Here is a 113,565-nt window from a genome sequence, read left to right as displayed (position 1 = left end):
CGCTCCTGACCAGCCCTGCGGCTGATGTCGCCTGGTATGCACTATCAATCTAGTCCGATGTCAGCGCCATGGGGAGGGGGCATCAGCCCCCTTGCGGGCGCGCCAGCCGGGCCCAGCCGAGTTGCTCCTGCTGCTTGCGGCTCAGCGTGGCCACCACGAGGTCGTAGGAGTCCTCCACCATGTCCCGGACCATCCCGTCCGGAAGGGCACCATCCAGTCGGACACCGTTCCAGTGGGTCTTGTTCATGTGCCAGGCACCGGTGATTTCCGGATTGGCCGCCCTGAGTTGTTCGGCCAGCGCAGGCTCGCACTTCAGGCTCACGGACCAGTCGTCCGGATCCATGGAGGACAGCGCGAACATCTTGGCCTCGTGCCGGGCACCACCGGCGACGGCGGCACGGACCTTGAAGACCGATGTCCCGGGCCCGAACGGGAAGTCCTCAAAGGCGCCCGGGAAGCCAAGGCATATCTCACGGAGCTGGGAAACATCCATGGAGCGAGCCTACTGGAGCGCCACCGCTGCAGGTACGGCTACGCCACGCCCAGGAAGTCCTCAAGCAGCACCACTTCCAGCCCCGCTGCAAGCTGCGCAGCCCGGAAAGCAGCCAGGTCAGCGGCGAACTCTGCCCGGAAATGCATCAGCACAATGTCACCCGGTCGCAACGCGTTGCCCACTTGGTAATCCATTTTTCCCGCGTTGGCTTTGGCTTCCCAAGTAATGATGGCTTTCATGCCGGCATCGGCAACGGCTTGGCGCATCACGTTGGAATATGCGCCTCCCGGCGGACGGAAAAGTGTTGGCCGGCGGCCATAGTGCTGGAGGGCGTACTCCTGCATTCCCACCATGTCATTGAGCTGCTGCTGATATCCCCATTGGCGCACCATGTTGATGTTATGGGTGACCGTGTGGTTTTCCACCAGGCTGCCTTGAGCTTTGAAGGCGTTGAAGAACGCCGGATTGTCAGCGATGGTGTCCTTGGTGAGGAACAGCGACGCCGGATAGTCGTATTCGGCCATGAGCCTGACCGATTCCGGGGTTTTGATGTTGCCGTCGTCGATGGTCAGAAAAACGACCGGGTGCTTGGTGGGGATCTTGGTGATGACCGGAGCGAGGCCGCCCACGACCGGCGGCAGTTGGAAGTCCGGAATGAAGGAGCGGCGGATCCGCTTCGTTGCTGCGGGGGTCGGCGTGGGGGTGGGCGTCGCCGTCGCCGAAGGGGAGGCCGCTGGCGTTGCCGTGTCAGTCGGCGCAGGCGCCGGCGTCGAACTTTCCGCCCCTTCAGCGGCAGTGCAGGCGGCTAGACCGGCCACCATGGACGCGCCGAAGATACCCAAGGCGGCCCGTCTGCTGGGAATGGAAAATGGCATTGTAAAATGGTCGCCGGACATGGCCGTCCCCCGGGGCTGAAGAGATGAGTCAGCAGCAATCTAGCAGAAGAACCAGCGCAGGAATCACAAGCCGTAATGCCAGCCTTCACGCGCCGGACATGAATTCACCACGACGTCGAGGCCTGCGTCCATTGCGCGTTGCGTGGCGTCGTCGTCGAAGACTCCCAGCTGGAGCCATACCGCCTTGGCGCCGACCTCGATTGCCTGGTCGATGACCGCACCAACACGTTCGGAATTGACGAAGCAATCCACAACATCGATGGGGTGCTTGTCGAGGGGAATGTCCCCCAGGCTTTTGTAGCCCTTCTCGCCGTGCACGTCCTCGCCCTTGAGGTTGACGGGGATGATCTCCATGCCCATCTTGTCCCGGACGTAAAGCGAAACGTCATAGGCCGAACGCCACTCGTTGTTGCTGAGGCCGACGATGGCCCACGTGCCTTTGGTCCGCATCAACCGTTCGACGACGGCGGGATCGTTGACGTGCATCATGGTCCAAGCCTACTGCCGTCCTCACGCGGGGAATCACGGACGTGGCTGTGCCGGATCCTGCCGTTTCAGCTGCTTCTTCCACTGCTTCAGTTTTTCTTCAGCGGCTTTGAGCTGCGCCAAGGCCTCCTTTTCAGAAGCTACGGAAAGGCCATTGCCGGGCAGGGCGCCTGGGCCCACCGGACCGGGCCGCAGCCAAGGCGCCGGCGTGGTGGGCGCAGCGGGCATCGCTCCCGGCACAGCCTTGGCCGGTTGCGGCGCTGGCGGATTCGCGGCGGGCACGACGGCGGTGGCAGCAGCGGGCGCGGTTCCCGCCGGCGTCTGGGGTACTGCTTGGGATGGTGCCGGTGCCTGTTGCTGCGCGGGAATCGGGATCATCGTTGCCGGCGTTGGCTGCACCGGAGAGGGCTGCGGGATCGCGGCCGGATCCGCCGAGGGAGCCGGCGCGGTGCTGACCTTGGGAGCATCGGGAGCGGGCAAGGCGGGCGCTGCAGCGGCCCGATGCGGGGCGACAGTGCCCAGCAGACCCTCGAACGACGGGCTCCGCGTAAGGCCCGAACTTGCGGCTGCAACACCGCTGGCACCAAGTCCCATCGCCGCAACCACGGCAACACTTACTACTGCGGTCCGGTGCTTATGCCGCCAACGTCGTTTGGAAACCTCATCATGCGGTCCCGCCAGCATGGCAGCGAGTTCCGCGCCGGGTGGAGGAGCCGCCGCGTCGGCAAGCTGACCCATGGCCAGAAGCGCCTGCCGAATATCGGACGCGTCGCTGAGACCGGCGTCGAGCAGCAGCTCGTCCACGATCTGCCCGCGGTCCAAATCCTTGTATGTCATGGCGACACGTATTCCTTTACTGCCGAATGCTCACGGAGGGTGATCAGTGCCCGCCGTTGCAGCTGCTTCACTGCACCGGCGGTTTTCCCCATGATTCCGGCCACCTGCTCCACGGTGAGGCCTGCGACGATGCGGAGCGTCAGGACCTCCCGCTGCTCTTCGCCGAGGTGTTCCAGCAACGCCATCACCTCGTAGGGGGCCAACCGCAGCATCGCCTCAGCCTCTGCCGAGCTCGCTTCGCGCGCATCCCGCTCGGGCTCAAACTCGTGCTGGTCAGGTGTCCGGCTTTCCTTCCTGTGCTCATCCACCATTCGGGCGTGGGCTACCGAGAAGATAAAGGTCCTGAGGCCGTTGACGCCTCCATTGATCTCGTCCAGGCGTGGAAGGACAGCGAGGAAAACATCCTGCGTGGTTGCTTCCGGGTCCGGGACGCCTTTGGCCGTCAAATACCCAAGAACCTGGCCTGCATAGGCCTGGTAAACGGCGCTGAACAGTTCCGCGTTATTGCCTTGGAGTGCGTGAAGCGCTTCGTCGGTCAATGCGTCGGTCACAGATTTCGGACTTTCGATCGGCGGTTGGTCCAGGCTGGGAGCCAGATCATCCGATTCCCGCAACGGACGACCCCACCAAGAGTAACTGCTCTGCCGGGCCTGCCAAAGGACGAACCCTTGACCGGCAGGAACTCCCGGACATGGAAGAGCCGGGCTGGAAGATGATGGGGGACAAATTCCAACCCGGCCCTTTCACAGACGTAATCGTCGGAGCGCGGCAAAGGGTTACGCGGGAGTACAAACTTTTTTTGGAAGCCTTTCCTGCGCCGTTCAGCGCCCGTCCGGGCGGGGTAGCCGGGGCAGGGACAGACTGGCCCCTACTGCCCGTGGATCAACCACTGCGCCGTACGGATGACCGCCTGGTCACCGTGCACTGTTCGAAGTCCCGCAATATCAGAACGCGTGACGGCCGCACCCTCGAACAAGCTCACAATTGCGGCGGCCACTGCGTTGGCTTCCTGGTCCGGGAGCTCCGGCCTTCCCCTGCGGACCAGACCCTGCACGTGCGCGGTGTACCGGGAATAGAAGCCCCGCAAGGCCCCGGCAGCTGCTTCATCCGAGGCGGCCAGCGCCCAGATCTCCAGGTGCATCCTGACGTCGGCCATGTCGGAGTGTTCCCGGAGCAACGCGGTCAGGAGCCGCTGTGACTCATCCATGCCAAGCCCGCCGGCAGCCTCCGGCGCGAGGTCCACGTCGGTGACGTCATTGAGCCGATGAAGCGAGCGCTCCAGCGATCGCTCAAGGACCGCGCGAATGAGGTCAGCCCTGGTGGGAAAGTAGTGCTGGAGGTGCCCGACCCGCACCCCGGCGGCGGCTGCGAAGTCCCGCATGGCAGCGTTTGCGTTGCCTTTGGTAACCAGCACTTCTTCGGCCGCGTCCAGAAGGGCCGCCCTGCGCAGCGCGCCCTTGCTTTCGGTCATGACCTCAATATTGTCACACCGTATGACTCGAGTTTGGCGAGCTGCGCAGCCGGTTCGGGCGCCGATTCGGGAAAGGAAACGCCGGGCCGCGCATCATCGCTGAGCACCGTGTGGAGCCCAAGAAGTCCACCCGCTGCCGTCAGGTGGGCCTGCCCCAGGGGATCGGTGATAGTGGCAGTCCCGGTGCCGCCCGGACCAGTCACTTCCACCCGGATATGCGCCGTCCCGCCCGATCCCGGGGAGTAGAGCAGCGAACGACGCAGCGGCGCCCATTTCTCGCCGCTGCCCCACCGGAACAGCCCCACCGCGCGCGCGGCGAGCAACGCCGTCGTCGATGTATTGGAACTGAAGCCGATCCTCGTTGCCACAGAACCTGCACCCAAGGTGAGCGGCAGCGTGAACTGCTCGGGGGTGTCAAGCCTGGCGACTTTGGTGCGGTGCCCGGCGATATCCACCCAGCGTGTGTCGGTCAAGGGACGTACGACGGCGGCCTTGCCGCCTTTGCGGGCTTCGAACTCCAGTCCCAGCCGGTCCATGAAGTCAACGGAGTCGGCCCCGGCCTGGTCATTGACGTCATACCTGATGGAAATGTCCACCTCGGCTGCTCCGCCCACTTCCCGGGCCAGGGCTGCGGCCACGGTATTGGTGACGCCACCCATCCACCCCGAACTGAGCAGCACAGGCGCCGTGGGCTGCAACAGGGTGGACAGGGTGACGGCCCGGGTGACCCGGCTGGTCCAACGGGTGACATCAACGTACGGAATCCCGGCGCTTACAGCTGCCCGAAGCACCCTGTCATCGGGGTCATTGACTGTACTGATTACTGCCCGGACCCGCGCTTCGAAGGGCTCGGACTGGTTGAGGTCCCATGCCCGGACAGTCACTCTGTCATTGGTCAGGTGGCTCCCGCGGTCCGGGTTCCTGCCGGTCAGGAGAAGCGGCCACTCCCCCTGTGCATGCTGCGTGAGCGCTGCGCCGACCGTTCCGTAACCGCCGACAATCAGCACTGGACCGGAGGTATCGAGCTTGAGATGATCTTTCATGAATCCGATTCTAGGTCATATGACCTAAAAATTGAAACAACCCACGGAGTGGTGGCGCAGCAAGGGGCCCGCGCCTAGGCTGCTGGTATCTACCCCGAGCACCATTCACCAGAACGCAGAGGAGAGATCATGACATTGCCCCCAGCCCACGAGCCCGAGCCGTTCCCGCCCGACCCCGGCCCCGTACCTCCGCCCCCGGACCCCACGACGCCGTTTCCTCCGAGCCCCATACCGGACCCCAATCCGACGCCGGGACCATCACCGGTTCCCGACCCCGGCCCGGCTCCCCCACCCCCAACCCGGACCCCACCTACTAGTCACGCCGGCCCCTGTCCCGCGCAGGAGGAGCCACCCCCGCAAATAGTCAGTAGGCTTACGTTTGATCCCATCGGCTGACCGATGCGAACGAACAGGAGTTCACATGACGCGATCCGAGGAAACGGCTCCCCTTTCCACGCGCAACAAACCCAAGCCCGACCTGTGGAAGGACTCACTGGGTCGGACGGCTATCCGGGCCGCCCAGATTCTCCTGATTCTGGTCGTGGCAGTAGTGGTGGTGTTCGCGCTGCTGCAGATCCGGCTGCTGGTGATCCCGGTCCTTGTCTCACTGATCCTGGCCGCCGCCATCGGCCCGTTCGTCAACATGCTCCGGCGCCGTGGCTGGCGTGGCGGTCTCGCCACCGCCGTCGCATTCCTGGGACTGTTGATTGTCCTGGGCGGCGTTGTGAGCATCATCGTCCTGTCGGTGCGCAGCCAGTGGGACGAACTGATCAGCCAAGCGGCAGAAGGCCTGGACGAGCTGGAAAACTTCCTGCTCACAGGGCCCTTCCCCTGGATCAGGAACAGCTCAACCAAGCCCGGCAAGCTGTAGTGGACTTCGCCCAGAGCAGCCAAGTGCGCTCCGGTGCCGTGACCGGTTTGTCCGTGGTGACCGAGTTCCTGGCCGGCGCGAGCCTCATGGTGGTCATACTCTTCTTCTTCCTCAAGGACGGCGCCAAGATCTGGGACTTCTTCCTGCGTCCGTTCAAGGGCACTCGCGAAGCAAAGCTCCGCCGCGTTGGCAAACGGACCATGGAAGTACTGGGCGGTTACGTGCGGGGACGGCGATTGGGCTTTGGTGGATACAGTCGCCATCGGAGCCGTGCTGCTGATCCTCCAAGTGCCGCTGGCCATCCCCCTGGCGATCATCGTCTTTATTGGCGCGTTCATCCCCTTGGTGGGTGCTACCGTCGCCGGCATTCTGGCGGCGTTGGTGGCCCTCGTGGCGAACGGTCCGATCGTGGCACTCATCGTGGTCATTGCAGTGATCGCGGTCAACCAGCTTGAGGGCGACCTTCTCCAGCCGGTGGTCATGGGCAAGTCGTTGCAGTTGCACGCCCTGGTGATCCTGATGGCACTGACGGCGGGCACCATCCTGGCCGGCATCATCGGCGCCGTCCTCTCTGTACCCATCGCCGCGGTCACCTGGGCCATCGTGCAGGTGTGGACGGCGGAAGACCCTGACCTTGAGCCGGTCAACCCGGACCTGCCGCCGGCCAACAGCCAGCCGGTGTAGCGGCCGCCCGAGCTGGAAGTCCGACTGTCAGGCGAGTGCCTTCTTCAGCAGTTCGACGATCTTCGCTTCAACAGCCGGCGTGATCTCCCTGAGGGCGAACGACGTGGGCCACATGTCGCCGTCGTCAAGCTTTGCATTCTCCTCAAAGCCGAGCGTGGCATAGCGGGCCTTGAACTTATGGGAGCTCTGGAAGAACACGATGTTCTTTCCGTCCCGGGCATAAGCGGGCATTCCGTACCAGGTTTTCGGGGTCAGTTCCGGCGCGTGTTCCTTGACCAGGGCGTGCAGGCGTTCGGCCATGGCTTTGTCCGCTTCGGGCATCTCGGCGATCTTGGCCAGGACATCGGCCTCACCGTCGGCTTTGGAGGCCTTCTTGCGCGGCGCCTTCTTCAGCTCCTGCGCCCTTTCTTTCATGGCCGCGCGTTCGTCCTCGGTGAAGCCGTCGTAGGACTTTTCTTTGGTAGCCGTTTGCTGGTTGTCCGTCATGGCGATCTCTCTCCCTGGTCTTTTTGCTTGACACCATCAACGCTATGACCCGGCGGCCCGTGGGGCTTCTCCAAAACTGCTCGATCGGAAACTTCGTTGGTCGCTTGGCATTGAGAGCCGGGACGAGCAAGCAGTGGGTGCGGTTTTCTTGAGGGTTTCCTGAGGAAGTGTTGTGGGTTTGCAGGATTGGTTCTTGATCCAGGCCCGGCAAAGTATTTCTTGTCAGCCACACAGGCTGGAGAAACGGCCGGCCGGTCTCACGGTGGCCACACGAAAGGACACTGATCCCCATGGCCATCAGCCTCAAGACCACCTCCGGCAAAATCCTCGCCTCCGTCGCACTGGTCGGCACCGCAGCCGCCGTCGCCGGCATGGGAACCTACGGCGCGTTCACCTCCTCCACCTCCGCCTCCCAAGCCGTCACCGCAGGCACCGTCACCATCGCCCTGGGCGCCCCGGACCAGCCAACACCCTCAACGTCCCCATCGCGGGCCTGCTGCCCGGCGACAAAGTCGAAAAACTCGTCACCCTGGCCAACACCGGCAACTCCGACCTGAACAACGTCACCCTCACCACCTCCGCCGGCGCCACCGCCTCCCTCCTCACCACCGACACCACCAACGGGCTGCAACTGACCATCGAAAACTGCTCCACCCCTGGACCGGCACCGCCGCCCCTACACCTGCGCCGGCACCAAAACCACCGTCCTGGCCAACGGCCCCGTCATCGCAGCGAACAAAACCCTGAACAGCCTCACCTCCCTGACCTCGGCCAAGACCGACAACCTCAAAGTCACCACCGCGTTCCCCACCACCGCGGACAACACCTTCCAAGGCGCCACCTCCACCATCGCCTTCGCCTTCACCGGCACCCAACGCACCGAAACCACCAAATAGACCACCCCCAAACCCCGCCGGGCCTGATCGGTTTCCTTTCCCCCCAGCCCGATCAGGCCCGGCGAGCCCTGAAACTCCAACGGCCCCGACACGCTTATGCAGATGGCGTATCGGGGCCGTTGGCCTGTTCAGAGCTCGAGGGAAGTGCTACGAGAATCGCCCTGGACGGAACGTCGCGAGCATCGGGTGTTTCTCGCCGGTCAGGATTTCTCCGGAGAGCAATTCACCGGCAATGAGCCCCAACGTCGCACCGGAGTGTGTGAAGGCAACGAAGCAGCCCGGCACCTGGCCCAGTTCGCCGAACACGGGCTCGCCGTCCCCCGGAATGGGCTTGTAGCCGATTTTCCACGACGCCGGCTTCAGTTCCGGGTTGCCTGCAATGAGTTTGGAAGACTCGTCGGCCAGCTCCTGGACCACCTCATCGGGGATGGTGAATGAACCGTCGGCGTGCTCGGTGATGCGCTCCTCGTACCAGTCGTGATCCAGCGCGAACGTATTTCCCGGGTTGGGGCGCACAGCGGCCCGCGGCGTGTTCATCACAGCGGTGACATTGTGCTCCACCGGCTTGGTCACCACAAGCATGGACACCGGGGAACCGTTGGGAATGTCGACGCCCAGAGCCTTGACGACGGCGGGTGTTGCGGCACCGCAGGCAACCAGGACGGCGTCCGCGGCGTACGTATCGCCTGCCGCGGTTTCGACGCCGGCGGCCCGGCCGCCGTCGACCGTCACCGAGACTTTTCCAGCGTTCAGAACGAGGTTGCCGCCCAAGGCGTGGAAGTCTTCCATCAGGAAGTTCACCAGGTCCGGGAGGCTGACCCAGCCTTCGCCCGGGTTGAAAATGGCGTTTTCGGGAACAGCGCGTGCATCAATACCCGGGGTGACCGACTCGATCTCATCCGGAGCCAGAAGTTTGGAGTCGTAGGCGATGGACTTTTCGTAAGCGTGCCGGGCCTCCGTGACTTCGCCCTGCCCGGCCGCGTTCCACATGAGCCCTCCCCCGAATTGCAACCACTTGCGGCTGGGATCGGTAGCAAAGAGCGTGCGGTACCGGTCCACCCCGGCTACGCGAAGCTGGTGGTAAGGCGTGGAGCGTTCACCGGCCGAGTTGAGCCAGGACAGAGAACGGCCCGTAGCTTCGCTGGCGAGGCCCTGCTCGCTCAGGAGGGTCACAGAGGCGCCCTGGCGGAGCAGGTGGACTGCGGTGGAGACGCCCAGGATGCCGCCTCCGATAACGGCAACGTGCTTGGTGGAGGACATGGTTCTCCCTTTCTATGTGTTGGTGCGGTGAAACGCCGTTATGCGTAGGCGTGAATGTTTTCGATGATCCTGAGGGTTTCCAGCGCTTCTGCAGCTTGCACGGGCAGCTGGCCCTGGCCCCGGAGCGAGGCGGCGAGTTCCCTGTAGAACCGGGGGTAGTCGCCCTTTTCCGCGGGGACAGGCGTTGCCGAACCGTCGATTCCCAGAACGCCCCAAGACTCCTGGGACTCCACACCGTAGGACGGGTCCGACGGCGTGACGCCCGCTGCCAGCGCGGGTTCCTGGCCGTCGAGTCCCCATTTGGTGTAGCCCGCCTTGGAGCCCAGCACATGGAATCGCGGACCCACTTGCGCTGCCATGCCGTTCATCCACAGCCGCGAGCGGACGCCGGATTCGTGGAGCAGGGAGACGAAAGCCTCGGTGTCCGCAGCCTCAGGATGCGGCCCGTGGTTGGCGACCTCGCCGTAGCTCTCCGCAACCGGCCCGAAAAGCTGGATCGCCTGGTCTATCAAATGCGCCCCGAGGTCGTGGAGGATCCCGCCGCCTTCGGCCAGCGTTGCCGAATCGCGCCAGTTACCGAAACCTTCGGGCCGCCACCACTCGAACCGGGATTCGAAGGTGCGAACTTCGCCAAGCCCGCCGTCCCGCACAAGCTTCCGGAGCGTAAGGAAGTCAGCGTCCCACCGGCGGTTCTGGAAGACCGTAAGCTGCACACCGGCGTCGGACGCGCGGGCCAGCAGCTCCTCGCCGTGCGCAACCGTGGACACGAAAGGTTTGTCCACCACCACGTTCAAGCCATGGGCGATCGCCGTTGCCCCGAGTTCCAGGTGCGTCAGCGGCGGGGTTCCCAGCACCACCAGGTCCAGCTCGGCGGCGCGGTTGAACATGTCCTCCGGTGTGGGCACGATCCTGGCTTGAGGGTAGAGGCGAGCGGCCTCGGCGGCCCGTTCCGGGTCCGCCGTCACAATCACGTCCAGCGAATAGTTCGGGTCCGCTTCGATGAGCGGTGTGTGGAAGACCTTGCCGGAAACACCGAATCCGACGACGGCGGTCCTAATGGGTGCCGCTGTTGCCCCGCCCATCACAGGACTTCCGAGAGGAACCGCTGCAGGCGTTCGCTGCGCGGGTTGTCGAAGAGCTCGGTGGGTGTGCCGATCTCCACTACCTCGCCTTCGTCCATGAACACCACTTGGTCGGCGACCTTACGGGCAAAGCCCATCTCGTGGGTGACCACCAGCATGGTCATGCCACGCCGGCCCAGCCCGGCCATGAGGTTCAGGACGCCCTTGACGAGTTCCGGATCCAGCGCACTGGTGGCTTCATCGAAGAGCATGACCTCCGGTTCCATGGCCAGAGCCCGTGCGATGGCGACGCGCTGCTGCTGCCCTCCGGAAAGGTCCCGGGGCCGGTGGTCGGCGCGTTCGGCGAGACCGACCTCGGCGAGTCGGCGCCGGGCGCGCTCCCTGGCCTCGGCCTTGGACATGCCCTTGACGCTCCAGAGTGCGAGTGCGACGTTCTCCAGGGCCGTGTGATCCGGGAAGAGGTTGAAGTGCTGGAACACCATGCCGATGCGGGCCCTCAGGATGTCAGGCTTCACCTTGAGGGCACTTTCGCCGGCCAGGAGCACGTCGCCGCTTTTGGGCTCGTGCAGGCGGTTTACGCCGCGCAGGAGCGTGGACTTGCCGGAGCCGGATGGACCGATGATGCAGGTGGTGGTGCCCGGGGCCACGGTGAGGCTGACGTTGCGGAGTACTTCCACGTCCCCGTAGGCCATGGTCAGGTTCTGCAGTTCCAGGCTGGATCCGTGGAACTTTTCGATGTCCTGGCTGGTCTTGTTGGTGCTGGTTGCACTGCTGCTGGTGAGGTTCACGTGTTGCTCCCGGTGATGAGCGGCGAGGCCGCGTCGAGTTCCTTGACTTCCTTCAGCCCGCTGGTGGGTGCCGTGGGACGACGGCGGCCGGTGCGGAACTTGTTGTCGAAGTAGTTGACGAGGTGGGTCAGGGGAACGGTGATGATCAGGTAGAAAATGCCCGCCATGACCAACGGCGAGAGGTTGCCGGAGAGCACCGCCGCGTCCTGGCCCACCCGGAACAGTTCCCGCTCGCTGACAAGGAGGCCCAGGAAGTAGACCAAGGAGGAATCCTTGACGATGGCGATGAACTGGTTCACCAAGGCCGGGAGTACCCGGCGAACGCCTTGCGGCACCACTACCAGCGCCATGGATTTGGTGTAGCTCATTCCCAGTGCGCGGCACGCCTCTCCTTGGCCTTTGTCCACACTGAGGATCCCCGCACGGAAGATCTCTCCGATGTAGGCACTGGCGATGAGGCTCAGCGCAATGATTCCCAAGGGGTAGGGAGAAGGACCGAAGACCGACTGGCTCAACCGGGCAAATCCTTGGCCGATCAGCAGGATGGTGAGGATGGCGGGAAGCCCGCGGAACAGGTCCGTGTAGATCCTTGCCGGGATCCGCAGCCACTTGGAGCGCGAAATGCCCATGACCGCCACCACCATCCCCATCACTACGCCGAGGATGGTTGCTGCGATGGAAATGATGAGGGTGTTGAGGAGGCCAACTCCGAGGAGTTGGGGCAGCACTTCGACCATGGCGTCAAAGTCGAAGAACGTGCGGCTGATGGTATTGAGCCAATCCATTGAGTGCTCTCAGACGTTGGTTGGTTGGGCGGAACGGCTTACTTGGCGGCCGTGGGGGAAGGGCTGGAGGTCTGCTCGGCCTTGGGGAGGTACTGCTCGGGCATCGGTGAGCCCGGGAACCACTTCTGGTAGAGCTTCTTCCAGGTGCCGTCCTCCATCGCGGCGGCGAGGCCCTTGTTCAGTGCTTCCTTGAAGGCGGGCTTGTCCTTGGCGATCGCGAATCCTGCCGGGGCGTCGAAGGAGGGGATGTCGGCGGCACTGACCAGGCCGAACTGCTCCTGGTAAGCCTTGGCGGCCTCGTAATCGAGGAAGTGTGCATCCACGGACCCGCTGTTGACGGCGGCTATGGCCGTGTTGTTGTCAGGGAACTTCACAAGCTGGGCGGAGGTGAAGTTCTTCACCGCATAGGCTTCCTGGAGGGTGCCCTGGACCACGCCCAGGCGCTTGCCGTTCAGCCCGTCCACATCCTTGATGCCAGAGGTTTTCGTGGTGATGACCGTCAGGTAACCGGCCAGGTATCCGTCGGAAAAGTCCACGGTTTCCTTGCGCTTGTCGGTGATTCCGATAGCGGCCACGCCGACGTCGAACTGGCCGTTGGATACCGCTGCCAGAAGCCCGGAGAAGTCTTGGCCGGTGAAGACGACATTGTCCACGCCTGCCCGGTGGGCCACGTCCTTGAAGAGTTCAACGTCGAACCCTGTGAAGTTCCCGGTGCCATCGGTGAAGGTGTACGGCTTGGAGTCACCGAGGCTTGCTACGCGGATGGTGCCGGGCTGGATGAGTCCATAGGGGTTGTCGGCTGACGGTGAGCTGCTGGCCGAGGATCCACCACAGCCGGAAAGGGCGAGGATGGCCGCCAAGGCTGTGGCTGCGAGCGCTGCCGGGCGGAAGTTCATTTTGATCACAGCGTTGTCCAATCGTGGGAGGGAAAGCGGTGCTGTCAGGAGCCGCTGGAGATATTGCTCGATGTCGGGTCTTGCTGAGTCCGGTCTCAGTCCCTAGGATTGAGACCGGACTCACATCGATTGATTGAAATGTAGCGGAACTCACAAAGCCGCGTCAACACCCTTTCGGAAAGGTGAACATGAGCACTGACGGATCCCGACGGCGGGACGTGACGGTTGCCGACGTCGCCAAAGCTGCGCAAGTGTCCAAAGCCCAGGCGGCGCGGGCGCTCGGCAATTACGGCGCCGTCAGCGACGACGTCCGTGAACGCGTCCTCGCCGCGGCCGAGGAACTTGAGTATCGCCCCAACGAGCTCGCCCGCAGCATGAACACCGGCAAATCCAACACCATCGGGGTGGTGGTAGGCGATATTGAAAACCCGCACTTCGGGCTCGCCACCAGGGGCATCACGGACGCCGCCAAGAAGAGCGGCTACAACGTCATCCTCATCAACACCGACGAGGAACAGGCCGCGGAAGTGGATGCGGTCCGGGTGCTGCTGGACAAACGGGTTGATGGACTCATTGTTGCTCCGGCTTCCTCGGTGGAAACCGCACACCTGCGGCAGGTCCGTGAGTCCGGGCGTCCGCTGGTCCTGCTGGACCGTGCCGCCGAAGGGCTGGATGCCGAGACGTTCGCGGTGGACATGGGAGGCATCTCCTACGAGTCCACCAAGCACCTCATCGCGGCCGGACACCGACGGATCGCCTTCGTCTCCACGGTCCGGACCAATGCCCCGTACGTTGCCGGGATGAAGCTGGACTCCTCACAAATTTCAGACCGTCTGGACGGAATACACAGGGCCTTCGACGAAGCGGGCCTCCCGCAGCCCACCGATCTTGTCCGCCTCAACGCCGGCGACGCCGACTCCATCATGCGCGTTACGCGCGAGCTGCTCCACGGCCCGGATCCCGCTACGGCCATCATCGCCTCGGACGGCCTCATCGCGTTGAGCGTGGTGGAAGCCGTGCAGAACCTCGGCCTCTCCATCCCGGAAGATGTCTCGTTCCTGATGTACGACGATTTCGCGTGGACCCGGCTCACCACTCCCCCGCTCACGGTCATCGCGCAACCCGTCTACGACATGGGCATGGCGGCGGCGTCAGCCCTGATCCGGCAGATCGAGGGCAGGAAATCAGTTTCCCCTGCCCCCGAACTGGCGGCGAGCTTGATTCAGCGCGGCTCCGTGGGGGCGCCCAGGAACGCCGACGCCCTCAGCAAGGCAGTCAGCTGAGGCTCAATCAAAAGGTATTGGTGGCAAGCAGGAACAATGCCAACGCAAGGGTGAGGCGTACACGGCCTTGGGGCGTTCGAATGTCAAAGCCCAGGGCAGTCGTAAACTCCGCCGCCCGGTGCTGAACGCTCGAATGGTGCAGATTGAGCTGCCCTGCCACAGCACGGAGGCTGCCTGCCTCCGCTATGGCCTCGAGCAGGGAATACGCCTTGGGCTGAGCCTCGATCAACCGCTTCAAGGCCGTCAGGTCAGGCGGTTCCCGTGTTGTGTCAGTGGCCACCCCTGCCAGGACTACCAAGCCGCCGAGCTCGCCGGCGTCCTGGATCTGATGGCGCGGGCTGGTGAGCCGGAGAGCCAGCAACGCCGTTTCCCACGAGAGGTAAAGCTCGCGGGGAGGTTTGGGAAGGCCGATTCCTGCCGGGGCGTGCTGTTCAACCATTGCACCGGCCGGGCGTATTGCCGCCTTGATGGCCCCGAAGGGGGTGTGCAGCAAAACCGTGGGACCTGATCCCTGGGTAGCTCCGGGCGTTGCATGGACCCGGTACAAGGCGTCGCGGTTCAGATGGAGGAGTTGCGCCGCCTCCATGCGCTTGTCGTCGGAAGCGTCAGCGTCCAAGAGGGTATCCATTGCCCGCCGTGTTGCAGCCACAGGGCTCCTGCGGTCCCAGAAGATCCCAAGAGCGATGGCGAGCCGTTCCAGGATGAGCTCATCATTGGCGTACGCCGGGCCGGGGCGCTGGATCCAGGCCTTCCCGTCGACACCGAACGGCCTGGATGGCCAGTCGCCCTGCTGCCCGGAGATCTTCCCGCCCGAGGCATCCACGCAGACGCTCCTGCCGTCCATGGCATAGCCAACGGGGCACCCGCAGAGCGCCGCCGCTCCGTGGATGAGCATTTCCGCATTGGCCCGGCTGTTGACCAGGGCATCGAAATACGTAATGACTTTGAGGCTTTCCGAAGCCTCAGGGTCGAGCGCCTTGAGGCGCCACACCAGTCCTTGCATTTCCTACCGCCCACCACATCGTCAACCTTCGGGAACTCAATGGTGCTCCAGTCCTGCCGCTGCGGCAACAAACTGCGGCGGCGGGACAGGTCCATCAGGTGCCCAGTATGCGTCGGAGCCACCTGGTCCTGGCTTCCCGGGCCAGGACCGAAAGCGCTGCCTGGGGGAAGAAAATATCGAAACCGTGGAAGCCGCCGGGCCAGACGTGCAGTTCCGCATCCCCTCCGCAGGCCCAGATGGTCGACGCGTAGGCCACGTCCTCATCCCGGAACACTTCGGCGGAGGCAACGTCAATGAAGGCGGGCGGCAGGTTCGAAAGATCGGCTGCGCGGGCAGGCGCCGCATATATGGATACCTGACTGGTTTTGCGGCGGTCACCCAGGAGGGCATCCCAGCCGGTGTCGTTGCTGGTCCGGTCCCAGACGCCGATGCCGTCGAACTGGTGGCTGGACAGGCTCTCGTTGCGGTCGTCCAACATGGGGTAGATCAGCAGCTGCCCTGCCAGGGCGGGGCCGCCACGGTCGCGTGACATCAGTGCCACGCCTGCAGCCAATCCTCCTCCCGCGCTGGCACCCGCGACGACCAGCCGCTCGGGATCCACACCCAGCTCTTCTGCGTTCGCCGCCATCCACTCCAGGCCCGCATAGCAGTCCTCCACGGGTGCCGGATCAGGGTTTTCGGGGGCCAGGCGGTACTCCACCGAGACAGCCACCGCGTCCAGTTGCTCCACCCAGTCAATCAGGGAGTCCGCTCCAAGAAACCGGTCACCCATGACCATGCCGCCACCATGGATGTGATAGATACCGGGCCCTCCAGGGGCGTGGTCAGTTCGCTGGAAAACAGACACTGTGAGGTCGGGAGCACCCAACGGGCCCGGAATGGTCCGCTCAAAGTGCGTTACGGGGCGTCCCGACAAGAGATCTTCGACGGGAGCCACAACGAACGACTCCCGCATTCCTTCAATCATGTCCGGGGTCAGGGTGGGAGCAATCAGGTCGCCCAGCGCCCCGAGGGTAGCCCCTAGTTCGGCATCAAATGGCGGCACTTTCCGTAAAGTTGTCATCTCGACCTCCATCAATTCCGGCCACCTCGTCGTGACCTGATGCAAGCCTAGGCGTCCCTGCGTGCTGCGCTAACCGCCAGCTGTCCGCAAAAGAGCGGGCCCTGACCGCCGCGTGGCGGGCCAGGGCTAGGCCTGGATGTCGCCTTCTTCGGGATCGTCGGCGGAACGGACGTCGCTCCGGATAATGCCCAACTCCTCGAGCCGGGCCGACATGCCTGCACCGTCCGGGGCATAGATCCAAGGAACCCCCGGTGTGGGTTGACCGACCGTCTTCGACCGACCGCCTGCGAGGACCGCTTCGCCGGCCGAGAGTTGGCGGATGGCAATGGCCCGGACATTCTCCGGGTGGCGCTGGGCGAACTCGGAGTAAATGGCTTCGTCATGTTGTCCGTCGTCACCAACCAGGAGCCATTTGACGTGGGGGAACTCCTCCGCGAGGCGTTCCAGCGAGGTCCGTTTGTGTTCCTGGCCGCTGCGGAACCAGCGATCCGGCGTTGGGCCCCAGTCGGTCAGCAGCTTGGGACCAGCCGGGTACAGATTGCGGGAAAGGAAACGCGACAGCGTCGGGGCAACGTTCCAGGCCCCGGTGGAGAGATACAGTACCGGCGCCGACGGGGCCGTCCTGGCGATCCGTTCATACAGCACCGCCATGCCCGGAGTGGGAGTCCGGGCATGTTCGTTGAGCACGAACGTGTTCCAGGCGGCCAGGAAAGGCCGGGGCAGCGCGGTGACCATGACCGTGTCGTCGATGTCCGAGACGACTCCAAAGTCCGTGTCGTCCGCAACAATCCGCACGGGAGCCTCCACGACGTGGGACTCCCCCGACTGCAGCGTGATGGTGTGCCAACCAGCTGTCAGGGTCACCGGGATGCGCACATCAACCACACCGCCGCGGTCTGCGACGACGTCATGGACGGAACCGGCCACAGTCACCTTTACCGCGGCGTTGGCTACAGGAGCACTCGTGAAGTTCCGCCAGCCGCGCATGCTTTCCTGCAAGGGCTTTGCGTGACCTGCAGCGTCGCGCGGATCACTTCGCACCACGCGGGCCAGCACCCGGACCCAAGTCGTCGAGCCGTAGCCCGTATACGGAATCACGGTCTCCACCCGGCCACGCCGGATGGCAAGGCGGGTCTGGAAACCCAGCCACGCGTCGTCGAGCCTCATGGCCAGGTGGCGGCGCCCCTTGCCCGCAGGCTTGGGACCGTCAGTTTCAACGACGTCGGGCTGGGGGCGCGGTTTCACGGGACGGGAAGACATGTGTCCAGTCTTCCACGGCCTGCTCGCTGCGGCACCGCTTCCCTCCAGCCCGCACGCATTACGCAACAATCCGCTACGGCACGCGCTCCGGGCTCGCCAGCACGACGATGTTTTTCCCCCACAGATCAGCCGCGTAGCAAGTGATGAGAATGAGACGCCCCGGCACCCTGTCCCAGATCTCACTGTCCCGCAGGGTGTCCTTGTACTCCGTTGCCACCGAGTCGACCCTGAACTCCAGCAGCCCCTCCGCGGTTGTGACGGTGATGCGGTCACCCGCCTGCGCGAGGGTGCTGATGTTGTTGAAGGGAGAGGCCTGTCCCTCCCAGCTATGTCCCACCAGGTACGTGGTGTTGGTTGATCCCGCACCCGGCATGCCGTATGGGTCGAGCCAATACGCATCGTGTGTGTACGGCGGGACGATGGAACCCAGTTCCCGTTCGGCCTCCGTCGGGGCAAGGGGCACGATCGCCTGGTCCATCCCGACCTTCGCGTACGTTATGTGCAAGGGTGGCGAACCGGTCGCCGCTGCGGCTGCCTCGCTGGGCGCTGGCTGCGGCGCGGGTGCAGCAGCAGGTGCCGTGGAGGGTGCCGCAGAAGCGCTGCTCGAAGTGAACGGCTGTATAGCGCTGATTGCCTTGGATGGTTCACCTGCCGCGACCGTTGGCCCGGAATCAGTGGCGGCCTGCGTTGACCACCCCGGAAGCAACGCCGCCAACAGCACTACAGCCATGGAGGCGATGACCGCCGTTCGCCGTTGTTTCCAACGCCCCGGCGAACGGCGGTGCCTGCCTCGCTGTACAGATCCTCGACGCAAGCTGCTAGTCCTGCTGGTTTTCCCTGCGAATAGCGGTCAGGAAGCGGATGCCCAAGGTCAGAATTCCTGCACCGCCCAGGGCCACCAAGATCGTGCCGAGCACGGCCGTGCGGCTTATGGGCTCCGTGTTGGAAACCCTTGCTGCAGTGTCCACGTTGGTGCCCTGATTCCTACCCGTCCCAGCCAAGGGTGCGGACTGGACCGGAGTGGCGCCGTCAGTGGAAGTGGCAGTCGGGGTCGCGGTCGCCGTCTCCGTCGCGGTCGGCGTCGCAGTCGCCGTCGCGGTCGGCGTCGCAGTCGCCGTCTCTGTCACCGTCTCCGTCGCGGTCGGTGTCGCAGTCGCCGTCGCAGTCGCCGTCGCAGTCGCCGTCGCAGTCGCCGTCGCAGTCGCTGTCTCCGTCGCGGTCGGCGTCGCAGTCGCAGTCGCGGTCGCAGTTGCAGTCGCCGTCTCTGTCACTGTCGCGGTCGGCGTCGCAGTCGCCGTCGCCGTCGCTGTTGCAGGTGGCGCGGAGGTGGTGGGGGTCGTGACGCAAGCGGGTGCGGTTACCACGTTGGTGTCCAGGGAAACCTGACCATTACGCGCCAGGAGCCGCCCCTCCACCACTGCGTTGGTCTGGGCTGTAATCGACGTCAGCGCAAGTACGGTGCCTTTGAAGCTTGAGGCAGTGCCCAGGGTTGCCGAGCTGCCGACCTGCCAGAACACGTTGCAGGCTTGGGCGCCGTTGGTGAAGATGATGCTGCTGGCGGACGCAGTAATCAGCGTGGACGCCACCTGGAACACGAACACAGACGCCGGATTACCCTGGCCATCCAGGGTCAGCTGACCGCTGAGCGCCAGCGACGATGTTGACTTGTAGACACCTTCCGTCAAAGTCTGGCCAACCAGGTCGCCCGATACGCTCGCCGTCAACGCTTGCCCTGCCGCATTGTTGTAGGCGGTGGTCAGATCCGACTGTGCTTGCAAAGCCACCGCGTCGGCCGCGTGGATTGTGCCAGCAGCGGTGCCGGGCGGAAAGCCGGTAATGGCGGTGCCGGGGCTCAGGCCCAGGTCTCCTTGGAGGGTGGTGGGGCCGGTGTTGGTCACCGTGGTGGCGGCAAGGACCGAGTACGACCCCGCAGTACCCAGGTTTACCGGCGTCGCCGCAAATGCAGGTGATTGTTGGAGCATGATGGCACCGGCAAGGAGAAGAACTCCGGAGGCGGCCCCCACTGTTACCGACGTGCGCCGGCGGCTCGATCCCGCTGAATGTATCCCTGGATTATTTCGCGCGGAGCTATGGTGCATGGCAGTTCCTTCCCCCAGCGGGGCGACCGCCCCAAAGCAACTGCCCAACAGGATGCGGGGGAGCTATACAGCGGACTGTACGCCCGCGATCGCGGTGTGCCTAGGGCCGGCGATGGAGCGATAAGCCGGTGCGGGAGCGCCCCGTCGACCCCTCCATCCGGCCGTTTTGGGTATCGTCCCTGCTCAAACCATCAGGGTGCTGACTATCGGCGTTTAGGGATGGCTTTCCAGCGCGGATTAATTACTCCAAAATATTTATGAAATACGGCGATGGCGGCAACCGGGACGCGGACAGCCGCCCCTAAACAGGCGTTGTAGGAGCCCGGCCCTCGTCACCGTGCTGCTTGCGCGCTTGCGCAACGCGAAGTCTATCCAGCCGATTCATCAACGGCGCGGTGGTAGCCCCGTGGACCACGATGGACAGCGCCACCACCAATCCGACCATTGCCCACAGACTGTGGGCCTCATCTTCGAAATGTCCGTGGCTGATCGCAAAGGCAATGTAAAAGAGGGAGCCGATCCCTCGAATTCCAAAGTACGAAATGGCCAGGCGTTCGCGGGGGCCGGTCTTTCCACGCATCAGCCCTATCCAGCCGGCCACGGGCCGGACCACCAAGAGGAACGCCAGGGCTACCAGCACTTCAGGCCAACCAATGCCTTCCAAAAGACCACGTGCAATAGCGCCGCCAAGGAGGACCAGGATCACTACGGTCATCAGCCGCTCCAGCTGCTCTACATAGCTGTGCAGAACCTGGTGGTAGGCGTGGTTATGCTCGGCGGAACGGATGGTCAGGGCACAGATGAAGACTGCGATGAAGCCGTATCCGGCCACCAGCTCCGTGGCGCCGTAGGCCAGGAACGTGGCCGCCAGGGCAACGAAGCCCTCGGAATGCTCGGAGAGGCGGAAACTCTTTCCCTTGGCAGCGAAGAAGATCAGGCTCAACAGCTTGCCCGTGCCGAATCCGATCAGGACCCCCGCGGCAATCCGCCAGAGCAAATCAACACCCACCCACTCCCCTGACCACGCAGCCGGCGCGGCTCCCACCAGGCTGATGAGGATGGCGAGGTAGACAAAGGGGAAGGCAAGCCCGTCATTCAAGCCGGCTTCCGAGGTCAGGGCAAAGCGCACCTCGTCCTCGTCCGGATCCTCTTCACTGTCCGCAGGTTTTCCCACCTGGACCTCGGAGGCCAGCACCGGGTCAGTGGGGGCAATCGCGGCCGCAACAAGGATGGCGGCGGCGAGCCCCAACCCCAGCACCCACATTCCCAGGAGCGTCATCACCAGGATGCACAAGGGCATAACGATGCCAAGCAGGCGCCAAGTGGTTGACCACCCGCGCCACCGGAACGGTCGGTCGAGGGCCAGACCTGCGCCCATCAAGGAGATGATGACGCAGATTTCAGTGAGGTGGGTAGCGAACTCCCCGTAGCGGACAGGATCAGGGTCCGGCAGATCCGGGAGCAGAGTGAACGCCAGGATTCCGCTGCCAAGAAAGACCATCGGCATGGACAGCGGCATGCGTCGCAACAGTTTTGGCAGGACGGCAGCGGCCAACACTGCAAAGCCTGCTGAGAGGAACAAGATGCTGGGGGCTTCAAACACGAATAGTCTTCTTCCTGCCGCGCCGTTCGGCGCGTCCAAGAAGCCTAGCCCCGCCGTGCCCGTCGGGGCTATCCCGCAACGCTGCGCATCAGCCGGTTCCTGCGCCATGGATCCAATGGCATCCGGGAACCAATCTTCCGTTGACGTAACCCAGGTCACGTCGTAGGATTATGAATCGATTCAAGACGAGGTTTATTCTTTGCCAACGACGCCAGAGGAGTACAGCGACGTGACCGTCACGCACCGGAGGGAGATCCCTCCAGTACCCAGCGAAAGCACCGCTCGAAAGGACCCGAAGAAGGCCGCCATGAGCGGCTGGATCGGCAGCGCATTGGAGTACTACGACTTCGCCCTGTACTCGCTGGCAGCAACGCTCCTGTTTCCCACGATCTTCTTCCCCACAGAGAATCCCACGGTGGGAATCATCGCTTCCTTGGCCACCTACGCAGTGGGATATGTTTCACGACCCCTGGGCGCAGTGGTCCTGGGCGCTTACGGTGACAGGCACGGACGCAAGAAGGTGCTCGTTTTCGCGATGCTGCTCATGGGTTTCGCCACCTTTGCCGTCGGTCTCCTCCCCACCTACGGACAGGTCGGACTCCTGGCCCCCGTCATGCTGGTGATCCTCCGCCTGATACAGGGCTTCGCCGTCGCCGGCGAACTCGGCGGTGCGAGCGCGATGATCGTGGAACATTCCCCCGACGCCCGGCGGGGATTCTTTGCCAGCTTCAGCCTCCAAGGCACGCAGGTCGGCTCGATTCTGGCCACGGCAGTGCTGATTCCCCTGGCCGCCCTGCTGCCGGATGAAGAGTTCCACTCCTGGGGATGGCGGCTTCCCTTCCTGCTCAGCGCCGTAGTGATCGTGGCAGGTTACGTTATTCGCCGCCGGGTGCAGGAGCCACCGGCCTACCTGGCACAGTCCGAGGCAGCCCCCGCCAAACGCCGGTTCCCATTGGTCGACCTCCTGCGCACCCACCCCTGGGTCCTGGTCCGCTGCATTGCCATGACCTTCACCAACGTCATCGGCATGGCAACCCTGATCTTCGGGGTTTCGTTCGCCACCCAGAAGGGCTACGGGATCGGATTCTCCAGCAGCGAGTTCCTCTGGGTGACCATGGCCGCCAATGTCACCGCCGTCCTCACCATTCCGGCGTTCGGCGCACTCTCGGACAAGATCGGGCGGCGTGCTTTGATGGTGGCCGGCGGCATGACCGGGGGGCTGCTGACCATGGGCTACCTTTGGGCCATCGAACAGCGGAGCCTGCCCTTGGTGTTCGTCTGCGTTGTGATCGTCCAGGGCATCCTCTTCCAGATGTGGAACGCCACCTTCGCCACGTTCTTCCAGGAGCAGTTCCCGATGCGGATGCGCGTCACGGGATTCGCGGTGTCCCAGAACATCGGACTCATGATTGCCTCGTTCTTCCCGAGCCTGTTTACCGCAATTGCTCCCCCGGGGTCTGCCAACATCCCCATGGTCATCGGGCTGACAACGCTCGGCATCTGCATCATCTCAGCCATTGCCACCCTCCGGTCTTCCGACACCAAGGGCAAGACACTCGAGGAGCTTGAGGCCCGCTGAGGGCGGCGCCGGGACCGGCAGGTTCCGGGCCAGGAGGCAATCCGGCTAGGAAGCCTGGCCCAATGCAGCGTCGATCAGCACTTCGGCGGCCTGCCGCGCTTGTCCCGCAGCCTCGGGCGAGCCGGCGATGGCCGCCGTCGTTTGCGCCCCCTCGGCGAGGATTGAAAGCTGGGGCGCCAAGTACGCCGGCGCACCGGCCCCGGCGGCGAGGCCTGCAACGTATTCCTGGAACGATTCCTTATGCTTCCGCGCATAGTCAGCTACTTCGGGGCTGACAGCACCCAGCTCCGCGAAGCTGTTGATGAAGCCGCAGCCCCGGAACGAATCCTGGCAGAACCATCCGGCGAGGTAGTCAAAGATGGCCAGGAGCTTGCCCCGCGGATCCGGGGCCTTGCGCACCATCGCATCCAGCCCCTCGGTCCAGGACTCGTGCCTGCGCTCCAGAACAGCCATGACAATGCTGCTTTTGGACGGAAATTCCTGGTAAAGCTTTTTCAGTGAGACACCCGCCGCGGTCCGCAGCTCGTCCATACCCACCGACTGGATTCCTTTGGCGTTGTAGAGCCCGTCAGCCGTCGCGACGATGCGGTGCCGGACCTCGGAAATATCCATACCCCAATACTACTTGAAATGAGAACGATCGTTCTATAGTATTTGTAAGCAGAGAGAGAACGATCGTTCTCTACTTCGAGGAAAGGGAACAGAATCATGGGCTTCATCAAAGTCGGAACTGAGAACACCACGGATATCGAGCTCTACTACGAGGACCACGGCTCAGGTCAGCCGGTTGTCCTGATCCACGGCTATCCCCTTGACGGCGCCTCCTGGGAAAAGCAGACCGCTGCCCTCCTGAACGCCGGCTACCGCGTCGTCACCTACGATCGCCGCGGGTTCGGCAAGTCCAGCAAGACCACCACCGGTTATGACTACGACACCTTCGCAGCCGACCTCAACACAGTCCTTGAAACGCTCGACCTGCAGAACGCCGTCCTGGTCGGTTTCTCCATGGGCACCGGCGAAGTTGGACGCTACATCGGCACGTACGGCGAGTCCCGCGTTGCCAAGGCCGTCTTCCTCGCTTCGCTCGAGCCGTTCCTCCTCCAGACCGACGACAACCCAACGGGCGTCCCGTCCTCCGTGTTCGACGGCATCCGCAACGCCGCCATCGAAGACCGCTACGCCTGGTTCACCAACTTCTACAAGGACTTCTACAACACCGACAACTTCCTCGGAAACCGGCTCAGCGAAGAAGCCCTTCGCAACTCCTGGAACGTCGCTGCAGGCTCGTCCTGGTACGCATCGTTCGCCGTGGTGGACACCTGGCTGACCGACTTCCGCTCCGACATCGAAAAGGTCACCGTTCCGTCCCTGATCGTCCACGGAACAGGCGACCGCATCCTGCCCATCGATGCCACAGGCCGCGAATTCACCAAGCGTCTGCCGGCGGCGGAATACGTCGAGATCGAGGACGCACCGCACGGCTTCCTCTGGACGCACGGCGCTGAGATCAACGAAATCCTGCTCAGCTTCCTGGCCAAGTAGACCTCACCGGCCATCCGCTTAAAGCACGACGGCGGCGGGTCACCTTCGGTTCCATGGGAGCCGAGGGTGGCGCGCCGCCGTCGTCGTGCCTGGTACCTCGAAGCTAGTACTTGGAGAAGAAGGTGGAGTATTGCAGGTAGATTTTGAGCCCCCCTGCGTCACTGGAGACTCCGGTACAAGTCTTCCGCATGGTCCAGAGGTTCATCGGTTCGCAGCGTTCCTGCGTCAGCCCCATCTCCGCTGCAATCGACTGCGATGTCTGAGGTGGCTTGACGTTTACGGTCATTACCCGGGAACAGCCTCCCGAACCACAGTGTGTGCTGATCGCCCCGGCTTCGCTGGGCGACGGAACGGTAAGGAACGACGAGTCGGCGGGCACCGCACCTTCGTCGATGGCAGTCCAGAAAATGGAGCCGATCCACGCCATCAACAGGATTCCTGCCGCCACTACGGAAAAGCAGCCGCTGCGCTGACGAGTCACCATAAATTCCCCAAATCGAAATTCCCAGACTACATGGCGCGCGTCCCGCCTCAGGGTTCCGGAACTTACTTCCTTACGACGGCAACTCCGTGAGTGATCCGTCATGGTCCAGATTCAGCACAAGGTCCAGATCCAGACGGTCCAGGAAGTCGTCGTCGTGGCTTACCAGGATCACGGCGCCGCGATAGGCGTTCAACGCTTCCACGAGCTGGTCCACGCTCTGGATGTCCAGGTTGTTGGTGGGCTCATCGAGAATCAGTACCTGTGGCGGCGGATCGGCAAAGAGGAGCCGGGCCAGCGAAACCCTGAACCGCTCGCCACCGGACAACGTATGAACGGGCCGGTAGACGCTGTCGCCCCTTAGCAGGAACCGCGCCAACTGGTTCCGGATTTCACCTTCGGGAACGCTTGGTGCCGAAGCCTGGACATTTTCCAGCGTGGTCGCGGCATCGTCCAAGCCGTCGAGGCGCTGCCGCAGATAGCCGGCACGCCCGGTGAGAAGGCGACCACCGGCTGTGCCGGATTCGACGACGTCACTCACCTCGTCGTTGTCGGGCAAGGACTCACCGGCGACCACGCGTTCGAGCAAGGTGGTCTTTCCCACTCCGTTCGCACCAATGATGGCCACCCGTTCCGGGCCTTCTACGAAGAAGGCACGATTGGTCCCGCGCAACTCGGCTATCCGGCGTCCACGGGGAACGTCCGGATCCGGAAGATTCAGGCTGATCCGCTCCTCTTCCCTGATTCTGGACGAGGCCTCATCCAGTGCGGTCCGGGCGGCGTTAACCTTGTCGTCCGACCCCGAGCGCAGCTTCCCCGCAGACACCTGCGCGTCGGAGGCCCGCTGGTTCATGAGAATCTTGGAGCCCTTCTTGTTGTCGTAGCTGCTTTGGCCGGTCCGGGCACGCTTGGCCAGCTTCGTTTCAGCATCCTGGCGTTGGCGCTTCTCGATCTTCACAGCCTGCTTTGCAGCTTGGGCAGCCTGCACAGCTGCCGCTTGCTGCTCATCCATGTGGGACCGCCAAGCGCTGTATGGACCTCCGAAGACCGTGAGTTCCCCGGCATGAAGCTCCGCGGTGTTATCCATCAACTCCAGCAAGCTGAGGTCGTGGCTGACCACCACCAGCGTTCCTGGCCAGGAAGTGATGAGGCCGGAGAGTCTTGCCCGGGCATCCCTGTCCAGGTTGTTCGTTGGCTCGTCCAGCAGCGTAATTGCCGTCCGTTGGAGCCGAAGTCCGGTGATCGCGACCAGCATGGCTTCGCCGCCCGAAATCTCGCCGACGTTCCGGTCAAGGTCCGATCCTGAAAAGCCGATATGACGCAGGGACTCGTCTGCACGGGTTTCAATGTCCCAGTCATCGCCCACTGTCTCGAAATTCTCCACCGCGGCGTCGCCGGATTCGATGGCGCGCAAGGCCCGCAGCTTAGGGCCGATACCGAGCAAGTCGGCTACGGTTGAGTCGGTTTTGAGGGTAAGTGTCTGCGGAAGGTAGCCGACCTCGCCGTTGGTGCTGATCCGGCCACTCGTTGGAGTCAACACGCCGGCAATGAGGCGCAGCAACGTCGATTTTCCCGCACCGTTGGATCCCACCAGGCCCGTGCGGCCCACTCCGAAGGTCCCGGAAATCCCGGTGAGGGCAGTGGTGCCGTCCGGCCATTGAAGGCGGACGTCAGTCAGGGTGATGGACGGATTTTTTGTAAAAGGCATGATGTTTTCAGGACTCCAGTGATTTCAGCGAATGCGCTGCAACCACCGGCCCGGAAGGACATCAGGTGCGTGTCAGCGCTTGGTTTGCGTCGCGAAACCTTGAATGTCCGTCAAAACATCAGCCTAACACTGGGGAATAGAGGATTTCAGTCTCACAAAGATGGCCTAACAAGGCAAATTCCCCCATGCTGAAGAAACCCCGGGCTGAAGGAACACCTGCTGAAGAAGCACCATGCTTCACGCAAAACGGCGGGCCGACGCCAGGTTCCGAAACGAAACCCAACGTGACCCGCCGCCGTCGTTCGCGTTATGCCCTTAGGCTCCGACCGTGACCACGATCTTGCCGCGCGTGTGGCCTTCCATGTTGAGGCGGAACGCCTCCGCTGCCTCAGCAAGGGGGAAACTCTCCGCTACCTCAACCTGGAGTTTGTTTCCGTCCACCAGATCGGCAAGTTCCTGCAGCTCAGCACCCACGGGATTCACCCACATCCAGGTGCCGCCGTGCTCCTCGACATCACTGTCCGCGATGGAGGCGTGGCGACCGTTTTCCTTCAGGACCTCCAGGGTGGTCGAAAGGTTGCCGCCCACGAAGTCCGCAACCACTTCCACGCCTTTGGGGCGCAGGGCACGCACCCTCTCCGCCAGCCCTTCGCCGTAGGCCACGGGTTCGGCCCCCAGGGACCGGAGGAAGTCATGGTTCTTCTCCGAGGCAGTGGCGATCACCTTCGCACCAAGGGCCTTCGCAATCTGGATACCGAGCGAACCCACGCCGCCCGAACCGCCATGGATCAAGACAGTCTCCCCCGCAGCCAGTTCCAGCCGCTTCAGCACCTGAAATGCAGTCAACCCGGCCAGCGGCAAGCCAGCGGATTCGTTCCAGTCCAAGGACTCCGGCTTGCGGGCCAGGAGCCGCTCCGGCAAGGCAATGTATTCAGCAAAGCTGCCACCGTGGACGTAATCCTTGCGGCCGTAGGCGATGACCTCATCGCCGGGCTTGAAGTGCGGAGCGTCAATACCTGTCGACTCCACTACGCCGGCGACGTCCCACCCGGGAATGGCCGGGAACTGCAGGTCCATGAGGGGGTCCAAGTAGCCGGCCATGATCTTCCAGTCCACCGGATTCACTGAGGCCGCCTTGACTTTGACCAGGACCATGCCCGGCCCTACTTTGGGCATTGGCTGGTCAGTGAGTTCCAGGACGTCCGGGTTTCCGTACTTGTTATAGGTAATTGCCTTCATGTGAGCGTCAACTTCCACTTGAGGCCGGCTGTTCCTTAGCTGGCCGGCTCAGTCGAAGAACCCCACGATGTACCCGATGAAGTACAGCATCGACAACAGGACAAAGACGCCTATGATCGAGAGCCACAGGACCTGGGTGCCCTTCCTCGGGCCACCCTCATCGTGGCCCTGGGGGCCGGCCGTCGACGACTCGCCGGGCGGGGTTTCGCCCGGCGGCACTCCCCCACCAGGTTCCAAGCCTGTGATCTTGTCCTCGTACGGGTCGGGATTAGGTCCTGACACGCTCACTCCCCTGGTTGCAGTGGTGTCGCTTTGACCCAGCGTATCGAACCAGCCCGGCCAGAACCACAGCAACCTTATAAATCAGCGGGAGCCCGGGTCAGCGCGTCCACACAGTGTCGCGCGTCCCGGTGCGAAGACGGTACAGAGACGTGGTGGCCGTGATGTAGAGGTCGTGACCGTCGGGACCACCAAAACACAGGTTGGAAACCCTTTCAGGAAGTTCGACGGCGGCCAGCAGGCTGCCGTCCGGCGCGTAAACACGGACAGAAGCCCCCGCCGATGTCCACACCCGGCCCTCGACGTCAACGCGGAAACCGTCAGAAGCCCGGTCCTCCTCCAGCTCCACGAACGTGGTTCCGGCCCCACACGCCCCTTCTTCCACGGGGTAGGCTGCGATGCGGAACGGGACGCCATGCGCGGCCCCCGCCGTGTCCGAAACATACAGCAGTGACTCGTCCGGCGAGAAAGCCAGGCCGTTGGGATGGACCAGGTCCGTGACCACCGGCTTTAGTTCCTCCGTCGCGGGGTCGAAGCGGAACACGTAGCAGCCACCGTACTCCTGTTCGCCTTCATGGCCTTCAACCGTGCCCGGCAGTATTCCATAGGGCGGATCAGTGAACCAGACCGTTCCATCTGCGGCGACCACGACGTCGTTGGGCGAATTGAGCCGGTACTCACCGAACGAGTCGACGATCGGCGTCACATCGCCGTCGTGGTCCCGCTCCACGCGCCTTCGGCCGTGGCTGCATTGCACTACGTCCCCGTCGTGGTCGAGCGTCCGGCCGTTGGTGTATTCGACGGCGGTGGCGTACTCGCGCGTGGCGCCCGTGGCGGGGTTGAACTCCAGGATGCGGTTATTGGGGATGTCGCTCCAGCGAACCGTCTGAGATTCCGGAATCCAGACCGGCCCTTCGGCCCACACAGTGCCTTCAAAGAGCTTTTCCAGAGTGCCGGTGATCAGTTCATCCATACGTTCGAGATTAGTCCTCCGCAGGTGTCACAGCGGCCTTTTCTTCTTTCGGGGTGTTGCTGTCCGCCCGCTGCGCAGCGGGCATGGCGATCACGGCCACGACAGTGAGGACGGCGCTGACAAGCACCGCCACGAACACCGCCGCAGACGCGTTTATGGTGGTTTGCGGATCAGTGCCACCACTTGGACCGCCGGCGTAGATGGCGTTGGCGATCGCACCAAAGACGGCGACTCCCAGGGCGCTGCCGATGGAACGGGCAAAGAGGTTGGTTCCGGTGACCACTCCGCGTTCGTTCCATTCAACACTCGACTGGGCGGCGATGAGGCTGGGGGTCGCAACCAGGCCAAGCCCCAAGCCCACGATGAAGCACGCCAATGCCACCAATACGACGTTGGGCGAGGACGCGGTGAGCGCCAGCACTGCTGCACCCGCCACCGAAATGGAGATGCCGATCAAGGCCGTCCGCTTGAACCCGATCCGCAGATAGAACCGGCCGGCCTGTGATGCACTGATCGGCCAGCCCAAAGTCAAGGCAGCCAATGCAAGGCCGGCCAGAATGGGAGACGTCTTCAGGGCACCTTCAAGGAAGGTCGGGACATAGGAAGTGAGGCCCAGCATGACTGCGCCCACGCCGAAGGAAATGAAGGCCGTGGTGGCGAGCAACCGTCGCGACAGAACCCATGACGGGAGGATCGGCTCCGCCGCCCGCCGCTCAGCCAGGACAAAAGCGCCCAGCAGCAAGGTACCCACCGCGAAGACCGTGATGCTGACGGGTGAGTTCCAGGCCCATGCCTGGCCACCCTCGAGCGCCCCGAGAATCAGCAGGCTCAAGGAAACGGTCAGCAGGGTGGCACCCAGGTAGTCGATCCGGTGCTTGGCACGCTCAATGTCCTCGTGGAAGGTGCGCACCAGCATCCAACCCGCCAGGAAGCACAACGGGATGTTGATCAGGAAGATCCAGCGCCAGATCCCCAATGACGCAAAGACGCCACCGAGTGTTGGCCCCACCACGGAAGAGATGGCCCACACGCTGGCCAGATAACCCTGCACCTTGGCGCGCTCGGCAAGGGTGTAAATGTCCCCCGCGATGGTGATTGACACTGGTTGCACCGCGCCTGCCCCGAGGCCTTGAAGCACCCGGAAGGCAATCAGGGCCGGCATGCTCCATGCCACCCCGCACAGTATGGATCCCAGCAGGAACAGGCCAATGCCGCTGAGGATGATCGGTTTCCGGCCCACGACGTCGGAAAGCTTGGCGTAGATAGGCACGGAAACAGCCTGTGCCAACAAGTACGCCGAGAAGAGCCAGGGGAAGGAACTGAAACCGCCGATGTCTTCCACAATGGACGGCACGGCCGTGGCGACGATCGTTGAATCGATGGCCACCAAGCCCGTGGAAAGCATCAAGGCAATGAGGATGGGTCCGCGTCGGGAACGGAATCCGACTCCGTCAGCAATCTCTGCAGTCATGTATCTCGTCCCCGTCGTCGTCTGGTTGCGTTCGTTGCCGGGGCATGCCCCAAAGGAGGTAACGGCGTGGGTAACGGAATTAGTCCCGGGCGCTGATCCTCTAGAGATCCGACAGCAGCGTGCGGGCGGACTCCAAGTAGGCAGCTTCCGCTTCGTCTCCTCCGAGCGCCGCCTGGATGGCGAAACCTTGGATCAGCCCCAAAATTGCGGGGGCGAGTCTGCGGGCCCGTTCAGCTGCCTCTTCGTCAGGCCTGGATCCGCGCAGCCAACCTTTCAAGTAGTTCTCGATGTGCCCCAGGATTTCACTAAGGATCTCCCTCGCCACGACGCCCAATTTGTCGTTTCGAACGGCCTCTCCCCAAACCTGCACCGCAACCCCGGGGAAGAAGTCAAGCTGCGCCAGTCCGGACATGAGAGCCAACACGGCCTCGACGGGGGGTGGGACGTCGTCCTGGCTGCTGAGTCGTTCGAGCGCCGCCATGCGCTCTTCAAAGACCAGTCGGCCGGTATCAACAATGAGTTCTTCTTTGCTGCGGTAGTACACATAGACCGCGCCCGCGGACAGGCCCGCCTCGGCGATGATATCCCCCATCGAAACGCTGGAAAAGCCCTTCTCCGCAACGCACGCCAGAGCGGCCCGCTGGATGCGTTCACGCATGGCTCCGCGGTGTTCCTCGGTAACTTTCGGCATTCACCCACCGTACCGCGAAAAGAAAACGAATGATCATTCTTGACGAGTGAATCGAACCGCTTCACAATGAAGAACGAACATTCTTTTTTTATAGTGCTGGAGAGGACAGCCCATGTCGACAACAACTGAGCTCACAGAGCCGAGGCGTCAGTCACCATCTGTGGCGAGTCCACATACCCCCTGGCCGCAAGCGCTGCGCACCGCTCTGCTCGCCGCCGTCGCCGTTTGTGCCGTATTGCTGGCGTTCGCTTGGCCGAGCGTCACCGCAAAGGTCCAGAACCTCCCCATTGCCGCCGTGGGCAACTCAGACCAGGTCTCCCAAATCGCTGCCAAGGCCCCTGCCGGTAGCCTGGACATACGCACTGCGTCCAGCCGCGATGAAGCCGTAGAGCTCATCAAGCAGCGTCAGGTCTATGGGGCGATCGTCCTGGGGACGTCCCCGGAGATTCTCGTCGCCAGCGCCGGCAGCCCGGTCGCCTCGCAGGCACTCACCCAAATGGGCGCCCAAATGCAGTCCCAAATACAGGCGCAAGTGATCGGCAGACTCCAAAGTGCTCTCGGCCAGGCAGCGCAGGCAGCCGTCAGCGGCCAGGCCCCCGGGCACGGCCAAGCGGGTCAGGCGCCGCAGGGCGCGGAGGGGGCCGCGGTTCCCCAAGTGACCATCACCGACGTCGTACCGCTTTCGTCCGATGACGCACGCGGCACCGGACTGGCAGTTGCTGGTCTCCCACTCGCGATGGGAGGCATGATCGGCGGCGTACTGATCTCGCTGTTCGTCTCCGGAACGTGGCGCCGGCTCGGGGCCATTTTGGCTTATGGAGCGGTGGCGGGCCTGGGGCTCACCGGCATCCTGCAAGGCTGGTTCCACACACTCCAAGGGAGTTATTGGGCAAACGCCGGCGCCATCGGCTTGGGAGTCGTCGCGACAGCCGCGATCATCGTGGGCTTCAACGCGCTCATCGGACGCGCCGGCATCGCCCTTGGCGCGATCATCACCCTTTTCATCGGCAACCCACTCTCGTCATTGGCCCAGCCAAAGGAGTTCCTTCCCGCACCATGGGGCGACGTGGGTCAGTGGTTGGTGCCCGGCGCCTCAGGAACACTGCTGCGCGACCTCTCCTATTTCCCGGATGCCCCGTCCGCATTTCCCTGGCTGGTTCTTGGCATGTGGACGTTGGCCGGAGCGGCGCTCATCGCCCTCGGCCATTTCCGAAACGCCCCGGCATTGGCTGTTGCATAGCGGCACACCCACCTGGACGGCTGTTTTGTGACAAGGACCTGTAGTGCTCATCTGACAGGATGGCTGGATGAGAACAGGCGAGTTACCCAGGGATTCGATGCTCTCCCGCAAGGGCCTTCCCGTCCCCGGACCGGGGCTGGACATCGCTGTTCCCGTACCCTCGGAGCGGCTGCAGAACCTGGTGGAGTTGGCCCGGACGGTGTGCGGACAACCGGTGACGGCCATCAACATCATCACGGAGGATCTGCAGTACCAAGTGGCCACGGCCGGCCTGGAGCCGTATCTGTGCAGCCGCGAGGATTCGATGTGTGCCGTCGGTTTCCAAAGCGGGGCCTCAACGGTGGTGGAAGATGCATCGCTTGATGCGCGGTACAGGGACAACCCGTTTGTGGACGGCCGCCGCGGCGCGATCAGGTTCTACGCTTCCGTGCCGCTGGTCAGCGACGACGGTTTTGTTCTGGGCACGCTCTGCGCCGGCGCACGGGAAACCGGCCGGCTCAGCGACCGGCAACGCCAGGGCCTCGAGATCCTGGCAGCGGAAGTCGTCGAAGCCCTCGCCCTTGAACACCGCGCACGGGAACTGGCCGAGGCGCTGGCCGAGGCGCAGCGCAGCAACGCCCTGCTCGCCGAATTCGCCGGCCGCATCAGCCACGACCTGCGCAATCCACTCACTTCCATCCTCGGCTTCGTCGAACTCAGCCAAATGGAGGCCCAGGACGCCCCCGATGCGACCATTGCCCAGTACCTGGACGTCGTGGCCAATTCCGGGCAAAGGATGCTGAGCATGGTGGAAGACGTCCTTGCCTACGCCACTATCGGCGGAGATGTGCGGCCTGCCCAGATCTCGCTCAAGGCCCTGGTGGAAGACGTGGTCCAGGACTTGGCTGCGAGCCTTGAAGTGAACGGGGCTTCGGTGGACTGCGATGATCTTGTGTTCAGTGCCGATCCCGGCCAGATGAGGGTCTTGCTTCAGAACCTGATCCACAACTCGGTCACCTACACCAGACCCGGAGTTCCGCCGGCCATCCACGTCACGGGCGAACGGACGGACGAGGGCGCAACCTTCCGGGTGATCGACAACGGCAAGGGAATCAGCGAACCCGACCGTGACCGGGTGCTGGACCCCTTGGTCCGTCTGCACAGGGAAGACGACCCTCCCGGAACAGGCCTTGGCCTGGCAACCTGTGCACGCATCGTGGCCGCAGCCGGTGGACAACTTGAGATCGGTTCCGCACCGGGCGGCGGCACCGCGGTATCCATCCACCTGGGCAGTGGGAGCTGACCGTAACTTAACGACGACGGCGGGTCCCCTCAGGTTCCGTATGGAACCGAGGGGACCCGCCGCCGTCGTAAATCAGCTGGTGGTCAGTCGTTGACCAAGTCGTGGACCACGATGGTCTGGTCGCGGTCCGGGCCGACGCCGATGGCCGAGAAGCGCGTGCCGGAGAGCTTCTCGAGGGCCAGCACGTAGTTGCGGGCATTCTCGGGGAGGTCTTCCAGGGTGCGGGCACCGGTGATGTCCTCGGTCCAGCCGTCGAAGTACTCGAAGATCGGCACGGCGTGGTGGAACTCGGTCTGCGTCATGGGCATTTCATCATGGCGGACACCGTCGACGTCATAGGCAACGCAGACGGGGATCTGCTCGATGCCCGTCAGGACGTCCAGTTTGGTGACGAAGTAGTCCGTGAAACCGTTGACGCGGGAAGCGTGGCGGGCCAGGACGGCGTCGTACCAACCGCAACGGCGGGGACGGCCTGTGTTGACACCGAACTCGCCGCCGGTCTTCTGCAGGTAGACGCCCATCTCATCGAACAGTTCCGTGGGGAACGGGCCGGCGCCAACGCGGGTGGTGTAGGCCTTGATGATGCCGATGGAGCGGGAGATGCGGGTGGGGCCAATGCCCGAGCCAACGGATGCGCCGCCTGCCGTGGGGTTGGAGGAAGTGACGAATGGGTACGTGCCGTGGTCCACGTCCAGGAACGTTGCCTGTCCGCCTTCCATGAGCACAACCTTGCCCTCATCCAGGGCGTTGTTCAGCTCCAGGGTGCTGTCGATAACCAACGGGCGGAGCCGCTCGGCGAAGGACAGGAAGTAGTCCACGATCTCATCCACCACGATGTCGCGGCGGTTGTAGACCTTGACCAGCAGTTCGTTCTTCTGGCGCAGCGAACCTTCCACCTTCTGGCGAAGGATGGACTCGTCGAAGACATCCTGGACGCGGATGCCCAGGCGGGCCACCTTGTCCATGTAAGCCGGACCGATGCCACGGCCCGTGGTGCCGATGGCGCGGCTGCCAAGGAAGCGCTCGGTGACCTTGTCCAGCACCTGGTGGTACGGCGCAACAAGGTGGGCATTGGCTGAAACGCGCAGGCGCGAGGTGTCAGCGCCGCGGGCTTCAAGGCCGTCGATTTCCTGGAAGAGAGCCTCCAGGTTCACCACGCAGCCGTTGCCAATAATGGGAATTGCGTTGGGGCTCAGGATGCCCGCGGGAAGGAGCTTCAGCTCATACTTCTCACCGCCAACAACCACGGTGTGCCCGGCGTTGTTACCGCCGTTGGGCTTGACCACGTAGTCAACGCGGCCACCGAGCAGATCGGTTGCTTTGCCTTTGCCTTCGTCGCCCCACTGGGCTCCGACGATCACGATAGCGGGCATGGGATCCTCCCCCATTCTTTCGGGCTGACCCCAGAAGGATGACTGGGGCTTGGCGCCGTACATGAGAATGCCCCGACGTTACCGGTGCAGCCTGCCACGCGGGCTGGCATACGCAAGAGTTCGGGGCTCTTACCAGCCAAGTTTAGCCGATGGCAACGGTTTCTCTGGTGTTGGCCCAACGTTGGCCTGCAGTTGTGGACAAAGTCACGGGACAACCAGGGCGGCAGGACCAGCCGACGAACTCCCCAGCGACAGGCTCAGCAGGCCGGCACTGTCCACCAGCCCCACGCGAATGGCCGAGACCTTGTATTCTCCCGCCGCAGCAGTGACATCCGCCGGTTTGGTGCCGGGCCAGCTCTGATCGGGCTGGACGTTGACATTGATGGCCACCAGCGTCCGGACAGCTGTCAGGACCGGCCCAACGGCGTTGATCACCGGTGTGATCAACGCCTGCAGGCTTGTACCCAGGTTGGCGACCAGGCCGGTGTTGAAGATTGTGGCGTTGAGGACGGTCTTCACCACGTTGTTGGTTCCGGTGAGGAGGGCCGAGGTAATGGGTCCCAGCAAAGCAGCCACCACACCTCCCAAATCCAGGCCAATGACGTTGGCGGTTACTTGGGGTGCCGTGGCGGTGCCATCCAGGAAGTCGCCCAGAGATATACCTGTGCTGGCGCCGGTGGCCGCGCCTATCTTGACGCCGATGGTCGCTGCGTTGAGCCCGGCCAGTTTCAGGGTGATGTTGGTGGTGGCGTTCAAGGTAATGGCGCGCAGCGCGGTAGTCAGCGCAGCCAGCACCCGGTTCTTCCACGAATCCAGCAAGGCAGTAACCCTGGAGGTCACCGCCGTCGTCGTGGCCGCATCCAGAGCGACAGCGTGATTGGGTTCCATGCCGTTCAAGCCAGTCACCGAGCTGCCGGTCAGGGCCGCGATGTTGACCTTGACCGTCCCGGTTCCCAGGTTGACGGTGACAATCCCATCAGTCATGGACTCGGTCATCATGGCGGTGACCCCGGTCAGATCCGGAGCAGAGAGCGTCGCAGTGGTGCTGATGGACCCGAGCGACAATGTCCCCAGCAAGGGGTTGATCAGTGCCGAGACTCCGTCGGAGATCCCGGTAGTCAACCCACCCGTCCCCAGCAACGCATTCAGTTGCGCAGGAACCGTCCCCACCAGTGAAGCCCCGCTGGTGGACAACGTCCCGACGGCGGGAATCGCCGCCGTCAGGTCCAGCCCGGCAATCCCGTACTGGCGCTGGACGGTAGGTGTGGTGTCCAGCATCGGCCACCCGTTGGTCATGACACAGCTGTCCACCTTGGAGGACGATGCAATCGCCCCAACATCAAGGGTCACCCCGGACAATGAGGCAGGAACGATGTTGCCCAGCGAAATACTGGCCGCTTTCGGGGCACTGCCTGCTCCCTGCGCTGTCCCTGCGACATCCACAGCACCCGTCTGGTCCGACACCAGCCCCGAAGCACCCTGGGCCTGCCCGCTTTTCTGCGAGCGCGCCCACTGCGTATACGTCCCCAGGCCGCCTACGGGAACACCCAATCCCAGCCCCACCGAGACCGGGCTGCTGCCCAAGGCCGTCACCGGAATTTTGGTGACATAAGCGTCCGTAGTGCCGGGCACCAGCACCGCAGAGACCGGGGTGGGCGAAGCGGTGGTGCCGTTGTTCAGCACAGTCAGCCCCTGGACCCCTGCCACGGTGTCCAGATTGGTGTTGAGCACTGTGCCGTGCAGTTCCCTCGCCCAGGCCTGGTTGGTGAACATGGAGTTTGTGCTGCAGTCTCCGGGCGAACTTACGCCGACGGCGCTTTTCACCCATTCGCTGTCCGTCCACGCAGCTGTGGTGATGCTTGTGGTGGCGGCCAGGCTGATGGCGGCTACTGCTGCCACGAGAATCGAGCGGCGTGGACGGTTGAGGAATGCCCGGCGCAGGGGTTCGCTCAGCGGGCGTCGGAGCGTCATGCGCCTTGCTCCTTGGCTTCACTCGGCCGTTTCAGCATCGCCAGGACGGCGGTTCCCAGGAGGAGCAGCGCACCCCCGGCGAACAGCGCGGGGAGGGACGTGGCACCCGTGCTTCCAAGGGGTTCTTTGCTTCCGCCGTCGGCGGCCGGTGGCAGCGAAGGCGCGCTTCCGCCGTCGTCGTCTCCCATGGCGGTGACCCCGATCCCCAAGGTGAGCGCCGCGTCTTGGGGCGGGGCGCTGGCGGGTCCTGCCAGGGTGAAACGGAGGTACGGTGCGGTCCCGGCCCGGAGGTTGCTGAGCGGGACACGGAGGCCTTGGTCCCAATCGTTGAGGCGGGTGGGCTGGATCCTGGGCGTTGAGCCTTCGGGACAGCTCAGTTCCTTGTTCAGCCCGCTGTCGCCCTGCCACGGGGACGGGCATTCATCGACGGCGATGCCGTATCCGTCAGCGGCGGCCAGGCCGCCTGTGGCAACGAGCTGCAAGGAGGAGGTGGCTTGGGGCTTTTCCAGCGACAACCCGATCTGCCACACGAACGAATCGCCCGGTGCCAGTTGCGGGAACTCCAACGGGTACACGGAAGAGGAAAGCCAAAGGACGCCCGGGGTTCCGTTCTCGGGTACCGGGATGAGCTGGTCGGCGGCTTGGGCAGGGACGGCACAGAACAGCACCCCGACGACGGCGGCACACGCTGCCGCTACAGGCCTCACCACCCGGTTCCACTGCTTCACAGCTCTTTCACCTCCCTGTTGACACCACACCTTTGTGACGGGGTACCCGCTTGGGCCAGTACGCCCACACCACAAGCGCGGCGACCGCCATGGTGGCAGCGCCGATGAAACCAGGCCCCCGCATGGCCATCACCCAGGAACCCACTGCGGGTACCGTTACCAGTACCTTCCGGGCGGTGTCCACCTGGTACGGCAGCGGATCTTCCGAGCTGTTCGCGTCGCCCTTGAGCCGTAAGGAAGCACCAGAGCCGTCAGGCTCCACCGACACCACGCGGTGGGTGACCAGGACGCCGGATTCCGAGCGTTTCACGGAGACGACATCACCCGGGACCAGTTCCGCGGCAGGGACCTGCACGGTAAGGGACAGCGCCCCGACCGGGTAGATGGGCTCCATGGATCCGGTCCGGAAGACCACGAACGACGCCTTGTAGACGAAACCCAGGACCAGCGCCAGAATGCACACCAGCCCGAGCAAGGCCAGCAGAGTCAAGGCAATTTCACGGGAGACCTTGAGGATGCGGGACAAGACGGCCCAGAAGCCCGCCCCGCCTAGGGCAGGGGCCGAAGGGGGCAATGGGGACGAGCTTCTGGTCCGGGTCAAGGGCTCTGTCACAGAGCTGCGTTACGAGCTGACGATGCTGGTGAACCTCCACAGCGGAACCGTCTGCTTTCCCTGCAGGGTCACGTCCGTCACGGCGGACGGGAGGGTGATGGCGAAGCAAATGTTCACCGCGGAGCCGGCCGTTGCTGCGTCGGCACCCTTCGGCAGTGTGATGGGGGTTGCGGAAACTGTCGTCAGCGGGACGCCGGCAGCTGCCGAACCTACGATGTCGGTGCCGCCGGTCAGCGTACCTGCAGCGCAGTTGGCCGGTGTGACGCCCTGGACCGCACGGTAGGTCAGGGCGTTGTAGAGGGCCAGGGAATTGGTGGTGGTGTCGGCTGCCGGCGCGGTTCCGCCGAGCTTGACTGCCTCCGCCAAAGTGGCCGTCAGGGCTTCGGAACCTGCCGCTGCCCGGAGCTGCATGGGCGCGTAAGCAGTATCACCGGGCTTGAGGGCGGCCGAGATGGCGCCGAACGTCAGTGCCCCGTCAGTTGCCGAGCTCGGCACGGTGGGGATGTTCGGCTTGTCGCTCCACGCATCGGCGCCCGTACCGTTGGTGTTGCTGAAAGTGTTTTGCTCCATGTGGTAGGTCAGCGTGCCCGGTCCGTTGTCCCCACCGGAATTGCCGAAGACCCACTCGTTGTCTGTCCATGCAGCCAAGGTGAACGCAGCTCCCACGCCCAGGACAAGCCCGCCGGCGAGGAGCGCCCGAACTTTCGTTGCCTTGTTTGATGACGTCTTAGCGACCATTGTTTAACCCCCACAGTTGATGATGCTGAGCTGGCGGGGAGGCCGAACGGTTCCCCCGGAACCAGTAGTTTCAAACGTCATTATCTGGGGAAGGAAAAGCCCCACCCGGCCGAGGTGCACTTTAGGGTTAATGCCGGCGTTCGACGCTGGCAGGGAGCGCCGCACCGGCGTCGAACCTTGTGCCGCAGTTGCGGGCGGGCCGAGATGCCTGACACGTTTCCCGGGCAACACGCCGCGTCGCATTAAGTGGCGCGCCGGGACGGCCCCCATTGGGGCAGTAAGTCCGGTAAGGTTAGTTAGCCCCCAACAGCACCCTTTGAGGTTCGGCTGCGGCATGCCCGCGGCCCCTTGGAACGGTGCGCTGTAACACCTAGGAGACCTAACCCCTGATGCAAGAACTGGCGACTGAATCACCCGAAGAAATCCTCTGGAACCGCCGCTACGAACCGCACATCGCTGAGGTCAACGAGCTGTGCGACTCCATCAAGGAGCAGAAGCCAGGCAGCGAGGTCCTCTACATCGACCCCGCCCACAGCATGGATGACTGCCGCATCGTCAGCCTTTTCTCCAATCAGCGCACCACCACCGGTGAGGGCTTCATCACCCCCGGCGACGAGGAAGCAGCCACCCGCATGCTCGGCATGCAGTGGCAGCTGGGCCTCCGCCCCGAGCTCATGATGCCGTGGAACGCCTACCCGTGGATCGAGCCCAACGAGGAGCCGGGCAAGCTCACCCCCGCCAACATCACCGAGGGCCTCAAGCCACTGCTTCGCCTCCTGCAGCTCCTGCCGCGCACCTCTGCCCTGGTGGCACACGGAAACGAAGCCCACCGCCTGGCGGACCAGCTCATGAAGGCTGCACCAGCCAGCATCGCGCGCCGCGGTTTCAAGACGTTCAAAGTCCGCTCGCTCGGTGGCCGCTCCTTCGCGGGCACGCCGGCACGCCAGCAGGAATACCTGGATGCCATCCACGGTGCCTACGCCGAGGCCATGGCCCGCACGGGCATTCCCCGCAAGGCCTAGTCACACCTTCGTTGTGGGGCCCGCTTTGCGTCCCAATCCCCCGGGAAACCCCGCAGACCAGGCCCCACAACACACACACCTTCGTTGTGGGGCCCGCTTTGCGTCCCAATCCCCCGGGAAACCCCGCAGACCAGGCCCCACAACACACACGACGACGGCGGCCCTCACCTTTTTGGTGAGGGCCGCCGTCGTCGTTGGGGTTCTTGTGGTGGGGCCGGGTCAGCCGACCAGCATGCTGCGGAGGTCCTTCAGGATCAGCTGGGCGCCTGTGGGGCCGAGGCCGAGGAACCAGACGTCGTCATTGACCGCTTTCGCGTGGCCGGCTTTGACTGCGCCGAGCTTGGGCCAGACAGCGCCTTCAACTACAGAGGTTTCCCCGGTGGCTGAGGGGTCGCCGTAGCTGCTGTAGAAGATCCAGTCGGCGTCGCCTTGCTCGATGTTCTCGGCCGAGATTTCAGCCGCGAGCTCATCAATGTTCTGGTTCTCCGGGCGGGCCAAGCCTGCGTCCTTCAGGATGACGCCGATGAGGGACTTGTTGGCATACAGGCGGATCTTGCCCGGCAGGAAGCGGACCAGCGAGATCTTCGGGTCGCCCTTGACGTCTGCCTTCAGCGCGTCAGCTTCGCCCTGGTAGTCGTTGAGGGCTTTGGTGGCCTTGTCTTCCTCGCCCAGTGACTTGCCGACCAGGAGGAAGTTTTCCTTCCACGGGAAGCCTGGCCGGATGCTGAACACGGTGGGGGCAATGGATGACAACTGCTTGTAGAGTTTGTCGGCCCGGAGCTTGCTGCCGAGGATGAGGTCCGGCTTGAGCGCTGCGATGGCTTCAAGGTTGAGGTCCTGGATGGTGCCCACGGAGGGGACATCCTTGACCTTGTCAGCCAGGTAGGTGGGAACAGGGTTGGCGCCTTCGGTGGTGGCCATGCCCACCGGCGTGACGCCAAGGGTGACGACGTCGTCGAGTTCGCCGGTGTCGAGTACCACCACGCGGGTGGGCTTCTTTTCCAAGGTTGTTTCACCGTTTGCGTGCGTCAGGGTGCGCGGGAAAACGCCGGGCGCGGCGTCCGTGCCGAGCTTCGCCGTTTCCTGGTCAGCAGTGGTGAACTTCGATCCTCCCGTGGCAACATCGGCGTTGCCCGCGCTGGAACCCGAGGTACCACTGGTGCCGCAGCCCGCGACGAGGCCCATAAGCAAGGTGGCACCGACCGCCTTCATTACGAGCTTTCGCGCACGGGAGCCCTTGGGCGGCTGAACTTCAAAATCGTCATTTTTCACTGGGTAAGGCTAACCTAATTAGGGCACACTTCTGTGACGTTGTGACGACAGTCACGGATAGCCCTTCCTTTATTGCCCCTCTCTGAAATGGTCCCTGTCGTGTCCCAACTGATGGCTCCCGCTCCCAAGCCGCACGCCGGCGAGCCAGCAACCGCGGCCCAGTCAGGTGACAACGCGGCCCCACGCGGCGGCGTCGTCAAGAGATCCTGCTGGCGCGTCACCTTTTTGTTCGCGGCGGCCGCAATCCTTCTCGGTGCCGTGGTGCTAAGCCTGGGTGTCGGTGCGAAGCTCATCCCGGCGTCCACCATTCTCCAGGCCTTCACCAACCCGCAGGACACCGCCGATCACGCGATCATCCTTGAAAGCCGGTTGCCGCGCACTTTGATGGGGATCGCTGTGGGAGTCGCCTTGGGCATGGCCGGCGCGCTGATCCAGGCCATTACCCGGAATCCCCTGGCCGATCCCGGCATCCTCGGGGTCAACGCGGGTGCCTCGTTTGCGATCGTGGTGGCCATTGGTGTCTTCGGGGTAGCTACCCTGAGCGGCTACATCTGGTTCGCGTTTGGCGGGGCCATCCTCACCACCGCCGCGGTCTACCTGATCGGAACCTCAGGACGGAACGTGGTGAATCCCATCCGGCTAACACTGGCCGGTGTTGCCCTGGGCGCCGTCCTCACCGGCATTGGCTCCGGACTCACACTCCTGAACCCCAAGGCCTTTGACCACCTGCGCTCGTGGAGCATCGGCTCACTGGACACCCGCAGCATGGAGTCCGTTGCCACGGTGGCACCGTTCATGGGCGTGGGATTGCTCGTGGCGTTGTTGTGCGTCCGTGGCCTCAACGCCCTGGCACTGGGTGACGACCTCGCCACTTCCCTTGGCGCCAACGTCAACCGCACCCGCGTCCTGGGCGTCGTGGCCATCACCCTCCTCAGCGGCGCAGCCACAGCAGGAGCTGGCGCCATCGGCTTTGTGGGACTCATGGTTCCCCATGTGGCCCGGTGGATCGTGGGCCCGGACCAGCGGTGGATCATGGCCACGACAGTCCTGCTCTCCCCCATCCTGCTGCTGGTATCGGATGTTGTTGGCAGGGTTGCCGCACCCGGTGAGCTGCAGGTAGGCGTGGTGACAGCGTTCATCGGCGCGCCTGTACTCATCGCCTTGGCACGGCGCCGGAAAGTGAGCGGGCTATGAGCCGCCTGGACCCAGGGAAGAGGGTCGATTTCGGCCGGCCTGTTGCTGTGGTCCGCAACCGTTCGCTGAGCCTCCGGCTGGATATCCGCAGCATGCTCGTCTGCATTCCGCTGCTTCTGGCCGCGCTTGCCGTAGCCGTGGTTTCGCTGGCGACGGGTGACTACGAGGTCTCCGTACAACAAGTACTGCAAGCCTTCACCGGCGATGCCCCGGGGCTCGCCCAAACAATCGTCATGGAATGGCGCCTTCCCCGGGTCCTGGCGGCGCTGGTGTTCGGTGCGGCGCTTGGCATGAGCGGCGGCATCTTCCAGTCCATGACGCGCAACCCGCTGGGCAGCCCTGACATCATCGGCTTCAATACGGGTGCCTACACCGGGGCGCTCATTGTGATGCTCACGGTGGGTGGCAGTTATGCGGGAGTTGCGGCCGGCGCCTTGGTGGGCGGAGTCCTCACAGCCCTGGCCGTCTATTTGCTGGCCTACCGCCGTGGTTCCCAGGGCTTCCGGCTCATCATCGTGGGCATCGGCATCAGCGCCATGCTTGCTGCGCTGAACCACTGGCTCATCCTGCAAGCCGAACTCGAGGCCGCCCTGGCGGCCGCCGTCTGGGGAGCCGGGTCCCTCAACGGCATCACGTGGGAGCAAGCGGCGCCGGCCGCCGTCGTGGTTGTTGTGGTTGGCTTGGCCACGCTGGTCGTGGCGCGTCGCATGCAGCTCCTGGAAATGGGCGACGACGCCGCCCGCGCCTTGGGCGTCCGGGCCGAACCCACCCGTTTGCTGTTGCTCATCCTGGGCGTTGCGCTGACGGCTGCCGTCACTGCAGTGGCCGGTCCCATCGCGTTCGTGGCCCTCGCCGCTCCCCAGCTTGCCCGGCGGCTAACCCGGAGTGCCGGCATCACATTGGTGCCTTCCGCGGTGATGGGTGCCTTCCTGCTGGTGTCCAGCGACCTCGCAGCGCAGCGTCTCTTCGCTCCGATCCAACTGCCAGTCGGGGTTGTGACGGTGTGCATCGGCGGTATCTACCTCGTTTGGCTGCTGGCCAGGGAAGCAAGGAAATCATGAGCCTCACCACTGCTGCACCGCAGCTCCACGCAGAAGCCCTGACCATTGGCTATGAGCAGCGCGTCATCTCCGAGGACCTCAATGTGCGCATCCCCGAGGGGAAGTTCACGGTGATCGTCGGGCCCAACGCCTGCGGCAAGTCCACGCTGCTGCGGGCGCTCGCCCGGCTCATCAAGCCCCGCAGCGGACAGGTGCTGTTGGACGGAAAATCCGTGACGTCGCTGCCCGCAAAGGAACTGGCGCGCCGGCTCGGGTTGCTCCCCCAGTCCTCCATCGCCCCCGACGGCATCACGGTCGCTGATCTCGTGGCCCGCGGCCGGTACCCGCACCAGAAACTCCTGCGGCAGTGGAGTGTGGAGGACGAGTCCGCGGTAGCGGAGGCCATGGAAGCCACTGGAGTCTCGGCCCTGTCCGGGCGACTGGTGGACGAGCTCTCCGGCGGTCAGCGGCAGCGCGTGTGGGTGGCCATGGTGCTCGCCCAGCAGACGCCGCTGATGCTCCTGGACGAACCCACCACCTTCCTCGATATTGCTCACCAGATCGAGCTGCTGGAACTCTTCCGCGAGCTCAACCTGGACAAGGGCCACACACTGGTTGCCGTGCTCCACGACCTCAACCACGCCAGCCGCTACGCGGACCACATCATCGCCATGAAGGACGGCGTGGTGGTGGCCGAAGGCGCCCCCGCCGACGTCATCACCGGGTCCTTGGTGGAGGAAGTGTTCGGAATGGCCTGCAAAATCATCGATGACCCCGTGACGCACACGCCGCTGGTGGTCCCGTTGGGACGCCCGCGGCACTCAGCCGTCACGGACTGACGCCCTTAACGACGACGGCGACCCTCGCCTTTTGGTGAGGGTCGCCGTCGTTCGTTTGCTTGGCTTTAGCGGGCTTCGAGCGCTGCCTTGGCCTTCGGGTCCGAGTCGTTCAGGAACTTCTCGATCCGCTCAGGTTCTTCAGCTTCACCGATCGCCGAAGCGGCCCGGCCCAGTGCGTAAAGCGCGCGCAGGAAGCCCTGGTTGGGCTCGTGCTCCCACGGGATGGGTCCGACGCCGCGCCAACCGTTGCGGCGCAGCGAATCGAGGCCGCGGTGGTAACCGACGCGGGCGTAGGCGTAGGACTCGATGGTCCGGCCCTCCGCCCAGGCTTCCTCGGCGAGGATGGCCCACAGCAGTGACGATGTGGGGTTCTGCGCCACGAGGTCCAGTGCTTCCTTGCCGAGGGCCAGGTGCTGGTAGATCTCGTTCTCGGCGGGCAGGAGCGTGGGCTCCGGCCCCATCAGGTTCTTCCGGAATTCGTCGGACATCAGAAGGTCTTGCCCACCGATCCGAGCTGCTGGGCGGCTTCGACGATGCGCGCGGCCATGCCGGCTTCAGCGGAAGCGCCCCAGACGCGGGGGTCGTAGGTCTTCTTGTTGCCCATTTCGCCGTCGACCTTCAGGACGCCGTCGTAGTTGGAGAACATGTGGCCGGCAACCGGGCGGGTGAACGCGTACTGGGTGTCGGTGTCGATGTTCATCTTGATGACACCGTAGGAAACGGCGTCAGCGATTTCCTGTTCCGTGGAGCCGGAGCCGCCGTGGAACACGAGGTCGAACGGGTTTTCCTTGCCGATCTTGGCCCCAACCTCAGCCTGGATCTGCTTGAGCAGTTCGGGGCGGAGCTTCACGTTGCCCGGCTTGTACACACCGTGCACGTTGCCGAAGGTCAGTGCGGTCAGGTAGCGGCCGTTTTCGCCGGCACCCAGGGCCTCGATGGTTGCGAGGGCATCCTCGGTGGTGGTGTAGAGCTTCTCGTTGATCTCGTTCTCAACGCCGTCTTCTTCGCCACCAACGGTGCCGATTTCGACCTCGAGGATGATCTTGGCAGCAGCTGCGCGCTCCAGCAGTTCACGGCCGATGCGCAGGTTCTCGGAGAGGGTCTCGTGCGAGCCGTCCCACATGTGCGAGTTGAAGATCGGGTCCTTGCCGGCCTTGACGGCTTCCTCGGAAGCGGCCAGCAGCGGCAGAACGAAGTCCGCCAGCTTGTCCTGCGGGCAGTGGTCCGTGTGCAGGGCGATGTTGACGTTGTAGTTCTTGGCAACTTCGCGGGCGAACGCGGCGAAGCCGAGGGAACCGGCAACCATGTCCTTGACCGAAGCGCCGGACCAGTAGGCTGCGCCACCGGTGGAAACCTGGATGATGCCGTCCGATTCGGCCTCGGCGAAACCGCGGATCGCAGCGTTCAGAGTCTGCGACGACGTCACGTTGACCGCAGGGAAAGCGAATCCGCCAGCCTTTGCGCGGTCGATCATCTCGGAGTAAATCTCTGGGGTTGCAATGGGCATGGTGACTCCTATGCTGAATTCGTCTGTGGGTTGGTAACCCTGGAGTAGACCGCTTACGGCTAGCACCCATCCTAGCGATATCCGCGGGGGCGCCGTGTTTCGGGTCACTGGGGCTCTTAACACTTCCGCCGAGGTGGCAGTTAATGACAATGCCGGGCAGGCGGTTTCAGCTTGCTAGTGCAACACCATCGATTAGTTTGGTCAGTCTTTCAGTTGGGGTGTCCCATTGGAGTGTTTGACGCGGTCGGATGTTGAGCAGGTGCTGGGTGTGGGCGAGTTCTTCGTCGCTGACCTGGTTGAAGTTCGTGCCTTTGGGGTGGATATCGCGGACCAGTCCGTTGGTGTTCTCGTTCGTGCCGCGTTGCCAGGGTGAGTGCGGGTCACAGAAGAACAGCTGGCAGCCGGTCGCTACTGTGAACTTGGCGTGTTGAGCCATTTCCGTGCCTTGGTCCCAGGTGATCGTTTTAAGGATCGCCTGGGGCAGGGTGTGGATCATTTTCTGCATGACCTCGATGACCGTCGCGCTGTCCCTGGCTCCCGGCAGCCGGCCCAGCAAAGTGAACCGTGAGGAGCGCTCGACCAAGGTGACGATCCCGGAGTTACCGGGACCCACGACCAAATCACCTTCCCAATGGCCGGGCACGGCCCGGTCCTGGACTTCGGCGGGCCGGTCGCTCAGCCGGGCCCCTTCAAGCCAGGGCCTTACGTTCCTGGCAGGCAGCTTTGATTGGGGCTTACGACCGGTCCGGCCCGAACGTAGGGCCTTCTCCACGGCAAGTTCATGCCGCAAGGCACCCCGGCCCTGCACGTAAAGGGCTTGGTAAATTGACTCGTGGGACACGTGCATCTCCGGCTGCTCGGGGAACGTCTTCTTCAGGTCCGCAGCGCTCTGTTGAGGTGAGAAACGCTGGTTCAAGCGTGCCACGACCTCCTTCCACACCGCCGTTCCCGCAGAGAGCTTCACGGGCCGGTTCCGTCTACGGCGGACCAGTGCCCGGTGTTGGGCAACCCCGGCGTCGTAATAGCGCCGGGCCCAATGCTCGATACTGTGTCGGCGGATCTCCCGGGACACCGTTGATGGATGCACGCCCAACTCCTTGGCGATCTGTCGCATGGAACGCGGCTCCGGCAAGCCCAGACAGGCCTTGATATAAGCCCGGTCCTCCAAAGTCAGCCGCCGGTACCTTCGCTCCTTATCCCGCGAAAGCACCTCCGAAGCCATCGGAAGACGCACGCCACCACCAGGGCCGGAGATAAGTTCCATGCCCGCTAGTTTCGCCCAATGCGACACCGCTTGCCGGGACACCCCAGCCGCGGCAGCACTTCGTCCCGTGTCCTCACCCGCCAGCAAGTGCTCATACGCACACGCACGAACCGACCACGGCAACTTCTTGACCATGACACCCCTCCAACTACAGGGGTGTTGCACTAGCCACCTGAAGACGCCGCACCGGGACTGTCACTAAGTGCCACCTCGGGGAAGCTACGAGACCGGCTGTTGGAACACGTGGCGGCGCACCCACGCGTGCATGGCGATGGCCGCCGCGGAGGCCGCATTCATGGACCGGGTGGAGCCGAACTGTTCAATGGACAGGGTCGCGACGGCGGCATCGTGCACCTCAGGCGTGAGGCCGGGGCCTTCCTGCCCGAACACCAGGACGCAGTTTTTCGGGAGATCGTACGTTTCAAGCGGTACGGAATCCGGGAAGATGTCGATGCCGATCACGGCAAGCCCCTCCCCCTCGGCCCACTGGACGAAGTCCTCAACCGTGGGGTGGTGGCGGACGTGCTGGTAGCGGTCGGTGACCATGGCCCCGCGACGGTTCCACCGCCGTCGGCCAATGATGTGGACCTCCTTGGCGAGGAAGGCGTTGGCGGTCCGCACCACGGTGCCGATGTTCAGGTCGTGCTGCCAGTTCTCAATGGCGATGTGGAAATCGTGCCGCTTCGAATCGAGGTCGGCGACAATAGCTTCGTGCTTCCAATAGCGGTACTGGTCAACCACGTTGCGCCGGTCGCCGTCACGCAGGAGGTCCGGATCCCAGTGCTCGCCAACCGGCCACTCGCCTTCCCAGGGCCCGACGCCGACCTCCGCCTTCGCTTCGGCCTCGCCTTCTGCGGTGGTCCCCTCCGGGGACGCGGCAGGGGCGGGCAGGGCTGTGTTGGGGGGAAGGTCAGTCACCCCTCAACTTTAGCCCTGCCGTTTCCCCGCTTGAGCCCGTGGCCCGCTTGAGCCCGTGGCCCGATTGAGCCCGTGGCCCGTTGGAGCGCGCGTTCCTAGCCCATCTTCCACTTGTTGATGCGGTAAGAGTTACCCAGCTGCTCGAAGAGACCCGGGTGCGCGTCCCAGTAGGTCTTGTGTCCGCTGACACCGAGCATCTGCGGAGTGCCCCATGGCGTCACGGAGAACAGGTTCACTGCCTGGATGGCCTCGCCGCGGGCGTTGGTGCAGGTGAATCCGACAACCACAGCCGCGCCACGACGGAACTCACGGATCTCCGGCATGGAGGTCTTGAAGTCCGAGGCGCACTTGTGGCCTACCAGGTTCTGCGGCAGTTCAGTGGCTGTCATGCCCTTGTACCGGGCCTCGATATCTTCCAGGGCCTTCTTGATTTCCGCCGGATCCTTGCCGAACTTGCCTTCCTCGGATTCAGCGAAGAAGGCATAGGCGAGCGCGATCCCGTCGCCGTCGGTCTCCACCGTGCCTTGGGCCTTCTTCTGGATCTCTTCGCCCGTGGTGGGGTCCTTGGTGATGCCGAATGATTCGTCGTGGGTCCACTCGGCCAAGTACTGGAAGGACGATTCGCCCGTGACCCATTTGCTGAACAACGGGTCGCCGTCCGCTGGGACGTTGCTGGGGCCCGCGAAGTTCTCCCATGCTGACGGCAGCGGGATGGCCCCGGCCGGGATGTCAGTGGACGCCGACGCGTCACCGGAAGGCTCAGCCTCGGCGGACGGATCCGCAGACGGCTCAGCGGCCGCATCCGACGCCTCGTCCGAGGACGTGACCGAAGGCGACGGCGAGTCAACGGCAGTCGGCTTGGTCAGGGACGGAATCAACCAGGTGAACGCAACTACCAGGGCAATGATCACGACGACGGCGACACCGCCGAGGATCAGGAACAGGGACTTCCTGTTGTGGTCACCCGGGTTCTGGCCGGGTCCCGTTGGCTGGCCCGGGTAGGGGCCGCCGGGCGGTGGGAAACCCGGCTGGTTGGGGTTGCCAGGGTGGCCCGGGTAACCCGGCTGGTTGGGGTTGCCGTGCTGGGCCTGCTGCAAGGGGAAGGCCTGGGTGGGATCGTGCTGTGCAGGAAAAGCCTGCGTCGGCGCGTCCTGCGGCTGGGCTGGCTGCGGCTGGCCTTGCTGCTGGGCTTCCGGCTGGTACATGGGCTGCGCTTGCCCGGGCTGGTACTGGCGGTACTGCTCTTTGCCCGTGTCGTAGCGTGGCTGCGGTACGCCGTCCGGATTGTAGGGAGGCTGGGGTACGCCGTTGTTGTTGCTCATGGCAAGGCCCTTTCACATGCTGTGGGCACCGGAACATCCTTGCGGACACAACCGGTGGTCTATCCGGAACGAGGGACCTGCTGAAGCGGACGGCGTGGTGCTCACCGTGTCGATCCCCCGACCCACGGTGCCGGCGCGCAGCCACCAGCGTAGTGCAGGACGTCGAGGACGGCACAAGTCAAAGCCGATATCCGCATGGGCAGAACTACCCACATAAGCAGAACTACGTGATGTCCGGCAGCCCGAATGATGAAAGACTGGGAAGCAGTGCATGACCAACCCCAGCCGGAGGCAAATATGGCAGAAGAAACCACGCCCCACCCGTCCACGTCGGTTTACCGTAATGGCCACGAGATCGAATGCTGGCTCACGGACATGGACGGCGTCCTCGTCCACGAAAACCAGGCCATCCCCGGCGCAGCCGAGCTCATCCAGCGCTGGGTGGATACGTCCAAGCGCTTCCTGGTGCTGACCAACAACTCCATCTTCACCCCGCGCGACCTCGCAGCCCGCCTCCGTGCGTCCGGCCTGGAAGTCCCCGAAGAGAACATCTGGACCTCCGCGCTCGCCACAGCCCAGTTCCTCAAGGACCAGGTGCAGTCCTCCGATTCGGGCAACCGCGCTTACACCATCGGCGAGGCCGGCCTCACCACCGCCCTGCACGAAGCCGGATTCATCCTCACGGACACCGACCCCGATTTCGTGGTCCTCGGCGAAACCCGCACCTATTCCTTCGAAGCGATCACCATGGCCGTCCGCCACATCCTGGCCGGCGCCCGCTTCATCGCCACCAACCCGGACGCCACCGGCCCTTCCAAGGACGGTCCCATGCCCGCTACAGGTGCCATCGCGGCCATGATCACCAAGGCCACGGGCCGCGAACCGTACATCGTGGGCAAGCCGAACCCCATGATGTTCCGCTCCGCCATGAACCAGATCGATGCCCACTCGGAGACCACGGCCATGATCGGCGACCGCATGGACACGGACATCGTGGCCGGCATGGAAGCGGGCCTGCACACGGTCCTGGTGCTCAGCGGAATCACGCAGCGCGAGGAAATCGTGTCCTTCCCCTTCCGGCCCAACCAGATCCTGAATTCAGTGGCCGACCTCAAGAGCCAGATCTAAGAAGGAACCACCATGGCTGTGCTCAATCTGCGTCCCCTGGCGGGGGGACGGATTCTCAGGGGGAGCCAGCCGTTCGGCTTGGATGCCGCGGCAACGTCAGGGTTCCTGGTGGAACACGGCATCCAAGCCATCGTTGACCTGCGCAGCGAGCTGGAGCGCTCGCTGGTTCCGTGGTTGGTTCACGACGGCGGCGGCGGGCCGGCCGCTGCAGCCCCACCCGCCGTCGAACTCATCCATAACCCACTGGACCCCAACGCCATCGCGGGATCGCTCCAGGCCGTGGAGACGGCCGAGGACCTGGGCGAGCTGTACCTCGGCTGGATCCGGCTGCGGCCCGAATGGGTGGCCGACGCCCTGCGACCCGTGGCGCGTGGCAAACGCACGCTGGTGCATTGCTCACTGGGCAAGGACCGGACCGGCGTGGTTTCCGCGGTCGGGCTCCTGGCAGCAGGCGGGACCGAGGACGACGTAGTAGCCGACTATGTGGCGACCACCGCCAACCTGCCGGACGTCCTGGAGGTCATGGCCGAAACATGGCGGCTCAGCGTCCCATCAACTCCGGCAGAGTATTTCAGCCCCGACCTCATGATCCTGCAGAGCCCGGAAGCTGCCATGCGGCACTTCCTGGCCGGATTCTCCAAGGAATTCGGCGATGTCGGCGGCTTCCTGCGTGAAGCGGGCCTCACCGCCGTCGAGGTTGAAGCGTTGCGCTGAACGCTCCAGCCACCTTACGCAGGCCTGATGATCTTCCCATTGGGCTCCTGGTACGACGGTTCCTCCGGTTCGGGCGGCAGGGGCAGGAGCTCATCCTGTACCTTTTCCAGCAATGGCCGGTACACACCGGCGTTCCACTGCGGACTCGCGTGCGCCGGCCGTGCGCCCTCGGTACTCAGGGTGGGCAGGGCCATGTTGGCGCCGAAAACCTTGCTCCATCCCGCACGCGCCGATTCGTAGTCCACGGTGCCGTCCTTGGAGTTGCCCATGAACGCCATCTTGGCGCCACCGATCTTGCCCGCGAACCGCAGCCCGTCAAAGTGGTAGATGTAGGCCGACTCTGTCTGGATCAGCACACTGGAAGGCGCGATAGGCGAAAGCTGTTCCATCGTCTGATCGAGGATCTGCCGCCACGTGCGCTCGTCCTTGTGAACCACGCGCTCCCCCAGCTCATAGCCCCCGCGCAGCACCGAAGGAATGCGGAAGCCGTTCTCATAAAGGAACACAACGCCGTCGAACCAGCTCTGGTCCAGGACATCTGCGCGGCTGAACGGACTCGAATCCAGGACAATCACCTGCGTTTCCACGCCATGGAGTTCCAGCAGGCGTGCAGCAACCTGGGTCGCGAGCATTCCGCCAAAGCTGTGACCGTAAAAGTACAGCTTCTCCAGTTCCAGCTCGCGGACATGCAGGATGATTGCGCGGACTACTTCATCGACGTCCAGGCCCAGATTGGAATATCCGACGGCGGCCAGGCGACCGCGTTGGTGCAGTGCAGGACGCAGCGAGTTGAGGATCCACTGCGCTTCTTCCCAACTGGTTTTGTACCCGGGAAAGAGGATCCAACTGGCTTTGGGAAAGTACAGGTCCGAGTACGGATCCGGAACCCGAAGGATCTTGGTGGCCCGGCGCTCCGCCTGGACGCGCCTGGTGAATAGCATGTCCCCGGCCAGGGCTGCTGAAATGCCGGCGAAGGTCAGGAAATTACGGCGGGACGTCTTCTTGAGCCGGGCAGCGTAAGGCAGGATCCGGGCCCAGGAGCCCGGATCCCCCGCCGTTTCAGGTTCCGGAGTTACCGGCGCCGGAGGGTTTTCAGTCACCTCCGGCGGCGCCGGCAGCTTCCCTACTTGAACGTCCACGCAGCAAGCATAGGCTTCGGCGGCACTGCCTTACATCCCCGCAGTTTGTGCACAGCCGGTGCCCTTAAGATGTGCTCTTGCAATCAGGAACCGGACGGACTCTGTTTAGTCCAGGCCCAGTTCGTCCTTGCCGAAAGCGAAGAGGTACGGAACGCCGGTTTCGGCTTCGATCTTCTCTTTGGCACCGGTGTTGCGGTCCACGATCACAGCCACGGCCACCACGTTGCCGCCCGCCTTGCGGACACCTTCGACGGCGGTCAGCGCGGACCCGCCGGTGGTGGACGTGTCCTCGAGGACCACCACGTTGCGGCCTTCGACTGAGGGACCTTCCACCTGGCGGCCCATGCCGTAGGACTTCTGGGCTTTGCGGACGACGAAGGCGTCCACGGCACGGCCGGCGTCGGCAGCAGCGTGCATGACAGCGGTACCGACGGGGTCGGCACCCATGGTGAGTCCGCCTGCGCACTCAACCGGAACGCCGGCGTCGTCGATCATTGCCAGCATGACCTGGCCTACCAGCTTGGAGGCCTCGTGGTGCAAGGTGATGCGGCGCAGGTCGATGTAGTAGTCCGCTTCCTTGCCGCTGGAGAGGATAACCTTGCCGCGGACCACCGCCAGCTCTTTGATGAGTTCAAGAAGGCGGGCACGGGCAGCAGCAGTGTCGACTGCAGGGAAACTGGTGGAAGTCATGGCTCCTAGTTTAGTGTGCCGGTGCAGCCGTGGTTGCCCTGATGACCAGGCGCGGATCCACGATCTGATCCCGGGTTCCTGCTTTCCCCTCCAGCTGGTGCAGCATCTCTTCCATGGTTTTTCGCCCGAGTTCTTCGAAGTCCTGCTTGATGGTGGTCAAGGGAGGCATGAAGAACCCGGCCTCCGGCTGGTCGTCGTAGCCCACCACGCTGATATCGCCTGGTACGTGGCGGCCGGCTTCCTGGAGGGCGCGGAGGACGCCGACGGCCATCTGGTCATTCGCTACGAATACAGCGGTTACGGAGTCGTGGTCGATGAGTTCCCGTCCGGCCCGGTATCCGGATGCGGCATCCCAGGCACCCTGGAGCAGGACGCTCGCCTCGAGTCCGGCCGTGTCCATCGCCTCCCGCCAGCCCTCAATGCGCTCCGCGGCGTCGATCCAGTGGGTGGGCCCGGAAATGTGGGCGATGCTGCGATGCCCCAGCCCGATCAGGTGTTCCACGGCCAGCCTGGCTCCCAAACGCTGGTTGAGGGACGCTCCGGTGAGCTGATTTCCCGCACCGGCGCCTACGGCCACGATCGGCACAGGGACTGAAACGTCATGCAGGGCCGCAAGGACATCGGGATGCGGAACCAGGATGACGATGCCGTCCACGGATTGGCTGCGGAAGTGGCCCATGGCGTCGTTGATACTGTCACTGGTCACTTCGCGAAGATTCGCGATGCTGACGAAGTATCCGGCTTCCCTGCCCGCCTGCTCGACTCCAAGCAACGTGTTCGCCGGCCCGAACTGTCCCGTTTCGCAGGCAAGGACACCAATGGTCCGCGACCGACGCGTCACCAGGCTCCGTGCTGCGGTGTTCCGGCGATAGCCGAGGCGGGCTATTGCCGCTTCCACCCGTTGCCTGGTGTTGTGGCTGACGTTCGGGTGGTTGTTCAGGACACGGGAAACCGTTTGGTGGGAAACCCCGGCCATCTTCGCCACATCCCCCATTACCGGGGGCCGGCTCGGTGAGTCGGGGGCGGCCCCGGGCAATACCCGGGGCCGCAGTGTTGGCGGTTGCTCACCGCGTGGCATCAGATGCTACTTCGCGTCGACGCCCACAGGCTCCGCCGTGGAAGCGGGTGCCGCTTCGGCAGCTGGAGGCGTGGTCTTCCACTTGAACCGGCGGCCCATGGAGGAACCTCCGCCGGCACCGGTCCGGTTCTTGTTGAAGATGTCGAAGCCGACAGCCAGCAGGAGCACCAGGCCCTTGATGAGCTGCTGGTAATCAGTGCCCAGGCCGAGAATGGACATGCCGTTGTTCAGGACGCCCATGATCAGGCCACCGATCATGGCTCCTGCCACGGTGCCGATGCCGCCCTGGACAGCTGCGCCGCCGATGAACGCTGCAGCGATGGAGTCCAGCTCGAACCCGGTACCGCCGGCAGGCTGTGCCGAGTTCAGGCGGGCCGTGAAGACCAGGCCCGCCAGCGCGGCCAGGACGCCCATGTTGACGAAGAGCCGGAAGGTGACCTTCTTGGTCTTGATGCCGGACAGCTCGGCGGCGTGGAGGTTGCCGCCAATGGCATAGGTGTGGCGGCCAAAGATGCTGTTGCTCATCAGCGCCGAGTACAGGATCACAAGGACTGCCAGGACAACCAGGACAATCGGGGTTCCACGGTAGCTGGCCAGCAGGAAGGTGATGATGAGCATCAGGAGTGCGATGAAACCGTTCTTGACGGCGAACCACGCCATCGGTTCGTTCTCCAGGTTGAACTTGCGGCGCACCCGGCGTTCCTTCAAGGCCTGGAAAAGGATGGCTGCCGTACCGCCGACACCCAGGATCACGGTCAGCCACTCAAGGACGGACGTGCCACCGGAGATGTCCGGCAGGAAGCCGCCGCCCAGGGCGCGCAATTCGTTCGGGAACGGGGTGATCTGCTGGTTCTTGAGGGTAATCAGGGTCAGGCCACGGAAGATCAGCATGCCGGCAAGGGTGACGATGAATGCGGGGATACCAACGTAGGCAATCCAGTAACCCTGCCAGGCACCCACAAGGGCTCCCACCAGGAGGCACGCCGGGATGGCGAGCCACCAGGCCCAGCCCCAGTGCACGATCATCACACCGGCCACGGCGCCGATGAAGCCGGCAATCGAGCCGACGGAGAGGTCGATATGACCGGCAATAATGACCATCACCATGCCGATGGCAAGGATCAGGATATAGCTGTTCTGGACCACCAGGTTGGTGACGTTCTGGGGCTGAAGGAGGATGCCGTCGGTGAGGACCTGGAAGAGGATGACAATCAGGATCAGGGCGACGAAGATGCCAACCTGGCGGAGGCGGCTTGTGAGGAAGCCAAGGGATTCTCGTAGGGCGGACATGGTGGCTATTCCTTCTCTTGAGTCATGTAGTGCATGAGGGTTTCCTGGGTGGCTTCGGCGATGGGGACCTCGCCGGTGATGCGGCCCGCTGAGAGCGTGTAGATCCTGTCGCAGATGCCCAGGAGTTCCGGCAGTTCGGAGGAGATCACAATGACCGCTTTCCCCGAGGCCGCCAGCTCGGCGATGATCGTGTAGATCTCAAACTTGGCGCCCACATCGATCCCACGCGTGGGTTCGTCCAGGATGAGGACGTCGGGGTCGGAGAACATCCACTTGCTGAGCACCACCTTTTGCTGGTTCCCGCCGGAGAGCTTGCCCGTGATCGCAGCGACCGAAGGCGCTTTGATGTTCATGCTCTTGCGGTAATGGTTGGCCACCGTGGTTTCCTGGTTGCCGTCCACCCAACCGCGTTTGGCCAACTTGTTCAGGGCAGCCATGGAGATGTTCCGCTTGATGTCTTCAATCAGGTTCAGGCCGTAGTGCTTCCGGTCCTCGGTGGCGTACGCAATTCCGTGCTCGATTGCATCCGAAACCGTGGACGTGTTGATCTCCTGGCCGTACTTGTAAACCTTGCCGGAGACCGCACGGCCGTAGGTACGGCCGAAAACGCTCATCGCGAGCTCAGTCCTGCCCGCACCCATGAGGCCGGCCAACCCAACAACCTCACCCTTACGGACCGTCAGGTTGGCGTTGCTGACCACCATCCGCGAGTGGTCCTGTGGATGCTGGACCGTCCAATCCTCGATGCGGAGGACTTCTTCACCGATGTTTGGTGTCCGGTCCGGATACAGGCTTTCGAGATCGCGTCCCACCATGCCCCGGATGATGCGTTCCTGGGTGATCTGTCCCTGGTCCAGGCGCAGTGTCTCGATTGATTTGCCGTCGCGGATGATGGTGACGGCGTCGGCCACTTTGCGGATCTCGTTGAGTTTGTGGCTGATGATGATGCTGGTGACGCCCTGGCCTTTGAGGTGCAGGATGAGGTCCAGCAGGTGGTCCGAGTCTTCGTCGTTCAGCGCCGCCGTTGGCTCATCGAGGATGAGCAGCTTCACCTCCTTGGAGAGCGCCTTCGCGATCTCCACCAACTGCTGCTTACCCACGCTGATGTGCTGGATGGGCGTTACGGGATTCTCGCTGAGACCCACCCGGGCCAGCAGTTTGGCGGCCTCCAGGTTGGTCTTCCGCCAGTCCACCCAGCCGTTCTTCGCAAGCTCATTGCCCAGGTAGATGTTCTCGGCGATGGACAGATACGGGCTCAGGGCCAATTCCTGGTGGATGATCACGATGCCGCGCTTCTCGCTGTCCGTGATGCTGGAAAATTCGCAGGGTTCGTTCTCGAACAGAATGTCGCCGTCGAAGGTGTTGTGCGCGTAGACGCCGGACAACACTTTCATGAGGGTGGATTTCCCGGCTCCGTTCTCACCACAAATGGCGTGAACCTCACCTCGGTTGACGTCCAGGGTGACGTCCTGAAGGGCTTTTACACCGGGGAAGGTCTTGGTGATTCCTCGCATTTGAAGAATGGGTACGTTCATCGTCAATTCCCGCTGACTGGTTGAAACTGGGCCGGGTCGAGGACTCGACAGGCACTGGGATGCTGTGGCCCCACCGCTGCGCGCTGCAACACAGGGCGGTGGGGCCACAGATTGGGGAGGTGGTTACTTGACGTCGGCTTCGGTGTAGTAGCCCGAGTCGATGAGTTCCTTCTTGTAGTTGTCCTTGGTGATGATGACTGACTTCAGAAGGTATGCCGGAACAACCTTGACCTTGTTGTTGTAGGTCTTGGTGTCGTTGGTTTCGGGCTCACTGCCCTTGAGTACGGCGTCTACCATTTTCACGGCCTGGGCGCCGAGCTGGCGGGTGTCCTTGAAGATGGTGGAGTACTGCTCGCCGGCGATGATGGACTTCACGGAACCCTTTTCAGCGTCCTGGCCGGTCACGACCGGGAGCTTTCCGGTGGAGTAACCGCCGGTGCTGGTAAGAGCGGAAATGATGCCGATGGACAGGCCGTCATACGGGGACAGCACGCCGTCGAGCTTGGTGCCGGAGCTGTAGGCGGAGGTGAGGATGTCTTCCATGCGCTTCTGGGCAACGGGTGCCTGCCAGCGGAGGATGGCTGCCTGCTCGAACTTGGTCTGGCCGCTGGGGACCTTCAAGGTGCCTGCATCCAGGTACGGCTTGAGGGTATCCATTGCGCCGGTCCAGAAGAAGTTGGCGTTGTTGTCATCCGGGCTGCCCGCGAACAATTCGACGTTGAACGGGCCCTTGCCCTCTACCTTCTTGCCGCTGGCATCAACGAGTCCCAGACCCGTCAGCAACGACGTGGCCTGCTGGACGCCCACGGTGTAGTTGTCGAACGTGGTGTAGTAGTCCACGTTCGGCGTTCCGTTGATGAGGCGGTCGTAAGCGATGACCTTGACGTTCTGTTCCTTGGCCTTGGCTAGGACGTCCGTCAGCGTGGTGCCATCGATGGCTGCGATGATGAGTGCCTTCGCACCCTTGGTCAGCATGTTCTCGATCTGGGAAACCTGCGTGGGGATGTCATCGTTGGCGAACTGCAGGTCCGTCTTGTAGCCGAGGTCCTTCAGGGATTTCTCAACATTGGCACCGTCTGCGATCCAACGCTCGGATGTCTGCGTCGGCATCGAAATGCCTACCAGCGAATCGCTGGGCTTTGCGGTGCTGGAAGACTCCGCCGCGCCTCCACGGCTGCCGCAGCCTGTGGCTCCGACGGTCAAGGTTAGGACGACCGCTACGGCGCCCAGGAGTTTTTTCAATCTCACGATGCTCTCCTTCCGCGGCAGCAGTGCCGCGAACTCTGATGCAGCCGGAGCATCTGCGCGTCCGGCACGGTGAAGCTGGATGTGGCCTGCGTGCTGGGGGCTGCACAAGCCATTGAAAAGGTATTGCGAATGCCATTGTGAACGCTAACAATGCCCGGGGTCAAGTGCTGTAGATCACGAATTGGTTGCAGGCGGCGCCCCTTCGCCAAAGTCTTGATTTACAACGTTGTTAGCGTTCACAATGACCCGCGTCACTCTCCGGAACAACAAAACCCGGCACCGCCTGGTGGGCGATGCCGGGTTTGAGGTGTTGCTCCGCGGTGGCAGGGAAGGACAATGGCGATTCAGACGCGCTCCGTTGTTGGGGTATCCAGGCCAGCCAGCGCTGAGTCCACCTCATTCACGATGTCCTCGACGGGCTGTGCGATGTCCACCACTACCCCGGCTTCGTCATTCTGCAAGATTTCCAGCGTGGCCAGTTGGGAGTCCAGCAACGAAGGCGGCATGAAGTGCCCGGGCCGCGCCTTCATCCGGGCGTCCAGCAGTTCGCGCGTCCCTTGCAGGTGCACGAAGACCACGGACGGGTCGGCGCTGCGGATGATGTCCCGATAGGAGCGCTTTAGCGCGCTGCACGCGATGACAAGAGAAGATTCCGACGCCGGGAATCGCCTGCCGATCTCGGCCAGCCATGGTGCGCGGTCGTCGTCGTTCAGCGGGGTACCCGCTGCCATCTTGTCGATGTTCGCCTGCGGGTGCAGCGAATCGCCGTCGAGGAATCCAGCGCCGAGGCGTTCGGCGAGGGCCGCACCCACGGTGCTCTTTCCGCAGCCTGCGACGCCCATCACCACGATGTGGTGATAGGCGCTCGCACGGGACAGAGGTTTACCAGTCATGAACGGTGCCGTCCACGAGGCGGTTGTAGGGCAGGTAGGCCTGCTGGTACGGGAATGCGGCAGCGGCCTCCTCATTGAATTCGACGCCGATGCCGGGGTTGTCGCCGGGGTGCAGGTAGCCGTCCTTGAAGGTCATGGACTGCTGGAAGACCTCGTTGGTCTTGTCCGAGTGCTGCATGTATTCCTGGATGCCGTAGTTGTGGATGGCCAGGCCCACATGCAGCTGCGCGGCGAAGCCCACCGGGGAAATGTCCGTGGGGCCGTGGAAGCCGGACTTGATCTGGTACTGCGCAGCGAAGTCCATGACCTTCTTCAGCGGTGAGATGCCACCGAAGTGGGTGGAGGCCGCCCGCACGTAGTCGATCAGCTGTTCCTTGATGAGGGTCTGGTAGTCCCACACGGTATTGAAGATTTCGCCAATGGCCAGCGGGGTGGTGGTGTGCTGCCGGACCAGGCGCAGGCCTTCCTGGTTCTCGGCAGGAGTGCAGTCCTCCAGCCAGAAAAGGTCGTAAGGCTCCAGGGCCTTGCCGAGTTTGGCGGCCTGGATGGGGGTCATGCGGTGGTGGCCGTCGTGCAGCAGCGGGATTTCCGGACCGAACTCGTTGCGCACCGCTTCAAAAACGGTGGGCAGGTGGCGGAGGTACGCGCGGGTGTCCCAGTCCTCTTCCTGCGGGAAGGCACCGCGTCCGGCGGGCTCGTAGTCGTAACGCTCGCCAGAGGCTTGCGCCTGCGCGGCCACACCGTAGACGGCCTTGATACCGGGGATCGCGGTCTGGATACGGATGGACTTGTAGCCCAACTCCAAGTGCTCCCGGACCGAGTCGAACAGCGACGGAATGTCCGCCCCCGAAGCATGGCCGTAAGCGCGCAGCCCATTACGGGAAGCCCCGCCCAGCAGTTGGTAGACCGGCATCCCGGCGACCTTGCCCTTGATGTCCCACAGAGCCATGTCGACGGCGGCAATCGCCGCCATGGTGACGGGGCCACGGCGCCAGTAGGAGCTGCGGTACAGGAACTGCCAGGTGTCCTCGATCCGGTGCGGGTCCTTACCGATCAGAAGCTGCGCGACGTGTTCCTTCAGGTACGCGGCAACGGCGAGTTCACGGCCGTTGAGCGTCGCGTCCCCGATGCCCGTCACACCGTCCTCGGTGGTGATGCGCAGGGTGACGAAGTTGCGGGACGGGCTGGTCACGAAGACTTCAGCGGCAACGATTTTCATGGTGTGGCATTCCTTCCAATGGCTATGCGTGGGTGCGGGCAGCGGCGATGGCGTCTTGCTGCCGGTGAACATGGGAAACCAAGGCACTGTCCCCGGCCAGCCCTGGGCTGAGGAGTGCCAGCAGCGCAGCGGTGCGTTGTTCGCCGTCGAGCGTCTTTGCGGTTTTGATGTCGTCTGCCAGGGGGTCCTGGAAGTCTTCAGCCGCGGACAAGTACGCGGCCCAGGCCGCGATCATGCGGGCAGCGCCGTCTCCTGAACGGCCAAGGGCACGTTCAGCGGCCAGGACAGGCAGGGCGCGCATACGCAATTTGGTGGTTCCGTCCATGGCAATCTGCGCCAGATGATGGGCAATCCGCGAGTTGCCAAAGCGGTCCAGGAGGGCCCTGCGGTATCCGGGAATATCCAGGCCTTCGCCGGGCAGATGGCGGGATGCTTCATCCCAAAATGCCTCCACGGCGGCCCTGCAGGTCCCGTCGGACAGCGCTTCTGCCACGGTTGTGTGGCCCCGGACCAAGCCAGCATAGGCAAGGATTGAGTGCGCTCCGTTGAGGAGCCAGAGCTTACGGTTTTCGTAGGGCTCAATGTCGTCCACGAAAACCGCGCCGGCATCCTCCCACCGAGGACGGCCGCCCGGAAAGTCACCGCTGAGGATCCAGTTGTGGAAGGGTTCAGCCACCACGGCGGCCTCATCCCGGTAGCCGCACTGTTCGGCCACTTCCGCAAGGTCCTCCGGAGTGGTGCGCGGCGTGATCCGGTCCACGGAGGTACCGACAAAGCTCACGTTGGCATTGATCCATTCGCCCAGGGCCGGGTCAGTCGCCTCTGCAAGGGCCCGCACCGCCTTCCCGGCAACCAGGCCGTTTTCCGCAAGGTTGTCGCAGCTGACCACGGCGATCGGACCGGCGTCGGCGTCCTTGCGGGCAGCGAGCGCCGTGACCAGACGGGCCAGCGGCGTTTCCGCGCCAACCGCCGCATACGCCGCTTCCGTGATGGTCAGCGTGACCACAACCGTGGCGGGTGCGGCCAGAAGCCCGGCCAGCCGCCCGATGTCGGAACCATCCACGGCTTCCACAATGCTGCCGATGACCTCGAAGGTGTCGCCCGCGCCCGAGCGCTCCACCACAGTGAATACACCGTCCTGCCCGGCCAGCAGGTCAGCCGCGTCGGGCCTGCGTCCGGTGAAGGCCGCGATGCCCCAGTCAGCGGCATCGCCGGCGTGATGGGTGTACCAGGCCTGGTGGGAGCGGTGAAACGCCCCCAGGCCAAGGTGCACTATCCGGACCGGCGGTGTGGCTTGCCCCGGAAACGCGCTGGCGCGGCTGAGCCGCGGGGTCGTCTGGGCACTCACAGTTTGAAGACCCTTCGCGGGGAAGAATCGACGACGTCGACAATCAACTCGTGTGCGCGGTCCTCACTGATGCGGTGCTCGGCAACGAGCCGTGCCAGGAACGAGGCCTCGATCCGTCGTGAGGCGTCGTGCCGGGCGGGGATGGAGCAGAAGGCGCGGGTGTCATCGATGAACCCGGATGACCTGGAGAAACCTGCTGTTTCCGTGACGGCTGAGCGGAACCGGAGCATGGCATCCGGGGCGTCAAGGAACCACCAGGGCGCCCCGATGTAGACCGAGGGGTAAAAGCCTGCCAGTGGTGCGAGTTCGCGGGAGAAGACGGTCTCATCGAGCGTGAACAACACCAAATGGAAGTCCTTGGCAGTGCCGAAGTCCTGCAGCAACGGCCGGACCGCTTCGGTGTAATTGACGGCGAACGGGATGTCGTGGCCCGTGTCGGCGCCGAAGGCTTCGAACGTGGGCTGGTGGTGGTTCCGGAAGGAGCCTGGATGGATGGTCATCACCAGCCCGTCCTCCACCGACATCCTTGCCATCTGGTACATCATGTGGGCTTCGAAGGCATCACGATCCAAGGCCGTGGCGAGGCCGGCACGGGCCTTGTCGAACAGGGCCTCCGCTTCGGCCTCGTCCAGTTTCAGGGTTGCCGGTGTCCTCACGCCATGATCTGCGGACACTGCCCCGTGATCCACGAAATAACGACGGCGGTTCTCCAAGGCGGTGACGTATCCCCGGTAACCTGTGCCGCCGTCGGACGCTTCGGCAACGAGCCGATCGACGTTGGCCGCCCACGCCGGGTGCGCGATGTTGATATACGCGTCCGGGCGGAAAGTCGGCAGCACGCGGCCGTGGAAGGACGGATCAGCGGCCAAGGCGGCATGGCTGTCCAACGAGTCAAGGGGATCATCGGTGGTGGCGAGGACCTCAATATTGAAGTCCTTGAACAATTCCCGGGGACGGAACCCAGGCTCCACCAGCTTGGCGGAAATGGCATCGAAGCTCGCGTCCGCGGTCTCCGCGGACAACTCCCCCCGCCACCCAAAAACCGACTCGAACTGCGTCCGCAGCCAGTACCCGGAGGCGGTGCCATCGAACAAGGGCCACGCCTCACAGAAGGACCGCCAGATACTGCGCGCCCCCGCCTGCGGCTGCAGCTTTTCCAGCGGAACACCGGAAGCATGAATCAGTCGCGTCACGTAGTGGTCCGGGGTGACCAGCAATGCCGCGGGATCCGGGAACGGCGTGTTCTGTTCGATCACTGCCGCGTCCACGTGGCCATGCGGGGAAATGATGGGCAGGTCCTGGACACGCCCCAGCAAGGAACGCGCGATGCTGCGCGTCCCCGGATCCGCTGGAAGGAGGCGGTCGGGATGGGTGGCAAGGGAATGGGACATGGTCAGCCTTTCGGGATGGAACCGGCGGAGAGATCGGCGCTGGCAGGAACTGACAGTCCGGCCAGCTCTGCTACCCGGCGCAGGTACTGCAGGTTTCCGGCGGTGCGTGCAGTGAGCGGGACGTCCGTGGAGAAGTCCTCTACTGTTACCCATTCGTCGTAGCCCACCTCGGCCAAGGCTTTGAAGTAGCCAAGGACGCTCCCCTGCCCCTCGGCCAGCGGCGCCCACTCATTCACCCAAACAGCAGCTCCGGCTTCGTCACGTTCCTCCGTACGGATCCACCGGGCATTCTTGACGTGGATGTGGGCAAGATACGGGCCGAGCAACTGCAGGGCGGGCAAAGGTGATTCCAAGCCTTCGATCAACAGGTTGCCCAGGTCATGAATGACTCCAACGTGCTGCGGGTCCAGGCCTTCCAGGAGCCTGCGGGCCGATGATGCCGAGGCCGTCACCGTGCCGTGGTGCAGTTCCACGAGTGCCTTGACGCCATGGTGCGCGGCGCGTTCGGCCACCCACTCGTAGTGTTCCCGGGTGGCCGCAAACAGCTCAGGGTAGGACAGGCCGCTGGGCTCGCCGCCCCCCATGGTGGAGTTCCCGAGCGGCAGGACGTTGACCCGGACCTGGCGTGCGCCCAAAGCGGCGGTGGCGGCAAGAACGCGCTCCACGCCGTCGTGATTGTCGCAGCGGGCGTAACCGCCCAGGCCGGAGTACTCCAATCCGGCATCCGTGGTGACCCGGGCAATCTCCGGCAGCGAATCCTCAAGGCCGGTCATGGGCCAGGTGGCCATGTTCCCTGCCCAGAAGCCGGGTTCGGGCGAATCAGCCTGGTCGGTGACCCGCCATTCGATGCCGTGCCAGCCCTGGGCCGCCAGCTCCGTCGCAGCTTCCTGCGGTGACCATTCCGGTGTGGAGGCCGTGAAGACCGAGAATTTCATGCCGTGACCTCCTCAAAGTGGCCGTTGCCGGTCCGAACCTCAACGTCGTTGTACTTGCCTGCAACCACGTCGGCGATGAGCACGGGGCGGCCAAGTGTGGCCGAAACGTACAGCGCGCGTACCGTGGCCAATGCCGTGACGGCATCCTGGATGGTGACGCCTGCCGGCCGGCCGTTCCTGATGGCGTCCACCACGTCCCGGTATTGGCGGATGTGGCCGGCGGGATAGAGGGTAGGGTCCAGCTTTGCCTGCGGTGCCGGGTCCGCGAACCTGGCCAGTTCCGCCTCAGCCTGGTTGCTGGCGCCGGGCATCCCCATCGGTCCGCTCTGTGTCTCTTCTTCTGAGGCCGCAGTGTGGAAGAACTGGAGGTTGTCGCTGTCGATGACGGCTGATCCCATGCTGCCCATGACCTGCAGCCTGACGCTCAGCCCCGGGTAGGCGGCGGTGGTGGCGTGAAGTACTGCGAGGGCACCCGATTCAAAGGTCACGGTGGCCACCGCGGTGTCCTCGACTTCAACGCCGGTGTGTGCCAGGAGGGCCGTTTTGGCACTGATTTCGACCGGGGTGCCCAGGAACCACAGCAGGAGATCGACGGTGTGGACGCCCTGGTTCATCACTGCCCCTCCCCCGTCCATGGCCCAGGTGCCACGCCAGGCGCCGGAGTCGTAGTAGCCCTGGCTGCGGTACCAGCTCACGGAGGCGATGGCCGATGTCAGCCGGCCGAAGCGCCCCGCACGATTGGCTTCGTCCACCACGATGCTCGCGGGATCAAAGCGGTGCTGGCTGATGACGCTGGCTACAAGTCCCTTCTCTTCCGCTGCTTTCGCTGCAGCGAGGATTTCGTCGGCGCGGTTGAGGTTCACGTCCAGGGGCTTTTCGATCACCACGTGCTTGCCGGCGTTGAGTACCTCCAGAGCCTGCTCGATGTGCAGTCCGCTGGGGGTAGCAATGATGACGAGATCGACGTCGGCACCTGCGAAAGCTTCGTCCAGACTCCGGAACGTGGCCGGCCGTGCCGCCCCCTGGTCTTCTATGTGCTGGGCCAGCGCGTCTGCAGCTTCCGCGATCTCATCCACCAGGGCCGTGACCTGCAGATCACCGATTTCGGCGACGGATGCCGCATGGGTGCGCCCGATAGTGCCGCAGCCGGCAATGGCGACGTTGAGGATAGGGTTGGACGTTTCGGTGCTCACTTGGTTTCCACTCCTGCTTCGTTAACGACTTTGGCAAAGGCCCGGGCGGCCATCCCGAAAGCGGTCGGTCCCGAAAAACCGCCCAGGCCATGGGCTCCGGCCAGATGTGGTTCAAGGCTCGCGAATCCCTCGAAGCCGTCCGCTTTCAACGCCTCCACGGTGCGGAGCAGATCGCCGTCGCCCTCACCGGCAGGAACCACGACGCCGTCCGCGAACCGTGCGTCCTTGACCTGCAGGTACTCGAGGTGGGGGCGGAGTTTGGCATAGCCCTCGTCGAAGGGCTTGACGCCCACCTGGACGAAGTTGGCCGGATCCCACGCGACTTTCAATGCCGGCGAGTTCACGGACTCGATGATGTCGAGCACACGTTCGGGGGTGTCTCCGAAAATGTCCTTCTCGTTCTCGTGCAGGAGTACCACTCCGGAGTGTTCAGCGACGTCCGCCAGAGCACGCATCCGCTCGATGACATCGTCCCGGATGCTGTCCACGTCCACGCCTTCTCCGTAGTAGAAGGAGAAGATGCGGATGTAGCGGGAGCCGAGAACTTGCGCTGCGTTGGCTGCACGGCGAAGGCGTTCAACCTCGTGTTCCACCGGCAGCGTCACGTCCACCTTGCCGATGGGGGAAGCAATCGCCGAAACTCCCATGCCTGCCGCATCCAGGAGCCTCTTTAGTTCCGCCAACTGTTCGGGATCAAGGTCCACGATGTTGGTCCCCCAAGCACTGCGGACTTCGATGTGGTTCGCACCCAAAGCCTGGAGCACCGCGATCTGCAGGACCGGGTCGTCGTCGATCTCGTCTCCGAAGCCCGAAAGCGTCCACTGGACTGTTGCTGGACCGGTCATTGCTACTTAACTCCTCCGGCGGTGAGACCGCCCACTAGGTAACGTTGGAAAATCAGGTAGAGAATCACGACAGGCGCCGCACAAACGAGCGAGGCCGCCATCATTTGCCCGTACAGGGGAATCGCTCCACCCTCCTGCGAGGCTCCGAAGACCTGGAGGGCCACTGCTGCCGTCTGGCTGTCGGGCCGGGTCATCACCGAGGCGAAAAGGACATCGTTCCAGCCGAGCAGGAAGGCAAAGATCCCCGAGACCACAATTCCGGGCCAGCTGAGTGGAAGGATGATCCGGACCAGGACGCCCAGGTTGCTGGCGCCGTCGATCCTTGCAGCCTCTTCAAGTTCGCGTGGCAGCCCACGCAGATAGGTGACCATCACCCAGGTGGAGAAAGGCATCGCGAACGTCAGGTAGGTGATGAACAGTCCCCACTGCGTACCGATCACCTGTACGCCAAGGTAGCTGGCGGCCGAGGAAAAGAGCACGAAGACCGGAAGGACCATCAGGGTTCCCGGGACCGACTGCAGGGCAAGAAGTCCGCGGAGGATGGAGAGCCGGCCACGGAACTGGTAGCGGACCAGGACATAGGCAATGGAGACGGACATCGCAGCCGAAACCACCGCAGTGGCTCCCGCGACCAGGACACTGTTGCCGAGGCCCTTCGCCAGGCCCACACTGGACCAGATCTTGGTGTAGTTCTCCAGGGAGAACGTGGAAGGCCAGAACTCACCATTTGCCACGCCGATGTCAGAGTTGACCGAGGCCAGGAAGATATAGGCCACGGGGATCAGGACGATGGCACTCAGGACTGTCAGGATGATCGCCAGCATGGGGCCGGGCAGGAGACGGGTTACTTCGTGCTGCCGCCTGGAACCGGGGCGGAACGTGGTTCCGGCCGGGACTCCGCGCGACGTGCCGCGGACCGAGGTGGTTGATGCGCTCACTTCTTGCCTCCCGGCGTCTCTGCGTCGTCCAGTTTGACGGCGCGCAGGTAGATGAACAGCGGAATGGCGATCAGCACCAAGGACACGAACGCCATGGCGGCGCTGAGGCCGAAGCGGAAGCTCTGGAAGCTGGTGACGTAGGTGAGGATCGGAAGCACTTCGACGTCGGACGGCGCCGGGACCCCGAACAGCACGAACGGGAGCGTGAAGTTGTTGATGTGATGGAGCATGCCGATCAGGAAAGCGAGTGCCAACGGCCCCTTGAGATAGGGGAAGATGACGTACCGCAGCTTCTTCCACCACAGCGCTCCGTCCAAGGCGGAGGCCTCGTGTACCTCGTGGTCCACGGATTGCAGGCCGGAAAGGGCCAGCAGGTAGATGAACGGCCAGGAAGCCCAGATCTGGACCAGGATCAGCGTCCAATACGTTTGCGGTCCGTTGAGCCACAATCCACCGTCCATGCCAAAGACACCCAGCGCCGAGTTGACCACTCCGTCCGGCTGGAACATGGTCCGCCACACCGTTGCCACCACGAAGGAGGGCAACACGTACGGGATCAGGAAGATCGAACGGACCAGCGCGCGGCCCTTGAAGGCATTCTGCGTGGCTACAGCCGCGGCGATCCCCAACGGCAACGTGACCACCATGGCGATCAGGGAGTAGCTGACGCTCAACCACACCGAGTGGAGCAGCGGTGAATCAGTCAGGGCCTCCACAAAGTTGTCGACACCAATGAACGGTGCGCTGACCCATTTGCGCAGTGAGTATTGGTCGAGGTTGAGCGCCGACATGTAGATGCCCAGGAACAGCGGGACCACGATGATGACGAACATCAGGACGCCGCCGGGGATCAGCATCCACAGTGGACGGTTGCGCTCACTCAAGCCCTTGCGACGGGCGGGTTTCCGGCCATTGCCGGCCGGCTGGGTGGCTCCTGTGCCTGCGTTTGGTGAGGCACCGGCGTCGAGCGCTGGTTCTGTCGGCCCGGACCGGGCCAGCTGCCCGCGGGCAGCCGGACCAGCCACGGTTTTCATTTCCCTGAAGGAATCAGTGGACATGGGAAACCCTGCCTAGGACTTCGCGGCCCGGTCGAGGGAGGCCTGGCCCTTGGACTGTGCATCCTTCAGCCGTGTCTCCAGTGCGCCGTTATCTACAGAGCCCTTGGCCAGGTCCGGAATGGACCGGACGGTGACGTTCAGGAGTCCCAGCTGGATATCGCCCCAGGCGCCTGTGAAGGGGGTTGCCTTCGACTTGCTCGCGGCATCGGCGATGGGCTGCAGTTTGGGATCAGTCAGTGACGCGAGTGCCTCGGCATTCGCAGGGAGCTCACCGAAGATCTTCTGGTAGTTCAGCTGCTCTTCCTTGGAGGTGATCAGCTCGATGTAGGCGAACGCAAGGTCCTTCTGCTGGGAGTAGTCGGCAACCACTACGTTGTCGCCGGAGAGGATGCTCGCGGCCTTGTCGCCGTCGCCCTTGGGGGAAGATTCCCCGGGAGCCGTAGTGGGCATGATGGAGTAGGCGTACTTACCGGCGATGGCTGACTTGTCCAGGGTGGGGATCGAACTGGATGTGGTCATCATCAGGTATCCGGCCTTGCCGGACGCGAAGGCCGCTACGGCGTTGCTGTTGCTCCAACCGATGGCTGCCGGATCCACTACCTTGTCCTTGGTGAGCCAGCCGAAGTAGGTCTCGTACGCTTTCTTGACGGTGGGGTCATCCATCTTCAGCTTGTCGCCGTCCACCAGGGGGTTTCCTGCCTGCACGGACATGGCCCAGATGAACTTCCACGGGTCGAAGTTGTCCTTGTACCCGGTTGCCAGGCCATAGGTTCCGGTGCCTGCGTTGGTCACCTTCTTGGCCTGTTCGGCAAGCTCATCCCAAGTGGTTGCGGGCTTTTCGATTCCTGCGGCGGCGAGGAGGTCCTTGTTGTACGCCATGACAAACGGGCGGCTGACGAAGGGGATGCCGGCCTGGTGCTCGGAGTCAGGACCTGAAATGCCCAGTGCGGCCGGGTTGAAGCGGTCCTTACCGCCGACCTTCTTCCAGTCATCCTCCGACAACGTCACGAAGGCCTTGGTGGCGTAGGCGGTGGGCGTGAAGGTGGTGCCCAGGCTGTAGACGTCCGGGCCCTGGCCGGAAACAACGGAAGTCTGGATGCGGGTCAGCTCATCGTTGGCTGAAGCAAAGGTCTCGAACTCGACGTCGGCTCCGGTCTTCGCCTTGAACTTTGCGGCGATGTCCTTGAACCATTCCTTCTGCTGCTCGGGGTACTGGTTGTTGACGCCGGTCAGGATGTTCAGTTTCTTGCCCGTTCCGTCAACGGCGCCCCCGGAGCTGTTGGACGTGCTGCTGTTGTCGCTCCCCCCACACGCTGTCAGTGCCAGGGCCGCCGTCAGAGCGACGGCGGCAAGTTTGGCTGATGGTGCAAACCTCATTGTTTCCTCCTTGGATACACAGCCCGTTAGTGGTCTACGTCACAGGGGCTTCGGCATCGAGTCTATGAGTCCGGCAATGGTGCGGCAAGCGGTTGCCAAAAGTTGCCATGAATGGTGCAATCTTCCTATGGCTGAGACAAACGCGCGGGGATCCGCACCCACCATCCGGGACGTCGCCGCATTGGCGGGAGTGGCCACGTCCACTGTCTCCCGGGCCCTGTCCAACCCCGACCGCGTCAACAGGGCCACCCGCGAACGCATCGAAAAGGTGGCTGCCGAGCTCAACTACGTCCCCAGTTCACAAGCCCGTGGACTCAGCTCGGGGCGCACCAACGCCATCGCGCTCCTTGTTCCCGACGTCACCAACCCGTTCTACTTCGACATCATCCGGGGCACCCAGAACCAGCTCAAGGCAGCGGGTTACACGCAGCTGCTGGTTGACACCGAAGAGTCTGCGGAAATGGAGGCCGATACGCTCCAGAAGATGCAGCGGACAGCTGACGGGTTCATCCTGGCCGCCTCCCGCCTCACCGACGCCCAGATACTCGAAGCGGCAACGTCGCAGGCAATCGTCACCATCAACCGGTCATCAGCCAATGCCCCCACGGTCGTCATCGATACCCCGGGCGCCGTCGTCCAGGCGCTTGAGCACCTGACATCTCTGGGCCACACCAGGATCTGTTACGTCGGTGGCCCGGCGTCGTCATGGTCGAACGCCAAGCGTTGGAAGACCTTCGAAGACGAAAGCCGCGACAGGGGACTGACGACGTCCCGCGTCGGGCCGTTCACGCCTAAGACGACCTCCGGGGCAGCAGCAGCCGACGCTGCGGCGCGCACCGGGGCAACGGCGTGCATCGTGTTCAACGACCTGCTGGCCATCGGCATGTTGCAGCGCCTCAGGGAACGCGGGATCCGCGTGCCGGAAGACATGAGCATTGTGGGTTGCGACGATATCTTTGGCGCCGACTTCTGCAATCCGCCGCTCACCACCATGGCTTCACCGATTGAACAGGCAGGGCGGGTGGCTGTTTCGATGCTCCTGGCGCAACTCGACCCCCTGCACGCAGGCTCAAGCCGGCGCCTTGCGGTCATGCCCACCCATCTCACCGTGCGGGGGTCAACGGGGCCGGTGTCCCCCAACTAGCTGACACGTGGGCTGGATGTGTGCAATATGGTTGAGCGTCCGCAGCCATGCTGACTAGTGTGGAACACATGCGCGAACTCCAGGCCAAGATCATTGAGGAAATGGGCGTCCAGCCCCGGATCGATCCTGCGGAGGAGATCCGCAAGCGGGTCACCTTCCTGAAGGATTACTTGAAGGCAACAGGAACCAAAGGCTTTGTCCTGGGCATTTCGGGCGGCATCGATTCGTCGTTGGCCGGCCGCCTCGCCCAGCTCGCGGTGGAGGAACTGGAGGCCGAAGGTGTCGAGGCGAACTTCGTAGCGGTCCGCCTTCCGTACGGCGTGCAGCACGACGAGGACGACGCCCAGGCAGCACTGGACTTCATTAAGGCCAAGACCGAGTGGACCTACAACATTTCCCGGGCCGTTGACGGTTTCGAGGATGAGTTCGAGAAGACCACCGGCGCTCCGATCTCCGACTTCCACAAGGGCAACACCAAGGCGCGCGCACGGATGATCGCCCAGTACGCACTGGCCGGCGAACACAATTACCTGGTGATCGGAACCGACCACGGCGCCGAGTCCGTGACGGGCTTCTTCACTAAATTCGGCGACGGCGGCGCGGACATCCTGCCGCTGTTCGGCCTCAACAAACGCCAGAACCGCGCACTCCTTGCCGAGCTCGGAGCTCCATCGCGCGTCTGGGAGAAGGTCCCCACGGCCGACCTCCTGGATAACAAGCCCGGCCGCACCGATGAGGACGAGCTCGGCATTACCTACGACCAGATCGACGACTACCTTGAAGGCCGCGACATCGACCAGGCGTCAGCGGAACTGATCGAGCAGAAATATCTCCGGACCCGCCACAAGCGGACGGTGCCGGTCACGATCTTCGATACCTGGTGGAAGTAGGCGCAGCCTTCCAGGGACGCCACTAAAGACATCCACGACGGCGGGTGCGGACTTAGCGATAAGTCCGCACCCGCCGTCGTGCTTTAACCCTCCCTCACCTCCCGCGCCCTTCAACCAAACCCTCCCTCACCTCCATTGACACTGCGATAGATATCGATATATCGTTAACTATCACCGATACTCCTTCGGTGACAACTACCGAAAGGACGATGCTGTTATGAAAGGCATTCACAATCACGAAGAAAACTCTTTCCCGGAACACGGCGAAGGTCCCCACGGCCGCAGCCGCTTCAACCGCAGCAAGGGCCGTCGCGGTCCGGGCGGGCACGGCGGAGGCGGCTTTGGGCCAGGGCGCGGACCAGGCTTTGGCCCGGGATTCGGGCCCGGCGGATTCGGGCCGAGAGGCTTCGGCCCGGGCGGCCCCCGCCGTAACCGCGGCGATGTCCGCGCGGCAATCCTCTCCCTGCTCGCTGAGGCTCCGTCCAACGGCTACGGCCTGATCAAGACCATTGCCGAGAAGACATCCGGAGCGTGGCGCCCGAGCCCCGGCTCCGTCTACCCCACCCTCCAGCAGCTGGTTGATGAAGAGCTCATCACGGCAGTGGGCGAGGGTCGCCGGACGGAATTCACCCTCACCGATGACGGCCGCGCCTACGTTGCCGAGCATGAGGAAGAACTCGCCAACGCTTGGAATACCGAGGCCGACGGAAACATGCAGGAATTCCACCAGAGCATCGGCAAGCTGATGGGGGTCATCCACCAGTTCCGCGGCGCGGCAACGGAGGAACAGCGCCGGGCCGCAATCGAGAAGCTGGACGAAACCCGCCGGGCGCTCTACCTGATCCTGGCCGACTAGTGGCAGACACAATCCCCTTGACCTTGACGTAACGTCAACCTCTAATGTCGAAGAACAAGGAGGAGACGGAGGACAGATGGACTGGTCAATCCAGGAAATCGCACGGATCGCAGGGACTACCAGCCGCACACTGCGTCACTACGACGACATCGGGCTGCTCAAGCCAAGCCGGACCGGCCATAACGGCTACCGCTACTATGACGGTCCGGCCTTGGTCCAGCTCCAGCGCATCCTCCTGCTCCGGGAACTGGGGCTCGGCCTGCCGGCCATCGCCGAAGTGCTCCATCGCGAGACGGACACGGTCAAAGCACTGAGCAGCCATCTGGAATGGCTCGGCCAGGAGCGGGACCGGCTTGCCCGGCAAATCGCCTCAGTCCGGCAAACAATCGACACGATGCAAGGGGATGGAAAGTACATGGCACAGGACATGTTTGATGGTTTCGACCACACACAGTACAAGGACGAAGTCGAGGAACGCTGGGGCAAGGATGCCTACGCCGCCGGCGATTCCTGGTGGCGCGGCATGAGCGCCGAAGAAAAGCAGCAATGGAAGGACCGTGTCCGGAAGCTCGGCTCGGACTGGATTGCGGCCGCCGAATCCGGCGTCGAACCGGACAGCGCTGAAGCGCAGGACCTCGCGAAACGGCACGTCGAGTGGTTGCGCGGCATCCCGGGAACCCCGACGGCGGCACCTGGCGGAGACGTCAAAGGTTACGTCTCGGGCCTGGGCGAAATGTATGTGGCAGATCCGCGTTTTGCCGCCAATTACGGCGGGGAATCAGGGGCCGCTTTTGTGCGGGATGCCCTGCGTATCTACGCGGAAAGAAACCTCTAGGCGGTCGGGATGCGCTGATCCGGGTTTGGCAATAGTCTGGCCGAATGGGTACAAGCACCGTAAAAACCGGCGAACAGGCTGACAGGCAGACACGCATCCTCGAAGCAGCCCTGGAGTTGCTGTCCCGCCACGGCATTTCGGGCATCAACATGCGTGCGGTGGCGCGCGAAGCCGGCGTCGCCCTGGGGCTTGTGAACTACTACTACGAGGACAAGTCGAGCCTGATCCGTGCGGTGCTGCACCAGATTGAGGAACACGACCTTCTGTTGGTGGAGCCCGAACCGGCTTCAAATCCCGAGGAGCAGCTGCGGGAGGCTCTTCGGCGCGTTGCCGACCCCGGACTTCTGACAACGAGGTATCTGTCCCTTCGCCTTCACTTGTGGGCCCTCGCCCAGGCCGATGAGGAGTTCGCACAAATCAACGCCGCAGCCTTTGACCGATACCTGCAGGGGCTGGCTGCACTGATCGGAAACGCAGTTCCCGGGCTCTCCGCCGATGAATGCAAGGCCCGGGCGGATGACGTCGTCGTCGTGCAAAACGGCATGTGGCTCACCACGCTTCTGGGCATCGACAAGGCGGCCATCGAGCGGGGAATTTCGCGCACGGAAGAGATTGCGTTTGGCTCTGCCCTTCAGGGCGAGCACCGCTAGGTAGCCGGAAGGCAGTCAGGGACGTTCGCGGAGGACCGTGCTTGCCGTCTCGATGGCCCTGACCCAGCCGGCGGTGGCAGCGCAGCGCATGTCCACTAGTTCGACCACTCTCTTCAGATCGTCGGCGAGGTGTCGTTTGAAGATTGGTTCATGGTGGGCGATACGGTTCCGGAGCAGACGAATTGCATCCAAGTCTGCATAGATCTGTCCACGCAAGGCCTCTGCGGTCTTGGCTGATGCATGAGGGAACAGGGATAAAATGGCTTGATCCCAAAGGCGTTCGTCATGACGCGCGGTGAACATCTTCTGCCAGAAGACGAACTTCAATTCAGCGATGACTTTGCCCGTTGTAGGTTGGCTAGTACGGGTCGAGACCAAATCCCACCGAGGACTGTAACGTCCACGAGGCCCCCCTGGGAGGCTGCCCTCGAACGTTGGGTTCCATGGCCAGTCCGGACCGTAAAGTCCGGTCAAGGCATCAGACACAGCGTTCCGAACGATAACTTCGGCGAAATGCGCTGGCAGCATCAGGGCTGCCGACGCCCGAGCATTCCATCCGTAGAGGTCCAACGCTCTTTTCGAGTCTCCAGAGGTGGCCTGAAGGTAGGTGGACATGCGGGGTCCGGACAGGGACGCGTGAATCGCGGCCTGTGCAGCTGAATTGGCATATGGCACATAATTATCCTAAAGTGATTAGCACGAGTCGCGTGTTTCGTGGGCTTAGGCCTCCCCTCGCGGACAAAAGATTACGAAAGAGCCCGCTGTCCAGCGGGCTCTTTCTCTTTCCGAAACCATCTCTTGGTTCCCGGCCGCATCGTCACGGATGAGCAGACACTCCGAATAGCTCGTTGACGAGTACCCGCACCTACTCCACCGTCACCATCACCGACGGCCAGCCCGAGGCGCCGTCAGGTACAGGATCTGCGCGCTTTTCCGTCTGGACTTCTCCGGTACCGTCGGTGGCGCGGGCCTTCACGTAGTGGATGCCCGGTGTGGCGTCCCATTCATAGGACCACTGGCGCCAGGTAATGGTGGATGCCTCGTCGGAGAGGGTTGCTTCGACCCACTCGCCGTCGTCGATCTGCACTTCCACCTTCGTGATTCCCCGCGTCTGCGCCCATGCACTGCCACCCACGGCGACCTTGCCTGCCGGGAACTTCGCAAAGGACTTGGGTACGTCCACACGTGCCATGGTCTTGATGGGGCCGCGCTCCGACCAGCCACGCTCAGTCCAGTACGCCTTACTGTCCGCGAAGCGGGTGACCTCAAGGTCCACCACCCATTTAGTGGCTGAAACGAACCCGTACAACCCCGGAACCACCATCCGCACAGGGTATCCGTGCTCCACCGGAAGCGGCTCCCCGTTCATGCCGATCGCCAGCATGGCATCGCGGTCATCCTGAAGGACCTCCAGCGGGGTGGAAGCACTGAAGCCGTCGATGGATTTCGAAAGCACCATGTCCGCGCCTTCCTTGGGTTTGGCCCTGGCCAGGACCTCGCGGATGGGAAGACCCAGCCACTTGGCGTTGCCTGCCAGCTTTCCGCCCACAGGGTTGGACACGCAGGTCAGCGTGACATGTGATTCGATCAGTTCGGCATCGAGCAGGTCCTGGAAACTGAGGGTGACCTCTTCCTCGACCATTCCGTGCACCCGCAATTGCCAGTCATCAACGTTGATTTCCGGGACACTCAGGGCGGTATCAATACGGTAGAACTCGCTGTTGGGTGTCAGCCATGGAAAGACTCCCTCAACCGGGGACTGGACGCCGGCCGGCACGGGAGGCGCGGCCTTGACCGGCGCGGGGAGCTTCAGCGCGTTCCGGGCCTCGGCTATGTTGTTGCGCGCGGCTCCGAGCAACCGCCCACCGGTTGCGGCGATGCCGGCAGCCACCGCGGTGATTCCGGCAGCGGCAAAGAAACGACGGCGGCTGGTCCCGGCGGTGCCAACGCCGGCACTGCCGTTGCGGACTTCGGCGTCGGCAGCCATGTCCGCGGGAGCTTCCGGCCACGCCTTCATCCCCCACAACGGCACCATGAGGCGCCGCAGGACCAGAAGCCCGGCGATGGTTCCCAGGATCGAGGGGATGGCGTCGGCGAAACCCACCCCTGCACGGGTCAGGACGCAGGCCACGATCACTGCGCCCATGAACAGCACGCCCAGGACGCCGAGGGCCCACTTACGGTAGGCCACCACACCCAGCACGCAGGCAAGCACGGCGATGGTTACGCCCATGCCCACGAACAGGGCGGCCTTGTCGTTGGTGCCGAACGTGGCGATCGCAAAGTCCTTCATCCAGGGCGGCGTGAAGTCGATGAAGGTGGATCCCAGTGCAAACACCGGGGTTGCCCTGGCAGTGAAGAATGCGCCGATCAGTTCCGCTACGGCGAGCACGACGCCGGCCGACACCACGCCTGCCAGCGCCGCCATGCTGTCGGTACCTCTGGTCCGGGATCCAAGCTTTTTCATGCAACTGATTCGTAGCGGCCCGGGTCTTGGATGGGTTGACGAATGCCGCGTCACCGGAAGGACGAGACAGCTACCACTTTGAACATCCGTTCATGATTTTCCTTGAACAGATGTTCAAAGTGAACTAACCTGCTTCGTATGACCCAAGCCACATTTTCTGATTCCGCATCCACTCTTTTCATCAACGGATCGTGGGAGCCGGCTGCGTCCGGCGCGGTCCGCGACATTCACAACCCAGCCGACGGCGAGTTGGTCGCCACGGTATCCGAGGGCGGCCGCGAAGACGCCGAGCGCGCTATTGCCGCAGCCCGCGCGGCCTTCGACTCCGGAGTCTGGTCCTCCGTCCCGGCCCCCGAGCGGGGCGCCTTCCTGCTCAAAGTCGCCGCGGAACTGCGCGAACGCCGCGAGAAGTTCGCCCGCGCAGAATCCCTGGACACCGGCAAGCGCATTATCGAGAGCCGGATCGACATGGACGACATCGCGGCCTGCTTCGAATACTTCGGCAGGCTCGCGGGCCAGCAGCCGGGCCGCGTTGTGGACGCCGGAAATCCCGACGTCGTCAGCCGGATCGTCTACGAACCCGTGGGCGTCTGCGGCCTGATCACACCGTGGAACTACCCCCTGCTGCAAGCAGCCTGGAAGATCGCCCCGGCACTGGCCGCCGGCTGCTCTTTCGTCCTCAAGCCCGCCGAGCTGACGCCGTCCACCGCCATTCTCACCATGCAGCTGCTGAAGGATCTTGGCCTGCCCGACGGCGTCGCGAACCTTCTCACCGGCCCCGGCCGCAAGGTGGGCGCACCGCTGACGGAACATCCCGACGTCGACCTCGTTTCCTTCACCGGCGGCCTGGAAACCGGCAAGAGCATCGCCGCGGCCGCAGCCGCCACCGTCAAGAAGGTGGCGCTGGAACTCGGTGGCAAGAACCCCAACGTCGTCTTCGCCGACGCCGACTTCGATGCCGCCGTCGACAACGCCCTCAACGGAGCCTTCGTCCACTCCGGGCAGGTTTGCTCCGCAGGTGCCCGCCTGGTGGTGGAGGAGTCCATCGCAGAGCGTTTTGTCGACGAGCTTGTCCGCCGCGCCGAAACCATCCGTCTGGGCGGGCCGTTCGATGAGGACGCCGAAACCGGCCCGCTGATCTCCGCCGAACACCGCGACAAAGTCCACGAGTACGTCCAGCGCGGCATCGCGGAAGGCGCCCGGCTGCGGACCGGCGGCTCGGCGCCTGAAGGACAGAAGTACGACGCCGGGTTCTACTACCAGCCGACCATCCTGGACCGCGTTACCCGGGGAATGTCTGTGGTGGTCGACGAGGCGTTCGGCCCGGTAGTAACCGTGGAGACCTTCCGGACCGAGGACGAAGCCGTGGCCATCGCCAACGACACCATCTACGGACTGGCTGGAGCCGTCTGGACGCAGGACGCCGGCAAGGCACAGCGCGTGGCCGGCCGGTTGCGTCACGGCACCATCTGGATCAACGACTACCACCCCTACCTCCCCCAGGCGGAGTGGGGCGGCTTTGGCCAATCGGGAATAGGCCGCGAGCTCGGCCCCACCGGCCTGGCTGAGTACCAGGAAGCCAAGCACATCTACCAGAACACCAGCCCCCAGGTGACCGGCTGGTTCGCTGACCACAGCAAGGAGAACTAGATGCACAGCGACAACATCGAAACCCTCGGCGAGCGCGCGTTCGACTACGTCGTCATCGGCGGCGGGTCCGCAGGGGCCGCGGTTGCCGCCCGGTTGAGCGAGGATCCGGACGTGACGGTGGCCCTCGTTGAAGCCGGTCCGGATGACCGCAACCTGCCCGAAATCCTGCAGCTGGACCGCTGGATGGAACTGCTGGAGTCGGGGTACGACTGGGACTACCCGGTGGAACCACAGGAGAACGGCAACTCCTTCATGCGTCACGCCCGCGCCAAGGTCATGGGCGGCTGCTCCAGTCACAACTCCTGCATAGCTTTCTGGGCTCCCCGCGAGGACCTGGACGAATGGGAATCCAAGTACGGGGCCACGGGATGGAACGCCGACGCCGCCTGGCCGCTGTACAAAAGGCTCGAAACGAACGAGGACGCCGGCCCTGACGCTCCCCACCACGGCGATTCCGGCCCCGTCCACTTGATGAATGTGCCCCCGGTGGACCCGGCCGGAGTGGCCCTGCTGGACGCCTGCGAGCAGACAGGGATCCCCCGGGCCAAGTTCAATACGGGCACCACCGTTGTGAACGGAGCCAATTTCTTCCAGATCAACCGCCGCTCGGACGGAACCCGCTCGTCCAGCTCGGTGTCCTACATCCACCCGATCATTGACCGCCCCAACTTCACGCTCCTCACGGGCCTCCGGGCCCGCCAACTGGTGTTCGACGCGGACAAGCGCTGCACCGGCGTCGACGTGGTTGATTCAGCCTTCGGCCGCACCCACCGCCTCTCGGCACATCGCGAGGTGATCCTCTCCACCGGCGCCATTGATTCCCCGAAGCTCCTCATGCTCTCCGGCATCGGCCCCGCTGACCACCTGGCGGCCCATGGCGTCGAGGTGCTGGTGGATTCGCCCGGCGTGGGCGAGCACTTGCAGGACCACCCGGAAGGCGTCGTCCAGTTCGAAGCCAAGCAGCCGATGGTGCAGACCTCCACCCAATGGTGGGAAATCGGCATCTTCACCCCCACCGAGGAGGGCTTGGACCGTCCGGACCTGATGATGCACTACGGCTCGGTCCCCTTCGACATGAACACCCTGCGCTACGGCTACCCCACCACGGAGAACGGCTTCAGCCTCACCCCGAACGTCACCCATGCCCGTTCCCGCGGGACTGTGCGGCTCCGCAGCCGGGACTTCCGCGACAAGCCCATGGTGGATCCCCGGTACTTCACCGATCCGGAAGGCCACGACATGCGCGTCATGGTGGCTGGCATCCGCAAAGCCCGGGAAATCGCGGCCCAGCCGGCCATGGCCGAATGGGCCGGCCGGGAGCTCTCCCCCGGCATCGAAGCGCAGACCGACGAGGAACTGCAGGATTACATCCGCAAGACGCACAACACCGTCTACCATCCCGTCGGGACAGTCCGCATGGGCCCGGTGAGCGACGACATGTCGCCCCTGGATCCCGAGCTGCGCGTCAAGGGCGTAACGGGCCTTCGCGTGGCCGACGCCTCCGTTATGCCCGAGCACGTCACGGTAAACCCCAACATCACCGTGATGATGATTGGCGAGCGGTGCGCAGACCTCATCCGCGCCGGCCGGTCGGGCGAAACGACGACGGCGGCGGCGGACTTCAGCTTGTCCCTTGCCTGAGCGGGCACGGGACATCATCCGAAACCAGCGGTGAAGCGGGCGCGCCTTCACCGGCGCTTCCGCGCACCCCCAGGGGCGCGGCGGTGAACGGAAAGGCGCGGATTATTCTTGAGCATTTGTTCATTCACAAGTCTTGAACGCATGTTCAAACTGAACTAACCTGCTTCTTATGACCCACGCCACACTTAAACGGAAGTGGCTTGGCGGGCCGGCCCGGACATCGACCACCTCGAACGTCCCGGCCAGCCACGCAACATCAACGGGGGAAACAGCCTGAGGCACGCAGATGTGCCCGGCCTTTTGATTTCGACTGCGACCAATGGCGGCCGCAGGTCATCACCATTCGTGCATGTCTGAGTTAGGAGTTCGAATGTCAGAACCCAGCAAATTAGGACCCTGCAAGAGCGATGCAAGCGGTATGGACGAGTTTGGCTATGCCCAAACCCTGGACCGCAGCATCGGAAAGTTTGCCAGCTTCGCAGCCGGCGTCAGTTACATCTCCATCCTCACCGGCGTTTTCCAACTGTTCTACTTCGGCTTCTCCACGGCCGGTCCCGCGTACGCGTGGTCATGGCCCATCGTGTTCGTCGGCCAACTCATGGTTGCCCTGTGCTTTGCGGAATTGGCCGGACGCTACCCCGTGGCCGGCTCGGTCTACAACTGGGCCAAGCGGCTCTCAACAGGAACCTGGGCGTGGCTGGCCGGATGGCTGCTGCTGCTCTCGTCCATCATGGCGCTGGGATCTGTTGCCCTGGCCCTTCAAATCACCCTGCCGCAGATCTGGAGCGGTTTCCAACTGGTCGGCGACGGTACCGGCCCGTACGACTTCGCCGTCAACGGGGTCATCCTTGCCAGCATCATGATCGGCATCTCCACGCTCATCAATGCGTTCGGCGTAAAGCTCATGACCATGATCAACAGCGTGGGCGTGTTCGTGGAACTGGTGGCGGCCGTCCTGCTCATCGTGGCCCTCATCTGGCACTCCGTGCGCGGACCGGAAGTTCTCCTGGACACCGCCGGGTTCGGCGAGGAACACCCCTTGGGCTTCTTCGGCGTGTTCCTCATCGCCGCAATGGCTTCCGGCTACGTCATGTACGGATTCGATACCGCCAGTTCACTCGGTGAAGAAACCAAGGACCCCAAGCGCACGGCCCCCAAAGCGATCCTGCGTGCCGTCACAGCATCCTTCCTGCTGGGCGGGCTGCTCCTCCTGGGCGGAATCCTGGCAGCCCCGGACCTTTCCGATCCCAAAATCGGAGCGGCCGATGGCGGTTTGCAGTACATCGTGCTTTCGGTGCTGGGCGGCCCCTTCGGCAAGGCCTTCCTTGTCTGCATCGTCGTGGCCGTCGTCGTCTGCACCCTGGCCGTCCACGCAGCCGCCATCCGGATGATGTTCGCCATGGCGAGGGACAACAACCTTCCCTTCAGCCGCCAGCTCAGCAAAGTGCATCCCACCCGGAAAACCCCCACGGTGGCCGCCATCGTCATCGGCGTCGTGGCAGTGATCCCGCTGATCGTCAACATCTCGCAGCCTGCAATCTTCACCATTCTCTCCAGCATCAGCATCGTCCTGATCTACCTCTCCTACCTGCTGGTCACCGTGCCGATGCTGCGGCGCCGGTTCCTCAAAAAGTGGCCATTGAAGGACGACGGATCAGAACCCGGGTTCAGCCTCGGCAAGTGGGGGCTGCCCGTGAACATCCTGGCAGTCCTGTGGGGCGGCGCGATGACGCTGAACCTGGTGTGGCCGCGACCGGAGATCTACAACTCAGTCCCGCCCTTCGAGTGGTACCTGCAATGGGGCGGTGTGATGTTCGTTGCCGCAGTGGTGGTGGGCGGAGCCCTCCTCTACCGCCTCCGCATCAGGCACAAGACAGGGGTCCTGGCCGAACACGCTGCCGTGCCGGCTGCCGCGCCGGAAGACCAGGCAGACCCGGCAAAGGCCGACCCCTCCCTCGCCGCGGCCCGCAATTCCTAGCAAGCACACCCCTGGCAATCACGCCCCATAGCAAGCACGACAAGGGCATCCCTTCGCTGGTTCCGCATCAGCGAAGGGATGCCCTTTCCACTTTTAGACGAACGCCGATTTCCCCGTCACCGCGCGGGCCACGATCATCGAGTTGATCTCGTAGCTGCCCTCGTAGGTGTAGAGGATTTCGGCGTCACCGAACAGCTTTCCCATCTCGTAATCGGTGGTGATTCCGTTCCCGCCCAGGAGGGACCGGCCCATGGCCACCGATGAACGCGCCAGGCGTGTGGTGGTGGCCTTGCACATGGCGGCCTGCACCATCTGGAGCTTTCCCGCCTGCTGGATCCGCGCCAGTTCAACCATCATGGACAGGGAAGCATTGGCGTTGCCCAGGATGTCGGCGAGCTGCTGTTGCACCAGCTGGAAGCGGGCGAGTTCCTTGCCGAACTGCTTCCTCTCCAAGGCGTAGGACCGCGCAATATCAAAAGCGGCCAACTGGATGCCCGCAGCCTGCCAGCCCACCCACGCACGGGAATCCCGCAGGAGATCGTTCGCCCGGGAGAACTCTGTTGCGCCCGGCAGGAGGTTCGACGCCGGGATCCGGACCTCCTCCAGGACAATATCGGCATTCTGCATGATGCGCAGGCCGATTTTGTTGGAGATTTTCGTCGCGGAGTAGCCGGGACGGTCCGTTTCCACAATGAAGCCCTTGACGTGGCCGTCGGAAACATCACGCGCCCAGACCAAAGCGAAGTCGGCGATGGTGCCGGCCCCGATCCAGCGCTTGGCACCGCTGATGACCCATTCGCCGCCGTCGCGCCGCGCCGTCGTCGAGAGTCCGCCGGCGATATCCGAACCGTGGTCCGGTTCCGTCAACGCGAAGGCGCCCAGCTGGGTGAAAGCCTGCAGGCCGGGCAGCCACTTGCGCTTCTGCTCCGGTGAGCCGAGCTCGTTGATCATGCCGACGATGAGTTCATTGTGGATGCCCACCAACGCGGAAAGGGACACGTCGGCGCGTGCAACTTCGGTGTACATGAGCCCCTTGAACAGCTGCGAGGAGCCGTCCGTTTGCAGCCCGCCCAGCCCGAACCCCGCCATCTCCGCGAGCAGTCCGAAGGGAAATTCTTCCCGGTTCCAGTAGTCGATACTGGCTGCACGGATGTGTGACTGCAGGAACTCCCTGATCTGCACGTACCGCTCCCGTTCCCCGTCGGGGAGCAGGTCGACCACATGCATGAGGTCCGCCTCCGGGTAAGGAGGGAGGACGCGTTCTGAAGCTGGACCGCTGGTAACGGTGCCGGCAGCTTTTTGCTCGAGCATTAGACCCCTTCGTCATGTCCCGGAAGGCTCTTCCAAACCCTTGGATGTCCTAGTATATTGCAAGGTGATGTGGATCACTAGGCGGGATGCCGGGCAAGGGTGCCCTGGCAATCCCACAGCGAAAGGCGGACTATGACAGTCACAGAAGACTTCCGTGCGGCCCGCGACCGGCTGCTGGCATTGCGCGAGGACTACGCGACCGCGCACGCAGAATTCCAGTGGCCCCGCTTCGATGAGTTCAATTTCGCCCTGGATTGGTTCGACCAACTCGCAGCGGACGGGGAACGGGGCAACAAGCCCGCGCTCATCATCGTGGAGCAGGACGGCAGCTCCACGCGGCGCACGTTCAAGGAACTGTCGGACAGGTCGTCACAGCTCGCCACTTGGCTCCGTGGCCAGGGGGTACGGCGCGGCGACCACATGATCATCATGCTCGGCAACCAGGTGGAGCTCTGGGAACTCATGCTGGCGGGCATCAAGCTGGGCATCGTCATGATCCCCACCACCACGCTCATGGGAGCCAGGGATCTCCAGGACCGTGTCGAGCGGGGCGGCGCAGCCTGGGTGGCGGTCGGCAGTGCCAACATCGGCAAGTTCGCCGACGTCGAGGGCAACTACCAACTCATTGAGGTTGGCGCGGAGCGCACCAACCCGGCCGCCAAACAGTACACGGATTCCTACGACGCCGGCACAGACTTCACGCCCGACGCCCCCACCCGCGCCGACGAAACCCTTCTGCTGTACTTCACCTCCGGCACCACGTCCCGCGCCAAGCTGGTGGAGCACACCCACACTTCCTACCCCGTGGGCCACCTGTCCACCATGTACTGGATCGGCCTGGAACCGGGCGACGTGCACCTGAACGTCGCTTCCCCGGGCTGGGCAAAGCACGCCTGGTCCAACGTCTTCACACCATGGATCGCCGAGGCTACGGTCTTCATCTACAACTACGAACGCTTCGACGCAGCAGCCCTCATGGAACAGATGGGCCGGGAGGGCGTCACCAGCTTCTGCGCACCTCCCACCGTGTGGCGGATGCTCATCCAGGCCGACCTCACGCAGCTGGCCACCCCGCCACGGAAGGTAGTCTCGGCAGGCGAACCGCTCAACGCGGAGGTCATCGGCCAGGTGGAGCAAGCCTGGGGCGTCACCATCCGCGACGGCTTCGGCCAAACCGAATCGACAGTCCAGATCGCCAACACCCCCGCCCAGCCGGTCAAGATCGGCTCCATGGGCCGGCCGTTGCCCGGGTACGACGTGGTCCTTGTCGACCCGGTCACCGGAGAGGAAGCCGACGACGGCGAACTTTGCCTGCGCTTGGACCCCAGGCCCGTGGGGCTGATGAAAGGCTACTTCGGCGATGCAGCCAAGACTGCCGATGCCTTCCGCAACGGTTATTACCACACCGGCGATATGGCCAGCCGGGACGCCGACGGGGTGATCACCTACGTCGGCCGGGATGATGACGTCTTCAAGTCCTCCGACTACCGGTTGTCCCCCTTCGAGCTCGAAAGCGTCCTGATCGAGCATCCCGCAGTGGCGGAGGCCGCCGTCGTGCCTTCGCCTGATGCCGTGAAATTGTCGGTGCCGAAAGCTTTTGTGGTGCTGGCCGCGGGCTACGAGCCCGGCCCTGCCGTGGCGGAGGACATCCTTAAATACTGCAGGGAACAACTTGCACCCTTCAAGCGGATCAGGCGCCTGGAGTTCGGCGAATTGCCCAAAACGATTTCAGGCAAGATCCGGCGGGTGGAGCTCCGGGGAACGGAAGTTGCCCGGCATGGAGACGGTCCGCTTCCCACAGGTTTGGGCGTGGAATACACCGAAGAAGAGTTCCCGAATCTGAAAGACTAAGCACCCGAGCAACCAAGGAGGCCCATGGGCACCCCACTCCCCCGCGATCCCATCGCCGATGCCCAGCGCAACTGGGAACGGCATGGTTGGGGCGATGTCGCCGCGCCCATGGCAGCCATCACTGCGATCATGCGCACGCAACAGATCCTGCTCGCGCGGATCGAAACCGTCCTCAAACCGTTCGGGCTGACGTTCGCAAGGTACGAGCTCCTGGCGCTGCTGAGTTTCGCCCGCAGCGGCGCGCTGCCCATGAACAAAGCCAGTGCGCTCCTGCAAGTGCACCCCACCTCGGTGACCAACGCCGTCGACCGCTTGGAAAAGGCCGCCCTGGTGGCGCGTTCACCGCACCCCACTGACGGCCGCACCACGCTCATTGAGCTGACTGCAGAGGGCCGCACCCTCGCAAAAAAGGCGACGGCGGCTCTCAACTCGGAGGTGTTTGGCAAGTCGGGTTTCGGGGACGACGACGTCGACCACCTCATCCGCGTACTCGGCGCCTTCCGCAGGGATGCCGGAGACTTCACGGAAGAATAACGCCCACGTCAACGCCGAGGGCAATGAGGGCCCTACGTTCTGGAGGGTCGGTATCCAGGTAGTGGTGGGGCCTTTGACCGGTAGCTGTGTCCTGTGGGGGTACTGATTTCGAGCGTATGCACGTCACCGTGGATGGCTCTGGCGGACCAGCCGGGGTTTTCCTTGGTGTGATTGCAGGCTTCGCACAGTCCTGCGCCGTTGGCGAGGTTGGTCTCGCCTCCGGAACGCCAAGGCACAATGTGGTCGATATGCCGGATGGGTGCATCGCAGTACGGTGTCCGGCAGGTATCGTCGCGGGTTTCGATGAATCGCCGAAGTCGACCAGTAAAGAGCCGCGCTTTGGAATCGGTGGCAAGCAGCTCTCCCGTGGCCGGCGCGGTGTATAGCCGGCGAAGCCAGACAGTGAGCTCGTTGGCATGGTTCTGATCAGGTTGATCCTGCTCAACTTGGCCCTCGGCGACCATTGATCTGGCCCACTCGGCAGGGACGATTCCGTAGCCGTTGAGGCGTGCTGGTTCGCTATCGCCTTGAAAAAGGGTCCGGTCGGTCATGACGAGGTCCAGATTGATCCCGGAGATTCCGCCCGGGGTACCAGCGACGCGCTCAACCAGAGTATCGGCCATGAGCTGGCCGCGTGTCGGGACGACCCCGGAAGATACGGCATCCCCACCAGCCAGTTCACTGTGGCAGCGGGCCGAATCAGCAGCCCTGGTCAGGGCTGCGTAGACCGCCACTCCTTGGGCGACGGGAAGCAGCGCGGTCAGGTACGTCATGGTGTCCGGCGCAGGACGCAGGCTCACGGTTCGTTCGGCCGCGGCACGGCTGGCACGCCCGACCACCGACCTCGGATCCCGTCGATACGCCGCCGCCTTCGCAGCTGCAATGATCGCCCGGTCGCCCTTGCCCGCAAAGGTCCCGGTATCGGGCGCGAGTTCCTCATCCACTGCGCACCGATCCTCAACAGACAGACACGCAGTCTCCTTCACCAGCAGTGTGGCCCGCCACTCATTCAGCTGCCCGGACTGCAGCGCTGCCAAAGTCCGCGGCATCTCCATAACGAGGGCTTTCGCCAAACCAAGCTGCCGGGAACCACGGTTCGGTGACTCCCGCCGGGCCAACGCAACCTGGGCACCTACTCCTTGGCCACGCTTCGATGCGGGGACGTTGGCCTCGGCTTGTTCGGCGCGCTGGGCAAGGTCAAAGGCGACGGCAACCCGCGCCTGCAATCCGCAGATGGCTGACTTCATCTCCTCCAGGGCACGCAACTGCTCGATCAAGTCCGCGCTGACGGTGCTGGCCGGAAGTACGCCGACACCGGGCGGAAGCAAGCCCGGTTGACCAGCATCCGGCGCGGAGCGACCACGCCCAAGCGCCACTGCTGCGCCCGGTCCACTCTCCCCAATCAGCCCCATGTCCCAACTCTGGCAGCAGGCACCGACAATATAACGAAGGAAGTCGCAGGGGCCTTGGACCTCCATGGCGGAGGGGGCAGAGCCCCGCTGCTAAGCTCCGAGGGCCGACAACTCAGGAGGAAACAGCGTGAGCTTTGCCAATGAACTCAGGAACCAGCACGCCGAGGACTGGGACGCCGCCGTCAACCATCCGTTCGTGGACCAGTTGTTGGACGGTTCCCTCCCCGATGAGAACCTGCGCCACTACCTTGTGCAGGACTATCAGTTCTGTGATGCCTTCACAGCCCTGCTGGGCCAAGCGGTGGCGTCGGCGCCGTCGTTGCCCTCCCGGTTGGTCTTCGCCGGTGTACTGGGAGCCTTTGCCTCGGATGAGAACACCTACTTCCAGGATTGCTTTGCCGAGCTCGACGTTCCCGAGGCAGATCGCGCGGCGCCCGCACTCCACAGGGTGACCCGCGACTTCGATGCCCTGATGCGCAGCGCCCTGGCAACCCGCTCCTACCCGGAGGTCCTGGCGGTCCTTCTGGTGGCAGAGTGGCTGTACGGCGATTGGGCAGCCCGCGCCGGCGACCCCGGTTCGTGGCCGGCCGAACCAAAGCACGCCGAGTGGATCCGTCTCCACAACAACCCGGAGTACAACGCATGGGTGACCTGGCTACGCGACGAGTTCGACGCCGTCGAGCCTTCAGACGCCGCGGCACGGGGGCGCGTGGTAACCACCTTCGCCGAAGCCGTGCGGCTGGAGCGCGCGTTCTTTGACGCGGCGCTGGTCCCGGCGGAGGTCCGGGGGATGGAACGTGAGCCGGGCCCCGCTGCATTGCGGAAGTAAACGCGGAGAACAGCCGCTGCGTGTCGGCCGGCCCGGTTTGAGCGATCTCCTACCGGTGCTTGAACTCCGGCTCCCGCTTTCCGCTGAACGCGGCCATGCCTTCCTTCTGGTCTTCGGTGGCGAAGAGCGAGTGGAAGATCCTGCGCTCGAAAAGTACCCCTTGCGCCAGCCCGGTTTCGAAGGCCGCGTTGACGGCTTCCTTGGCCATCATCGCCACGGGCTTGGACTTGGACGCGATGACTTCGGCCGCTTTGACGGCTTCCTCAATGACCTCCGCAGCCGGCACCACCCGGGACACCAGCCCGGAACGCTCAGCCTCTTCAGCATCCATGTACCGTCCGGTCAGCACCATGTCCATCGCTTTGGCCTTGCCGACGGCGCGTGTCAGCCGCTGCGAACCGCCCATGCCCGGAATGACGCCCAGGTTGATTTCGGGCTGGCCGAACCGTGCGTTGTCACCGGCGATGATGAAGTCAGCCATCATGGCGAGCTCGCACCCTCCACCCAGGGCAAAACCGGAAACGGCTGCGATGACGGGGATCCTCAATCGGGTGAGGTCCTCCCAGTGCCGGAACCAGTCCGCCGCGTACATCTCCATATAGCTGTTGGAGGACATTTCCTTGATGTCGGCGCCGGCCGCGAAGGCCTTGGCGGATCCCGTGATCACTACCGCCCCAACATCGGGATCGGTGTCCATGGCGGACACGGCTTCCACGAGTTCGTTCATGAGAGCAGTGTTCAGCGCGTTCAGCGCCGACGGCCGGTCCAACGTCACCAAGCCAACCCTGCCCCGCCGTTCCACCACAATGTTCTGGTACTGCTCCGTCATGCTCTCCCTCTCGTCAAAACCCTCATGGACACAGCTCAAACTCTCACACGGATTTGTCCCGGATCTCGGTGATGATTCCGGAGAAGTCCCTCCCCGCGCCCTCGCCTGCCGCGAAAGCGTCGTAGATCCGGGAGGCCAGCGGACCCATCTCGGCGGCAACGCCTGTGCTTTCCAAGGCGTTCACGGCCAGCCGCAGGTCCTTGGCCATCAAAGCGCCGGCGAACCCGGGCTGGTAGTCACGGTTGGCGGGGCTGGTGGGAACCGGCCCTGGGACCGGGCAGTTGGTGGTCAGTGCCCAGCACTGGCCGGAGGCATTGGAGGCGACGTCGAACAGCGCCTGGTGCGTGAGGCCCAGCTTCTCGCCGAGTACGAAGGCTTCCGCAACTGCGATCATGGACACCCCCAGGATCATGTTGTTGCACACCTTTGCGGCCTGCCCGGCACCGTGGTCACCGCAATGGACAATCCTCTTCCCCATCAGTTCAAGGATCGGCTTTACGGTTTCGAAGTCCTCCGGCAAAGCACCCACCATGAAGGTCAGCGTGCCTGCCTCGGCCCCCACCACACCACCGGAAACCGGCGCGTCCACGGACCGGTGGCCTGCTTCCACGGCAATGACGGCGGCCTGCCGGGCCTCGTCAACGTTGATGGTGGAACAATCCAGGAACAAGGTGTCCGGCTTGGCGACGGAAAGCAGTCCCGGCCCATCCACACCCCGGTACGCATCCAGCACATGCTTGCCGCTGGGCAGCATGGTCAACACCACCGCGGCTTCAGCTGCAGCCTCGTGTGCCGAGGCGGCCATGGGAATCCCGTGCGCTTCCGCAGCCTCAACGGCCGCGGGGACGGGGTCATAGCCAATCACCTGGTGGCCGGCCTTGATCAGGTTGGCGGCCATGGGTCCGCCCATATGACCCAGGCCGAGGAAAGCGATGAGTCCCGTTGCGGATGCTGCGTTCTCTGTCATGTCGTCTCCTTCGACTGGCTGCTGAATAGCTGCTGACTGCAGGTCATGTGGTTTTCGCGCCCAAAGCGGCGAGGCCCAACTCCCGTTCGCCGAGCGGCGCAAAGTAGCCCTCGACGTCGGATGCCTGGACGTCCGCGAGGTTTGCCGGCTTCCATTGCGGATTGCGGTCCTTGTCCACCACCTGGGCCCGGATGCCCTCCCGGAAATCGGGCCCGGCCAGGCAACGCAGCCCCACACGGTATTCCTGGTCCAGCGCTTCCTCCAGCGTCACTCCCCGGACGCGGCGCAAGGACTCCAAGGCCACCTTCACGGACGTGGGCGATTTTGCCTCGATCGTGTCCGCCGCGGACGCTGCCTCTCCCCCAGCTTCGCGCAGGCTCCGCACGATTTCCTCCGCGTCGTCATACGCGTAGGCGGGATCGATCCACCCCCGCTGTGCCGCAAGCGCCGAGTCCGGCGCGGCTTGCGCAAAGCGCTCGACGGCGGCCTCCGCCGTCGAGCTTTCCAGCGCTGCTGCCAGCGCGGGAAGGCTGTCGGACGGCACAAAGTGATCGGCGAGCCCAAGGAACAGCGCGTCCCCACCGGATAGGTGGGCGCCGGTGAGTGCAGCGTGGGTGCCCGCTTCACCAGGTGCGCGGGACAGCAAGAGCGTGCCACCGACGTCGGGCACGAAACCGATGGTGGTTTCCGGCATCCCGGTGCGGGTCCGTTCGGTGACCACACGGACCGAGCCATGGGCCGAAACGCCAACGCCCCCGCCCAAAACCAGCCCATCCATGAAAGCCACATAGGGCTTGGGGTATTGCGAAATGAGCAGGTTCAGCCGGTACTCGTCAGCCCAGAACGCAGCCGTTTCCGTGCCGCCGTGCAGCATGTCCTTGTAGATGGCCACGATGTCGCCGCCAGCGCACAGCCCACGGTCTCCGGCACCGCGCACCAAGACAGTTTGCACCGAATCGTCATCAGCCCAGGCAACCAGTTGTCGAAGCATGGCTTTGACCATGCCGTGATTCAGGGCGTTGACCGCTTTGGGACGGTTGAGCGTGACAACCCCCAAGTGCCCGCGACGCTCAAACAGGACTTCGTCTTCCTCCTGCAGATCTCCCATCAGCTGCCTGCTGGCATCACGAAGCTGGCGCCCTGGCGGATGCCGGAGGGCCACCGCGAGGTGACGGTCTTGGTCTTGGTGTAGAAGCGGAAAGCGTCGGCGCCGTGCTGGTTCAGGTCGCCAAACCCGGAGGCCTTCCAGCCACCGAAGGTGTAGTAGGCAATCGGGACGGGAATCGGCACATTGATCCCCACCATGCCCACCTCGACGCGGCTGGCGAAGTCGCGTGCGGAGTCGCCGTCGCGGGTGAAGATTGCGACGCCGTTGCCAAACTCGTGCTCGCTGCAGAGCCTCAGCGCTTCGTCGTAGTCAGCTGCCCGCAGCACGCTGAGGACGGGGCCGAAGATCTCTTCCTTGTAGATCTTCATGTCCTTGGTGACGTTGTCGAAGAGTGTGGGGCCAACCCAGAACCCGCCGTCGTAGCCTTCCACGGTGAGGCCGCGACCATCAGTGATCAACGTTGCGCCTTCATCCACGCCGGACTGGATGTAGCCCTCGATCCGTTCCTTCGCGGAGGCTGCCACCACGGGCCCGAAGTCGGAGTCCTTGTCCAGGCTGTGGCCCACCTTCAGGTCCTTCACGCGCTCGGTCAGCTTGGCCACCAACGCGTCGGCGGTTTCCTGGCCAACGGGCACCGCCACGGAGATGGCCATGCAGCGTTCGCCCGCGGAACCGTACCCGGCACCAATCAGGGCGTCGGCAGCCATGTCGAGGTCGGCGTCGGGCATGATCACCATGTGGTTCTTCGCCCCGCCGAAGCACTGCGCACGCTTGCCGTGGGCAGCGGCCGTGGCATAGATGTACTGGGCAATCGGCGTGGAGCCAACAAAGCCGATCGCCTTCACCCGAGGGTCCTCCAGCAGGGCGTCCACGGCTTCCTTGTCACCGTTGATGACGTTGAAGACGCCGTTCGGCACGCCGGCTTCGCTGTACAGCTCGGCGAGGCGCAGCGGAACCGAGGGGTCCCGCTCCGACGGCTTCAGGATGAAGGCGTTGCCTGCTGCGAGCGCCGGGCCGGACTTCCACAACGGGATCATGGCCGGGAAGTTGAACGGCGTGATCCCTGCGACGACGCCCAGCGGCTGGCGCAGCGAATGGACGTCGATGCCCTGTCCGGCGTTGTCCGAGAACTCGCCCTTGAGCAGATGCGGGGCACCCGCGGAAAATTCAACGACTTCGATGCCGCGCTGGATGTCTCCTTTGGCATCGGCAAAGGTTTTGCCGTGTTCGGAGGACAGGAGCCTGGCGAGTTCGTCCATGTTCTCGTTGACGAGGTCCACGAACTTGAGCAGGATGCGTCCCCGACGCTGCGGGTTCATGGCTGCCCATTCGAGCTGGCCCTTTTCTGCATTTGCGACGGCGTTGCGAACCTCGTCGGCGCTGGCCAGCGGCAGCCTGGCCTGGACTTCGCCCGTGCAGGGATCGTAGACGTCGCTGAACCGGCCCGATGTGCCGTCAACCCTCTGGCCGTCTACGTAGTGTGAAAGCTCGCGCACCATAGTGGAATGCTCCTTTGCATCGTGAATGACTACCGTGCCGCTCAGTGCTGGGAACACGGCGGGAACACGTGACCAACTGTGATCCAGGTCATCTCTGAATCCGAATATACTCGGACTTCCTACTAATTTCCAGAGGGCTGTTTTTCGGATCCGGCAGCGCCGCCCACCGCCTCCGTCCGGGCGGGCCAGTGCCCGGTGACCTGATGAAAGTCGATGGCGCGCAAGAGCGGTGTCATGTCGTAGGCCCTGATATTCAGGCTGAGCTTGACGCCGTTTACCGACTTGACCGTCAGGTACGGCTGCCCCTTCAAGGTCTGGAAGCTGTAGTGCGCAATGTCGCTGTAGTGAAGAATGTGCTCTTTGCCGAGAACACTGCGGAAAGCCACCTCAAAGTCGCGGGGTGCCACATAGAAGTTGCGGTACATGAGTACGAATACCACTCCACCCACCACGATCGCCACCGAAGCGATACGGAAGGCCAGAGGGTCCCGTGCATGGTCGGAGGTGAAGGCGACGAGTCCCATCAGGAGGCCCACAACAAGGAAAAGCCAACCAACTCCCGGCACGACCTTTGGCATGCGAACCCGCTCCGGGTACTCCTTGGACCGGTTGGGATGCTTACGGGCCCACCAGGCAACCGCAGCGATGAACATGGCCGCGAACGCCATGATGAGGACCTTCAGGATGGACTCCGTCGACATGGACCCAGCCTATAGCCGGGCCTGCGGGACCTGCGGGACCTCCTTAGTGGACTTCCCTCATCTCCTTGTAAGCCTCCAGCGCTTCGGCGCGGGTGGTCTTCAGATCAACGATCTCCTCCGGATATTCGGGAGTGCCGAACTCGGGAATCCAATGGGCAATGTATTTCCCCTGGGGATCGAACTTCACGCGTTGGGCCTCCGGGTTGAAAATCCTGAAGAACGGCGAGGCGTCAGCCCCGGACCCTGCCACCCACTGCCAGTTGGCGGGGTTCGACGCCGGATCCGCGTCCACCAGGGTGTGCCAGAACCACTGCTCACCGAGCTGCCAATGGATGCCAAGGTTCTTCACCAGGAAACTGGCAGCGACCATGCGGACACGGTTGTGCATCCAGCCTGAGTGCCACAGCTGGCGCTGGCCCGCGTCCACCATAGGGAAGCCGGTGCGGCCCTGCTGCCAGGCGCGGAACTCCTCGGGTGCCGACTCATGGCCAGGATGTTTGCCATTGCCGTTATTGCTGCCCGGCCACGCCCAGGGAAAACGGTCAAACTCGGGACGAAGGTTGGCTGTGGCCAAGTTCGGATTGTGAAAGTACTGGTGCCAGCAAAACTCCCGCCACCCCAGCTCCGAGGCGAAAATGCCCGCACTTTCGGAGCGCTTGGACCCCAGCGCGTGCCACACCTCGAACGGGCTGAGCTCACCCCAGCGCAGGTAGGGCGAGAGGCAGCTGCTGCCATCGGTGTCCGGACGGTTTCGGCCCTCGCTGTAGTTGGAGAGACCGTCAGCCACGAAAGCGTCCAACCGCTTGTGCCCCGCGGCAGCACCAGGAGTCCACATCTCCGCCAGCCCGCCCGACCAGTCAGGCTTGCCGGGCAGGAGGTTCCAGGAATCCAGCTCGTCATAAGCCGGGAGCTTGCCGGTGAATCCGTGGCCCTTTTCCGGTACGGCCAACGGCTCCCGGAAGTCCTGCGCGGACACCGTCCGCCAGAAAGGCGTGAAGACCTTGTACTGGCCACCGGTCTTGGTGGTGACCTCCCAGGGTTCATGAAGGAGGGAGGCCTGGAAGCTGGCAACATGCAGGCCGGCCTCACCCGCCCAGGCCTTGATCCCGGCGTCGACGGTGCGCTCGGCCGCACCATAGCGCCGGTTCCAGTACAAACCGCCGGCACCGAGCGCCTTCGTGGTTTTTTGGACAACGGAGGCAGCGTCGCCGCGCCGCAGAAGCAGGGGGATGCCAAGTGCCGCGAGGTCCTCGCGAAGGGACACCAGCGAATGGTGCAGCCACCAGCGGGAAGCGCCACCGTGAGGTCTGAGGCCTTCCGATTCCTCGTCAAGGACGTACAGGGCCACCGCAGCACCGTCGTCGACGGCGGCCCGCAAGGCCGGGTTGTCGGCAACCCTGAGGTCATCCCGGAACCACACGATGGAAGGCTTCACGTATTTCCCTTCAGAAGACAGCCCGGACATGGAAACAGCCCATGCCCCTATCAAATCCTAGGTGCATGGGCTGTAGAAGCGACGTGACATCAGGCGATGGACGGAACCGCATCCTCCACAGCCTCGGAAAGTGCGTAGGCGCTGGCTGCGGAGTCGTTCCACATGGGAACGCTGTTGACTACGTAGTCCCTTGCGGCCGGGCCGACCATGCTCATGCCAGGGTAGATCCGCTGGCCATTCAGCTTGATGGTTTTGAGGCCCTCCCGCTCAAGGGCGGTCTTGAAGGCGGAGTCGGGGATGGGGATTTTTCGTCCGAGAACGCACCAGCTGATGTACAGGCCGTAGAAAGTGTCAAATTCCAAGCCGTTCTCAGTGTCGTCCTCAAACACCACACAGTCGCGGATAAAGCTACTAATTTGGGTGTCGGTCATTACGGGGCCTCCGGCGTCGGAAGAAAAAGCGGGCCGCCGGGCTGCATCAGCGAATGTCCTGTTCTCTCACTATAGACCCCTTCTGGTTTCCCGGACGAGGAAATGAGATTAACTCTGGATGACGGGCCGGCACTCCCTTGCGCCGGGAAGGCATATAGAGGGTGTGGAGAGCGGCCGGGATCTGGCGCCGATCCTTCCGTCGGCGTAGCGTCGACTTCATCTCCACAAGCGGCCGGACAGGCGGCATCGGCTGCAGCTCAAGCGGATCGATAAGGAGCGTCTCGTGGCTGGATGGAACGCTGATACAGCAGCCGGACCCCTTGGTGCCGGGACAGTGACCCTGGTGGAAGGCTCATCCTTCTGCATCTCCTCCGCCAACGGAGACATCCACCCCGAATTGCCCCAGGGCGTCTTCCATCTGGACACCCGGATCCTCTCCAAATGGGAGCTCACTGTCAACGGACAAGTCATCGAACCCTTGGCAGCAGAAACCAGGGAACCGTACCGGGCGTCATTCGTCGGCAGGGTTCCCCGCCCGGATGGGTACGCCGACAGCCCCTTGTTGGTGGAGCGGCTTCGGGAGGTAGGAAACGGAATCCGCGAAGAAATCACCGTTCGGAATTATTCAAACCAGGCAACACAATGCCGCATCCTGCTTTCTGCCGAATCGGATTTCGCTGATCTTTTCGAAGTCAAGGAAGCACGGATCACGCGGCAATGGACCGAAACCCACCTGCCGGATGGTGATTCCCTGGAAATCCGCGGAAAATGGGAGGACATTCGGAAAAGCGTCCTGATACGGGCCGACGGCGCCGGTGCAGGTGCCAGGGCATTGGGTTTCACGGCCAAAATTCCCGCGTTCGGGAGCTGGAGTACGCGGGCCAGCGTGGTGCCAAAGCAACCAAGTGCCGGGGCCGCTTTCACCCACCAGGATCCGGTCGGGCTCTCACCCAGCGATCAGCGCAGGCAGGATTGGGTAGCCCGGATCCCCGTTGTGCAGCTCAGCAACCGGTCAATCGAAGACACCCTCCGCCGCAGCTACGAGGACCTTGGCGCGCTCCGCATCCAGGATCCGGACCACCCCGAAAGGGTGGTGGTGGCCGCCGGCGCCCCGTGGTTCATGACGCTGTTCGGCCGGGATTCCTTGTGGGCGTCCGAAATGGCCCTTCCCGTGGACCCCTCCCTGGCCTTGGGCACCCTGCGAACGCTGGCCGACCGCCAGGGCACGGTGGTGGATCCCGCCACCGAAGAAGAACCCGGGAAGATCCTGCATGAGGTCCGGCTGGGGGTCTCCGGGGGCCTGGCGTTGGGCGGAAAGTCCGCTTATTACGGAAGCGTGGACGCCACCCCGCTGTTTGTGGTGGTCCTTGGCTCGGTGAGCCGCTGGGGTTTCGGCAAAGACGCGATCTCGGGCCTGCTCCCCCACGCGGACCGCGCCTTGGAGTGGATCCGGACCTACGGCGACCGTGACGGCGACGGTTTCGTGGAGTACGGGCGGCCCAACGAGCACGGACTCATCAACCAGGGCTGGAAAGACTCCTGGGACGGCATCAATTTTGCGGACGGCACCCTCGCTGAACCGCCCCTGGCGCTGTGTGAGGTCCAGGCGTACGTGCACGGCGCCTATGTGGCGCGCGCCTGGATGGCCTACGACGACGGCGACCTCACCTTGGCGGAAAGCCTGCGGGAACGCGCCGAGGACCTGAAGAAGCGGTTCAACGAACAGTTCTGGATGCCGGACAAGGGTTACTACGCTGTGGCGCTGGACCGCAACAAGCGGCCCGTGGACGCTTGTGCTTCCAACATGGGCCATTGCCTGTGGTTTGGTCTGATTGACGAAGACAAGGCCCCTGCCGTGGTGGAGCGGTTGATGTCCCCCGAAATGTTCAGTGGATGGGGTGTCCGGACGCTGGCCAGGAACATGGGCGCCTACAACCCGGCCAGCTATCACAACGGCTCCGTGTGGCCCCATGACAATGCGCTGATCGTGTCCGGACTCCTCCGCTATGGCTTCGTGGAGGAAGCCCAACGGATAGCAACCGCAATGCTTGAAGCCGCCGAGATCTCTGGCGACCGGTTGCCCGAACTCTTCTGCGGGTTCGACCGCACGCAATTCCGGGAACCCGTCCCTTATCCCACGGCTTGCTCACCCCAGGCGTGGGCCGCCACGACGCCCATCCACCTGGTCATGAGCCTGTTGCGCTACGACACGCACATCTCCTTGGGCGGCATCTGGCTGGATCCGGTGCTGCCGCCGTCGTTCGGGGACCTGCACATCCGCAATGCGCCCATGGGCGGCGGGCGGATCACCATTGACGCTTCCGGCACGGAAGCGACGGTTCAGGGCATCCCCGACGGCCTCACGGTCCATCACGGGCAACGGCCGTGGATGTCCGAACTTGTTGAGCGGGCGCACCACCGGACTCCCGACAAAACCTAGGCACGGAGCCTGTTACTGGATGGCTGCTTTGAGTTCCTTCGCAGCCAGTTCAGGATCAGCGGCACTGTAGATGGCACTTCCGGCCACTGCTACGTCGGCACCTGCCAACTGCACGGCCGCAATGGTGGATGCGTTGACGCCGCCGGCCACGGAGAACGGCACACGGGCTTCTTCTCCGGCATTGAGGAGTCCGCGCAGGTCATAGCCCGGCTGTGCCTGCTCGTCGAGGCCCGCGTGGAATTCGATGAACCTGGCTCCGAGGGAGCGGGCTTGCTTGGCGCGGGAGACCTTGTCGGCCACGCCAATGAGATCCACCACGATGCCCTTGTTGTGGGACTGAGCGGCCTTGACGGCACCGGCGATGGTGGAGTCATCCGCAGTTCCCAGGACGGACACGAGATCGGCACCCGCCTTGAAAGCGATGTGCGCTTCGAGTTCACCGGCGTCCATGGTCTTCATGTCGGCAAACACGATCTTGTTGGGGTGGGCTTCCTTGATGGCCGTCACGGCGGCGAGACCCTCAGCCTTGATCAGCGGAGTACCGAGCTCGATGATGTCCACGTGCTCGGCAACTTTGCCGGCGAGTTCCAGGGCATCTTCGATGGTGAGGAGGTCAAGGGCGACTTGCAGTTTCATGGTGTATCGCTTTCTTTTGTTTGGGGTGGCTTTGGAGGACAGGTTTGCGGTCTATTCGAGGTTTGCGTGACGCAGCCAGAGCTTCTCGGCGGGCTCTGCAGTGGCTTCCCACAGAGTTTGGAAAACCGACTCCGTCACCAGGAAAAGGGATTGTTCAAAGAGGCTGCCCGAGTATTGCCGGGACAGGTCGGAGCCGTGGTCAGTCTTCCGCGCGGCGGGAATGACCACCAGCGCGTCGGCGAAGCCCGCAACAGCGGACGAGGGGTTGGTGGTTACTGCTGCCACCCGCGCCCCCGCGGCCAGTGCTGTCTGGGCTGCTTTGACCACGCCGGAGGTGGTCCCGGAACCGGATGCCACCAGCAACAAATCGCCGGCAGTGATGGCCGGTGTTGTGGTGTCGCCGGCTACGTGGACCGTCAGGCCCAGATGCATCAAGCGCATCGCGGCCATGCGGAGCACCAGCCCGCTCCGGCCGGCTCCGCCCAGGAAGACGCGCTCCGCTGCGCCAACTTCCTCTGCAAGGCGGGCAACCTGGCCGTAGTCCAGTTCGGAAGCAATGCCCCCAAGCTCTGCGAGGATCAGGGAGGCGTTGCCGGCTACGTCTTCAGCTGTGGCTGTCGCGGTGTCTGCAAAGACGTTCACGGTTCACTCCGTTCGTGGGTGGTTGATAGCGGTTTCCGACCTTGTAACTATTCTTCCGGCTGGTAGAGGTGGCTGAAACGCCGAAAAAGGACAGTCCTGGCCACCCGTTCGGGTAGGCAAGAACGTAGCTGCTCGTCTACGCTGGGGATATGCCCCAGCAACCGTCCGTGCCCTGGCAGCTCCTCAAAGCCATTGAAGACATCGCCCAAGCGCCCCTCGCGCGTATCGCGGAGAGCCTGCGGACGGCCCTCTCGCCGTTGGTCCCCTCCAGCGCCTTGGTGATTTTCACGGAAGACTGCACGGGCCGGCCCCAGAAAAAGGCGGGTGCCGAGGGCATTGTCAGCCGCGTGTCCATCCCCGAGCTTGATGGGATCCGGGCATCCATGGAGGGGAAAGGGCCGTGGCGGACGCGAGCGTGGATTGCGGGGCAGGAACGCGACATTCTGGGCTTCACCTATCCGCCCAGCAACGCCCTCCTGGTCCTCACCGACCCGGAGTTGCCGGAAGACGATGAACCACTGCGCCTCGCCTCCTACCTTTGGGGACTCACAGCGGCCCGTATCCAGGAGAAGGTCAGTGACGCGCCGCTGTCGTATCTTTTGGAGTCCCGGGCAGCATCAGCTGAACGGATCCGCGTAACCGCGGAGCTGGTGGACCAGCACTCCACTACCCTCGAAACCCTGCTGGCCGCACTGCGGTCCAACTCCTTGGACGATCACGCGGCCCGGGTCTCCGTGACCGACCTCGCCGTCAAGGCACTGATCGGCCTCAGGACCCTGAACGACCGCACCAGCGATCTCGTGGAAGAACCTGTGAGCACCGCCTTCCAAAGGCTCCGGGAGGACCTCCGTCCGTTGATGCACTTCAGCAACATCGACATCCAGTTCATCGAGCCGCCCGCCAACGGACGTGCCCTGCCCGGAGAGGTAGCCCACGCTGCCAGGGCCGTCGTCCGGGGCCTGGTCCTGGCGATCGCCGAGCAACCCGATGTGCACCGCGTACGCGCCCAATGGGACTGCGACGGGGAAAACCTGCTGATCAATGTCAGGGATGACGGACGCGGGGAACTGTCCCCGGATGCCCCGAACATGGAACGGCTTCGCCAGAAGGTGCAGGCCCTTGACGGCAAAATGAGCGTCGACGTCATGCACGGGTGGGGAGCAGACATCTCAGTGGCGCTTCCCTTGGACCCGCCGGTAGCGCCCGTGGGGGATGTCGCGGCGTGGGGCCTGGCCACCAGGGAATTGGAAGTTCTTCAGGCATTGGCCGCCGGGCAACGCAACCGGGCTATCGCCGCAGAGCTGAACATCAGTGAAAACACGGTCAAATTCCATCTGCGGAACCTGTTCCGGAAGCTGGACGTCCGGTCCCGCACTGAGGCCATTGCGCTGGCCCACAGTGCGGGACTCCGGTAACAGCTAGGCGTCGATCACCATATCGGTGCGCGCCGTGGAGCAGCAGGGCAGGAACTTGCCGGCGTCGATTTCCCGCGAGCGGATTCCGCCCTGGTGGTTCATTTCCACCTCGCCGGAAAGCTTGACCACCTTGCAGGAACCGCACATGCCCTCTTTGCAGTTGGCACCGATCCTGACACCGGCCCGCTGGGCCACGCCCAGGATGTGCTCATCGGGGTCAATGCGGACATTGACGCCGGTGCGCAGGAAGGACAGAGTGAGGCTTCCCGTTCCGACGGTCTCGAAGCTCGAGGCATCAGGCGTTGCAGCCTCGGGCGCCTGGCTTGGACCGCCGTCGGAAGCTTGCGAACCTGAGGCGTCCGGTTCGGAGGTTTCCAGCGGCAGGCCCGTGGCTTCCAACGTCCCGTCGGCGTCGTAACCCGGCTCGTAGAGCCCGAACGCTGCCGGTTGGCTTTCGTAGTAGTCCTCGGCGGAATCGGCGATTTCCTCGGCGATTTCCTCCGCAATATCCGCCGCGAGCGCGAGCTCTGCCTGGTATTCGAGGAGGGTCTGGCGGTCACCGGTGAAGAACTCCATGTAGATGGAGGTGTCGTCAACGCCTACCTTTTTCAGCAGCTCGGTGGCCGTGTTCAGGTAGCCTTCCGGGCCGCAGGCATAGACCTGCCTGCCGTTGGCGTCAGGGGCCACCTCTTCGAGCATGGCCGCTGTGAGCCGTCCGCTGAACCCTTCCCATCCTTCCGGTTTGCTGCGGTCGCCCAGGGAGTAGAAGACCTTGACGCGTGAGTCCACGGAGGCGATGTATGCCAGCTCCCGGTGGAACGCGAAGCCGCCGGCCTCCGCTCCGTGGTACAGCACCACGACGTCGGCATGGCCGGGCAGGGAGTGGATGGTCCGCACCATCGACATGATGGGGGTGATGCCGGCACCGGCGGCCAACAGGAGGTACCTGGCGCGCCGGTCGGCGTCTGGCAGGTGGAAAGCCCCCACCGGTCCGAGCATGTCCAGCACAGTGCCGGGCTTGACGTTCTCATGAACCCATGGCGACACAAGGCCCGTGGGATCGCTCTTGACAGTGATGTTGAAGGTCCAGGGCTCCGTGGGCGAACTGGACAGCGAGTAGCTGCGGTCCACCGGGTCCTGGTCCTCGCCGTTTACCGGAAAAGCGATGTTGACATACTGGCCGGCACGGAACGCCAGGGGCGCCCCGTCGCAACGGCGGAAGACGAAGGTCATCATTCCGCCGGCCTCGGGAACAGTCTCGACACATTCGGCCATGAACTCCTGCGGATGCCAGGGACCCAGGGCACGTGCGGCACGCGCGGGTGCCTCGCTGCTGCCCATCACCCGGTTCCACGGCATCTCAAGACCCCGGATGCGCTGCGGCTCCCGGATTGCCGTTTCAGTGAGGAGTTCAATCATGCCAAGTGCTCCTGCACGCGCTGGACGTACCAGTTGATGAATGCCTCCACCTGGTATTCGCTCTTCATGTAGGGGCCGGGCTCGTAGGCGGGGCTGCCGGCACCCGTCTGGCACAGCTCAACGAACGCCTTGTCCTGCAGGTTCGTCTGCTTCCAGGTGTAGGTGAGTTTTTCCAGGTCGTAGTCGACGCCTTCCACGGCGTCGTCAGCCACCAGCCAGGTGGTGCGGACCAGCGACTGGTGTTCGTTGATGGGGAAGACGCCGAACGTGATGACGTGGTCGCTCTGGAAATGGAACCAGCTGTTGGGCTGCAGGTGCATGGAGCAGCGGCCGAGGCGGAAATCGCGCAAATCGCCCAGGAGCTTCTTGGAAAGCCTGCGCCCGTCGGGTGAGAACGATTCGCCTTCACCGTCCAGGGATTCGCGGGAGATGCGGATGCCGGCGATGCGCGTGTCGAGTTCCTCCACTACCTCGTAGGGGAGGCCATAGCGGCGGCAGCGCTCCTCGAGGGAGGACTGGGCTTCCTTGTTGCGGTCCCAGACTTCCTCAAGGTGGGCCGGAATCAGGCCCTCGGTGAGTCCCCACGTGGGGAAGAGGGAGCAGGCGAGTTCCGGGTGCCCATCGCAGTGGTAGCACTCACGGTTGTTCTCCATGACGAGCTTCCAGTTGCCCTCTTCGATGATGTTCTGCTGGTAGGCGATTTTTGTCTTCGCCAGATCGTGGGGCGCGAGGTAGGGCTCGAAGATCTTGGAGGTTTCATCGAAGTCGGCCGGCGGCTCGCTCGCGATGCAGACGAAAATGAGCCCCGCGACGACACGGCTGTGGGCGCGCTTGAGGGCGAAGCAGTTCTTGTCGAACTTCGTCTCCCCCGGTGCCGAGGCGTGGATCAGGTTGCCCTCGGGCGAGTAGGTCCAGGAGTGGTAGCCGCATACCAGGTTTCCGGTGGAGCCTGCGGCTTCGGTCAGCACCCGGGCACCGCGGTGGCGGCAGACGTTGTGAAGGACGTTGACGTCGCCGTCGTCGTTGCGCAGGACGATCAGGGAGTACGGGCCATAGTCCACCGTGATGTAGTCACCCGGTTCCGGCAGTTCGGCGACGCTTCCGGCAAAGATCCAGTGCGCACCGAAGATGGCTTCCATGTCGATCTTGAAGATCGTGGGATCGGTGTAGAAGGGGGCGTCCAAGGAGTAGCCGGTGCGCCGGAACTCGAACAGGGCACTGATCTCGGCCAGCTGCTCGGCAGGCAATGTTGAGGCGAGTTTTCCGCGCGAATTCAGGGGCACGTTCACTTGAGCAGTCATGGGTTTCCTCCCGGGAGGCTGGGTAAGTTGGGGGATCTTGGGGGCCGCGGGTGCATCGTCGCAAGCGGCGTTATCGAAGTCTTCGTAGTACGAGATTAGGGACGAATGCACTGCAACAAAAGCGCAATATTTAGGAGATAACCATGCGCAATGGGTGCATGATTGGTCCATGATCGATCAGAGGCTGATAACACTTCGGGTGTTTGCCCGATGTGGCACCGTGGGGGCGACGGCCGAGCTCACGGGATATTCCCCTTCCGCCGTCTCGGCGCAGCTGCGCGAGCTCCAGCGTGTCCTCGGCATGCAACTTCTGACCAAGGACGGCCGGGGCGTGCGGCTGACCGCCACAGGACGCTTCCTCGTGGCGGGTTCGGACAGCCTTATCGCCGAATGGGAGAGCCTGAGAGCCGCGGCAATGGAGGCCGGCGACCAGGTGCAGTCACATTTCGGCCTGGGCGGATTCTCGACGGCGGCCGCGCAGCTTCTCGCGCCACTGGCCGCAACGCTGCGCTCCACGCGGCCCCTGCTGGAGGTGCAGGTGCTGGAGGCAAATCCATCACGTTGCTTCGACCTGCTTGTGGCAGAACGCATCGACCTCGCCGTCATTGTGGCGATGCAGTCCGACACCTACGGCGAGGACGATCCCCGCTTCGAGCAGACGGTCCTGCTGGACGATCCACTGGACGTCATCATTCCCGCGGACCATCCCCTGGCTTCACGGCAGACGGTGACGCTCGAGGAACTGGCGTCGGAGCCGTGGATCACGGAGGCAGCGGGGTCCACCTACCATTCGTTGTTCACCGCAGCATTTACGGCAGTGGGAGTGACGCCGCGGATCGCGCATGAGGCAGTTGAATGGGAGACCCAGATCGCGTTCGTAGGGGCCGGGCTTGGCGTAGGCCTGCTGCCCCGGCTGGCGCCGCTCCACAGCGCGGAGAACGTGGTGCGGTTGCGCATTACGGGCAAGGGGAAACCTGCACGCCGCATTGTCGCAGCGGTCCGCAGGGGCAGCATCGCCTCGCCCCTGATCCAGGAGTCACTGGGCATCCTGCAGGCCAGCGCCAAACGGATTCTGGCGGCGCGGCCCGAAGACGATCTCTGAGCCCCACGGCAACAAAACCGGCCCGGCCGGCAACAGCGCTCCGGCTAAGCCCAGACCTGGTAGCCGGTGGACTTGTCAAAGAGCCGCCGGGTGTCGGCTCCCGCGGCGGCGATCCACAAGACGGAGTCGTCATCCGCCGCCTGCTCCACCACGCCCGTCATGACGTGGTCTTCGAAAAGCCAAACCTCCACGGTGTGGCCGGTCAGCTTGGCCCAATCCATCCGCAGTCCCCGGCCGTCCGCCGTCCTCACCGGCCTCACGTCCAGCACCCCGGCCTACCAGCCGCGTTCTGCGAGACGGTGGGGCTGCGGGATTTCGTCGACGTTGATGCCGACCATCGCTTCGCCCAGGCCGCGGGAGACCTTGGCAATAACGTCAGGATCGTCGTAGTAGGCAGTAGCGTTCACGACGGCGGCGGCACGCTCTGCCGGGTTGCCGGACTTGAAGATACCCGAACCGACGAACACGCCATCGGCGCCGAGCTGCATCATCATCGCAGCATCAGCCGGGGTCGCGATGCCACCGGCAGTGAACAACACCACCGGAAGCTTGCCCGTGGCAGCGATCTCCTTGACCAGCTCATACGGGGCCTGGAGCTCCTTGGCCGCAACATACAGCTCGTCCTCGGGCAGGGCGGCGAGCTTGGCGATCTCCGAACGGATCTTGCGCATGTGACCGGTAGCGTTGGAAACATCCCCGGTACCGGCTTCGCCCTTGGACCGGATCATCGCCGCGCCCTCGTTGATACGGCGCAAAGCCTCACCCAGGTTGGTGGCACCACACACGAACGGAACAGTGAAGTTCCACTTGTCGATGTGGTTGATGTAGTCCGCCGGGGTCAGGACCTCGGACTCATCGATGTAGTCAACACCGAGGGACTGCAGGACCTGGGCTTCGACGAAGTGGCCGATACGGGCCTTGGCCATCACCGGGATGGACACGGCAGCGATGATCTGATCGATCATGTCCGGATCGGACATGCGGGACACGCCACCCTGGGCGCGGATATCAGCCGGGACACGCTCAAGCGCCATCACGGCGACCGCACCGGCATCCTCGGCGATGCGGGCCTGCTCGACATTAACGACGTCCATGATGACGCCGCCCTTGAGCATCTCAGCCATGCCCCGCTTAATGCGGCTGCTTCCCGTGAGCGGAATGTGTTCGAAAAGAGGGTGTCGTGTAGTCACGTGGTACTCCAGGGACGTAGGGGCCGTGATTGCATCACGAGCACAGGACCAGGATGGGCCAGGTGTAGGCCGCGCCTAATATCCGAGTGATATATTAGTAAGAAGTCCAGTATGCAAGTGACCCGTCGCCGAGTCAACCACTTTGGCGGCGGACGCCCTTAGGCGGCGAACAGCGCCTGACGAACAGCTTGCTCAAATCCGCTGACATGGACGCGGGCGAGTTCGGCGGCCTCTTCTTCGTTGCCGTCAATTACAGCCCGCAGAAGATCCAGGTGCTCGCGCACGTGGTGCTCGAGGTCCGGAAGTCTGTCAAGTACCATGCACCAGATCCGCGTGGCCAGATTGTCATAGCGGATCAGCACGTCCTCCAGATGCGGATTCGCTGCAGCCGAATAGATGCCCTGATGCACGCTCGCGTCAAGACGCAGGGTTTCCACCACGGACGCCGCGCTGACATCGAAGTCCTCCACGGCCCGCATCACGTTCCGCAGATGTTCCCTCGTGGCAGCTGAAGCCACCCGCGCTGCGCGGGCCGCGGCAAGCGGTTCAAGCTGGGCACGGATTTCGGAGATGAAGGCGAGGTCGGTTACCTCCACACGGGTGGCGAACGTTCCGCGCCGGGGGTAGGTAATCACCAGCCGATCCAGCTCCAGCCGTTTCAAAGCTTCACGGACGGGAGTCCGCCCCACTTCCAGCTCCTTGGCGAGCTGTTCGTCATTAAGGATGTCCCCTGGCTTGATTTCAAGCATCAACAAGCGGTCGCGCAGCCGTTCGTAGGCCACGTCGGCCAGTGATTTCCTGGTGGCGTCGCCAATGCTTGCGAGAGTTCCAGTAGCCACAGCGTGAGCTCCTTCTTCAAAACCGGGAAATCTATTGACCTGCCCCGGACACCAGTATACGCTGATTTCCAATCCTAATATATCAGTTTGTATTTCAGGAATATATCTAGGCACACACCTAAGGAGGACACATGACCCTCGTGGCTTCAGACTCACACCTCAGCACCCTTCCGGCAGAACGCGGCCAGCTCAAGGACGAGCAGGCGCAGAAGTTCGTACTCACACTGTCGTGCGTCGAACAGCCGGGCATCGTGCAGGCAGTCACCACTTTCCTCTTCGAACGCGGCTTCAACATCGAAGAGCACCAGCAGTTTGACGACAGCCTGCGCCAGACATTGCACTTGCGCACTGCCTTCTCCGGTGGCCAGAGCTACTCCTCGGATCAGCTGGAGGATGAGTTCCGTTCCATCGCGGACCGCTTCGATATGAAATTCAGCTTCCACGACCAGACCAAGCAACGCGTCCTGGTGATGGTCTCCAAGTTTGGCCACTGCCTCAACGACCTCATCTTCCGCTGGCGCGGAGGCAGCCTCGGCGGCGAGCTCGTCGCCGTCGTCTCCAACCATGAGACCCACCGCGCCATGGCCGAGGCAGCCGGGCTGCCCTTCATCCACATCCCCGTAACCCCGGACACCAAGGCCGAGGCGGAGCAAAAGCTCCTGGAACTTGTGGACGAATACAAGGCCGACCTCGTGGTCCTGGCCCGCTACATGCAGGTCCTTTCGAACGACCTGTGCCGCAAGCTGGAAGGACGCGCGATCAACATCCACCATTCCTTCCTCCCCGGCTTCAAGGGTGCCCGCCCCTACCACCAGGCCTACGACCGCGGCGTGAAGCAGGTGGGTGCTACCGCCCACTACGTCACCGCCGACCTGGACGAGGGCCCGATCATCGAGCAGGAAGTCATCCGCGTGGACCACAGCTACGGCCCCAACGCACTTTCCACTGTGGGCCAGGACGCTGAAGCACTGGCACTTTCCCGTGCCGTCCGCTGGCACTGCGAACACCGCGTCCTCCTGGACCGGACCAGCACGGTCGTCTTCCGCTAACCAGCCCGTTCAAGCCCGCCCCACACGAACTTCCGCAGGAGAATTTTCATGGCATCCACGCCCCGCATTGTCATCATCGGAGCCGGGATCGTCGGCACCAATCTCGCCGACGAACTGGTCACCCGTGGCTGGAACAACATCACCGTCCTGGACCAGGGCCCCCTGAACATGCCCGGCGGTTCCACCTCGCATGCACCGGGACTGGTGTTCCAGACCAACCCTTCAAAGTCCATGGCGTTGTTCGCCAAGTACACGGTGGAAAAGCTCCTCTCGCTGACCGAGGACGGCCAAAGCTGCTTCAACCAGGTGGGCGGCCTTGAAGTAGCCACCACGGAAACCCGCCTGGCGGACCTCAAGCGCAAGCTGGGTTACGCGCAGTCGTGGGGCATCGACGGCAAGATCCTCTCCCGCGAAGAGTGCAAGGCGCTGTACCCCCTCATCAACGAGGAAGACATCCTCGGAGGCCTGCATGTTCCCACGGATGGCCTGGCCCTGGCCGCCCGCGCGGTCCAGCTGCTCATCAAGCGCACCGAGGCCGCCGGCGTCAAGTACATCGGCAACACCGAGGTGACCGGGATCGAGCAGTCCAACCGCCGGGTCACCGGCGTCGAGACCGCCGACGGCGTGATCCCCGCGGACATCGTGGTTTCCTGCGCCGGCTTCTGGGGCGCCAAGGTAGGCGAGCTGATCGGGATGTCCGTCCCGCTCCTGCCGCTGGCCCACCAGTACGTCAAGACCACACCGGTCCCTGCACAGAAGGGCAAGAACGAACTGCCCAACGGCGCACAGCTGCCCATCCTGCGCCACCAGGACCAGGACCTTTACTACCGCGAGCACGGCGAACGCTACGGCATCGGCTCCTACGCGCACCGCCCCATGCCCGTGGACCTGGACGAACTGGGCAGCTACGAGCCCAGCAGCATCAGCGAACACAACATGCCTTCCCGCCTGGACTTCACCCTGGAAGACTTCCTTCCCGCGTGGGAAGCTACCAAGCAGATCCTCCCGGCACTGCGTGAAAGCGAGATCGAGGACGGCTTCAACGGCATCTTCTCCTTCACCCCGGACGGCGGCTCCCTGGTGGGCGAGTCCAAGGAAGTGGATGGCTTCTTCGTAGCCGAGGCCGTGTGGGTTACCCACTCCGCCGGCATCGCCCGCGCCGTGGCAGAGCTGCTGGTGGACGGAAAGTCGAAGATCGACCTTGGCGACTGCGACATCCACCGCTTCGAAGAGGTCCAGCTGACGCCCGAGTATGTCAGCGAAACGTCCCAGCAGAACTTCGTGGAGATCTACGACGTCCTGCACCCGCTCCAGCCCAAGCTGTCCCCCCGCAACCTTCGCGTCAGCCCCTTCCACGCCCGCCACAAGCAGCTGGGCGGCTACTTCCTGGAAGGTGCCGGTTGGGAACGCCCCTACTGGTTCGAAGCGAACGCCGAGTTGCTGAAGGAAATGCCGGACGAGTGGCAGCCGCCGGCCCGTGACGCCTGGTCCGGGATGTTCAGCTCCCCCATCGCTGCGGCGGAGGCCTGGAAGACCCGCACGGCAGTTGCCATGTACGACATGACGCCGCTGAAGCGCCTGGAAGTTTCCGGCCCCGGCGCCTTGAAGCTCCTGCAGGAACTGACCACCGGCGATCTCGCCAAGAAGCCCGGCGCCGTTACCTACACGCTGCTCCTGGACGAAGCCGGCGGAATCCGAAGCGACATCACGGTGGCACGCCTGAGCGAAGACACCTTCCAGCTGGGCGCCAACGGCAACATCGACACCGCCTACTTTGAGCGCGCGGCCCGCCACCAGACCGAAAACGGCAGCGCAGGCGACTGGGTCCAAGTCCGCGACACCACCGGCGGCACCTGCTGCATCGGCTTGTGGGGCCCTCTTGCCCGCGACCTCATCAGCACCGTCAGCAACGACGACTTCAGCAACGATGGCCTGAAGTACTTCCGCGCCAAGAAGGTCACCATCGGCGGGGTCACGGTGACCGCGATGCGCTTGTCCTACGTCGGCGAACTCGGTTGGGAGCTCTACACCAGCGCCGACAACGGGCAACGCCTTTGGGATGCCCTGTGGAAGGCCGGCCAGCCGTTCGGCGTCATCGCAGCCGGTCGCGCTGCCTTCAGCTCGCTGCGCCTCGAAAAGGGCTACCGCTCCTGGGGCTCGGACATGACCACCGAGCACGACCCCTACGAAGCGGGCCTCGGTTTCGCCGTGAAGATGGCCAAGGAGAACTTCATTGGCAAGGCGGCTCTGGAAGGACGCAGCGAGGAAAGCTCCGCCCGCCGCCTGCGCTGCTTGACCGTCGACGACGGCAGGAGCCTCGTGCTGGGCAAGGAACCTGTGTTCTACAAGGACCAGGCGGTGGGTTACGTCACCAGCGCAGCCTACGGCTACACCGTCCGCAAGCCGATCGCTTACGCCTACCTGCCGGCAGCCGTCTCGCTGGGAGACTCCGTAGAGATCGAGTACTTCGGCCGCCGCATCCAGGCAACGGTCACCGAGGATCCGCTGTACGACCCCACCATGAGCCGGCTCCGCGGCTGACCCCGCGCACTGCGGGTCCGTCAACGACCCGCAGCCAGGACATGCGGCCCGGGCCCTTCCCCTCTCCCGACAGACCAGGGTCCGGGCCGCTGTTTCCGACCTTCACATCCAGTTCAGCCTTTCTTACCCAGTTCAGCCAGGACGGCACATGATCAGCTCTGAAACCATCAATGACTACCTCTCCAGGCTGGCCTCCCGCCAGCCCACACCGGGCGGCGGTGCTGCCGCTGCGCTGCACGCGGCACAAGGAGCCGCGTTGGTTGCCATGGTGGCCCGGTACACCACAGGCGCGAAGTTTGAGCAGCATGCCGCGCTGGTAGCCCGGATCACCAGCGCCGCCGACCACCTTGTAGTGGAAGCCTTGCGCCTGGCCGACGCCGATGAGCACGCCTTCCAGACCGTCATTGACTCCTACAAACTCCCGTCGGACACGGACGAACTCAAGAGTGCCCGCAGCGCAGCCATCCAGGATGCCCTGGTCCAGGCAGCCCAAACTCCCGCGCAACTCATCCGGGTCGCCGGTGAGGTCGTCAGCCTCGCCACCGATCTCCTGGATGCGGCAAACCCCAACGTCATCAGCGATGTCGCCGCGGCTGCAGATGCCGCCCGCGCTGCCGCCACGACAGCGCGCGTGAACATCGACATCAATGTCGTGGCCATCAAGGACAGCGCCGCCCGCAGCCGCCTGGCAGGGCAGACGGACGGACTTGAGGACAAAGTGGTCCTCGCAGCCGATTCCCTGGTCAAGCGCGTCCGCGAAAGGATCCTCTCGTGAACACCCAAGTGCTTTCCGGCAAGCAGCTGGCAACCCTCATTCAACAGCGCGCCGGGGAAGAAGCCCGCGCCCTGGAGAACAGCGGGCGCCATCCCGTCCTGGCCGTGGTGGTTGCCACCGATGACGAGTCGACGCTTTGGTACGTCCGCTCCATCGAACGTGCAGCCGAACGGCTGGGCATCGGTTGCAGGATCGTGGACCTGGGACCCGAGGCCACCGAGCAGGTATTGGCAAGCGTCCTGGGGGATCTCAGCACCGAACCTTCGGTCAACGGAATCATCCTGCAGACGCCGTTGCCGGTGGGCGTAAAGGCTGATTCGCTGGTGGGCCTCATCGCCCCGGAAAAGGACATCGACGGCGCCAATCCCCTCAGCCTCGGCCGCTTGGCTGTAGGCCAACCCGCCTTCGCCCCCGCAACAGCGCAAGCCGTGGTGGAACTGCTGGACCACTTTGATGTGCCCGTCGCGGGACGCAACGTGGCCGTCGTCGGACGATCCGCAGTAGTGGGCAAGCCGCTGGCCTTGCTCCTCCTGGAGCGGGACGCGACTGTCACCATCTGCCATTCCAGGTCGGGGCCGCTGGAGCGCTTTACCCGGCCGGCCGACGTCGTGGTTGTTGCCGCCGGCAGGACGGGCCTGCTTAAAGGCGGCCACATCTCGCCGGAGACGGTAGTGGTCGACGTCGGAACCAACGTCCTGCCCGACGGCTCACTGGTGGGGGACGTTGACGAGGCGAGCGTCACCGGTATCGCGGCCGGGTTGACCCCGGTGCCCGGCGGCGTAGGCTCAGTCACCACAGCCCTGTTGCTCCTGCACACGGTTGAAGCCGCACGGCAGCAGGAGCCGGCCCAATTGGCCACCGCCACCTCCTCCGCCCGGATCTGAAGGGAAACCTCATGGCTACCAAAGCCCCCGACGGAAACATTGATGAGTCAAAGCTGACCGTCACCAAACCCAAAACCAAGGCGGTGGGCATCCCGGCCGTCGCCAACGCGTTGAAAATCTCGCTGGAACAGATGGGTCCGGTGCGCAGCGTCCAGACCCTGCTCGCCGTAAACCAGCTGGACGGTTTCGACTGCATGGGCTGTGCCTGGCCCGAACATGAAAAGCGGAACGCGGCGGAGTTCTGCGAGAACGGCGCCAAAGCCGTTGCTGAGGAAGCCACCCGCCGGCGCGTCACTCCCGAATTCTTCGCCAAGTACTCAGTGGAAGAACTGAAGACCCGCGACGACTACTGGCTGGGCCAACAGGGGCGCCTGACGCATCCCATGGTCCTTGAAGAAGGAGCCACCCACTACACCCCGATCGAGTGGGACGACGCTTACGAGCTGATGGCGCGGGAACTCAGGGAGCTGGAAAACCCGGACCAAGCGGTGTTCTACACCTCGGGCCGGACGTCCAACGAAGCAGCTTTCGTGTATCAGCTCCTGGTCCGCGGAATCGGCACGAACAACCTGCCCGACTGTTCCAACATGTGCCACGAATCCTCCGGTTCCGCCTTGGTGGAAACGATCGGTATCGGTAAAGGCTCCGTCAGCCTCACCGATCTGGAGACGGCGTCGCTGATCTTCGTCGCCGGGCAAAATCCCGGAACCAACCACCCTCGCATGCTCAGTGCGCTGGAGAAGGCCAAGAAGAACGGTGCGGTCATCGTGTCCGTCAATCCACTTCCCGAAGCCGGACTCCTGCACTTCGAAAACCCGCAGCATGTGGCAGGAATGATCCAAGGAACGCAGCTGACGGACGATTTCCTGCAGATCCGTGCCGGTGGTGACCAGGCTCTCTTCCAGGGCCTGGGTAAATACCTCCTGGAAGCCGAAGCCGAGGGCCGCAAGACCCCGGGCCTGGAAACCGTTCTTGACCACGCGTTCATCAATGACCACACCGTGGGCATCGACGACTATCTCCGTTTCCTGGAGAAGGTGGAATGGGATGACATCGTGGAGGCAACGGGGCTCACCCTGGAACAGATCCACGCCACCGGTGAACGGCTTCTGGCTTCCAGCGCCACCATTGTCTGCTGGGCCATGGGCCTGACGCAGCACAAGCACTCCGTGCCCACGCTCCGCGACGTGGTGAACGTCCTGCTGCTCCAAGGAAACATCGGCAAGCCCGGCGCCGGCGTCTGCCCTGTGCGTGGCCACTCGAATGTCCAGGGCGACCGCACCATGGGCATCTTTGAGAAGATGCCGGAAGCATTCCACGACCGACTGGACCAGGAATTCGAATTCCGTTCGCCCCGGGACCACGGCTATGACACTGTTGCGGCCATCCGTGCCATGCGGGACGGGAAAGTCCGTTTCTTCATGGGAATGGGCGGCAATTTCGTGCGGGCCGCCCCCGACTCGGAGGTCACCGAGCACGCCTTGGCCAACACCCGGTTGACCGTCCAGATCTCCACCAAACTGAACCACTCGCACCTGTCCACCGGCCAGCGGGCACTGATCCTGCCGACTCTCGGCCGCACCGAAAAGGACACCCAGCGAACCGGTGACCAGCGGGTCACCGTGGAAGATTCCATGAGTGCCGTCCACGCCTCACGTGGCCGCCTGAAGCCTGCAAGCGAGCACCTCCACTCCGAAGTCGCGATCGTCTGCAACCTCGCGGACAAGCTTTTCACCGACGGGTACCAACGCTTGCCCAACACCCCCAGGGCTTCCTGGCTCGCCATGAGGGACGACTACACCCTGATCAGGAAACACATCGAGGCGGTCTTCGACGGTTTCGAAGACTTCGAAGCCCGGATCCAGCATCCCGGCGGCTTCGTGCTGCCGCACCCGCCCCGCGACGCCAGGAAGTTCGACACAGCCTCCGGGAAAGCGCACTTCACGGGCAATGAACTGGAGTTCATCAAAGTCCCGCCGGGCAAGCTGGTCCTCCAAACCCTGCGCTCCCACGACCAGTACAACACCACCATTTACGGCAAGGACGACCGGTACCGCGGCATCCACGGCGGCCGTCGGGTGGTGCTGACCAACGCAGGGGACATCAGCGAGCTCGGCTTTGCCGATGGGGACATGGTCCACCTGGTCTCAGAGTTCCACGGGACAGAGCGACGGGCCGAAAACTTCCGCATCGTTTCCTATTCGACGCCGAAAGGCTGCGCCGCCGCGTACTACCCCGAAACCAACGTCCTGGTGCCGCTGGATTCCGTCGCCGACACCAGCGGCACCCCGACCTCGAAGTCCGTGATCATCCGGCTGGAAAAGGCCTAGCCGCACCACAACTGTCCATTTGTCCGTTTATCGATATGTCCAACTGTCCGTGAATGGTGCTTCGGTGGCCTGAAACCTGGGGAGGTATTCCTCATCGAAGCACCGCTTTCGGACCGTTGGACAGCTCAGTTCAACAACAGCAAGGAACAGGGAGTAACCATGTCAGGAAACAGAGCAGTCGCCTACAAGGAACCCGGTGTCGTCGAAATCATCGACACCGACTACCCAACGTTTGAACTCAAGGACGGACCGGGCGTCAACCCGGCCAACGTCGGCAGGAAGGTCCCGCATGGGGCCATCCTGCGGACAGTGACCACCAACATCTGCGGTTCGGACCAACACATGGTCCGCGGACGCACCACCGCACCGCAGAACCTTGTCCTTGGCCACGAAA

Annotated in this window: 105 protein-coding genes and 1 pseudogene (1 of these 106 cut by a window edge); 33 read left to right on the top strand and 73 right to left on the bottom strand. The window is 63.6% G+C overall.

The genetic code is table 11. The features are described from left to right. Positions 1-82: 82 nt before the first annotated feature. The 7 genes from ACNAOU_RS02790 to ACNAOU_RS02760 form a co-directional block, all read right to left on the bottom strand. Positions 83-493 carry an MmcQ/YjbR family DNA-binding protein gene (locus ACNAOU_RS02790; protein WP_055977125.1) on the bottom strand — a complete coding sequence of 137 codons (411 nt, stop codon included), beginning with the start codon at positions 491-493 and terminating at the stop codon, positions 83-85. Positions 494-531: 38 nt separating this feature from the next. Continuing rightward, complete coding sequence (locus ACNAOU_RS02785) at positions 532-1,368, bottom strand: polysaccharide deacetylase family protein (RefSeq protein WP_422757960.1); 837 nt, start codon at positions 1,366-1,368, stop codon at positions 532-534. 84 nt (positions 1,369-1,452) lie between these two features. Then, positions 1,453-1,878, bottom strand: coding sequence for a CoA-binding protein (locus ACNAOU_RS02780; protein WP_018780017.1), 426 nt, complete (start codon positions 1,876-1,878; stop codon positions 1,453-1,455). A gap of 33 nt (positions 1,879-1,911) precedes the next feature. Beyond that, positions 1,912-2,712, bottom strand: a complete 801-nt coding sequence (locus ACNAOU_RS02775; protein ID WP_422757959.1) for a hypothetical protein — start codon at positions 2,710-2,712, stop codon at positions 1,912-1,914. After that, on the bottom strand, positions 2,709-3,263 hold the full coding sequence (locus ACNAOU_RS02770) for an RNA polymerase sigma factor (RefSeq protein ID WP_039239583.1): 555 nt from the start codon (positions 3,261-3,263) through the stop codon (positions 2,709-2,711). Before ACNAOU_RS02770 ends, ACNAOU_RS02775 begins: the two co-directional genes overlap by 4 nt. 317 nt (positions 3,264-3,580) lie before the next feature. Then, positions 3,581-4,183, bottom strand: a complete 603-nt coding sequence (locus ACNAOU_RS02765; RefSeq protein ID WP_189076881.1) for a TetR/AcrR family transcriptional regulator — start codon at positions 4,181-4,183, stop codon at positions 3,581-3,583. Continuing rightward, on the bottom strand, positions 4,180-5,226 hold the full coding sequence (locus ACNAOU_RS02760) for a saccharopine dehydrogenase (RefSeq protein ID WP_422757958.1): 1,047 nt from the start codon (positions 5,224-5,226) through the stop codon (positions 4,180-4,182). Before ACNAOU_RS02760 ends, ACNAOU_RS02765 begins: the two co-directional genes overlap by 4 nt. Positions 5,227-5,647: 421 nt before the next feature. Between ACNAOU_RS02760 and ACNAOU_RS02755 the strand changes: the two are divergent. Beyond that, positions 5,648-6,781: pseudogene (locus ACNAOU_RS02755) on the top strand (AI-2E family transporter). A 27-nt stretch (positions 6,782-6,808) separates the two neighbouring features. Here ACNAOU_RS02755 and ACNAOU_RS02750 read toward each other — a convergent pair. Continuing rightward, entirely contained in the window at positions 6,809-7,267 is a 459-nt protein-coding gene (locus ACNAOU_RS02750) for an iron chaperone (RefSeq protein WP_422757957.1), read from the bottom strand. A gap of 290 nt (positions 7,268-7,557) precedes the next feature. On the opposite strand from ACNAOU_RS02750, the gene ACNAOU_RS02745 reads away from it, so the two are divergent. Next, positions 7,558-7,824 (top strand): SipW-dependent-type signal peptide-containing protein, encoded by a 267-nt coding sequence (locus ACNAOU_RS02745; protein ID WP_422757956.1) that lies wholly within the window; start codon positions 7,558-7,560, stop codon positions 7,822-7,824. A 119-nt stretch (positions 7,825-7,943) separates the two neighbouring features. Here ACNAOU_RS02745 and ACNAOU_RS02740 read toward each other — a convergent pair whose 3' ends face one another. From ACNAOU_RS02740 to ACNAOU_RS02715, 6 genes are all read right to left on the bottom strand, one after another. Continuing rightward, positions 7,944-8,243, bottom strand: a complete 300-nt coding sequence (locus ACNAOU_RS02740; RefSeq protein WP_422757955.1) for a hypothetical protein — start codon at positions 8,241-8,243, stop codon at positions 7,944-7,946. Positions 8,244-8,310: 67 nt separating this feature from the next. Further along, entirely contained in the window at positions 8,311-9,423 is a 1,113-nt protein-coding gene (locus ACNAOU_RS02735; RefSeq protein WP_422757954.1) for an NAD(P)/FAD-dependent oxidoreductase, read from the bottom strand. A 38-nt stretch (positions 9,424-9,461) separates the two neighbouring features. Beyond that, positions 9,462-10,505 (bottom strand): Gfo/Idh/MocA family protein, encoded by a 1,044-nt coding sequence (locus ACNAOU_RS02730; RefSeq protein WP_210078483.1) that lies wholly within the window; start codon positions 10,503-10,505, stop codon positions 9,462-9,464. Then, on the bottom strand, positions 10,505-11,293 hold the full coding sequence (locus ACNAOU_RS02725) for an amino acid ABC transporter ATP-binding protein (protein WP_018780092.1): 789 nt from the start codon (positions 11,291-11,293) through the stop codon (positions 10,505-10,507). Before ACNAOU_RS02725 ends, ACNAOU_RS02730 begins: the two co-directional genes overlap by 1 nt. After that, a complete protein-coding gene (locus tag ACNAOU_RS02720) occupies positions 11,290-12,078 on the bottom strand; it encodes an amino acid ABC transporter permease (protein WP_018780091.1) in 789 nt (262 codons plus the stop codon). Before ACNAOU_RS02720 ends, ACNAOU_RS02725 begins: the two co-directional genes overlap by 4 nt. 38 nt (positions 12,079-12,116) lie before the next feature. Next, entirely contained in the window at positions 12,117-12,974 is an 858-nt protein-coding gene (locus ACNAOU_RS02715) for an ABC transporter substrate-binding protein (RefSeq protein WP_181423337.1), read from the bottom strand. 188 nt (positions 12,975-13,162) lie between these two features. Here ACNAOU_RS02715 and ACNAOU_RS02710 point away from each other — a divergent pair, with 188 nt between their 5' ends. After that, complete coding sequence (locus tag ACNAOU_RS02710; RefSeq protein WP_110505421.1) at positions 13,163-14,257, top strand: LacI family DNA-binding transcriptional regulator; 1,095 nt, start codon at positions 13,163-13,165, stop codon at positions 14,255-14,257. A 7-nt stretch (positions 14,258-14,264) separates the two neighbouring features. On the opposite strand, the gene ACNAOU_RS02705 is transcribed toward ACNAOU_RS02710, so the two are convergent. From ACNAOU_RS02705 to ACNAOU_RS02680, 6 genes are all read right to left on the bottom strand, one after another. Next, on the bottom strand, positions 14,265-15,260 hold the full coding sequence (locus ACNAOU_RS02705) for a helix-turn-helix domain-containing protein (protein WP_110505419.1): 996 nt from the start codon (positions 15,258-15,260) through the stop codon (positions 14,265-14,267). 94 nt (positions 15,261-15,354) lie between these two features. Next, entirely contained in the window at positions 15,355-16,323 is a 969-nt protein-coding gene (locus ACNAOU_RS02700; RefSeq protein ID WP_179128469.1) for an alpha/beta hydrolase, read from the bottom strand. Positions 16,324-16,449: 126 nt separating this feature from the next. Then, positions 16,450-17,583, bottom strand: a complete 1,134-nt coding sequence (locus tag ACNAOU_RS02695; protein WP_422757953.1) for an App1 family protein — start codon at positions 17,581-17,583, stop codon at positions 16,450-16,452. A gap of 73 nt (positions 17,584-17,656) precedes the next feature. Beyond that, on the bottom strand, positions 17,657-18,313 hold the full coding sequence (locus ACNAOU_RS02690) for a class F sortase (protein WP_275777741.1): 657 nt from the start codon (positions 18,311-18,313) through the stop codon (positions 17,657-17,659). An 88-nt stretch (positions 18,314-18,401) separates the two neighbouring features. Then, positions 18,402-19,565 carry an ice-binding family protein gene (locus ACNAOU_RS02685; protein ID WP_422757952.1) on the bottom strand — a complete coding sequence of 388 codons (1,164 nt, stop codon included), beginning with the start codon at positions 19,563-19,565 and terminating at the stop codon, positions 18,402-18,404. Positions 19,566-19,983: 418 nt separating this feature from the next. Next, positions 19,984-21,285, bottom strand: coding sequence for a cation:proton antiporter (locus ACNAOU_RS02680; RefSeq protein WP_422757951.1), 1,302 nt, complete (start codon positions 21,283-21,285; stop codon positions 19,984-19,986). Between the two features lie 229 nt (positions 21,286-21,514). Between ACNAOU_RS02680 and ACNAOU_RS02675 the strand changes: the two genes are divergently transcribed. Further along, complete coding sequence (locus tag ACNAOU_RS02675) at positions 21,515-22,864, top strand: MFS transporter (RefSeq protein ID WP_422757950.1); 1,350 nt, start codon at positions 21,515-21,517, stop codon at positions 22,862-22,864. Positions 22,865-22,909: 45 nt separating this feature from the next. Here ACNAOU_RS02675 and ACNAOU_RS02670 read toward each other — a convergent pair whose 3' ends face one another. Beyond that, positions 22,910-23,476, bottom strand: coding sequence for a TetR/AcrR family transcriptional regulator (locus ACNAOU_RS02670; protein WP_354628526.1), 567 nt, complete (start codon positions 23,474-23,476; stop codon positions 22,910-22,912). A 96-nt stretch (positions 23,477-23,572) separates the two neighbouring features. On the opposite strand from ACNAOU_RS02670, the gene ACNAOU_RS02665 reads away from it, so the two are divergent. Then, complete coding sequence (locus tag ACNAOU_RS02665; RefSeq protein WP_018780080.1) at positions 23,573-24,406, top strand: alpha/beta fold hydrolase; 834 nt, start codon at positions 23,573-23,575, stop codon at positions 24,404-24,406. Positions 24,407-24,509: 103 nt separating this feature from the next. Here ACNAOU_RS02665 and ACNAOU_RS02660 read toward each other — a convergent pair whose 3' ends face one another. The 7 genes from ACNAOU_RS02660 to ACNAOU_RS02630 form a co-directional block, all read right to left on the bottom strand. Continuing rightward, positions 24,510-24,890 (bottom strand): hypothetical protein, encoded by a 381-nt coding sequence (locus ACNAOU_RS02660; protein ID WP_227453672.1) that lies wholly within the window; start codon positions 24,888-24,890, stop codon positions 24,510-24,512. 70 nt (positions 24,891-24,960) lie between these two features. Beyond that, positions 24,961-26,595, bottom strand: coding sequence for an ABC-F family ATP-binding cassette domain-containing protein (locus tag ACNAOU_RS02655; protein WP_275777730.1), 1,635 nt, complete (start codon positions 26,593-26,595; stop codon positions 24,961-24,963). Positions 26,596-26,910: 315 nt separating this feature from the next. Further along, a complete protein-coding gene (locus ACNAOU_RS02650; protein ID WP_422758655.1) occupies positions 26,911-27,834 on the bottom strand; it encodes an NADP-dependent oxidoreductase in 924 nt (307 codons plus the stop codon). A gap of 48 nt (positions 27,835-27,882) precedes the next feature. Further along, positions 27,883-28,116, bottom strand: coding sequence for a DUF6480 family protein (locus ACNAOU_RS02645; protein WP_026267494.1), 234 nt, complete (start codon positions 28,114-28,116; stop codon positions 27,883-27,885). 97 nt (positions 28,117-28,213) lie between these two features. Continuing rightward, positions 28,214-29,086, bottom strand: coding sequence for an SMP-30/gluconolactonase/LRE family protein (locus ACNAOU_RS02640; protein WP_422757949.1), 873 nt, complete (start codon positions 29,084-29,086; stop codon positions 28,214-28,216). 10 nt (positions 29,087-29,096) lie between these two features. Beyond that, on the bottom strand, positions 29,097-30,557 hold the full coding sequence (locus tag ACNAOU_RS02635) for an MFS transporter (protein ID WP_422757948.1): 1,461 nt from the start codon (positions 30,555-30,557) through the stop codon (positions 29,097-29,099). Positions 30,558-30,657: 100 nt separating this feature from the next. Then, a complete protein-coding gene (locus ACNAOU_RS02630; RefSeq protein ID WP_422757947.1) occupies positions 30,658-31,248 on the bottom strand; it encodes a TetR/AcrR family transcriptional regulator in 591 nt (196 codons plus the stop codon). A 112-nt stretch (positions 31,249-31,360) separates the two neighbouring features. On the opposite strand from ACNAOU_RS02630, the gene ACNAOU_RS02625 reads away from it, so the two are divergent. After that, positions 31,361-32,488 (top strand): ABC transporter permease, encoded by a 1,128-nt coding sequence (locus tag ACNAOU_RS02625; RefSeq protein WP_275777725.1) that lies wholly within the window; start codon positions 31,361-31,363, stop codon positions 32,486-32,488. A gap of 67 nt (positions 32,489-32,555) precedes the next feature. Further along, the gene (locus ACNAOU_RS02620) at positions 32,556-33,770 is read left to right on the top strand and encodes a sensor histidine kinase (protein ID WP_413307257.1); all 1,215 of its coding nucleotides are present in this window, start codon (positions 32,556-32,558) and stop codon (positions 33,768-33,770) included. A gap of 83 nt (positions 33,771-33,853) precedes the next feature. Here ACNAOU_RS02620 and ACNAOU_RS02615 read toward each other — a convergent pair whose 3' ends face one another. The 5 genes from ACNAOU_RS02615 to ACNAOU_RS02595 form a co-directional block, all read right to left on the bottom strand. Further along, positions 33,854-35,143, bottom strand: coding sequence for an adenylosuccinate synthase (locus tag ACNAOU_RS02615; RefSeq protein WP_413307260.1), 1,290 nt, complete (start codon positions 35,141-35,143; stop codon positions 33,854-33,856). Positions 35,144-35,347: 204 nt separating this feature from the next. Further along, positions 35,348-37,114, bottom strand: coding sequence for a choice-of-anchor G family protein (locus tag ACNAOU_RS02610; RefSeq protein ID WP_422757945.1), 1,767 nt, complete (start codon positions 37,112-37,114; stop codon positions 35,348-35,350). Next, a complete protein-coding gene (locus ACNAOU_RS02605) occupies positions 37,111-37,842 on the bottom strand; it encodes a hypothetical protein (RefSeq protein WP_422757944.1) in 732 nt (243 codons plus the stop codon). Before ACNAOU_RS02605 ends, ACNAOU_RS02610 begins: the two co-directional genes overlap by 4 nt. Before the next feature lie 7 nt (positions 37,843-37,849). Beyond that, entirely contained in the window at positions 37,850-38,368 is a 519-nt protein-coding gene (locus tag ACNAOU_RS02600) for a signal peptidase I (RefSeq protein ID WP_422757943.1), read from the bottom strand. A gap of 96 nt (positions 38,369-38,464) precedes the next feature. Then, positions 38,465-39,193: a SipW-dependent-type signal peptide-containing protein gene (locus ACNAOU_RS02595; protein ID WP_018780068.1), complete on the bottom strand. Its 729-nt coding sequence runs from the start codon at positions 39,191-39,193 to the stop codon at positions 38,465-38,467. A gap of 389 nt (positions 39,194-39,582) precedes the next feature. Between ACNAOU_RS02595 and ACNAOU_RS02590 the strand changes: the two genes are divergently transcribed. Continuing rightward, positions 39,583-40,215 carry a hypothetical protein gene (locus ACNAOU_RS02590; protein ID WP_018780067.1) on the top strand — a complete coding sequence of 211 codons (633 nt, stop codon included), beginning with the start codon at positions 39,583-39,585 and terminating at the stop codon, positions 40,213-40,215. A 219-nt stretch (positions 40,216-40,434) separates the two neighbouring features. Here ACNAOU_RS02590 and ACNAOU_RS02585 read toward each other — a convergent pair whose 3' ends face one another. Beyond that, positions 40,435-41,400 carry an ABC transporter substrate-binding protein gene (locus ACNAOU_RS02585; RefSeq protein ID WP_373280681.1) on the bottom strand — a complete coding sequence of 322 codons (966 nt, stop codon included), beginning with the start codon at positions 41,398-41,400 and terminating at the stop codon, positions 40,435-40,437. A gap of 174 nt (positions 41,401-41,574) precedes the next feature. Here ACNAOU_RS02585 and ACNAOU_RS02580 point away from each other — a divergent pair, with 174 nt between their 5' ends. The 3 genes from ACNAOU_RS02580 to ACNAOU_RS02570 are packed head-to-tail and all read left to right on the top strand — an operon-like array spanning position 41,575 to position 44,560. Then, the gene (locus ACNAOU_RS02580; RefSeq protein ID WP_422758654.1) at positions 41,575-42,681 is read left to right on the top strand and encodes an iron chelate uptake ABC transporter family permease subunit; all 1,107 of its coding nucleotides are present in this window, start codon (positions 41,575-41,577) and stop codon (positions 42,679-42,681) included. Continuing rightward, a complete protein-coding gene (gene fepG / locus ACNAOU_RS02575) occupies positions 42,678-43,742 on the top strand; it encodes an iron-enterobactin ABC transporter permease (RefSeq protein ID WP_416430342.1) in 1,065 nt (354 codons plus the stop codon). Before ACNAOU_RS02580 ends, fepG begins: the two co-directional genes overlap by 4 nt. Further along, a complete protein-coding gene (locus tag ACNAOU_RS02570) occupies positions 43,739-44,560 on the top strand; it encodes an ATP-binding cassette domain-containing protein (protein ID WP_018780063.1) in 822 nt (273 codons plus the stop codon). Before fepG ends, ACNAOU_RS02570 begins: the two co-directional genes overlap by 4 nt. 65 nt (positions 44,561-44,625) lie before the next feature. On the opposite strand, the gene ACNAOU_RS02565 is transcribed toward ACNAOU_RS02570, so the two are convergent. The 5 genes from ACNAOU_RS02565 to ACNAOU_RS02545 all read right to left on the bottom strand — a co-directional run bounded on the left by ACNAOU_RS02565 (position 44,626) and on the right by ACNAOU_RS02545 (position 49,571). Continuing rightward, entirely contained in the window at positions 44,626-45,048 is a 423-nt protein-coding gene (locus ACNAOU_RS02565) for a DUF3151 domain-containing protein (protein ID WP_039239501.1), read from the bottom strand. Beyond that, positions 45,048-46,067 carry a class II fructose-bisphosphate aldolase gene (gene fbaA, locus ACNAOU_RS02560; RefSeq protein ID WP_018780061.1) on the bottom strand — a complete coding sequence of 340 codons (1,020 nt, stop codon included), beginning with the start codon at positions 46,065-46,067 and terminating at the stop codon, positions 45,048-45,050. The genes ACNAOU_RS02565 and fbaA overlap by 1 nt, the downstream gene beginning before the upstream one ends. A gap of 166 nt (positions 46,068-46,233) precedes the next feature. Next, a complete protein-coding gene (locus ACNAOU_RS02555) occupies positions 46,234-47,466 on the bottom strand; it encodes an IS30 family transposase (RefSeq protein ID WP_422757627.1) in 1,233 nt (410 codons plus the stop codon). An 84-nt stretch (positions 47,467-47,550) separates the two neighbouring features. Then, on the bottom strand, positions 47,551-48,249 hold the full coding sequence (locus ACNAOU_RS02550) for a TrmH family RNA methyltransferase (RefSeq protein WP_039239489.1): 699 nt from the start codon (positions 48,247-48,249) through the stop codon (positions 47,551-47,553). Between the two features lie 95 nt (positions 48,250-48,344). Continuing rightward, positions 48,345-49,571: a hypothetical protein gene (locus ACNAOU_RS02545; RefSeq protein WP_422757942.1), complete on the bottom strand. Its 1,227-nt coding sequence runs from the start codon at positions 49,569-49,571 to the stop codon at positions 48,345-48,347. A 297-nt stretch (positions 49,572-49,868) separates the two neighbouring features. Between ACNAOU_RS02545 and ACNAOU_RS02540 the strand changes: the two genes are divergently transcribed. Together ACNAOU_RS02540 and ACNAOU_RS02535 are read left to right on the top strand one after the other, a co-directional pair. Further along, positions 49,869-50,699 carry an HAD-IIA family hydrolase gene (locus ACNAOU_RS02540; protein WP_110505386.1) on the top strand — a complete coding sequence of 277 codons (831 nt, stop codon included), beginning with the start codon at positions 49,869-49,871 and terminating at the stop codon, positions 50,697-50,699. Positions 50,700-50,711: 12 nt separating this feature from the next. Continuing rightward, positions 50,712-51,413 carry a tyrosine-protein phosphatase gene (locus tag ACNAOU_RS02535; protein ID WP_189076698.1) on the top strand — a complete coding sequence of 234 codons (702 nt, stop codon included), beginning with the start codon at positions 50,712-50,714 and terminating at the stop codon, positions 51,411-51,413. 14 nt (positions 51,414-51,427) lie between these two features. On the opposite strand, the gene ACNAOU_RS02530 is transcribed toward ACNAOU_RS02535, so the two are convergent. The 16 genes from ACNAOU_RS02530 to ACNAOU_RS02455 form a co-directional block, all read right to left on the bottom strand. Continuing rightward, entirely contained in the window at positions 51,428-52,552 is a 1,125-nt protein-coding gene (locus ACNAOU_RS02530; RefSeq protein ID WP_422757941.1) for a thioesterase domain-containing protein, read from the bottom strand. A gap of 105 nt (positions 52,553-52,657) precedes the next feature. Next, positions 52,658-53,242 (bottom strand): orotate phosphoribosyltransferase, encoded by a 585-nt coding sequence (pyrE, locus tag ACNAOU_RS02525; RefSeq protein ID WP_422757940.1) that lies wholly within the window; start codon positions 53,240-53,242, stop codon positions 52,658-52,660. Between the two features lie 10 nt (positions 53,243-53,252). Next, a complete protein-coding gene (locus tag ACNAOU_RS02520; protein WP_026267408.1) occupies positions 53,253-54,236 on the bottom strand; it encodes a LacI family DNA-binding transcriptional regulator in 984 nt (327 codons plus the stop codon). A gap of 90 nt (positions 54,237-54,326) precedes the next feature. Then, positions 54,327-55,610 carry a multiple monosaccharide ABC transporter permease gene (gene mmsB, locus ACNAOU_RS02515; RefSeq protein ID WP_018779453.1) on the bottom strand — a complete coding sequence of 428 codons (1,284 nt, stop codon included), beginning with the start codon at positions 55,608-55,610 and terminating at the stop codon, positions 54,327-54,329. Between the two features lie 5 nt (positions 55,611-55,615). Next, the gene (gene mmsA, locus ACNAOU_RS02510) at positions 55,616-57,145 is read right to left on the bottom strand and encodes a multiple monosaccharide ABC transporter ATP-binding protein (protein ID WP_020608553.1); all 1,530 of its coding nucleotides are present in this window, start codon (positions 57,143-57,145) and stop codon (positions 55,616-55,618) included. Between the two features lie 123 nt (positions 57,146-57,268). Then, the gene (gene chvE / locus ACNAOU_RS02505) at positions 57,269-58,393 is read right to left on the bottom strand and encodes a multiple monosaccharide ABC transporter substrate-binding protein (RefSeq protein WP_026267409.1); all 1,125 of its coding nucleotides are present in this window, start codon (positions 58,391-58,393) and stop codon (positions 57,269-57,271) included. A 344-nt stretch (positions 58,394-58,737) separates the two neighbouring features. Further along, positions 58,738-59,286: a gluconokinase gene (locus ACNAOU_RS02500; protein WP_416429985.1), complete on the bottom strand. Its 549-nt coding sequence runs from the start codon at positions 59,284-59,286 to the stop codon at positions 58,738-58,740. Beyond that, positions 59,276-60,505: a D-mannonate dehydratase ManD gene (gene manD / locus ACNAOU_RS02495; RefSeq protein ID WP_039239482.1), complete on the bottom strand. Its 1,230-nt coding sequence runs from the start codon at positions 60,503-60,505 to the stop codon at positions 59,276-59,278. The genes ACNAOU_RS02500 and manD overlap by 11 nt, the downstream gene beginning before the upstream one ends. 22 nt (positions 60,506-60,527) lie before the next feature. Then, positions 60,528-61,853: a mannitol dehydrogenase family protein gene (locus tag ACNAOU_RS02490; protein ID WP_189076699.1), complete on the bottom strand. Its 1,326-nt coding sequence runs from the start codon at positions 61,851-61,853 to the stop codon at positions 60,528-60,530. Then, complete coding sequence (uxaC, locus tag ACNAOU_RS02485) at positions 61,850-63,244, bottom strand: glucuronate isomerase (RefSeq protein WP_189076700.1); 1,395 nt, start codon at positions 63,242-63,244, stop codon at positions 61,850-61,852. Before uxaC ends, ACNAOU_RS02490 begins: the two co-directional genes overlap by 4 nt. Before the next feature lie 2 nt (positions 63,245-63,246). Continuing rightward, on the bottom strand, positions 63,247-64,179 hold the full coding sequence (locus ACNAOU_RS02480; protein WP_422757937.1) for a sugar phosphate isomerase/epimerase family protein: 933 nt from the start codon (positions 64,177-64,179) through the stop codon (positions 63,247-63,249). Next, positions 64,176-65,372: a Gfo/Idh/MocA family protein gene (locus tag ACNAOU_RS02475; RefSeq protein WP_018779461.1), complete on the bottom strand. Its 1,197-nt coding sequence runs from the start codon at positions 65,370-65,372 to the stop codon at positions 64,176-64,178. Before ACNAOU_RS02475 ends, ACNAOU_RS02480 begins: the two co-directional genes overlap by 4 nt. Next, on the bottom strand, positions 65,369-66,217 hold the full coding sequence (locus ACNAOU_RS02470; protein WP_189076702.1) for a sugar phosphate isomerase/epimerase family protein: 849 nt from the start codon (positions 66,215-66,217) through the stop codon (positions 65,369-65,371). Before ACNAOU_RS02470 ends, ACNAOU_RS02475 begins: the two co-directional genes overlap by 4 nt. A gap of 2 nt (positions 66,218-66,219) precedes the next feature. After that, positions 66,220-67,155 carry a carbohydrate ABC transporter permease gene (locus ACNAOU_RS02465; RefSeq protein WP_018779463.1) on the bottom strand — a complete coding sequence of 312 codons (936 nt, stop codon included), beginning with the start codon at positions 67,153-67,155 and terminating at the stop codon, positions 66,220-66,222. Further along, complete coding sequence (locus ACNAOU_RS02460; protein WP_039239471.1) at positions 67,152-68,213, bottom strand: carbohydrate ABC transporter permease; 1,062 nt, start codon at positions 68,211-68,213, stop codon at positions 67,152-67,154. The genes ACNAOU_RS02465 and ACNAOU_RS02460 overlap by 4 nt, the downstream gene beginning before the upstream one ends. 12 nt (positions 68,214-68,225) lie before the next feature. Then, positions 68,226-69,590 (bottom strand): ABC transporter substrate-binding protein, encoded by a 1,365-nt coding sequence (locus ACNAOU_RS02455; protein ID WP_422757936.1) that lies wholly within the window; start codon positions 69,588-69,590, stop codon positions 68,226-68,228. A 127-nt stretch (positions 69,591-69,717) separates the two neighbouring features. On the opposite strand from ACNAOU_RS02455, the gene ACNAOU_RS02450 reads away from it, so the two are divergent. The 5 genes from ACNAOU_RS02450 to ACNAOU_RS02430 all read left to right on the top strand — a co-directional run bounded on the left by ACNAOU_RS02450 (position 69,718) and on the right by ACNAOU_RS02430 (position 73,965). Further along, complete coding sequence (locus ACNAOU_RS02450) at positions 69,718-70,734, top strand: LacI family DNA-binding transcriptional regulator (protein WP_018779466.1); 1,017 nt, start codon at positions 69,718-69,720, stop codon at positions 70,732-70,734. Between the two features lie 68 nt (positions 70,735-70,802). Further along, positions 70,803-71,624, top strand: coding sequence for an ammonia-dependent NAD(+) synthetase (nadE, locus tag ACNAOU_RS02445; protein ID WP_189076703.1), 822 nt, complete (start codon positions 70,803-70,805; stop codon positions 71,622-71,624). Positions 71,625-71,841: 217 nt separating this feature from the next. Then, positions 71,842-72,480, top strand: a complete 639-nt coding sequence (locus ACNAOU_RS02440) for a PadR family transcriptional regulator (protein ID WP_039239467.1) — start codon at positions 71,842-71,844, stop codon at positions 72,478-72,480. Between the two features lie 76 nt (positions 72,481-72,556). Next, positions 72,557-73,315 carry a MerR family transcriptional regulator gene (locus ACNAOU_RS02435; RefSeq protein WP_193590779.1) on the top strand — a complete coding sequence of 253 codons (759 nt, stop codon included), beginning with the start codon at positions 72,557-72,559 and terminating at the stop codon, positions 73,313-73,315. A gap of 44 nt (positions 73,316-73,359) precedes the next feature. Beyond that, entirely contained in the window at positions 73,360-73,965 is a 606-nt protein-coding gene (locus ACNAOU_RS02430) for a TetR/AcrR family transcriptional regulator (RefSeq protein ID WP_422757935.1), read from the top strand. Positions 73,966-73,980: 15 nt separating this feature from the next. Here the strand turns inward: ACNAOU_RS02430 and ACNAOU_RS02425 are convergent, their stop codons facing one another. Beyond that, the gene (locus ACNAOU_RS02425) at positions 73,981-74,292 is read right to left on the bottom strand and encodes a hypothetical protein (RefSeq protein ID WP_200888217.1); all 312 of its coding nucleotides are present in this window, start codon (positions 74,290-74,292) and stop codon (positions 73,981-73,983) included. A 538-nt stretch (positions 74,293-74,830) separates the two neighbouring features. After that, complete coding sequence (locus ACNAOU_RS02420) at positions 74,831-76,432, bottom strand: molybdopterin-dependent oxidoreductase (protein ID WP_026267410.1); 1,602 nt, start codon at positions 76,430-76,432, stop codon at positions 74,831-74,833. Between the two features lie 138 nt (positions 76,433-76,570). On the opposite strand from ACNAOU_RS02420, the gene ACNAOU_RS02415 reads away from it, so the two are divergent. The 3 genes from ACNAOU_RS02415 (at position 76,571) to ACNAOU_RS02405 (ending at position 81,701) form a co-directional block, all read left to right on the top strand. Further along, positions 76,571-78,082, top strand: coding sequence for an aldehyde dehydrogenase family protein (locus ACNAOU_RS02415; RefSeq protein WP_422757934.1), 1,512 nt, complete (start codon positions 76,571-76,573; stop codon positions 78,080-78,082). Then, complete coding sequence (locus tag ACNAOU_RS02410; protein ID WP_422757933.1) at positions 78,083-79,723, top strand: GMC family oxidoreductase; 1,641 nt, start codon at positions 78,083-78,085, stop codon at positions 79,721-79,723. 370 nt (positions 79,724-80,093) lie between these two features. Then, positions 80,094-81,701, top strand: coding sequence for an APC family permease (locus tag ACNAOU_RS02405; RefSeq protein ID WP_052247096.1), 1,608 nt, complete (start codon positions 80,094-80,096; stop codon positions 81,699-81,701). 93 nt (positions 81,702-81,794) lie between these two features. Here the strand turns inward: ACNAOU_RS02405 and ACNAOU_RS02400 are convergent, their stop codons facing one another. Then, complete coding sequence (locus tag ACNAOU_RS02400) at positions 81,795-83,012, bottom strand: acyl-CoA dehydrogenase family protein (protein WP_018779476.1); 1,218 nt, start codon at positions 83,010-83,012, stop codon at positions 81,795-81,797. 132 nt (positions 83,013-83,144) lie between these two features. Here ACNAOU_RS02400 and ACNAOU_RS02395 point away from each other — a divergent pair, with 132 nt between their 5' ends. Next, a complete protein-coding gene (locus ACNAOU_RS02395; protein ID WP_422757932.1) occupies positions 83,145-84,863 on the top strand; it encodes an AMP-binding protein in 1,719 nt (572 codons plus the stop codon). Positions 84,864-84,887: 24 nt separating this feature from the next. Beyond that, positions 84,888-85,397, top strand: a complete 510-nt coding sequence (locus tag ACNAOU_RS02390) for a MarR family winged helix-turn-helix transcriptional regulator (RefSeq protein WP_018779478.1) — start codon at positions 84,888-84,890, stop codon at positions 85,395-85,397. Positions 85,398-85,429: 32 nt separating this feature from the next. On the opposite strand, the gene ACNAOU_RS02385 is transcribed toward ACNAOU_RS02390, so the two are convergent. Next, the gene (locus ACNAOU_RS02385) at positions 85,430-86,809 is read right to left on the bottom strand and encodes an HNH endonuclease signature motif containing protein (RefSeq protein ID WP_081623386.1); all 1,380 of its coding nucleotides are present in this window, start codon (positions 86,807-86,809) and stop codon (positions 85,430-85,432) included. 127 nt (positions 86,810-86,936) lie between these two features. Here ACNAOU_RS02385 and ACNAOU_RS02380 point away from each other — a divergent pair, with 127 nt between their 5' ends. Beyond that, positions 86,937-87,638 carry a TenA family protein gene (locus ACNAOU_RS02380; RefSeq protein WP_422757931.1) on the top strand — a complete coding sequence of 234 codons (702 nt, stop codon included), beginning with the start codon at positions 86,937-86,939 and terminating at the stop codon, positions 87,636-87,638. Between the two features lie 49 nt (positions 87,639-87,687). Here ACNAOU_RS02380 and ACNAOU_RS02375 read toward each other — a convergent pair whose 3' ends face one another. From ACNAOU_RS02375 to ACNAOU_RS02345, 7 genes are all read right to left on the bottom strand, one after another. Then, positions 87,688-88,467: an enoyl-CoA hydratase gene (locus ACNAOU_RS02375; protein ID WP_018779481.1), complete on the bottom strand. Its 780-nt coding sequence runs from the start codon at positions 88,465-88,467 to the stop codon at positions 87,688-87,690. A gap of 43 nt (positions 88,468-88,510) precedes the next feature. Further along, on the bottom strand, positions 88,511-89,434 hold the full coding sequence (gene mmsB / locus ACNAOU_RS02370) for a 3-hydroxyisobutyrate dehydrogenase (RefSeq protein ID WP_079582492.1): 924 nt from the start codon (positions 89,432-89,434) through the stop codon (positions 88,511-88,513). 43 nt (positions 89,435-89,477) lie between these two features. Beyond that, positions 89,478-90,542, bottom strand: coding sequence for an enoyl-CoA hydratase/isomerase family protein (locus ACNAOU_RS02365; RefSeq protein WP_055973816.1), 1,065 nt, complete (start codon positions 90,540-90,542; stop codon positions 89,478-89,480). Beyond that, positions 90,542-92,041: a CoA-acylating methylmalonate-semialdehyde dehydrogenase gene (locus ACNAOU_RS02360; RefSeq protein WP_422757930.1), complete on the bottom strand. Its 1,500-nt coding sequence runs from the start codon at positions 92,039-92,041 to the stop codon at positions 90,542-90,544. The genes ACNAOU_RS02365 and ACNAOU_RS02360 overlap by 1 nt, the downstream gene beginning before the upstream one ends. A gap of 122 nt (positions 92,042-92,163) precedes the next feature. Further along, on the bottom strand, positions 92,164-92,742 hold the full coding sequence (locus tag ACNAOU_RS02355; RefSeq protein WP_018779485.1) for a hypothetical protein: 579 nt from the start codon (positions 92,740-92,742) through the stop codon (positions 92,164-92,166). A gap of 43 nt (positions 92,743-92,785) precedes the next feature. Next, on the bottom strand, positions 92,786-94,177 hold the full coding sequence (locus ACNAOU_RS02350; protein WP_422757929.1) for a cryptochrome/photolyase family protein: 1,392 nt from the start codon (positions 94,175-94,177) through the stop codon (positions 92,786-92,788). Between the two features lie 89 nt (positions 94,178-94,266). Then, on the bottom strand, positions 94,267-94,608 hold the full coding sequence (locus ACNAOU_RS02345; protein WP_026267411.1) for a hypothetical protein: 342 nt from the start codon (positions 94,606-94,608) through the stop codon (positions 94,267-94,269). Positions 94,609-94,891: 283 nt separating this feature from the next. On the opposite strand from ACNAOU_RS02345, the gene ACNAOU_RS02340 reads away from it, so the two are divergent. After that, positions 94,892-97,048 carry a glycogen debranching N-terminal domain-containing protein gene (locus ACNAOU_RS02340; protein WP_018779488.1) on the top strand — a complete coding sequence of 719 codons (2,157 nt, stop codon included), beginning with the start codon at positions 94,892-94,894 and terminating at the stop codon, positions 97,046-97,048. 12 nt (positions 97,049-97,060) lie between these two features. On the opposite strand, the gene hxlA is transcribed toward ACNAOU_RS02340, so the two are convergent. Further along, positions 97,061-97,684, bottom strand: coding sequence for a 3-hexulose-6-phosphate synthase (hxlA, locus tag ACNAOU_RS02335; RefSeq protein ID WP_275777646.1), 624 nt, complete (start codon positions 97,682-97,684; stop codon positions 97,061-97,063). Positions 97,685-97,735: 51 nt separating this feature from the next. Beyond that, positions 97,736-98,326 (bottom strand): 6-phospho-3-hexuloisomerase, encoded by a 591-nt coding sequence (hxlB, locus tag ACNAOU_RS02330; protein WP_275777644.1) that lies wholly within the window; start codon positions 98,324-98,326, stop codon positions 97,736-97,738. A 149-nt stretch (positions 98,327-98,475) separates the two neighbouring features. Between hxlB and ACNAOU_RS02325 the strand changes: the two genes are divergently transcribed. Beyond that, the gene (locus ACNAOU_RS02325; RefSeq protein WP_422757928.1) at positions 98,476-99,741 is read left to right on the top strand and encodes a helix-turn-helix transcriptional regulator; all 1,266 of its coding nucleotides are present in this window, start codon (positions 98,476-98,478) and stop codon (positions 99,739-99,741) included. A 3-nt stretch (positions 99,742-99,744) separates the two neighbouring features. Here the strand turns inward: ACNAOU_RS02325 and ACNAOU_RS02320 are convergent, their stop codons facing one another. After that, the gene (locus ACNAOU_RS02320) at positions 99,745-101,160 is read right to left on the bottom strand and encodes a 2Fe-2S iron-sulfur cluster-binding protein (RefSeq protein WP_018779492.1); all 1,416 of its coding nucleotides are present in this window, start codon (positions 101,158-101,160) and stop codon (positions 99,745-99,747) included. Continuing rightward, a complete protein-coding gene (locus ACNAOU_RS02315) occupies positions 101,157-102,461 on the bottom strand; it encodes an aromatic ring-hydroxylating oxygenase subunit alpha (protein ID WP_018779493.1) in 1,305 nt (434 codons plus the stop codon). The genes ACNAOU_RS02320 and ACNAOU_RS02315 overlap by 4 nt, the downstream gene beginning before the upstream one ends. Before the next feature lie 169 nt (positions 102,462-102,630). On the opposite strand from ACNAOU_RS02315, the gene ACNAOU_RS02310 reads away from it, so the two are divergent. Beyond that, on the top strand, positions 102,631-103,563 hold the full coding sequence (locus tag ACNAOU_RS02310; protein ID WP_039239424.1) for a LysR family transcriptional regulator: 933 nt from the start codon (positions 102,631-102,633) through the stop codon (positions 103,561-103,563). A gap of 44 nt (positions 103,564-103,607) precedes the next feature. Here ACNAOU_RS02310 and ACNAOU_RS02305 read toward each other — a convergent pair whose 3' ends face one another. From ACNAOU_RS02305 to ACNAOU_RS02295, 3 genes are all read right to left on the bottom strand, one after another. Beyond that, positions 103,608-103,823, bottom strand: coding sequence for a hypothetical protein (locus ACNAOU_RS02305; protein WP_227453668.1), 216 nt, complete (start codon positions 103,821-103,823; stop codon positions 103,608-103,610). 15 nt (positions 103,824-103,838) lie between these two features. Continuing rightward, positions 103,839-104,753, bottom strand: a complete 915-nt coding sequence (gene pdxS / locus ACNAOU_RS02300) for a pyridoxal 5'-phosphate synthase lyase subunit PdxS (RefSeq protein ID WP_422757926.1) — start codon at positions 104,751-104,753, stop codon at positions 103,839-103,841. 158 nt (positions 104,754-104,911) lie between these two features. Then, a complete protein-coding gene (locus ACNAOU_RS02295) occupies positions 104,912-105,592 on the bottom strand; it encodes a GntR family transcriptional regulator (RefSeq protein WP_055973833.1) in 681 nt (226 codons plus the stop codon). A gap of 131 nt (positions 105,593-105,723) precedes the next feature. Here ACNAOU_RS02295 and purU point away from each other — a divergent pair, with 131 nt between their 5' ends. The 6 genes from purU to fdhA all read left to right on the top strand — a co-directional run. Further along, the gene (gene purU, locus ACNAOU_RS02290) at positions 105,724-106,641 is read left to right on the top strand and encodes a formyltetrahydrofolate deformylase (RefSeq protein ID WP_422757924.1); all 918 of its coding nucleotides are present in this window, start codon (positions 105,724-105,726) and stop codon (positions 106,639-106,641) included. 48 nt (positions 106,642-106,689) lie between these two features. Then, positions 106,690-109,182 (top strand): GcvT family protein, encoded by a 2,493-nt coding sequence (locus tag ACNAOU_RS02285; RefSeq protein ID WP_422757923.1) that lies wholly within the window; start codon positions 106,690-106,692, stop codon positions 109,180-109,182. A 148-nt stretch (positions 109,183-109,330) separates the two neighbouring features. Next, positions 109,331-109,957 (top strand): cyclodeaminase/cyclohydrolase family protein, encoded by a 627-nt coding sequence (locus ACNAOU_RS02280; RefSeq protein ID WP_055973839.1) that lies wholly within the window; start codon positions 109,331-109,333, stop codon positions 109,955-109,957. Further along, positions 109,954-110,841 (top strand): bifunctional 5,10-methylenetetrahydrofolate dehydrogenase/5,10-methenyltetrahydrofolate cyclohydrolase, encoded by an 888-nt coding sequence (locus ACNAOU_RS02275; RefSeq protein ID WP_422757922.1) that lies wholly within the window; start codon positions 109,954-109,956, stop codon positions 110,839-110,841. The genes ACNAOU_RS02280 and ACNAOU_RS02275 overlap by 4 nt, the downstream gene beginning before the upstream one ends. An 11-nt stretch (positions 110,842-110,852) precedes the next feature. Further along, on the top strand, positions 110,853-113,171 hold the full coding sequence (locus ACNAOU_RS02270; RefSeq protein WP_422757921.1) for an FdhF/YdeP family oxidoreductase: 2,319 nt from the start codon (positions 110,853-110,855) through the stop codon (positions 113,169-113,171). 159 nt (positions 113,172-113,330) lie between these two features. Then, positions 113,331-113,565: the 5' portion of a formaldehyde dehydrogenase, glutathione-independent gene (gene fdhA, locus ACNAOU_RS02265; RefSeq protein ID WP_018779503.1), read on the top strand. Its footprint extends 983 nt past the window's final position; the window shows 235 of its 1,218 coding nt (coding positions 1-235); it begins with the start codon at positions 113,331-113,333; its stop codon lies beyond the right edge, outside the window.

The organism is Paenarthrobacter sp. C1, assembly GCF_049315185.1.
In the GTDB taxonomy this organism is placed as follows: Bacteria; Actinomycetota; Actinomycetes; order Actinomycetales; family Micrococcaceae; genus Arthrobacter; species Arthrobacter nicotinovorans.
This window is presented reverse-complemented; position numbering and strand designations above follow the sequence as displayed.

Bases quoted from the DNA above. Each gene is read 5' to 3' on its own strand.
- ACNAOU_RS02635 (WP_422757948.1), bottom strand. From the start codon at position 30,557: ATGACTGCAGAGATTGCTGACGGAGTCGGATTCCGTTCCCGACGCGGA.
- ACNAOU_RS02390 (WP_018779478.1), top strand. From the start codon at position 84,888: ATGGGCACCCCACTCCCCCGCGATCCCATCGCCGATGCCCAGCGCAAC.
- ACNAOU_RS02595 (WP_018780068.1), bottom strand. From the start codon at position 39,193: ATGGTCGCTAAGACGTCATCAAACAAGGCAACGAAAGTTCGGGCGCTC.
- ACNAOU_RS02500 (WP_416429985.1), bottom strand. From the start codon at position 59,286: ATGACTGGTAAACCTCTGTCCCGTGCGAGCGCCTATCACCACATCGTG.
- ACNAOU_RS02385 (WP_081623386.1), bottom strand. From the start codon at position 86,809: ATGGGGCTGATTGGGGAGAGTGGACCGGGCGCAGCAGTGGCGCTTGGG.
- ACNAOU_RS02420 (WP_026267410.1), bottom strand. From the start codon at position 76,432: ATGAAAAAGCTTGGATCCCGGACCAGAGGTACCGACAGCATGGCGGCG.
- ACNAOU_RS02450 (WP_018779466.1), top strand. From the start codon at position 69,718: ATGGCTGAGACAAACGCGCGGGGATCCGCACCCACCATCCGGGACGTC.
- ACNAOU_RS02410 (WP_422757933.1), top strand. From the start codon at position 78,083: ATGCACAGCGACAACATCGAAACCCTCGGCGAGCGCGCGTTCGACTAC.
- ACNAOU_RS02415 (WP_422757934.1), top strand. From the start codon at position 76,571: ATGACCCAAGCCACATTTTCTGATTCCGCATCCACTCTTTTCATCAAC.
- mmsB (WP_079582492.1), bottom strand. From the start codon at position 89,434: ATGACAGAGAACGCAGCATCCGCAACGGGACTCATCGCTTTCCTCGGC.
- ACNAOU_RS02520 (WP_026267408.1), bottom strand. From the start codon at position 54,236: ATGGGGGATGTGGCGAAGATGGCCGGGGTTTCCCACCAAACGGTTTCC.
- ACNAOU_RS02620 (WP_413307257.1), top strand. From the start codon at position 32,556: ATGAGAACAGGCGAGTTACCCAGGGATTCGATGCTCTCCCGCAAGGGC.
- ACNAOU_RS02670 (WP_354628526.1), bottom strand. From the start codon at position 23,476: ATGGATATTTCCGAGGTCCGGCACCGCATCGTCGCGACGGCTGACGGG.
- ACNAOU_RS02730 (WP_210078483.1), bottom strand. From the start codon at position 10,505: ATGGGCGGGGCAACAGCGGCACCCATTAGGACCGCCGTCGTCGGATTC.
- ACNAOU_RS02375 (WP_018779481.1), bottom strand. From the start codon at position 88,467: ATGACGGAGCAGTACCAGAACATTGTGGTGGAACGGCGGGGCAGGGTT.
- ACNAOU_RS02470 (WP_189076702.1), bottom strand. From the start codon at position 66,217: ATGACCGGTCCAGCAACAGTCCAGTGGACGCTTTCGGGCTTCGGAGAC.
- ACNAOU_RS02280 (WP_055973839.1), top strand. From the start codon at position 109,331: ATGATCAGCTCTGAAACCATCAATGACTACCTCTCCAGGCTGGCCTCC.
- ACNAOU_RS02660 (WP_227453672.1), bottom strand. From the start codon at position 24,890: ATGGTGACTCGTCAGCGCAGCGGCTGCTTTTCCGTAGTGGCGGCAGGA.
- uxaC (WP_189076700.1), bottom strand. From the start codon at position 63,244: ATGTCCCATTCCCTTGCCACCCATCCCGACCGCCTCCTTCCAGCGGAT.
- ACNAOU_RS02545 (WP_422757942.1), bottom strand. From the start codon at position 49,571: ATGAGCAACAACAACGGCGTACCCCAGCCTCCCTACAATCCGGACGGC.
- ACNAOU_RS02355 (WP_018779485.1), bottom strand. From the start codon at position 92,742: ATGTCGACGGAGTCCATCCTGAAGGTCCTCATCATGGCGTTCGCGGCC.
- ACNAOU_RS02650 (WP_422758655.1), bottom strand. From the start codon at position 27,834: ATGAAGGCAATTACCTATAACAAGTACGGAAACCCGGACGTCCTGGAA.
- mmsB (WP_018779453.1), bottom strand. From the start codon at position 55,610: ATGTCCGCCCTACGAGAATCCCTTGGCTTCCTCACAAGCCGCCTCCGC.
- ACNAOU_RS02640 (WP_422757949.1), bottom strand. From the start codon at position 29,086: ATGGATGAACTGATCACCGGCACTCTGGAAAAGCTCTTTGAAGGCACT.
- ACNAOU_RS02360 (WP_422757930.1), bottom strand. From the start codon at position 92,041: ATGGTGCGCGAGCTTTCACACTACGTAGACGGCCAGAGGGTTGACGGC.
- ACNAOU_RS02430 (WP_422757935.1), top strand. From the start codon at position 73,360: ATGGGTACAAGCACCGTAAAAACCGGCGAACAGGCTGACAGGCAGACA.
- ACNAOU_RS02480 (WP_422757937.1), bottom strand. From the start codon at position 64,179: ATGAAATTCTCGGTCTTCACGGCCTCCACACCGGAATGGTCACCGCAG.
- ACNAOU_RS02765 (WP_189076881.1), bottom strand. From the start codon at position 4,183: ATGACCGAAAGCAAGGGCGCGCTGCGCAGGGCGGCCCTTCTGGACGCG.
- ACNAOU_RS02395 (WP_422757932.1), top strand. From the start codon at position 83,145: ATGACAGTCACAGAAGACTTCCGTGCGGCCCGCGACCGGCTGCTGGCA.
- ACNAOU_RS02435 (WP_193590779.1), top strand. From the start codon at position 72,557: ATGGACTGGTCAATCCAGGAAATCGCACGGATCGCAGGGACTACCAGC.
- ACNAOU_RS02460 (WP_039239471.1), bottom strand. From the start codon at position 68,213: ATGTCCACTGATTCCTTCAGGGAAATGAAAACCGTGGCTGGTCCGGCT.
- mmsA (WP_020608553.1), bottom strand. From the start codon at position 57,145: ATGAACGTACCCATTCTTCAAATGCGAGGAATCACCAAGACCTTCCCC.
- ACNAOU_RS02555 (WP_422757627.1), bottom strand. From the start codon at position 47,466: ATGGTCAAGAAGTTGCCGTGGTCGGTTCGTGCGTGTGCGTATGAGCAC.
- ACNAOU_RS02535 (WP_189076698.1), top strand. From the start codon at position 50,712: ATGGCTGTGCTCAATCTGCGTCCCCTGGCGGGGGGACGGATTCTCAGG.
- ACNAOU_RS02720 (WP_018780091.1), bottom strand. From the start codon at position 12,078: ATGGATTGGCTCAATACCATCAGCCGCACGTTCTTCGACTTTGACGCC.
- ACNAOU_RS02400 (WP_018779476.1), bottom strand. From the start codon at position 83,012: ATGCTCGAGCAAAAAGCTGCCGGCACCGTTACCAGCGGTCCAGCTTCA.
- ACNAOU_RS02625 (WP_275777725.1), top strand. From the start codon at position 31,361: ATGTCGACAACAACTGAGCTCACAGAGCCGAGGCGTCAGTCACCATCT.
- ACNAOU_RS02590 (WP_018780067.1), top strand. From the start codon at position 39,583: ATGCAAGAACTGGCGACTGAATCACCCGAAGAAATCCTCTGGAACCGC.
- pyrE (WP_422757940.1), bottom strand. From the start codon at position 53,242: ATGACTTCCACCAGTTTCCCTGCAGTCGACACTGCTGCTGCCCGTGCC.
- ACNAOU_RS02685 (WP_422757952.1), bottom strand. From the start codon at position 19,565: ATGCTCCAACAATCACCTGCATTTGCGGCGACGCCGGTAAACCTGGGT.
- ACNAOU_RS02570 (WP_018780063.1), top strand. From the start codon at position 43,739: ATGAGCCTCACCACTGCTGCACCGCAGCTCCACGCAGAAGCCCTGACC.
- ACNAOU_RS02320 (WP_018779492.1), bottom strand. From the start codon at position 101,160: ATGATTGAACTCCTCACTGAAACGGCAATCCGGGAGCCGCAGCGCATC.
- ACNAOU_RS02405 (WP_052247096.1), top strand. From the start codon at position 80,094: ATGTCAGAACCCAGCAAATTAGGACCCTGCAAGAGCGATGCAAGCGGT.
- ACNAOU_RS02790 (WP_055977125.1), bottom strand. From the start codon at position 493: ATGGATGTTTCCCAGCTCCGTGAGATATGCCTTGGCTTCCCGGGCGCC.
- ACNAOU_RS02775 (WP_422757959.1), bottom strand. From the start codon at position 2,712: ATGACATACAAGGATTTGGACCGCGGGCAGATCGTGGACGAGCTGCTG.
- ACNAOU_RS02630 (WP_422757947.1), bottom strand. From the start codon at position 31,248: ATGCCGAAAGTTACCGAGGAACACCGCGGAGCCATGCGTGAACGCATC.
- ACNAOU_RS02785 (WP_422757960.1), bottom strand. From the start codon at position 1,368: ATGCCATTTTCCATTCCCAGCAGACGGGCCGCCTTGGGTATCTTCGGC.
- ACNAOU_RS02690 (WP_275777741.1), bottom strand. From the start codon at position 18,313: ATGGCTGTAGTGCTGTTGGCGGCGTTGCTTCCGGGGTGGTCAACGCAG.
- ACNAOU_RS02315 (WP_018779493.1), bottom strand. From the start codon at position 102,461: ATGACTGCTCAAGTGAACGTGCCCCTGAATTCGCGCGGAAAACTCGCC.
- ACNAOU_RS02610 (WP_422757945.1), bottom strand. From the start codon at position 37,114: ATGACGCTCCGACGCCCGCTGAGCGAACCCCTGCGCCGGGCATTCCTC.
- nadE (WP_189076703.1), top strand. From the start codon at position 70,803: ATGCGCGAACTCCAGGCCAAGATCATTGAGGAAATGGGCGTCCAGCCC.
- ACNAOU_RS02270 (WP_422757921.1), top strand. From the start codon at position 110,853: ATGGCTACCAAAGCCCCCGACGGAAACATTGATGAGTCAAAGCTGACC.
- fbaA (WP_018780061.1), bottom strand. From the start codon at position 46,067: ATGCCCATTGCAACCCCAGAGATTTACTCCGAGATGATCGACCGCGCA.
- ACNAOU_RS02735 (WP_422757954.1), bottom strand. From the start codon at position 9,423: ATGTCCTCCACCAAGCACGTTGCCGTTATCGGAGGCGGCATCCTGGGC.
- ACNAOU_RS02760 (WP_422757958.1), bottom strand. From the start codon at position 5,226: ATGAAAGATCATCTCAAGCTCGATACCTCCGGTCCAGTGCTGATTGTC.
- ACNAOU_RS02665 (WP_018780080.1), top strand. From the start codon at position 23,573: ATGGGCTTCATCAAAGTCGGAACTGAGAACACCACGGATATCGAGCTC.
- fepG (WP_416430342.1), top strand. From the start codon at position 42,678: ATGAGCCGCCTGGACCCAGGGAAGAGGGTCGATTTCGGCCGGCCTGTT.
- ACNAOU_RS02585 (WP_373280681.1), bottom strand. From the start codon at position 41,400: ATGGGCCTCGTCGCGGGCTGCGGCACCAGTGGTACCTCGGGTTCCAGC.
- ACNAOU_RS02615 (WP_413307260.1), bottom strand. From the start codon at position 35,143: ATGCCCGCTATCGTGATCGTCGGAGCCCAGTGGGGCGACGAAGGCAAA.
- ACNAOU_RS02715 (WP_181423337.1), bottom strand. From the start codon at position 12,974: ATGAACTTCCGCCCGGCAGCGCTCGCAGCCACAGCCTTGGCGGCCATC.
- ACNAOU_RS02780 (WP_018780017.1), bottom strand. From the start codon at position 1,878: ATGATGCACGTCAACGATCCCGCCGTCGTCGAACGGTTGATGCGGACC.
- ACNAOU_RS02705 (WP_110505419.1), bottom strand. From the start codon at position 15,260: ATGCAAGGACTGGTGTGGCGCCTCAAGGCGCTCGACCCTGAGGCTTCG.
- ACNAOU_RS02365 (WP_055973816.1), bottom strand. From the start codon at position 90,542: ATGGGAGATCTGCAGGAGGAAGACGAAGTCCTGTTTGAGCGTCGCGGG.
- ACNAOU_RS02710 (WP_110505421.1), top strand. From the start codon at position 13,163: ATGAGCACTGACGGATCCCGACGGCGGGACGTGACGGTTGCCGACGTC.
- ACNAOU_RS02325 (WP_422757928.1), top strand. From the start codon at position 98,476: ATGCCCCAGCAACCGTCCGTGCCCTGGCAGCTCCTCAAAGCCATTGAA.
- ACNAOU_RS02540 (WP_110505386.1), top strand. From the start codon at position 49,869: ATGGCAGAAGAAACCACGCCCCACCCGTCCACGTCGGTTTACCGTAAT.
- ACNAOU_RS02745 (WP_422757956.1), top strand. From the start codon at position 7,558: ATGGCCATCAGCCTCAAGACCACCTCCGGCAAAATCCTCGCCTCCGTC.
- ACNAOU_RS02565 (WP_039239501.1), bottom strand. From the start codon at position 45,048: ATGTCCGACGAATTCCGGAAGAACCTGATGGGGCCGGAGCCCACGCTC.
- ACNAOU_RS02455 (WP_422757936.1), bottom strand. From the start codon at position 69,590: ATGAGGTTTGCACCATCAGCCAAACTTGCCGCCGTCGCTCTGACGGCG.
- ACNAOU_RS02440 (WP_039239467.1), top strand. From the start codon at position 71,842: ATGAAAGGCATTCACAATCACGAAGAAAACTCTTTCCCGGAACACGGC.
- hxlA (WP_275777646.1), bottom strand. From the start codon at position 97,684: ATGAAACTGCAAGTCGCCCTTGACCTCCTCACCATCGAAGATGCCCTG.
- manD (WP_039239482.1), bottom strand. From the start codon at position 60,505: ATGAAAATCGTTGCCGCTGAAGTCTTCGTGACCAGCCCGTCCCGCAAC.
- purU (WP_422757924.1), top strand. From the start codon at position 105,724: ATGACCCTCGTGGCTTCAGACTCACACCTCAGCACCCTTCCGGCAGAA.
- ACNAOU_RS02655 (WP_275777730.1), bottom strand. From the start codon at position 26,595: ATGCCTTTTACAAAAAATCCGTCCATCACCCTGACTGACGTCCGCCTT.
- ACNAOU_RS02345 (WP_026267411.1), bottom strand. From the start codon at position 94,608: ATGACCGACACCCAAATTAGTAGCTTTATCCGCGACTGTGTGGTGTTT.
- ACNAOU_RS02580 (WP_422758654.1), top strand. From the start codon at position 41,575: ATGGTCCCTGTCGTGTCCCAACTGATGGCTCCCGCTCCCAAGCCGCAC.
- ACNAOU_RS02700 (WP_179128469.1), bottom strand. From the start codon at position 16,323: ATGACAACTTTACGGAAAGTGCCGCCATTTGATGCCGAACTAGGGGCT.
- ACNAOU_RS02750 (WP_422757957.1), bottom strand. From the start codon at position 7,267: ATGACGGACAACCAGCAAACGGCTACCAAAGAAAAGTCCTACGACGGC.
- ACNAOU_RS02285 (WP_422757923.1), top strand. From the start codon at position 106,690: ATGGCATCCACGCCCCGCATTGTCATCATCGGAGCCGGGATCGTCGGC.
- ACNAOU_RS02695 (WP_422757953.1), bottom strand. From the start codon at position 17,583: ATGTCTTCCCGTCCCGTGAAACCGCGCCCCCAGCCCGACGTCGTTGAA.
- ACNAOU_RS02310 (WP_039239424.1), top strand. From the start codon at position 102,631: ATGATCGATCAGAGGCTGATAACACTTCGGGTGTTTGCCCGATGTGGC.